107 protein-coding genes and 3 pseudogenes (2 of these 110 cut by a window edge) are annotated in these 111,636 nt (G+C 72.6%); 59 read left to right on the forward strand and 51 right to left on the reverse strand.

What is annotated here, in order from left to right:
• From ACGFXC_RS01880 to ACGFXC_RS01895, 4 genes are all read left to right on the forward strand, one after another.
• Positions 1–267: the 3' end of a DUF6777 domain-containing protein gene (locus ACGFXC_RS01880; RefSeq protein WP_393708498.1), read on the forward strand. It extends 1,401 nt beyond the left edge of the window; only the last 267 of its 1,668 coding nucleotides appear in the window; its start codon lies off the left edge, out of view; the stop codon is at positions 265–267.
• A 35-nt stretch (positions 268–302) separates the two neighbouring features.
• Positions 303–2,363, forward strand: a complete 2,061-nt coding sequence (locus ACGFXC_RS01885; RefSeq protein ID WP_393709583.1) for a SpoIIE family protein phosphatase — start codon at positions 303–305, stop codon at positions 2,361–2,363.
• Positions 2,364–2,418: 55 nt separating this feature from the next.
• On the forward strand, positions 2,419–3,279 hold the full coding sequence (locus tag ACGFXC_RS01890) for an Fpg/Nei family DNA glycosylase (RefSeq protein WP_393708500.1): 861 nt from the start codon (positions 2,419–2,421) through the stop codon (positions 3,277–3,279).
• A gap of 118 nt (positions 3,280–3,397) precedes the next feature.
• Positions 3,398–3,793 carry a hypothetical protein gene (locus tag ACGFXC_RS01895; protein WP_393708502.1) on the forward strand — a complete coding sequence of 132 codons (396 nt, stop codon included), beginning with the start codon at positions 3,398–3,400 and terminating at the stop codon, positions 3,791–3,793.
• Between the two features lie 13 nt (positions 3,794–3,806).
• Here the strand turns inward: ACGFXC_RS01895 and ACGFXC_RS01900 are convergent, their stop codons facing one another.
• Together ACGFXC_RS01900 and ACGFXC_RS01905 are read right to left on the reverse strand one after the other, a co-directional pair.
• Positions 3,807–4,307 carry a hypothetical protein gene (locus tag ACGFXC_RS01900; RefSeq protein ID WP_393709585.1) on the reverse strand — a complete coding sequence of 167 codons (501 nt, stop codon included), beginning with the start codon at positions 4,305–4,307 and terminating at the stop codon, positions 3,807–3,809.
• Between the two features lie 221 nt (positions 4,308–4,528).
• Positions 4,529–5,062 carry a sigma-70 family RNA polymerase sigma factor gene (locus ACGFXC_RS01905; RefSeq protein ID WP_393708503.1) on the reverse strand — a complete coding sequence of 178 codons (534 nt, stop codon included), beginning with the start codon at positions 5,060–5,062 and terminating at the stop codon, positions 4,529–4,531.
• Between the two features lie 265 nt (positions 5,063–5,327).
• On the opposite strand from ACGFXC_RS01905, the gene ACGFXC_RS01910 reads away from it, so the two are divergent.
• Positions 5,328–6,551 (forward strand): CapA family protein, encoded by a 1,224-nt coding sequence (locus tag ACGFXC_RS01910; protein ID WP_393708505.1) that lies wholly within the window; start codon positions 5,328–5,330, stop codon positions 6,549–6,551.
• Between the two features lie 29 nt (positions 6,552–6,580).
• Here the strand turns inward: ACGFXC_RS01910 and ACGFXC_RS01915 are convergent, their stop codons facing one another.
• Complete coding sequence (locus tag ACGFXC_RS01915; protein ID WP_393708507.1) at positions 6,581–7,042, reverse strand: universal stress protein; 462 nt, start codon at positions 7,040–7,042, stop codon at positions 6,581–6,583.
• A 60-nt stretch (positions 7,043–7,102) separates the two neighbouring features.
• Here ACGFXC_RS01915 and lysX point away from each other — a divergent pair, with 60 nt between their 5' ends.
• The gene (lysX, locus tag ACGFXC_RS01920; RefSeq protein WP_393708508.1) at positions 7,103–10,405 is read left to right on the forward strand and encodes a bifunctional lysylphosphatidylglycerol synthetase/lysine--tRNA ligase LysX; all 3,303 of its coding nucleotides are present in this window, start codon (positions 7,103–7,105) and stop codon (positions 10,403–10,405) included.
• A 92-nt stretch (positions 10,406–10,497) separates the two neighbouring features.
• Positions 10,498–11,397 (forward strand): polysaccharide deacetylase family protein, encoded by a 900-nt coding sequence (locus ACGFXC_RS01925; protein ID WP_393708510.1) that lies wholly within the window; start codon positions 10,498–10,500, stop codon positions 11,395–11,397.
• A 60-nt stretch (positions 11,398–11,457) separates the two neighbouring features.
• Here ACGFXC_RS01925 and ACGFXC_RS01930 read toward each other — a convergent pair whose 3' ends face one another.
• Complete coding sequence (locus tag ACGFXC_RS01930) at positions 11,458–12,123, reverse strand: class F sortase (RefSeq protein ID WP_393708511.1); 666 nt, start codon at positions 12,121–12,123, stop codon at positions 11,458–11,460.
• Positions 12,124–12,475: 352 nt separating this feature from the next.
• Here ACGFXC_RS01930 and ACGFXC_RS01935 point away from each other — a divergent pair, with 352 nt between their 5' ends.
• The gene (locus ACGFXC_RS01935) at positions 12,476–12,976 is read left to right on the forward strand and encodes a hypothetical protein (RefSeq protein WP_393708512.1); all 501 of its coding nucleotides are present in this window, start codon (positions 12,476–12,478) and stop codon (positions 12,974–12,976) included.
• Between the two features lie 124 nt (positions 12,977–13,100).
• Here the strand turns inward: ACGFXC_RS01935 and ACGFXC_RS01940 are convergent, their stop codons facing one another.
• From ACGFXC_RS01940 to ACGFXC_RS01950, 3 genes are all read right to left on the reverse strand, one after another.
• Positions 13,101–13,796, reverse strand: a complete 696-nt coding sequence (locus ACGFXC_RS01940) for a hypothetical protein (protein ID WP_393708514.1) — start codon at positions 13,794–13,796, stop codon at positions 13,101–13,103.
• Between the two features lie 193 nt (positions 13,797–13,989).
• Entirely contained in the window at positions 13,990–14,760 is a 771-nt protein-coding gene (locus ACGFXC_RS01945; protein ID WP_393708516.1) for a hypothetical protein, read from the reverse strand.
• A 70-nt stretch (positions 14,761–14,830) separates the two neighbouring features.
• Positions 14,831–14,956 carry a hypothetical protein gene (locus ACGFXC_RS01950; RefSeq protein ID WP_385318673.1) on the reverse strand — a complete coding sequence of 42 codons (126 nt, stop codon included), beginning with the start codon at positions 14,954–14,956 and terminating at the stop codon, positions 14,831–14,833.
• Positions 14,957–15,873: 917 nt separating this feature from the next.
• Here ACGFXC_RS01950 and ACGFXC_RS01955 point away from each other — a divergent pair.
• Both ACGFXC_RS01955 and ACGFXC_RS01960 read left to right on the forward strand, forming a co-directional pair.
• The gene (locus tag ACGFXC_RS01955; protein ID WP_393708518.1) at positions 15,874–16,704 is read left to right on the forward strand and encodes an SAM-dependent methyltransferase; all 831 of its coding nucleotides are present in this window, start codon (positions 15,874–15,876) and stop codon (positions 16,702–16,704) included.
• Positions 16,705–16,994: 290 nt separating this feature from the next.
• Complete coding sequence (locus tag ACGFXC_RS01960; RefSeq protein WP_393708520.1) at positions 16,995–19,229, forward strand: putative bifunctional diguanylate cyclase/phosphodiesterase; 2,235 nt, start codon at positions 16,995–16,997, stop codon at positions 19,227–19,229.
• Positions 19,230–19,340: 111 nt separating this feature from the next.
• Here the strand turns inward: ACGFXC_RS01960 and ACGFXC_RS01965 are convergent, their stop codons facing one another.
• Positions 19,341–20,408, reverse strand: coding sequence for an FAD-dependent monooxygenase (locus tag ACGFXC_RS01965; protein WP_393708522.1), 1,068 nt, complete (start codon positions 20,406–20,408; stop codon positions 19,341–19,343).
• A 106-nt stretch (positions 20,409–20,514) separates the two neighbouring features.
• Between ACGFXC_RS01965 and ACGFXC_RS01970 the strand changes: the two genes are divergently transcribed.
• Together ACGFXC_RS01970 and galE are read left to right on the forward strand one after the other, a co-directional pair.
• A complete protein-coding gene (locus ACGFXC_RS01970) occupies positions 20,515–21,222 on the forward strand; it encodes a TetR/AcrR family transcriptional regulator (RefSeq protein WP_393708524.1) in 708 nt (235 codons plus the stop codon).
• Positions 21,223–21,271: 49 nt separating this feature from the next.
• Positions 21,272–22,273, forward strand: a complete 1,002-nt coding sequence (gene galE / locus ACGFXC_RS01975) for a UDP-glucose 4-epimerase GalE (protein ID WP_393708526.1) — start codon at positions 21,272–21,274, stop codon at positions 22,271–22,273.
• 34 nt (positions 22,274–22,307) lie between these two features.
• Here the strand turns inward: galE and ACGFXC_RS01980 are convergent, their stop codons facing one another.
• Complete coding sequence (locus ACGFXC_RS01980; protein WP_393708527.1) at positions 22,308–23,186, reverse strand: LysR family transcriptional regulator; 879 nt, start codon at positions 23,184–23,186, stop codon at positions 22,308–22,310.
• 95 nt (positions 23,187–23,281) lie between these two features.
• Here ACGFXC_RS01980 and ACGFXC_RS01985 point away from each other — a divergent pair, with 95 nt between their 5' ends.
• The 6 genes from ACGFXC_RS01985 to ACGFXC_RS02010 all read left to right on the forward strand — a co-directional run bounded on the left by ACGFXC_RS01985 (position 23,282) and on the right by ACGFXC_RS02010 (position 29,815).
• The gene (locus ACGFXC_RS01985; protein WP_393708529.1) at positions 23,282–23,986 is read left to right on the forward strand and encodes a succinate dehydrogenase; all 705 of its coding nucleotides are present in this window, start codon (positions 23,282–23,284) and stop codon (positions 23,984–23,986) included.
• A gap of 2 nt (positions 23,987–23,988) precedes the next feature.
• Complete coding sequence (locus tag ACGFXC_RS01990; RefSeq protein WP_393708531.1) at positions 23,989–25,938, forward strand: fumarate reductase/succinate dehydrogenase flavoprotein subunit; 1,950 nt, start codon at positions 23,989–23,991, stop codon at positions 25,936–25,938.
• On the forward strand, positions 25,935–26,675 hold the full coding sequence (locus ACGFXC_RS01995) for a succinate dehydrogenase/fumarate reductase iron-sulfur subunit (RefSeq protein ID WP_393708532.1): 741 nt from the start codon (positions 25,935–25,937) through the stop codon (positions 26,673–26,675). The genes ACGFXC_RS01990 and ACGFXC_RS01995 overlap by 4 nt, the downstream gene beginning before the upstream one ends.
• A 148-nt stretch (positions 26,676–26,823) precedes the next feature.
• Positions 26,824–27,474 carry a hypothetical protein gene (locus ACGFXC_RS02000; RefSeq protein ID WP_393708534.1) on the forward strand — a complete coding sequence of 217 codons (651 nt, stop codon included), beginning with the start codon at positions 26,824–26,826 and terminating at the stop codon, positions 27,472–27,474.
• Positions 27,475–27,598: 124 nt separating this feature from the next.
• Positions 27,599–28,795 carry a serine hydrolase domain-containing protein gene (locus tag ACGFXC_RS02005; RefSeq protein WP_393708536.1) on the forward strand — a complete coding sequence of 399 codons (1,197 nt, stop codon included), beginning with the start codon at positions 27,599–27,601 and terminating at the stop codon, positions 28,793–28,795.
• Positions 28,796–28,876: 81 nt separating this feature from the next.
• The gene (locus ACGFXC_RS02010) at positions 28,877–29,815 is read left to right on the forward strand and encodes an NADP-dependent oxidoreductase (protein WP_393708538.1); all 939 of its coding nucleotides are present in this window, start codon (positions 28,877–28,879) and stop codon (positions 29,813–29,815) included.
• Positions 29,816–29,831: 16 nt separating this feature from the next.
• Here ACGFXC_RS02010 and ACGFXC_RS02015 read toward each other — a convergent pair whose 3' ends face one another.
• Together ACGFXC_RS02015 and ACGFXC_RS02020 are read right to left on the reverse strand one after the other, a co-directional pair.
• Positions 29,832–32,231, reverse strand: coding sequence for an ABC transporter (locus ACGFXC_RS02015; RefSeq protein ID WP_393708540.1), 2,400 nt, complete (start codon positions 32,229–32,231; stop codon positions 29,832–29,834).
• 17 nt (positions 32,232–32,248) lie between these two features.
• The gene (locus ACGFXC_RS02020; RefSeq protein ID WP_393708541.1) at positions 32,249–33,238 is read right to left on the reverse strand and encodes an MsnO8 family LLM class oxidoreductase; all 990 of its coding nucleotides are present in this window, start codon (positions 33,236–33,238) and stop codon (positions 32,249–32,251) included.
• A 121-nt stretch (positions 33,239–33,359) separates the two neighbouring features.
• Between ACGFXC_RS02020 and ACGFXC_RS02025 the strand changes: the two genes are divergently transcribed.
• Entirely contained in the window at positions 33,360–33,854 is a 495-nt protein-coding gene (locus tag ACGFXC_RS02025) for a hypothetical protein (protein ID WP_393708543.1), read from the forward strand.
• Between the two features lie 64 nt (positions 33,855–33,918).
• Here the strand turns inward: ACGFXC_RS02025 and ACGFXC_RS02030 are convergent, their stop codons facing one another.
• The gene (locus ACGFXC_RS02030) at positions 33,919–34,134 is read right to left on the reverse strand and encodes a dodecin (RefSeq protein WP_362125265.1); all 216 of its coding nucleotides are present in this window, start codon (positions 34,132–34,134) and stop codon (positions 33,919–33,921) included.
• Between the two features lie 164 nt (positions 34,135–34,298).
• Between ACGFXC_RS02030 and ACGFXC_RS02035 the strand changes: the two genes are divergently transcribed.
• The 3 genes and pseudogenes from ACGFXC_RS02035 to ACGFXC_RS02045 all read left to right on the forward strand — a co-directional run.
• The gene (locus ACGFXC_RS02035; protein ID WP_393708545.1) at positions 34,299–35,564 is read left to right on the forward strand and encodes an extracellular solute-binding protein; all 1,266 of its coding nucleotides are present in this window, start codon (positions 34,299–34,301) and stop codon (positions 35,562–35,564) included.
• A gap of 143 nt (positions 35,565–35,707) precedes the next feature.
• Positions 35,708–36,529: a GNAT family N-acetyltransferase gene (locus ACGFXC_RS02040; protein WP_393708547.1), complete on the forward strand. Its 822-nt coding sequence runs from the start codon at positions 35,708–35,710 to the stop codon at positions 36,527–36,529.
• Positions 36,526–37,056, forward strand: a pseudogene (locus tag ACGFXC_RS02045) (lysophospholipid acyltransferase family protein); the annotation flags it as partial. The gene ACGFXC_RS02040 and the pseudogene ACGFXC_RS02045, both read left to right, overlap by 4 nt.
• 341 nt (positions 37,057–37,397) lie before the next feature.
• Here ACGFXC_RS02045 and egtD read toward each other — a convergent pair.
• Genes egtD through egtA form a run of 4 tightly spaced genes read right to left on the reverse strand, consistent with a single transcriptional unit; the run spans position 37,398 to position 41,777 of the window.
• Entirely contained in the window at positions 37,398–38,384 is a 987-nt protein-coding gene (gene egtD, locus ACGFXC_RS02050) for an L-histidine N(alpha)-methyltransferase (RefSeq protein WP_393708548.1), read from the reverse strand.
• Positions 38,381–39,139, reverse strand: coding sequence for an ergothioneine biosynthesis protein EgtC (gene egtC, locus ACGFXC_RS02055; RefSeq protein WP_393708549.1), 759 nt, complete (start codon positions 39,137–39,139; stop codon positions 38,381–38,383). The genes egtD and egtC overlap by 4 nt, the downstream gene beginning before the upstream one ends.
• On the reverse strand, positions 39,139–40,461 hold the full coding sequence (gene egtB, locus ACGFXC_RS02060; RefSeq protein WP_393708550.1) for an ergothioneine biosynthesis protein EgtB: 1,323 nt from the start codon (positions 40,459–40,461) through the stop codon (positions 39,139–39,141). Before egtB ends, egtC begins: the two co-directional genes overlap by 1 nt.
• Positions 40,458–41,777, reverse strand: coding sequence for an ergothioneine biosynthesis glutamate--cysteine ligase EgtA (egtA, locus tag ACGFXC_RS02065; protein WP_393708551.1), 1,320 nt, complete (start codon positions 41,775–41,777; stop codon positions 40,458–40,460). The genes egtB and egtA overlap by 4 nt, the downstream gene beginning before the upstream one ends.
• Positions 41,778–41,885: 108 nt before the next feature.
• Between egtA and ACGFXC_RS02070 the strand changes: the two genes are divergently transcribed.
• A complete protein-coding gene (locus ACGFXC_RS02070) occupies positions 41,886–42,698 on the forward strand; it encodes a TIGR02452 family protein (RefSeq protein ID WP_393708552.1) in 813 nt (270 codons plus the stop codon).
• A gap of 18 nt (positions 42,699–42,716) precedes the next feature.
• Here the strand turns inward: ACGFXC_RS02070 and ACGFXC_RS02075 are convergent, their stop codons facing one another.
• A complete protein-coding gene (locus tag ACGFXC_RS02075) occupies positions 42,717–43,181 on the reverse strand; it encodes a type II toxin-antitoxin system PemK/MazF family toxin (RefSeq protein WP_393708553.1) in 465 nt (154 codons plus the stop codon).
• Between the two features lie 185 nt (positions 43,182–43,366).
• Between ACGFXC_RS02075 and ACGFXC_RS02080 the strand changes: the two genes are divergently transcribed.
• Positions 43,367–43,954, forward strand: a complete 588-nt coding sequence (locus tag ACGFXC_RS02080) for a hypothetical protein (RefSeq protein WP_393708554.1) — start codon at positions 43,367–43,369, stop codon at positions 43,952–43,954.
• Between the two features lie 141 nt (positions 43,955–44,095).
• On the forward strand, positions 44,096–45,553 hold the full coding sequence (locus tag ACGFXC_RS02085; protein ID WP_393708555.1) for a cellulose binding domain-containing protein: 1,458 nt from the start codon (positions 44,096–44,098) through the stop codon (positions 45,551–45,553).
• On the opposite strand, the gene ACGFXC_RS02090 is transcribed toward ACGFXC_RS02085, so the two are convergent.
• The 4 genes from ACGFXC_RS02090 to ACGFXC_RS02105 all read right to left on the reverse strand — a co-directional run bounded on the left by ACGFXC_RS02090 (position 45,537) and on the right by ACGFXC_RS02105 (position 50,714).
• Positions 45,537–46,871, reverse strand: coding sequence for a pyroglutamyl peptidase (locus ACGFXC_RS02090; protein WP_393708556.1), 1,335 nt, complete (start codon positions 46,869–46,871; stop codon positions 45,537–45,539). The two genes, ACGFXC_RS02085 and ACGFXC_RS02090, sit on opposite strands and share 17 nt — an antisense overlap.
• A 226-nt stretch (positions 46,872–47,097) precedes the next feature.
• Positions 47,098–48,561, reverse strand: coding sequence for an amidase (locus ACGFXC_RS02095; protein ID WP_393708557.1), 1,464 nt, complete (start codon positions 48,559–48,561; stop codon positions 47,098–47,100).
• A gap of 102 nt (positions 48,562–48,663) precedes the next feature.
• Positions 48,664–49,359: an alpha/beta fold hydrolase gene (locus ACGFXC_RS02100; RefSeq protein WP_393708559.1), complete on the reverse strand. Its 696-nt coding sequence runs from the start codon at positions 49,357–49,359 to the stop codon at positions 48,664–48,666.
• A 74-nt stretch (positions 49,360–49,433) separates the two neighbouring features.
• The gene (locus tag ACGFXC_RS02105; protein ID WP_393708561.1) at positions 49,434–50,714 is read right to left on the reverse strand and encodes an MFS transporter; all 1,281 of its coding nucleotides are present in this window, start codon (positions 50,712–50,714) and stop codon (positions 49,434–49,436) included.
• 277 nt (positions 50,715–50,991) lie between these two features.
• Between ACGFXC_RS02105 and ACGFXC_RS02110 the strand changes: the two genes are divergently transcribed.
• From ACGFXC_RS02110 to ACGFXC_RS02135, 6 genes are all read left to right on the forward strand, one after another.
• A complete protein-coding gene (locus ACGFXC_RS02110; protein ID WP_393708563.1) occupies positions 50,992–51,987 on the forward strand; it encodes a LacI family DNA-binding transcriptional regulator in 996 nt (331 codons plus the stop codon).
• A gap of 278 nt (positions 51,988–52,265) precedes the next feature.
• A complete protein-coding gene (locus ACGFXC_RS02115) occupies positions 52,266–53,465 on the forward strand; it encodes a thiolase family protein (RefSeq protein ID WP_393708565.1) in 1,200 nt (399 codons plus the stop codon).
• A 201-nt stretch (positions 53,466–53,666) separates the two neighbouring features.
• Positions 53,667–55,106, forward strand: a complete 1,440-nt coding sequence (locus ACGFXC_RS02120) for an aldehyde dehydrogenase family protein (RefSeq protein ID WP_393708567.1) — start codon at positions 53,667–53,669, stop codon at positions 55,104–55,106.
• A gap of 93 nt (positions 55,107–55,199) precedes the next feature.
• Positions 55,200–55,625: a thioredoxin family protein gene (locus ACGFXC_RS02125; protein WP_393708568.1), complete on the forward strand. Its 426-nt coding sequence runs from the start codon at positions 55,200–55,202 to the stop codon at positions 55,623–55,625.
• Positions 55,626–55,665: 40 nt separating this feature from the next.
• The gene (locus ACGFXC_RS02130) at positions 55,666–57,093 is read left to right on the forward strand and encodes a dihydrolipoyl dehydrogenase family protein (protein WP_393708570.1); all 1,428 of its coding nucleotides are present in this window, start codon (positions 55,666–55,668) and stop codon (positions 57,091–57,093) included.
• Positions 57,094–57,562: 469 nt separating this feature from the next.
• The gene (locus ACGFXC_RS02135) at positions 57,563–58,327 is read left to right on the forward strand and encodes a metallophosphoesterase (protein ID WP_393708572.1); all 765 of its coding nucleotides are present in this window, start codon (positions 57,563–57,565) and stop codon (positions 58,325–58,327) included.
• Here the strand turns inward: ACGFXC_RS02135 and ACGFXC_RS02140 are convergent.
• From ACGFXC_RS02140 to ACGFXC_RS02170, 7 genes are all read right to left on the reverse strand, one after another.
• Positions 58,300–58,656, reverse strand: coding sequence for a DUF2087 domain-containing protein (locus tag ACGFXC_RS02140; RefSeq protein ID WP_393708574.1), 357 nt, complete (start codon positions 58,654–58,656; stop codon positions 58,300–58,302). The two genes, ACGFXC_RS02135 and ACGFXC_RS02140, sit on opposite strands and share 28 nt — an antisense overlap.
• Before the next feature lie 137 nt (positions 58,657–58,793).
• Complete coding sequence (locus ACGFXC_RS02145; protein WP_393708576.1) at positions 58,794–59,444, reverse strand: hypothetical protein; 651 nt, start codon at positions 59,442–59,444, stop codon at positions 58,794–58,796.
• A complete protein-coding gene (locus ACGFXC_RS02150) occupies positions 59,441–59,923 on the reverse strand; it encodes a DUF6114 domain-containing protein (RefSeq protein WP_393708578.1) in 483 nt (160 codons plus the stop codon). The genes ACGFXC_RS02145 and ACGFXC_RS02150 overlap by 4 nt, the downstream gene beginning before the upstream one ends.
• Positions 59,914–60,576, reverse strand: coding sequence for a DUF6230 family protein (locus ACGFXC_RS02155; protein ID WP_393708580.1), 663 nt, complete (start codon positions 60,574–60,576; stop codon positions 59,914–59,916). Before ACGFXC_RS02155 ends, ACGFXC_RS02150 begins: the two co-directional genes overlap by 10 nt.
• A gap of 107 nt (positions 60,577–60,683) precedes the next feature.
• On the reverse strand, positions 60,684–61,442 hold the full coding sequence (locus tag ACGFXC_RS02160) for a MerR family transcriptional regulator (RefSeq protein WP_393708582.1): 759 nt from the start codon (positions 61,440–61,442) through the stop codon (positions 60,684–60,686).
• A gap of 28 nt (positions 61,443–61,470) precedes the next feature.
• A complete protein-coding gene (locus ACGFXC_RS02165; protein WP_393709587.1) occupies positions 61,471–62,676 on the reverse strand; it encodes a methyltransferase in 1,206 nt (401 codons plus the stop codon).
• Positions 62,677–62,756: 80 nt separating this feature from the next.
• The gene (locus ACGFXC_RS02170) at positions 62,757–63,122 is read right to left on the reverse strand and encodes a tetratricopeptide repeat protein (protein ID WP_393708584.1); all 366 of its coding nucleotides are present in this window, start codon (positions 63,120–63,122) and stop codon (positions 62,757–62,759) included.
• Positions 63,123–63,256: 134 nt separating this feature from the next.
• On the opposite strand from ACGFXC_RS02170, the gene ACGFXC_RS02175 reads away from it, so the two are divergent.
• Both ACGFXC_RS02175 and ACGFXC_RS02180 read left to right on the forward strand, forming a co-directional pair.
• The gene (locus ACGFXC_RS02175; protein WP_393708586.1) at positions 63,257–64,222 is read left to right on the forward strand and encodes a pirin family protein; all 966 of its coding nucleotides are present in this window, start codon (positions 63,257–63,259) and stop codon (positions 64,220–64,222) included.
• A 755-nt stretch (positions 64,223–64,977) separates the two neighbouring features.
• Entirely contained in the window at positions 64,978–65,466 is a 489-nt protein-coding gene (locus ACGFXC_RS02180; protein ID WP_393708588.1) for a hypothetical protein, read from the forward strand.
• Between the two features lie 167 nt (positions 65,467–65,633).
• Here the strand turns inward: ACGFXC_RS02180 and ACGFXC_RS02185 are convergent, their stop codons facing one another.
• Complete coding sequence (locus tag ACGFXC_RS02185) at positions 65,634–66,056, reverse strand: arsenate reductase ArsC (RefSeq protein WP_393708590.1); 423 nt, start codon at positions 66,054–66,056, stop codon at positions 65,634–65,636.
• Positions 66,057–66,173: 117 nt separating this feature from the next.
• Here ACGFXC_RS02185 and ACGFXC_RS02190 point away from each other — a divergent pair, with 117 nt between their 5' ends.
• The 3 genes from ACGFXC_RS02190 to ACGFXC_RS02200 are packed head-to-tail and all read left to right on the forward strand — an operon-like array spanning position 66,174 to position 68,171.
• The gene (locus ACGFXC_RS02190; RefSeq protein ID WP_393708592.1) at positions 66,174–66,488 is read left to right on the forward strand and encodes an ArsR/SmtB family transcription factor; all 315 of its coding nucleotides are present in this window, start codon (positions 66,174–66,176) and stop codon (positions 66,486–66,488) included.
• A gap of 40 nt (positions 66,489–66,528) precedes the next feature.
• A complete protein-coding gene (locus ACGFXC_RS02195) occupies positions 66,529–67,305 on the forward strand; it encodes an aquaporin (RefSeq protein WP_393708594.1) in 777 nt (258 codons plus the stop codon).
• The gene (locus tag ACGFXC_RS02200; RefSeq protein ID WP_393708596.1) at positions 67,302–68,171 is read left to right on the forward strand and encodes an NAD(P)-binding domain-containing protein; all 870 of its coding nucleotides are present in this window, start codon (positions 67,302–67,304) and stop codon (positions 68,169–68,171) included. Before ACGFXC_RS02195 ends, ACGFXC_RS02200 begins: the two co-directional genes overlap by 4 nt.
• A 158-nt stretch (positions 68,172–68,329) precedes the next feature.
• Here the strand turns inward: ACGFXC_RS02200 and ACGFXC_RS02205 are convergent.
• The 5 genes and pseudogenes from ACGFXC_RS02205 to ACGFXC_RS02225 all read right to left on the reverse strand — a co-directional run.
• Positions 68,330–68,731, reverse strand: a pseudogene (locus ACGFXC_RS02205) (recombinase family protein); the annotation flags it as partial.
• A gap of 38 nt (positions 68,732–68,769) precedes the next feature.
• On the reverse strand, positions 68,770–69,285 hold the full coding sequence (locus ACGFXC_RS02210) for a DUF2231 domain-containing protein (protein WP_393708598.1): 516 nt from the start codon (positions 69,283–69,285) through the stop codon (positions 68,770–68,772).
• 132 nt (positions 69,286–69,417) lie between these two features.
• Positions 69,418–70,185: an FAD:protein FMN transferase gene (locus ACGFXC_RS02215; protein WP_393708600.1), complete on the reverse strand. Its 768-nt coding sequence runs from the start codon at positions 70,183–70,185 to the stop codon at positions 69,418–69,420.
• Positions 70,178–70,612 carry an FMN-binding protein gene (locus ACGFXC_RS02220; RefSeq protein WP_393708602.1) on the reverse strand — a complete coding sequence of 145 codons (435 nt, stop codon included), beginning with the start codon at positions 70,610–70,612 and terminating at the stop codon, positions 70,178–70,180. Before ACGFXC_RS02220 ends, ACGFXC_RS02215 begins: the two co-directional genes overlap by 8 nt.
• 11 nt (positions 70,613–70,623) lie before the next feature.
• The gene (locus tag ACGFXC_RS02225; RefSeq protein ID WP_393708604.1) at positions 70,624–71,994 is read right to left on the reverse strand and encodes a ferric reductase-like transmembrane domain-containing protein; all 1,371 of its coding nucleotides are present in this window, start codon (positions 71,992–71,994) and stop codon (positions 70,624–70,626) included.
• Between the two features lie 173 nt (positions 71,995–72,167).
• Here ACGFXC_RS02225 and ACGFXC_RS02230 point away from each other — a divergent pair, with 173 nt between their 5' ends.
• Together ACGFXC_RS02230 and ACGFXC_RS02235 are read left to right on the forward strand one after the other, a co-directional pair.
• The gene (locus ACGFXC_RS02230; RefSeq protein ID WP_393708606.1) at positions 72,168–72,902 is read left to right on the forward strand and encodes a response regulator transcription factor; all 735 of its coding nucleotides are present in this window, start codon (positions 72,168–72,170) and stop codon (positions 72,900–72,902) included.
• A complete protein-coding gene (locus ACGFXC_RS02235) occupies positions 72,899–74,323 on the forward strand; it encodes a sensor histidine kinase (RefSeq protein WP_393708608.1) in 1,425 nt (474 codons plus the stop codon). The genes ACGFXC_RS02230 and ACGFXC_RS02235 overlap by 4 nt, the downstream gene beginning before the upstream one ends.
• 299 nt (positions 74,324–74,622) lie before the next feature.
• Here ACGFXC_RS02235 and ACGFXC_RS02240 read toward each other — a convergent pair whose 3' ends face one another.
• The 5 genes from ACGFXC_RS02240 to ACGFXC_RS02260 form a co-directional block, all read right to left on the reverse strand.
• The gene (locus ACGFXC_RS02240) at positions 74,623–74,754 is read right to left on the reverse strand and encodes a hypothetical protein (RefSeq protein ID WP_393708610.1); all 132 of its coding nucleotides are present in this window, start codon (positions 74,752–74,754) and stop codon (positions 74,623–74,625) included.
• Between the two features lie 50 nt (positions 74,755–74,804).
• Positions 74,805–75,293 (reverse strand): GNAT family N-acetyltransferase, encoded by a 489-nt coding sequence (locus tag ACGFXC_RS02245; RefSeq protein ID WP_393709589.1) that lies wholly within the window; start codon positions 75,291–75,293, stop codon positions 74,805–74,807.
• 5 nt (positions 75,294–75,298) lie between these two features.
• Complete coding sequence (locus tag ACGFXC_RS02250; protein ID WP_393708612.1) at positions 75,299–75,667, reverse strand: ArsR/SmtB family transcription factor; 369 nt, start codon at positions 75,665–75,667, stop codon at positions 75,299–75,301.
• Positions 75,668–75,919: 252 nt separating this feature from the next.
• Complete coding sequence (locus ACGFXC_RS02255) at positions 75,920–76,168, reverse strand: hypothetical protein (RefSeq protein ID WP_393708614.1); 249 nt, start codon at positions 76,166–76,168, stop codon at positions 75,920–75,922.
• Between the two features lie 54 nt (positions 76,169–76,222).
• Positions 76,223–76,594 carry an NAD(P)-binding protein gene (locus ACGFXC_RS02260; RefSeq protein ID WP_393708616.1) on the reverse strand — a complete coding sequence of 124 codons (372 nt, stop codon included), beginning with the start codon at positions 76,592–76,594 and terminating at the stop codon, positions 76,223–76,225.
• A gap of 104 nt (positions 76,595–76,698) precedes the next feature.
• Here ACGFXC_RS02260 and ACGFXC_RS02265 point away from each other — a divergent pair, with 104 nt between their 5' ends.
• Positions 76,699–78,066, forward strand: a complete 1,368-nt coding sequence (locus tag ACGFXC_RS02265; RefSeq protein ID WP_393708617.1) for an NAD(P)-binding domain-containing protein — start codon at positions 76,699–76,701, stop codon at positions 78,064–78,066.
• Between the two features lie 291 nt (positions 78,067–78,357).
• On the opposite strand, the gene ACGFXC_RS02270 is transcribed toward ACGFXC_RS02265, so the two are convergent.
• From ACGFXC_RS02270 to ACGFXC_RS02280, 3 genes are all read right to left on the reverse strand, one after another.
• Positions 78,358–79,011 (reverse strand): CBS domain-containing protein, encoded by a 654-nt coding sequence (locus ACGFXC_RS02270; protein WP_393708619.1) that lies wholly within the window; start codon positions 79,009–79,011, stop codon positions 78,358–78,360.
• A gap of 9 nt (positions 79,012–79,020) precedes the next feature.
• Positions 79,021–79,491, reverse strand: a complete 471-nt coding sequence (locus tag ACGFXC_RS02275) for a cyclic nucleotide-binding domain-containing protein (RefSeq protein ID WP_393708621.1) — start codon at positions 79,489–79,491, stop codon at positions 79,021–79,023.
• A 94-nt stretch (positions 79,492–79,585) separates the two neighbouring features.
• Positions 79,586–81,013 carry an MBL fold metallo-hydrolase RNA specificity domain-containing protein gene (locus tag ACGFXC_RS02280; RefSeq protein ID WP_393708623.1) on the reverse strand — a complete coding sequence of 476 codons (1,428 nt, stop codon included), beginning with the start codon at positions 81,011–81,013 and terminating at the stop codon, positions 79,586–79,588.
• Positions 81,014–81,189: 176 nt separating this feature from the next.
• On the opposite strand from ACGFXC_RS02280, the gene ACGFXC_RS02285 reads away from it, so the two are divergent.
• From ACGFXC_RS02285 to ACGFXC_RS02345, 13 genes and pseudogenes are all read left to right on the forward strand, one after another.
• The gene (locus ACGFXC_RS02285; protein ID WP_366102807.1) at positions 81,190–82,266 is read left to right on the forward strand and encodes a zinc-dependent alcohol dehydrogenase family protein; all 1,077 of its coding nucleotides are present in this window, start codon (positions 81,190–81,192) and stop codon (positions 82,264–82,266) included.
• Positions 82,267–82,271: 5 nt separating this feature from the next.
• A complete protein-coding gene (locus ACGFXC_RS02290) occupies positions 82,272–82,958 on the forward strand; it encodes a helix-turn-helix domain-containing protein (protein ID WP_393708625.1) in 687 nt (228 codons plus the stop codon).
• A complete protein-coding gene (locus ACGFXC_RS02295) occupies positions 82,955–83,713 on the forward strand; it encodes an HAD family hydrolase (protein ID WP_393708627.1) in 759 nt (252 codons plus the stop codon). The genes ACGFXC_RS02290 and ACGFXC_RS02295 overlap by 4 nt, the downstream gene beginning before the upstream one ends.
• The gene (locus ACGFXC_RS02300; RefSeq protein WP_393708628.1) at positions 83,710–86,118 is read left to right on the forward strand and encodes a glycoside hydrolase family 65 protein; all 2,409 of its coding nucleotides are present in this window, start codon (positions 83,710–83,712) and stop codon (positions 86,116–86,118) included. The genes ACGFXC_RS02295 and ACGFXC_RS02300 overlap by 4 nt, the downstream gene beginning before the upstream one ends.
• A gap of 40 nt (positions 86,119–86,158) precedes the next feature.
• On the forward strand, positions 86,159–86,560 hold the full coding sequence (locus ACGFXC_RS02305) for a universal stress protein (RefSeq protein WP_393709591.1): 402 nt from the start codon (positions 86,159–86,161) through the stop codon (positions 86,558–86,560).
• 432 nt (positions 86,561–86,992) lie between these two features.
• A complete protein-coding gene (ppsA, locus tag ACGFXC_RS02310) occupies positions 86,993–89,434 on the forward strand; it encodes a phosphoenolpyruvate synthase (RefSeq protein WP_393708629.1) in 2,442 nt (813 codons plus the stop codon).
• Positions 89,435–89,477: 43 nt separating this feature from the next.
• Positions 89,478–89,711 (forward strand): annotated as a pseudogene (locus ACGFXC_RS02315) (flavodoxin domain-containing protein); the annotation flags it as partial.
• A 94-nt stretch (positions 89,712–89,805) separates the two neighbouring features.
• Positions 89,806–89,976, forward strand: a complete 171-nt coding sequence (locus ACGFXC_RS02320; RefSeq protein ID WP_393709621.1) for a hypothetical protein — start codon at positions 89,806–89,808, stop codon at positions 89,974–89,976.
• Between the two features lie 100 nt (positions 89,977–90,076).
• Positions 90,077–90,604, forward strand: a complete 528-nt coding sequence (locus ACGFXC_RS02325; protein ID WP_393708631.1) for a hypothetical protein — start codon at positions 90,077–90,079, stop codon at positions 90,602–90,604.
• A complete protein-coding gene (locus tag ACGFXC_RS02330; protein ID WP_393708633.1) occupies positions 90,597–93,275 on the forward strand; it encodes a cation-translocating P-type ATPase in 2,679 nt (892 codons plus the stop codon). The genes ACGFXC_RS02325 and ACGFXC_RS02330 overlap by 8 nt, the downstream gene beginning before the upstream one ends.
• Before the next feature lie 18 nt (positions 93,276–93,293).
• Positions 93,294–93,578: a dsRBD fold-containing protein gene (locus ACGFXC_RS02335; protein ID WP_393708634.1), complete on the forward strand. Its 285-nt coding sequence runs from the start codon at positions 93,294–93,296 to the stop codon at positions 93,576–93,578.
• A gap of 37 nt (positions 93,579–93,615) precedes the next feature.
• Entirely contained in the window at positions 93,616–94,533 is a 918-nt protein-coding gene (locus ACGFXC_RS02340; protein ID WP_393708636.1) for an ABC transporter ATP-binding protein, read from the forward strand.
• The gene (locus tag ACGFXC_RS02345; protein WP_393708638.1) at positions 94,530–95,351 is read left to right on the forward strand and encodes an ABC transporter permease subunit; all 822 of its coding nucleotides are present in this window, start codon (positions 94,530–94,532) and stop codon (positions 95,349–95,351) included. Before ACGFXC_RS02340 ends, ACGFXC_RS02345 begins: the two co-directional genes overlap by 4 nt.
• Positions 95,352–95,365: 14 nt before the next feature.
• Here the strand turns inward: ACGFXC_RS02345 and ACGFXC_RS02350 are convergent, their stop codons facing one another.
• Complete coding sequence (locus tag ACGFXC_RS02350) at positions 95,366–97,726, reverse strand: phosphoketolase (protein WP_393708640.1); 2,361 nt, start codon at positions 97,724–97,726, stop codon at positions 95,366–95,368.
• Positions 97,727–97,965: 239 nt separating this feature from the next.
• Here ACGFXC_RS02350 and ACGFXC_RS02355 point away from each other — a divergent pair, with 239 nt between their 5' ends.
• Entirely contained in the window at positions 97,966–98,841 is an 876-nt protein-coding gene (locus ACGFXC_RS02355; RefSeq protein ID WP_393708642.1) for a universal stress protein, read from the forward strand.
• 60 nt (positions 98,842–98,901) lie between these two features.
• Here the strand turns inward: ACGFXC_RS02355 and ACGFXC_RS02360 are convergent, their stop codons facing one another.
• Complete coding sequence (locus ACGFXC_RS02360) at positions 98,902–99,609, reverse strand: response regulator (protein WP_393708644.1); 708 nt, start codon at positions 99,607–99,609, stop codon at positions 98,902–98,904.
• A gap of 255 nt (positions 99,610–99,864) precedes the next feature.
• Here ACGFXC_RS02360 and ACGFXC_RS02365 point away from each other — a divergent pair, with 255 nt between their 5' ends.
• Positions 99,865–100,191 (forward strand): STAS domain-containing protein, encoded by a 327-nt coding sequence (locus ACGFXC_RS02365; RefSeq protein ID WP_393708646.1) that lies wholly within the window; start codon positions 99,865–99,867, stop codon positions 100,189–100,191.
• Positions 100,192–100,318: 127 nt separating this feature from the next.
• Positions 100,319–100,813 carry a pyridoxamine 5'-phosphate oxidase family protein gene (locus tag ACGFXC_RS02370; RefSeq protein WP_393709593.1) on the forward strand — a complete coding sequence of 165 codons (495 nt, stop codon included), beginning with the start codon at positions 100,319–100,321 and terminating at the stop codon, positions 100,811–100,813.
• A gap of 14 nt (positions 100,814–100,827) precedes the next feature.
• Here the strand turns inward: ACGFXC_RS02370 and ACGFXC_RS02375 are convergent, their stop codons facing one another.
• Positions 100,828–102,510 carry a GAF domain-containing protein gene (locus ACGFXC_RS02375; RefSeq protein WP_393708647.1) on the reverse strand — a complete coding sequence of 561 codons (1,683 nt, stop codon included), beginning with the start codon at positions 102,508–102,510 and terminating at the stop codon, positions 100,828–100,830.
• 273 nt (positions 102,511–102,783) lie between these two features.
• On the opposite strand from ACGFXC_RS02375, the gene ppk2 reads away from it, so the two are divergent.
• The gene (gene ppk2, locus ACGFXC_RS02380) at positions 102,784–103,578 is read left to right on the forward strand and encodes a polyphosphate kinase 2 (protein ID WP_393708649.1); all 795 of its coding nucleotides are present in this window, start codon (positions 102,784–102,786) and stop codon (positions 103,576–103,578) included.
• A 23-nt stretch (positions 103,579–103,601) separates the two neighbouring features.
• On the opposite strand, the gene ACGFXC_RS02385 is transcribed toward ppk2, so the two are convergent.
• From ACGFXC_RS02385 to ACGFXC_RS02410, 6 genes are all read right to left on the reverse strand, one after another.
• Positions 103,602–104,594: an Acg family FMN-binding oxidoreductase gene (locus ACGFXC_RS02385; RefSeq protein ID WP_393708651.1), complete on the reverse strand. Its 993-nt coding sequence runs from the start codon at positions 104,592–104,594 to the stop codon at positions 103,602–103,604.
• Positions 104,595–104,618: 24 nt separating this feature from the next.
• A complete protein-coding gene (locus ACGFXC_RS02390; RefSeq protein ID WP_393708652.1) occupies positions 104,619–105,497 on the reverse strand; it encodes a universal stress protein in 879 nt (292 codons plus the stop codon).
• 18 nt (positions 105,498–105,515) lie between these two features.
• Positions 105,516–106,205, reverse strand: a complete 690-nt coding sequence (locus ACGFXC_RS02395; RefSeq protein ID WP_393708654.1) for a CBS domain-containing protein — start codon at positions 106,203–106,205, stop codon at positions 105,516–105,518.
• A 13-nt stretch (positions 106,206–106,218) separates the two neighbouring features.
• A complete protein-coding gene (locus tag ACGFXC_RS02400; RefSeq protein ID WP_393708656.1) occupies positions 106,219–106,851 on the reverse strand; it encodes a CBS domain-containing protein in 633 nt (210 codons plus the stop codon).
• 68 nt (positions 106,852–106,919) lie between these two features.
• Positions 106,920–107,789 (reverse strand): universal stress protein, encoded by an 870-nt coding sequence (locus tag ACGFXC_RS02405; protein ID WP_393708657.1) that lies wholly within the window; start codon positions 107,787–107,789, stop codon positions 106,920–106,922.
• A gap of 33 nt (positions 107,790–107,822) precedes the next feature.
• Positions 107,823–108,485 (reverse strand): CBS domain-containing protein, encoded by a 663-nt coding sequence (locus tag ACGFXC_RS02410; RefSeq protein ID WP_393708659.1) that lies wholly within the window; start codon positions 108,483–108,485, stop codon positions 107,823–107,825.
• Positions 108,486–108,736: 251 nt separating this feature from the next.
• Between ACGFXC_RS02410 and ACGFXC_RS02415 the strand changes: the two genes are divergently transcribed.
• The 3 genes in view from ACGFXC_RS02415 to ACGFXC_RS02425 are tightly spaced (at most 7 nt apart) and all read left to right on the forward strand, a layout consistent with a single transcriptional unit that may run on beyond the window.
• Complete coding sequence (locus tag ACGFXC_RS02415; protein ID WP_393708661.1) at positions 108,737–109,645, forward strand: universal stress protein; 909 nt, start codon at positions 108,737–108,739, stop codon at positions 109,643–109,645.
• The gene (locus tag ACGFXC_RS02420) at positions 109,642–110,505 is read left to right on the forward strand and encodes a universal stress protein (protein WP_393708663.1); all 864 of its coding nucleotides are present in this window, start codon (positions 109,642–109,644) and stop codon (positions 110,503–110,505) included. Before ACGFXC_RS02415 ends, ACGFXC_RS02420 begins: the two co-directional genes overlap by 4 nt.
• Positions 110,506–110,512: 7 nt before the next feature.
• On the forward strand, positions 110,513–111,636 hold the beginning of the coding sequence (locus ACGFXC_RS02425) for a cation-translocating P-type ATPase (RefSeq protein ID WP_393708665.1). It continues 1,450 nt past the right edge of the window; only the first 1,124 of its 2,574 coding nucleotides appear in the window; it begins with the start codon at positions 110,513–110,515; its stop codon lies off the right edge, out of view.

The raw sequence follows: 111,636 nt of genomic DNA on the forward strand, positions 1-111,636 counted from the left end.
CCGAACACCCCGGCCGCCCCGCAGCAGCCGCCCTCCGGGAACCCCGCCGACCCGTCCGGCGGCGAAGCGCTCGCGCCCGACCAGCCGCGCCGGGCCCCGGCCGACCCGGAGCTGCCGCGCACCCCGGACGGGCAGACGTACGACCCCTTCGCCTCCCCGGACCAGCAGCCGCCCGCCGACCAGCCGCCCGCCGACCGCCCGTTCGCCGACCAGCCGCCCGCCGACCAGCCCGCGGCTGCGCAGGCGCCCTTCGCGGAGGGCGCCTGAGCCAGGGGCATAGCTGGGGGGCGCCCGGCCGGGCCCTGTGTCATGGTGGACCGGTGCCGAGCAGCGCATCTCCGCCGGAGGACTGGCCCGCGCACCCGGACCGGTCGCTCTCCCTGAACCGGATGGGCAGTTTCGACTGGGACCTGGTCACCGGGCTCATGCACATGGACGCGGCCGCCCTCGAAGTCTTCGACACCACCGCCGACGCGTACGACGGGCGGCCCGAGTCACTGGGCCCCCGCGTCCCCGCCGTCGAGGCGGCCCGGCTGGACGCCCTCGTCTCCAGCGCCCTCAAGAGCGGGTCCGAGAGCTACGGCGCCTACTTCCGCATCCGCTGCCGCGACGGCCTCCCGCGCTGGACCCACACCCAGGGCCGGGTCCTGCGCGACCGGGACGGACGCCCCTACCGGATCATCGGCATCGTCCGTGACGCGACCGAGGAGCTCAGCCACTCGGCCGAGCGCCTCGGACTCGACGACGAGCGGCGCCGTCAGACCTCCGTGGTCGAGAGCACCACGGCGGCCCTGGCCCACGCCCGCACCGTCAAGGACGTCATCGACGCCCTCGGGGACGCCCACGGACTGGAGCGGCTCGGCTCGATGGGCATGGTCATGGGCCTCGTCGAGGCCGGCCGGATCCACCTGGTGGCCGAAGGCCCGGAGGGCAGTTTCGTCCCCGGCACCCGCTACACCCGCATCGACGAGCAGTACCCCATGAGCGAGGTCGTGCGCTCGCTCCAGCCCCGCTTCCTCGATTCGGCGGAGGAGTTCGCCGCCGACTACCCCGCCCTCTGGGCGAAGATCTCCGCCATGCGGATCTCGGCCGCCGCGTACCTGCCGCTGATCGCCCAGGCCCGGCCCATCGGTGCGATCGGCCTCCTCTACCAGGACAAGGACGGCTTCACCCAGGACGAGCGGAACCTGCTCGTCGCCCTCGGCAGCAGCATCGCGCAGAGCCTCCAGCGGGCGATGCTGCTCGAACAGGAGCACGACCTCGCCGAGGGTCTCCAGCAGGCGATGCTGCCCCGCCGCATTCCGGCCGTCACCGGCGCGGAGATCGCCGTCCGCTACCGGTCCGCGCGGATGGGCCAGGACATCGGCGGGGACTGGTACGACGTCGTCTCCCTGCCCGGCGGGCGCGTCGGCGCGGTCATCGGCGACGTCCAGGGACACGACACGCACGCGGCGGCCGTCATGGGACAGCTGCGCATCGTCCTGCGCGCCTACGCGGCCGAGGGCCACGCGCCCGCCACCGTGATCGCCCGGGCCTCCGTCTTCCTGCACGAACTGGACACCGACCGGTTCGCCACCTGCACCTACGCGGAGGCGGACCTCTCCACCGGCGTCCTCCAGATCGTCCGCGCCGGCCACCTCGACCCGCTGCTGCGGACTCGGGACGGGGACTGCCGGCGGCTGCCGGTGGAGGGCGGCATGCCGCTCGGGCTGTCCGCCGAGTTCGGCCGTCTGGAGTACCCGGTGACCACGGTGGAGCTCGACCCGGGGGAAACGCTCCTGCTCTGTACGGACGGACTGGTCGAACAGCCCGGCGCGGACCTGGACGACGGCATCCGCTTCCTCACCGACCTGGTCCGCAACGGGTCCTCCGACCTCCAGCGGCTCGCCGACCGGCTGTGCGAGGTCGCCGACGACCGGGGCGACGACGACATGGCCCTGCTCCTGCTGCGCCGCCGGGACGAGGACGCCCCGCAGGCCGGCGGCCGCTTCCAGCAGCACGTGGCGCCCGGGGACCCCGAAGCACTGGTCGCCGCCCGGCACATGATCGGCGCGGCCGTACGGGCCTGGGGCGCGCGCGGCCGGGCCGACGAGATCGAGCTGGTCGCCGACGAGCTGATCGTGAACGCCCTGATGCACACCGACGGCCCCGCGATCGTGACCCTGCGCGTGCTGACCGGCCCGGAGCGCCGGATCCGGGTCGAGGTGGAGGACCGCTCCAGTGCCCTGCCGCGCCGCCGGGAAGCCGGGGACGCGGGGGTGTCGGGACGTGGTCTGATGCTGGTGGACCGGCTGGCGGACTGCTGGGGAGTGGAGCCGCGGGGCAGCGGCAAGTGCGTGTGGTGCGAGTTCGTGATGGGCTGAGCCGGTTCCGGGCCGCCGGGTCGCGCTCCGCGGCGGGCCGCGGCAGGCTGGGAGGATGCCCGAGCTGCCGGAGGTCGAGGCCCTGAGGGAGTTCCTCGGCGAACACCTCGCCGGGCGGGTCGTCGAGCGCGTCCTGCCGCTCGCCGTCAGCGTGCTCAAGACGTACGACCCCCCGCTCACCGCCCTCGAAGGACAGCCGGCCGGCCCCGTCGCCCGGTACGGCAAGTTCCTGGCCCTCGGCATCGGCGGCCTCCACCTCGTCACGCACCTGGCCCGGGCCGGCTGGCTGCGCTGGCAGGACGCCCTGCCCGCCGCGCCGCCCCGGCCGGGCAAGGGGCCGCTGGCGCTGCGCCTCGTACTGGAGGGCGGCGGCGGCTTCGACCTCACCGAGGCGGGCACCCAAAAGCGCCTCGCCGTCTACGTGGTGCGCGATCCCCTGGAAGTTCCCGGCATCGCCCGGCTGGGTCCCGATCCGCTTGCGGAGGGCTTCGACCGGGCCGCCTTCGCCGCGCTGCTGGCGGACGAGCGGCGGCAGATCAAGGGCGTCCTGCGCGACCAGAGCGTGATCGCGGGCATCGGCAACGCCTACAGCGACGAGATCCTGCACGCGGCCCGGGTCTCCCCCTTCAAACTGGCCTCCTCCTTCGACGAGGAGCAGGTCACCCACCTCTACGAGGCGCTCGGGGACACCCTGCGCGGGGCCGTCGAACGGGCCCACGGACTGGCGGCGGGGCAGCTCAAGGCGGAGAAGAAGAGCGGGCTGCGGGTGCACGGCCGGGCGGGGGAGGCGTGCCCGGTGTGCGGGGACACCGTCCGCTCGGTGTCGTTCGCCGACTCCTCGCTCCAGTACTGCCCCACCTGCCAGACCGGGGGCAAGCCGCTCGCGGACCGCAGGCTCTCCCGGCTGCTGAAGTAGCCGGCTGGGGGAGCCCGCTGCGGCGGCCCGCTGCGGCGGCCCGCTGCGGCGGCCCGCCGCAGCGGCCCGCCGGAGGAGCCCTCCGCACGCGCCCGGGCGGCGCATAGAATCCGGCAGCATGTCGCAGGACCAGCAGCGCCCGCCGCCGCGGCGGGAGGTCGTCACGGGAGTGCCCCGGGGCAACCGCCGCCGGCCGCCCGCGCACACCCCGGCCCGCTCGGAGATCTCCGAGCAGACCACCCTGGGGGCCACCTACGTACGGGCCCTGATGCGCGGCCAGCTCCGGGCCGCCCTGGCCGCCCTGGCCGTCCTGGCCCTGCTCCTCGGGCTGCTGCCGCTGGCCTTCCTGCTGCCCCGGACGGTCGCGGGCCCGGTGGTCTGGGCCGCCCTCGGGCTGGTGGCGTACCCGGTGATGTGGCTCATCGCCCGCTGGTACGTGGGCCGGTGCGAGCGCAACGAGGCCGACTTCACCGGCCTGGTGACGGACCCGGCCGAGCCCCCGTCCCCCGGCTGAGCGCCGCCCGGGCTCAGAACAGGTGCATCGCCAGGTGGCCCAGGGGGAGGCCGAGCTGCCAGGCCGGGGTCCACACGCGGGCGTTCTCGTCCAGGCCCGCCGGATCGTCGGCGTGGCCGTGGCGGCCGGGGTCGAGGTTGGTGGCGAACAGCTCGGTGCGGTCCAGCCAGCGCCAGGCCGCCCGGGCCAGCTCCAGGTCCGGGTCCTCGGCGCCGCCGCGTTCGCGGGCCTCCTCGCCCAGGGCCAGGAAGCGGGTGTCGACCCAGTCCCGCCACGGATGGCCGTACGCGGTCAGGGAGAGCCACTCCTCCAGCTGCGAGACCACCCGGATCCCGGAGAGCTCACCGGCCGCGTCCGAGAGGTAGATCGTCAGCGCGAGCGTGTCCCGCCCGGCCCGGAACTCCAGCGTGCTCACCGGGATCAGCCGTCCCGTGCGCAGCAGCTCGTCCGCGATGTACTCCGCGTAGAGCCATGCCATGGGCACGGCCAGTCCGCCGTCACTGGTGCCGTTCATACCCTCGGGCTGCACCGTTCCACCTTCTCCCGCGCGTCGAGCGTCCCGCCGTCGTCCACGAGCCTTCACCGGCCGCCTCGTGGAACGGAGGATGTTTACTCAACTTGAACGGACTGGTGCCGATATCGGTGCGGTCCGTGTCCGGTTCCTGCGCACGGCGGGCGTTCCTTGAGTGGTTCTCCACTGCGGCCGGAGCGTGCGACGGGGCGGCGGCCCCGCCCTCAGGCGCCGAGCCCGTACCCCTGGAGGCCCTTGCGCAGGGCGCGCAGGGCGTAATACGTACGGGATTTGACCGTTCCGGCCGGAATGCCGAGCTCCGCCGCCGCTTCGGCCACCGAGCGGTCCCGGAAGTAGACCTGCATCAGCACCTCGCGGTGCTCCGGGCCCAGGCTGCCCACCGCCCGGCGGACGTCGATGGCGGTGACCGAGCCCGCCACCGCGTCCTCGGGCGCGGGTGCCTGTTCCAGGCCGTCGGGGTCGACCTCCTGGGGCCGGGACAGCCGGGCGCGGCGGGCGTCGATCGCCAGCCGGCGCGCGACGGTGAACAGCCAGGGCCGCATGGACTCGTGCCCGGTGTCGAGCACCTCCGGATGCTGCCAGACCCGTACCAGGGTCTCCTGGACGAGGTCCTCGGCGCGCTGGGCGTCCCCTGCCGTGAGTCCGAGCAGAAAACCGAACAGGGCCCGCCCGTGTTCGCGCTGGAGCGCGGCGAGCGCCTCGGGCTGCGTGCGCTGGAGCGTGGGGGAGAGCGGCACGGTGGCTCCTTCCGGTGCGCGGGGTTCCACCCACCCTCACCTGCGCGGAGCTGCCCGGGAACCGTCGGGCCGCGCTGTTGCGCCCAACCACCCGGGTCGTCCGGTGGGCGGCCGTGGCGGGCGACGAACGGTCGAACGGCACGGTGAACGGACGTACGCCGTCGGGGTGGGGCCCGGCCGGGAGGCGGCCCCGGTCCTTGACTTGCGATGCCTTCTCTTGTGGATTTCGGAATGTCCGATAGTCCTACAAATAAAGGCTGGACAGATGACCAAGCGCACCCGGCAGGCCCTCGCGCTCCTGTCGGCCCTCCTGCTGTCCCCGGCGGCCGCCGCCTGCTCCGCCGCGCCCCGCGCATCCGCCCCCGCCCACCTCGGTTCCGCCGCGGCCCCCGCGGGCACGGCCGGCACCGCCGGTCCCAAGGGTGGCGCCACGCCCGCCGCGGCCCGCGGTTTCACCCTGGTCGCGAGCGGCGACGTACTGCCGCACACCTCGATCATCACCCGCGCCGCCCAGGACGCCGGCGGCGACGGCTACGACTTCCGGCCCATGTTCTCCGCCGTCAAACCCCTGGTCTCGGCGGCCGACCTCGCCCTGTGCCACATGGAGACGATCTACGGCGAGGACGGCGGGCCGTTCAGCGGCTACCCCGCCTTCGTCTCCCCGCCCTCGGTGGCCGACGCGCTGAAGGACGCCGGGTACGACGGCTGCTCCACCGCCTCCAACCACACCCTGGACGACGGCGGCGAGGGCCTCGCGCGCACCCTGGACCGCTTCGACAAGGTCGGCCTGGGTCACGCCGGATCCGCCCGGACCGCCGCGGAGGCCGCCCGGACCACCCTCTACACGGCGGGCTCCGCGAAGGTCGCGCACCTCGCGTACACCTACGACACCAACGGCTACCCCATGCCCGACGGACAGCCGTGGGCGGTCAACCTCATGCGCCAGGACCGGATCGTCGCCGACGCGCGGGCCGCCCGCCGGGCGGGTGCGGACGTCGTGCTGGTCAGCCTGCACTGGGGCACGGAGTGGCAGACCGAACCGGACGAGACGCAGCTTTCCCTCGGCAAGGCGCTGACCGCCTCGCAGACCGGCGGCCGGCCGGACGTGGACATGATCCTCGGCACGCACGCCCACATCCCGCAGGCCTACGAGAAGGTCAACGGGACCTGGGTCGTCTACGGGATGGGCGACCAGGTCGCCGGGGAGATGTTCAACTACTCGGGCGCCCGTGACATGCGCGGCAACTACGGCTCCATCGGCCGTTTCACCTTCGCCCCGCCCGCCGCCCCCGGGCAGCGCTGGCAGGTGACGAAGGCGGAGTTCGTGCCCCAGATGATGGACCTGTCCACGGGCCGGATCGTCGACCTTCCGGCCGCCTTGGCCGAGGACCCCGGCAACGAGGGGTACGAGACCGCGCGGGAGGCCGTCTCGGAGGCCGTCCTCAGCCGCGGCGCGGCCGGGGACGGCCTGCGGGCCGCCGCCCGCTGAGCGGTGGCCCGCAGGCGGGGAAGGCGCCGCTACGGGACGACGGTGACGGGCCACCGGCCCGCCTTGACCAGGCGCACGGCCACCGAGCCGACGATGCGGTGGCCCGCCTGTTCCGAGGCGCCGACCACCACGGCGTCCGCCGTCAGCTCCTCCGCCGCCGCCACGAGCCCCGCGTACGGGTCCCCGCGGAAGGTGTGGAACTGCCAGCGCACCTCGAAGATGCCCCTGAGACGCTCCGCGGAGGCGCGGACCTCCGCCACGATCCCCTCCGCGATCTCCCCGGTGGTGTCCGCGACCGGCACCCCCAGGGAGGCGCCGGCCGGCATCACCGGCTGGACGTACACCAGCGCCAGCAACGCGTTCTGCCGACGGGCCAGCCCCGCCGCGTAGGCGGCGGCCCGCAGCGAGGAATCGGATCCGTCAACTCCGGCGAGGATCACCTTCGGGCCGTCGGTACCGCGCTCGAAACCCGTGTTCACATGCTCTGTCACCCTTCCGAGATTAGGCGCTTCGCCGCGCGGACCCGCGCGGGCCTCCCTACAGTGCCAAACATGAGTGCCACGCTGGAGGAGACCCGGGGGACCCGCAACCACTTCCTGAACCGGGTCCCGGACGCCTTCGGAGCGTTCTTCGGAACGCTCGGCCTGCTGTGCGCGCTGCTGGCGCTCTCCCCGACGCTGCGCGGGCTGCTGCGGCCCGTGGTGGACTTCCTCGACGCCTTCGTGGTGCCGGTCAGCGCGAACCTCGCGTACGCCGTCTTCCTCTTCCTCCTCGCGGCCGCGCTCGGCATGCGCAAGAAGATCGCCTGGTGGATCGTCGTCACCTATCTGGCCCTGCTCGTCCTCGTCGACGTGCTGCTCATCGCGGACGATGAGCTCTGGATCGGCGGCCCCTCCATGGCCCTGGCCGTGGCGGCCCTCGCCGTACTGATCGCCGCCCGCCGCGAGTTCTACGCCGCCTCCCGCCCCGGAGCCGTCTGGCGGGCGATGCTCGTGCTCGGCCTCGGCCTGCTCGCCGCCGTCCTCCTCGGCTGGGGCCTGGTCGCCCTCTTCCCCGGCACCCTGCCCAAGGGGCAGTGGCTCGACTGGGCCGCCAAACAGGTCTTCGGCGGGCTCTTCTCCGCCCGCCAGTTCGACGGCCGCCCGCCCCGCCCGGTCTACTTCCTCCTCGGCCTCTTCGGCGCCCTCGCCCTGCTGAACGCCGCCTCCACCCTCTTCCGCTCGCAGCGCCTCACCGCCGCCCTGCACGGCGACGAGGAGCCCCGCATCCGGGCCCTGCTCGGCGCCTACGGCCGGGCCGACTCCCTCGGCTACTTCGCCACCCGGCGCGACAAGGCCGTCGTCTTCGCCCCCAACGGCAAGGCCGCGGTCACCTACCGCGTCGAGGCCGGCGTCTGCCTCGCCAGCGGCGACCCCGTCGGCGACCCCGCCGCCTGGACCCCCGCCGTCGACGCCTGGCTGGGCGTGGCCCGGCGCTACGGCTGGCAGCCGGCCGTGATGGGCGCCTCCGAGGACGGGGCGACCGCGTACGCCCGCTCCGGGCTCAGCGCCCTCCAGCTCGGCGACGAGGCCATCCTGCACGTCGCCCACTTCGACCTCGACGGCCGCGACATGCGGGTCACCCGCCAGGCCGTCAACCGGGTCCGGCGCACCGGCGCCACCACCCTGATCCGCCGGCACTCCGCCCTCTCCGAGGACGAGATGCAGATCATCGTGGACCGGGCCGACAAGTGGCGCGACACCGAGACCGAACGCGGCTTCTCCATGGCCCTCGACCGGCTCGGCGACGCCGCCGACGGAGACTGCCTGCTCGTCGAGGCCTACGACGCCGCGGGCGAGCTGATCGCCCTGCTCTCCTTCGTCCCCTGGGGGAAGGACGGCATCTCCCTCGACCTGATGCGCCGCGACCGCTCCGCCCCCAACGGGGTCATGGAGTTCATGGTCGCCGAGCTCTGCGCCGCCGCCCCCTCCCTCGGCGTGCGCCGGATCTCGCTCAACTTCGCCGTGTTCCGCTCCGCCTTCGAGGAGGGCGGCCGGATCGGCGCCGGCCCGGTCCTGAAGCTGTGGCGCAAGCTGCTCCTGTTCTTCTCCCGCTGGTGGCAGCTGGAGGCCCTGTACCGCTCCAACGTGAAGTACGGCCCCGAGTGGTACCCCCGCTTCCTGTGCTACCAGGACGCCGGCTCGCTCGCCCGCGTCAGCCTCGCCTCCGGCATCGCCGAGGGCTTCGTCTCCGTACCGAGCCTGCGCACCCTCTGGGGCAACGGCCACCCCAAGGGCCTCACCGCCCCCGCCAACACCGCGGGGCTGCCCTCCATCGACTCCCTCGGGCTGCACCTCGTGGGGGAGGACGGGACGCGGGCGCCACAGGAACGGCTGCCCGACCAGGTGCGCGTCCGCCACGCCAAACTGGACCGCATCCGCGCCTCGGGCACCGACCCCTACCCGGTCGGGATCCGCCCCCGCACGCACACCGTGGCCCAGCTGAAGGCCGCCCACCCCGGCTACCCGCCCGGCACCCGCACCGGCGAGGAGGTCACCCTCGCCGGACGCGTCATGGTCGTGCGCGACCTCGGCGGCGTCGTCTTCGCCGTCCTGCGCGACTGGACCGGCGACACCCAGCTGATGTTCACCCGCGACGAGAGCGGCTCCCCGGCCCTGGACTCCTTCACCTCCCAGGTCGACTTCGGCGACCACGTCGTGGCGAGCGGAGAGGTCGGCTCCAGCCGTCGCGGCGAACTGTCGGTGGTGGTCGCCTCCTGGCAGCTCACCGGCAAGTGCCTGCGCCCCCTGCCCGACAAGCGCAAGGGCCTGGCAGACCCGGAGGCCCGGGTCCGGCGGCGCTACCTCGACCTCGTCGCCAGCCCCGAGGCCCGCGACGTCGTGCGCGCCCGCTCCAGCGCGGTGCAGGCGCTGCGCCAGGGACTCCTCGACCGCGGCTACCTGGAGGTCGAGACCCCGATGCTCCAGCAGATCCACGGCGGAGCCAACGCCCGGCCCTTCCGCACCCACATCAACGCCTACGACCTCGACCTCTACCTGCGCATCGCCCCCGAGCTGTACCTCAAGCGGCTCTGCGTCGGCGGCATGGAGAAGGTCTTCGAGATGGGCCGCACCTTCCGCAACGAGGGCGTCTCCTACAAGCACAACCCCGAGTTCACGATGCTGGAGGCCTACCAGGCCTTCGCCGACTACGACGTCATGCTCGACTTGACGCGCGAGCTCATCCAGGGCGCCGCGACCGCCGCCTTCGGCTCCCCGGTCGCGCACAAGGCCGGGCCCGACGGCAAGCTCGTCGTCCACGACATCTCCGGCACCTGGCCCGTCAAGACGATGTACGGGGCGATCAGCGAGGCCCTCGGCGAGGAGGTCGACGCCGACACCGCGGAACCGGTCCTGCGCAGGCTCTGCGACACGGCCGGCGTCCCGCACCGGCCGGAGGACACCCGGGGGGACGTCGTCCTGGAGATGTACGAACGGCTGGTGGAGGAGCGCACGAAACTCCCCACCTTCTACAAGGACTTCCCCACCGACGTATCCCCGCTCACCCGTCAGCACCGCAAGGACCCGCGGCTGGCCGAGCGCTGGGACCTGGTGGCCTTCGGCACCGAACTCGGCACCGCCTACTCGGAGCTGACCGACCCCGTCGAACAGCGGCGGCGGCTGACCGCCCAGTCCCTGCTCGCGGCGGGCGGCGACCCGGAGGCGATGGAACTCGACGAGGACTTCCTCGACGCCCTGGAGTACGCGATGCCGCCCACCGGCGGACTGGGGATCGGCGTGGACCGGCTCGTCATGTTCCTCACCGGCCTGACCATCCGCGAGACCCTGCCGTTCCCCCTGGTGCGCCGGGGCTGACGGGCGGCCGCGGCTGCTCCGAGCGGGTGAGGGGGACCGGGCGCGTCCGCGCCCCCCGACATCTTCGGCGATGTCGTTGATACGTAGTAATAATGAAAAATGACGAGCCGACAGTAGGGCGACGCGTGCTCCTGCGTACCGCCGTCTTCCTCGGAATCGCCGCCGCCTCCGGCATGCTCACCGGAGGCGAGGCCGACACCCCGGCCCCCGCGGGGGGCCCCGGCGGCCCCGGCGGCCCCGCCCCGGCCGCGGGCCCCGGATCCGCCATCGCCGCCGGGCCGCCCGGACTCAACGCCGCGGCCCTGCCCGAGAAGTCCTACCGGCTGCGGCCGATGACCGCCGAATCCCCCGCCCGGCCGGCCGCCGCGAAGCCCGCCGTCCGCACCCGGCCCATCCTGGAACTGCCCGCCGGGGCCCGCACCGGCCGGGCGATGGTGCTCACCTTCGACGACGGCCCGGACCCCCGCTACACCCCCGCGATCCTGGACACCCTCGCCCGCCACGACGTCCGCGCGATGTTCTTCGTCTGCGGGGAGATGGCCACCGACAACCGCGACCTGCTGCGCCGGATGGTCTCCGAGGGCCACGTCATCGGCAACCACACCTGGACCCACCCGCTCATCCCCTCGCTGGGCCGCGGAGCCCTCGAATCGGAGATCGGGCGCACCAGCGACGTCGTCCAGCAGAGCGTGGGGGAGGCCCCCGTATGGTTCCGCGCGCCCTACGGGGCCTGGAACCGGGCCGCCTTCGAGATCGGCGCCGACCTCGGCATGGAGCCGATGGCCTGGACGGTCGACACCCTCGACTGGAAGGAACCCGGCACGGGCGCCATCGTCTCCCGGGCCCTGGACGGAGCCGCTCCCGGAGCGATCGTGCTGAACCACGACGCCGGCGGCAACCGGTCGCAGAGCGTCCAGGCGGTCGCGACGTACCTGCCCCAGCTGCTCGCGCGCGGCTACCGGATGACACTGCCCACGCTGCCGCCCCGCTGAGCACGGCGGGGCGGCGACGGGAGACGGAGACGGGACGGGGCCCGCCGGGGAAACGATTCCTCAGCGGGCCTCCACCATGCGGGCGAACACGACCACGTTCCCGTCGTAGCCCTTGGCCTTCGAGTAACCGCCGCCACAGGTGATCACCCGCAGCTCCGGGTGGCCGGTGTCCCCGTACACCCGGGCCCCGGGGAAGGCGTCCTTCGCGAACACCTCGACCCCGTACACCTCGAACACCGCGGTGCGGCCGTCGTAGCGCTCCACCTCGATGCGGCTCCCCGGCTTCACCGAGCCCAGCCCGTAGAAGACGGCCGGTCCCTGCGCGTTGTCCACGTGGCCCACGATCACCGCCGAACCCTGCTGGCCCGGCGAGATGCCGTTGAGGTACCAGCCGGCGAGGTTGCGGTCCTGCGGCGGCGGGGCCTCGATCCAGCCCTGCGCGTCCAGCCCGACCGTCATCACCGGCGCGTCCACGCCGATCGTCGGGATCCGGACGCGCTGCACCGACGAGTGCTCCAGCACCTCCATGTCCCGCGGCGGCGTGGGCGGGTGCGCCGGCAGCTGGTCGGCGCGCACGGCGACCGCCGCCGCCGCCGTCGGCTGCGGCGGCCCGTCCTCGGCGTTCGCCCCGTTGCGCATCATGGCGAGGCCGCTGAGCATGACCAACGCGAGTGCGCCCCACGGGGAGCGCCTCCTCTTGGGCAGCTCGCGGTCGTCCTCGAGCATGGCTCTCCCTTCCCGACGCGGGGGTCCCGACCCGCGTTCCAGTCCCTCCCCGGTACGCCCTTCTTCCCGCACGCTAAGGCCGTACCGGCGAGACGGCGATCGGGGAAGGGCGAACGGGTGGTGCGTCCGGAAGGGGTGCGCCCATCCAGGTAATCGTCACATAAATGCCTGACGGGTCGTGACCTGCGGATCCGTCAGATCAACACACCGCGCATCGGCGTGTCGCTCAACCGGGCGGCCCAAAGGCGGAAATGCGCTGGTTGCGGACCGGCCCGAGGGTTCGTGATGGGACGCGTTCTCGTCGATCTGCCCGGGCCACCGCTCCGGGGCGCTTCCCGCTGGAGGTTCCACCATGCGTGTTTTCCGCGCTCTCACCGTGACCGCGGCCGCCTGCGCCGCGATCGGGCTCAGTGCCACGTTCGCCGCCGCGAACCCCCCGTCCGGCGGCGGGAACGGGCCCAGCAACGTCACGGTCAACCCGTACTCCGTGCACCAGGGCGCCTCGATGCAGGTCAGTGCGGCCGGCTGCGGCCACGGCGGCATCGTCTGGTCCCACGGCAACTTTCCGCAGACCAACCTGTCGGCCGGTTCCATCGGCTTCGCGACCGTCCGGATCTTCAACCACGCCTCGCCGGGCCACCACACCCTGTCCGTCAAGTGCCACGACAACAGCCTGGTCGCCACGCACCGCTTCACGATCCTGGCGGGCAACGGCGCACAGGGCGGCATCGGCGGCTCCTTCGGCCCGTCCACCACCGAGACGGCCATCGGAGCGAGCCTCGTCGGCGTCGCCGCGCTGGGTGCGGGCGCGCACGTGATCCGGCGCCGCCGTCCGGTCGGCTCGCGGGTCTGACGGCCCTGGCCGCCACGACGCCGTCCCACGGGCCGGCCCGCCGCCGCTCCCCCCGGGTCCCGCCCAGGACCCGGGGCGACCGGCGGCCGCCCGGGTTGCGGACGGGGCCGCGGCCGGTCGGGGGTCAGTGCCGGCGGGCCGTGCGGCGCCGGCGCAGGACGTACGCCGCGGCGCCCGATGCCGCCAGGAACAGGGCGGCTCCCGCGCCGAGTTCCGCGGGGTCGCGGTCGGCCACGCTGCCGCCGAGCCCGCCCCGCACACCGAGCGAGGCCGTCGGGGTGCTCGGGCGGCGCGTCGTACCGGTGGCCGTGCCGGTCGTCTTGCCGGTGCTCGTGCCGGCCGTCGCCGTGCGGGTGGGCGTGGGGCGTACGGGCGCGGGCGTGGCCCGGGAGGTGGCCGGGGCCGGGCTCGCCGGGGTCCGGGGGCCGGAGGTGGAGCTGGTGGTGGGCTTCGAGGTGCCACCGGCGATGGTGAGGTCCGTGGAGCCGGTCTCCCCGTTGCAGGTGAAGGAGACGGAGTACTGGGCTCCGCGCCGGGAGTCACGGTCCACCGTGACCCGGGCGGTCTGTCCGCGCGCGATGCTCACGGTGTCGAAGACACCGGAGGAGGCGGTGGCGTACGCGGCCCCGCAGCCGCTGACGGAGAGCACCGCCTGACCGCCGGGCGCGACCGTCGAGGGGGTGATGGCGAAGCCGAAGGAGGTCACGGGCGCCGCTTCGGCCGCGAGGGCGGCGGGCGCGCCGGAGAGTCCCAGTGCGAACGCCGCGCACGAGGCGCCGGCGCTCAGCAGGGCGGTGGCGGAGCTGCGTATCGCACCCATGGGCGGTTCTCCGGATCCCCGAGGAGCAGTCGCGCAGCGTTTCCGCACGTGGGGGGTCGTGCACCTCGATGTGCGCCACGCTAGGCGCGGGGCCGGTGACCCGCGATCAGGAACGGGCGAATGGGGCATGCCCGTAGGCCGAACCGGGGACGGACGGGCCGCCCCCGGTTTGCCCGGAACTTCCGCTCCCCGGTCAGTCCTTCAGCCCCAGGTGCGGGAACTGGGCGAAGAAGGGTTCGGCGGTGGCCGCGACGCCCCGGCCGAAGGGGGCGTCGAAGTCCCAGATGAGGAAGAGCAGGAAGGCGATCAGCGCGCTGAACAGGCCCGCCAGCAGCAGCTCCCGGAACGAACGGCGGATCTGCAGGGTGAAGATCAGCCCGACGGTCACCAGCGCCCCGGCGATCAGTCCGAACCACACCACCCCGGGCATGGTGGCCCCGGCGCTCTGGCCGCGGGCGTTGCGGGCGTCGTCCACGGCTCCGACCTGGTCGACGAGCGGCTGGTAGGCCTGCCCCTCGTGGTCGGTCTGCGGCTCGTAGTCGGTCACGTCGCGGCGGATCCGCTCCAGCAGCTGCGCGCTGTGGTCGCTGAGGTTGCCGTGGTCGGCCATCTCCCGCCATTCCGTGTCGACCACGTACGTCACGTACGCGTCGACGTCGGCGCGGATCCGCCCGCGCACGGCGGGCGGGTAGACCTCGGAGCGGACGCTGATCTCGTGCAGGGCCTGGGCTTCCTGGCGCACGTACTCCTGGGCGGCCCCGCGGCCCTCCCAGACGCCGGCGATCGCCAGGCCCAGCACGATCGCGTAGATCACCCCGATCATCATCGTCATGTACTCGATGACGTCCGGGGTCTCGTTCGGATCGTCGTCCTCGCCGATCCGGCGCTGGTTGAAGAAGACGATGGCGAGGACCACGGCACAGGCGGCGGCCATCGCGAGGGACAGGACGAGCCATTCCGACAAGATGACTCCCAATCGGTGAATCGGCGGACCGCTCGGGCACGGGGGCCGGGCGGGGTCCGGAGGGGAAGGCCTAGCGCGGGCGCAGCGCGACGATCGCGAGCACGGCGGGGGCCGCGGTCATGAGGGTGAAGGTGACCGGCGAGATGTGGTGCTCGGCCGGCTTGCGGACGGTGGAGTGGTAGGCGGGGCGCGCCACGTGCTTCTTCGGGGCGGGCGGGGGCGTCGCCGACGGAGCGGGAGCCGGCGGCGGTGCGGGAGCGGGCGGCGCCGGGGGCTCGGGCACCCGGGGCGGCGGGGGCGGCGCGGGGGCCGGCGCGGGCGGCCGGGGCGCGGGCGGGGGCGGTGGTGGTGGCTTGGGCTTCGGGGCGGGCGGGGGCGTCGGGGTCGGGGTCGGCTTCGGGGTCGGCTTCGGCGGGGTCGGCGTGGGAGTGGGCGTGGGCGTGGGCGTCGGGGTGGGCGTGGGCTCGGGCGGGCAGGGCGGGGGAGGCGGGGGCGGGCAGTGGTGGCCGCCGTGCCCTCCGCCGTGACCCCCGCCGTGCCCGTTTCCGCCGCCGTGGCCGTGACCGCCGTCGTGGTCGTCGTCATGGCCGCCGCCGTGATGTCCGCCACCCCGGCCGCTTCCGCCCGCGCCGCCGCGGGCGGCCGCGAACACCGCCGGGGCGCCGTCGCCGTCCCCGGCGTCGATCGTCACGTAGGCGCGGCTATCGGCCACGGCGGGCGTGGCCGACAACGTCGCCCACAGCAGGACCGGGACCGCCAGCAGGCGCCGGGCACAGGGTCTGTTCACCCGGGGAGCATGGGGCCACGCGCGCCCGCGCGCGGGGGGCACGGAGCCGGTTCGCCTGAACGGGCGTAGTTCGGACCGTAGAGGTTTGAGCCAGCTTCGGGGCGTGTACGACCGGTCGCCCTTCCTTTCTCAAAAGGTATTTGTCGGTTTCTTCGCCGAGGCTGTTCGGACCTGTACGTGCCTTTGGTGTGTGACCAAGAACGGACCGCCAATTTCCGCTTTTACTCGCTCCGTTGGGCAATGATCAGTACATTCGGCTCGGACAGGAGTCCGACGCACGTCCCACCCCCCGGACGGACCGGCACGACTACGGCTTGGAGACCCCGATGGAACGCCCCGCCTGGGCGCCGCCAGGCATCGACATATCGGTGCCGAGCGTGTCCCGCATCTACGATTACTACCTGGGCGGCTCCCACAATTTCGAGGTCGACCGCCAGGCGGCCCGCCGGGCCATGGAATTCATGCCGGGGCTCCCCAAGGTCATGCAGGCCAACCGGGCATTCATGCGGCGCGCCGTCCGGCACGCCGTGGCCGAGGGCATCACGCAGTTCCTCGACATCGGCTCCGGCATCCCCACCTTCGGCAACGTCCACGAGGTGGCCCACGCAGCGAGCCCCGAGGCCCGTGTCGTCTACGTCGACCACGACCCGGTGGCCGTGGCCCACAGCCAGGCCGTCCTCGCCGGTGACGACCGCACCGGCGTGGTCGCCGCGGACCTGCGCAAGCCCCAGGACGTCCTCGGCTCCACCGAGACCGCGCGGCTGCTCGACCTGGAGCGGCCCGTCGCCCTGCTGCTGGTCGCCGTGCTGCACTTCCTGGAGGACGCGGACGAGCCGTACGCCGCCGTGGCGCAGCTGCGCGACGCGCTGGCCCCGGGCAGCATGCTGATCCTCACCCACGCCTCCTACGAGGGCATCCCGCTCAGCGAGGAGGTCACGGACGGCATGGTCGGCGTCTACCGGGACATCCGCAATCCCCTGGTGATGCGCAGCCACGACCGGATCAGCGGCTTCTTCGACGGGTTCGGGCTGCTGGAACCGGGCCTGGTCTCGATGCCGGACTGGCGGCCGGACCGCACCGGACCCCTCGCCGAGGGGGAGGAGCCGGAAGACCCGTACGCCTTCTCGGGCTACGGCGGCGTGGGACTCAAGCCGTGAGACTCCCCGCCCCTACCCCGCCGCCCGCCACACCGAGCCCGGCCCGCGCGGCGGACCCGGGAGGCACGCAGCCCCCGCACGCCCTGCCCGGCCCGCACGACCCGCCACCCGGCTCCGCCGCGGTACCGGCGGCCCGGCCGGCCCCCGCGGCCCGGCCCGCTCCCGCTGCCCGGCCGGCCGCAGCCAAGCCCGCCCCCGCGGCCAGGGCCGTTCCGCAGGGGCTCGCCGCCCGGCCCGCCCCCGCGCCGCCCGCCCCGCCCGTGCCGCGGGGGTCGCGGCCGCGACCCCGGGTGTCGCCCGCGCCGCCCGCCCCGCCCGCGCCGACGCAGGCGCCCGCACCGCCCGGCCCGCACCAGGGCCGGGCGCCGCTGCGCGAGCTGCGGAGCGGTCTGGAGGACCGGATCGCACGCTTCGCGACCATCTGGGGACGGGCGATCTTCCCCGTCACCGCCACCTCCCTGACCCGCCCGGAGTTCGAACAGCACCTCGTCCCCCTCACCCGGACCCTGACCGAGGCCCTGCACGCCCGGCCCTTCGACGCCGGCGTCGCCCAGCGGGTCGGCGCCGAGCTCGTCGCCGTGCACTGCACCGACCCGGAGGCCCTGGCCGGCACCCTCGGGGTGGTCGAGTCGTACCTGGTGCTCTACTGCGGCCCGGACGGGGCCGGGACCGAGGGCACCGAGGAGTACCGCTCCCGCTGCGCCCGGCTCCAGCACGGGATCGCGGCCGGGTTCGCCCGCGCCCTGCGCGAGCGGACTTTGAAGGAGCAGGAGGCGATCGCCCGTTCCGCCCTGACGGCCCGCATCGACGCCCAGCAGGCCCTGCACGCCAGCGAGGAACGCTTCCGGGCGGTCTTCGAGGGCGCTGCCGTCGGCATCGGCATCGCCGATCTGCAGGGCAACGTGCTGGAGGTCAACGACACCCTCCTGCAGATGTTCGGCGGTCTGGAGGGGCACGTCCGGGGCCGCAACGTCAGCGAGTGGGGCCACCCCGACGACACCCCGCACGTCTGGCGGATGTACGGGGAACTGGTGCGCGGTGAGCGCGAGCACTACCGCGTGGAGAAGCCCTACTACCGGCACGACGGGACCGTCCTGTGGACGAACCTGACGGTGTCCCTGCTGCGCGACGCCGACGGCGTGCCGCAGTACCAGCTCGCGCTGATGGAGGACACCACCGAACGCCGGCTCCTCAACCTGCGCCTGCGCTACGAGGCCACCCACGACGCGCTGACCGGCCTGCCCAACCGGACGCTGTTCTTCGAGCGGCTGGAGAAGGCCCTGGCCGGGGCCGCCGGCACCCGCTTCGGCCTGTGCTACCTGGACCTCGACGGGTTCAAGGCGGTCAACGACAGCCTGGGCCACTCGGCGGGGGACCGGCTGCTGGTCGAGGTGGCCGACCGTCTGCAGAGCTGTGCGACGGGACCGGGCGAGGTGGTCGCCCGCCTGGGCGGTGACGAGTTCGTCGCCCTGACCACCGGCCCCGCCGCCGACAGCGAGGAGAAGGTGACGGACCTCGCGGTGCGCATCCTGTCCGCTCTGTCCACGCCCATCCGCCTGGAGGGGCGGGAGCTGACGGTCCGCGGCAGCATCGGCATCGTCGAGGGCCGGGCGGGCGAGCGGACCCCGGCCGAAGTGCTGCGCAGCGCCGACATCACCATGTACCGGGCCAAGGCGGCCGGCGGCAACCGCTTCGAGTTCGCCGACGAGGAGGCCGACGCCCGGGCCATCACCCGGCACGGGCTGACCAACGCCCTGCCCGCGGCGCTGGAACGCGGCGAGTTCTTCATCGAGTACCAGCCGCTGGTGCACATGCACGACGGCAGCGTGCACGGCGCGGAGGCACTGGTCCGCTGGTCGCACCCGCAGTACGGGGTGCTCGGCCCGGATCGTTTCATCCCGCTCGCCGAGCGCACCGGACTGATCGTGCCGCTGGGCCGCTGGGTGCTGGAGGAGTCCGTCCGCCAGGCCCGCACCTGGCAGCTGGAGCACGGCGGTTCGGCGCTGCGCGTCAACGTCAACCTCTCGCCGACCCAGCTCCACCACCCGGGACTGGTGGCCGACACCGTACGGGTCCTGGAGAGCTCGGGCCTGGCCCCGGGCGCCCTGTGCCTGGAGGTCACGGAGTCGGCGCTGATAGGAGCCGACGACGAACTCCTGGAACCGCTGCGCCGGCTGGCCGCCCTCGGAGTCGACATCGCCCTGGACGATTTCGGCACCGGCTACTCGAACCTGGCCAACCTGCGCCGTCTGCCCGTGAGCGTGCTCAAACTGGACCGTTCCTTCACCCAGGGGATGCAGCAGCAGCCGGCCAACCCCGTGGACGTCAAGATCGTGGAGGGCATCGTCGCCCTGGCCCACAGCCTCGAACTCGCGGTGACGGTCGAGGGAGTGGAGACCGGCGTCCAGGCGGCCCAGCTCCGCGCCCTGGGCTGCGACACCGCCCAGGGCTGGTACTACGCCCGCCCGGGCGCCCCGGACCGCATCCACACGCTCTCCCTCTCGGACGCCGTCACCACCCCCTGACCCGGTCCGCCCCCGCCCCCGCCACGCCGCCCCGAGCCCACCCGGCCGACGGGGCGGGCGGGGCGGGCGGGGCCGGGCAGTCGGGGACGGCCGGGCTGGGTGGTTCCGGGGTCAGTCCAGCCCGGCTTCGGTCCCCCGGCCGGGCTCGCGGACGGCGGCCAGCACCCGCCGGTGCCGGGCCGTGGTGTCGGCCAGCAGCTCCGCCGCCGCCGGCAGCCGCTCGGCCTCGTAGGCATCGAGCGCCTCCTGTGCGCCCGGCCCGGCCGGGGCGCTCGCGAGGGCCCGCCCGAGGGCCACGGCGTCCTGGATGCCGGTGTTCATGCCCAGCCCGCCGGCTATCGGGTGGACATGGGCCGCGTCCCCGGCGAGGAAGACCCGGCCCGCACGCATCCGGGCGGCCATCCTGACGTTGACCCGCCAGTCCGATATCCAGGTGGCCTCCACGAGCCGTATCCCCGCCATCCGGGCATGCCGGTCGAAGAGCCGCTGGAAGCCCTCCAGGGTCGGAGGCAGGGGCCGCCCGTCCTCGTCGAGCTCCGGCGCGGCCTGGAGCTGGAAGGAGTCCGTCCCCGGCATCGGGCAGAGCAGCATGCCGCCGCCGTCCGAGCTGAACCACTGGTGCCAGTACGCCCGGCTCAGGGCAGGGGCCCGCACGTCGCCGAGCACCATCGTCGGCGTCTCCTCGGTGTACCCGTCGAAGGAGATCCCGAGCAGCTCCCGGACCGTGCTGCGGCCCCCGTCGCACCCGGCGAGGTAACCCGCCCGGGCCGTGCGTCCGTCGGACAGCCGCGCGGTGACCCCGCCCGCGTCCTGGGCGATGCCGGCGACCCCGGCCCCGTACTCGACCCGTACGCCGAATCCGGCGAGCCGCTCCCGCAGCACCTCCTCGACCCGCCACTGGCCGATGAGGAGCCCGTCGCCGCCGGGTGTGTCGCCGACGTGGGCGCCGTCGAAGTACTTGCGCAGCACCAGGCCCCGCGTGCCGAGGGCGCAGAGCTGCTCGGCGACGCCGAGGCGGCCGAGGGCCGCCAGACCCTCCGGGGTGAGGCCTTTGCCGCGGGACTCGCGGTGCGGACCCGGCCGCCGTTCGAGGACGCGCACGCGGACGCCCCTGAGGGCGAGGTCACAGGCCAGGGTCAGCCCGGTGGGGCCGGAGCCCGCGATCAGTACGTCGGTCATCGGAGGTCCTCTCGTCGTCGGTGACTCAAGGAAAGCGCCTCGCCCGCGAAAAAGCAACCTGGTTACGAAATTAACTCGGTAATGATCCTGTGCTACGCTGTGGAGCATGGACAAGACGACCGGCCTGCGCGAGAGCAAGAAACTGCGTACGCGCCGCCAGCTGGCGGCCACGGCGCTCGAACTCTTCCTGGAGCGTGGCTTCGACGCCGTTTCGGTGGCCGATGTGGCCGCGGCGGCCGAGGTCTCCAAACCCACCCTTTTCCGGTATTTCCCCAGCAAGGAGGACCTGCTGCTCGACCGGTTCGCCGACCACCAGGACGAGGCGGCGCGCATCGTGCGCGACCGGGCGCCCGGCCGCACTCCCGTGCGGGCGGTGCGCGAGCACTTCGTGGAGGCCCTCGCCGGGCGCGACCCCATCACCGGGCTCTGTGACCATCCCGGCGTGCTCGCCTTCCAGCGGCTGCTGTACTCCACGCCGAGCCTGGAGTCCCGCATGGCGCACTACACGGCGCGCGAAGTGGAGCTGCTCGCCGCCGTCCTGGAGGCGGAAGCGGTCGCCCCGCTGACCGCCCGTCTGGCGTCGTTGAGCCTGGTGACGGTCCGCCAGGAGCTGGGCCGCGAGAACTGGCGGCGGATCTCCGCCGGCCGGAGCGCCGACGAGGTCTACCCCACGGCCCTCGCCGACGCCGACACCGCCTTCGCCCTCGTGGCGGACGGCCTGGACGCCGCCCTCCCGCCCCGCCGCCACCCGGCGGACCTTCCCGACGCGCACACCGCCCCCGCCCCACCCGTTCCCGGAGGTGGTGTTGGATGAAGTGGCCCGCCCCGGCGGAAGCGCCGTGTGGCCGACGAAAGGACGACCCTTGAAGGTACTGATCGCGGGTGGCGCCGGATTCATCGGCAGCACCGTCGCCTCGGCCTGCGCCGACCACGGCATCACCCCCGTTATCCTCGACAACCTCGCCACCGGCCGGCGGGAGTTCACCGAAGGGCGGATCTTCTACGAGGGGGACATCTGCGACGGCGCCCTGGTCGACCGGATCTTCGCCGAGCACCCCGACATCCGGACGGCCATCGACTGCGCCGCCCTCATCGTCGTCCCGGACTCGGTCGCGAACCCCCTCGGCTACTACCGCGAAAACGTCTCCAAGGGCATCCAGTTCCTGGAGCACCTCGTCCGGGGCGGCTGCCGCAACCTGCTCTTCAGCAGTTCGGCCTCGCTCTACCGGGCCGACCCCGAGGACTTCTCCGTCGACGAGGACTCCCCGGTCGAGACGCTCAGCCCGTACGCGCGGACGAAGGCGCTCTTCGAGACGGTCCTGTGCGACGTCGCCGCCTCCGGCGCGCTGGACGTCGTCTCCCTGCGCTACTTCAACCCCATCGGTGCCGATCCCCGTCTGCGCAGCGGACTCCAGATCAGGACGCCCACGCACGCCCTGGGCAAGATGATCGACGTCCATCACGCCCGGGAGACGTTCTCCCTCACCGGCACCGACTACCCGACGCGTGACGGCTCGGGGATCCGCGACTACGTCCACGTCTGGGACCTGGCCACCGCCCACGTCCGGGCCATCGAGCGGTTCGGGGCGATCACCCGGGAGCAGCCCTACCGGGTCGTCAACCTCGGCACCGGCCGGGGCACCACCGTCCGCGAACTCGTCACCGCGTTCGAGTCGGTCACCGGGGTGCCGCTCCCCGTCGTCGAGACCGCCCGCAGGCCCGGGGACTCCGCAGGTGCCTACGCCCGCGCCGAGCTGGCCGGGGAACTGCTCGGCTGGAAGGCCGAGTACTCCCTGGAGGACGGCATCCGCGATTCGCTGCGCTGGTACGACCGCCGTGACGAGGTGATCGGCGCCGGTGGCTGAGCCGGGCCCCGGGGGCTCGGGGTGGGGGGGAGGGTCAGTCGACGAGCATGCGCTTGAGCTCGCGTGCCGCGCGGGGCGGCGCCACGTCGGTGCGGTGGGCCAGGGCGATCGTGCGACGCAGCGGGGAGCCGGCGAGGCGGGTGGTGCGCAGGCCCGGATCGGCGTGGTCGACGACCATGGCCGGAACCAACGCGATGCCCAGCCCCGCCCGCGCGAAGCCCAGTACCGCGTCCATCTCGCCGCCCTCCACCGTGAACACCGGCTCGAAGCCCGCTGCCCGGCAGGCCGCCACGGTCAGGTCCCGCAGGTCGTAGCCGTGCCGGAACATCACCATGGGCTCGTCGCGCAGGTCCGCGATCGTCGGCTCCCGGCCTCCCGCCGGTGCCGGGAGCGCGGCCGACGACACCACGACCAGTTCCTCCGTCAGCAGCTCCACCGTCGTCAGGGCGGGCGCCGAGGGCGGCAGCGGCAGTGCGATCAGCGCCAGGTCCAGGGCCCCGCGCGCCAGTTCGCGCACCAGGTCCAGCGAACCGCTCTCCTCGATCAGCAGCTCGATCCCCGGGTGCGCCGTGTGGAAGGCCCGCAGTACGGCGGGCAGCAGACCCGTGCACACGCTCGGCGTCGCGCCCAGCCGCACCCGCCCCCGGCGCAGCTGCGCCAGCTCCTGGACCTCCAGCCGCGCCGTGTCCGCGTCGGCCAGGATCCGGCGGGCCAGTGGGAGCAGTGCCTCGCCCGCGTCGGTGAGCGCGATGTTCCCCCGGACGCGGCTGAACAGTTCGGCCCCCAGCTCCCGCTCCAGGGCCTTGATCTGCTGCGACAGCGAGGGCTGCGCCACGTGCTCGCGCTCGGCGGCGCGGGTGAAGTGCCGGGTCTCGGCGACGGCCACGAAGTAGACGAGCTGCTGGAACTGCATGCCCCCAGCGTAGGCCCGCCGATAGGGATTGCCTATCGCGATCAGCTCTTCCATGTCTTGGACCTTTCGGGACTTTGGTCCTTACGGTCAATGGCATGGCTCTGGCAACGCGGACGGATCGACGGCCGTCCACCTCACGCACCGTCTGGGACTCCACCGTCGGCAAGAAGTCCGTGATGGCCGTCTCCGGCCTGATCATGCTCGGCTACCTCGTCGTGCACATGCTCGGCAACCTCAAGATCTTCTTCGGTGCCGACGAGTTCAACGGCTACGCCCACTGGCTGCGCACCCTCGGTTCCCCCTTCCTACACCACGAGTGGGCCCTGTGGATCGTCCGCGTCGTGCTCGTCGCCGCCGTCGTCGCCCACGCGGTGTGCGCCTACCAGCTGAGCCGCCGCGACATCAGGGCGCGCCCGGTGAAGTACGTCCACAAGCGCCGCCGCGCGAGCTACGCCACCCGCACCATGCGCTGGGGCGGGATCATCCTCGCCCTCTTCATCGTCTGGCACCTCCTCGACCTGACCACCCTCACCGTCAACGAGCGCGCCTGGGCCGGTCACCCGTACGAGAACGTCCTGGCCACCTTCTCCACCTGGTACGGGAACACGATCTACATCGTGGCGATGGCCGCCCTCGGCCTGCACGTCCGCCACGGCTTCTGGAGCGCCGCCCAGACCCTCGGGGCGGGCCGCGCCCGGCGCGAGCGGACGCTGAAGTTCCTGGCCAACGCCCTGGCCCTCGTCCTCTTCGCGGGCTTCGTGTCCGTCCCCGTCGCCGTCATGACCGGAGTGGTGAACTGACCATGACCGAGTACGCCCACTACACCACCGGCGATCCGATCGCCGACACCAAGGCCCCCGGCGGCCCGATCGCCGAGCGCTGGGACCGCCGCCGCTTCGAGGCCAAGCTGGTCAACCCCGCCAACCGCCGCAAGCACCGCGTCATCGTCGTCGGCACCGGCCTGGCGGGCGGCGCGGCCGGGGCCACCCTCGCCGAGCAGGGCTACCACGTCGTCCAGTTCTGCTTCTCCGACTCCCCGCGCCGCGCGCACTCCATCGCCGCGCAGGGCGGCATCAACGCCGCGAAGAACTACCGCAACGACGGGGACTCCGTCCACCGGCTCTTCTACGACACCGTCAAGGGCGGCGACTTCCGCGCCCGGGAGTCCAACGTCCACCGGCTCGCCCAGATCTCCGTCGAGATCATCGACCAGTGCGTCGCCCAGGGCGTCCCCTTCGCCCGCGAATACGGCGGCCTCCTCGACACCCGCTCCTTCGGCGGCGTCCAGGTCTCCCGGACCTTCTACGCCCGCGGACAGACCGGCCAGCAGCTGCTGCTCGGCGCCTATCAGGCGCTGTCCCGGCAGATCGCCGCCGGCAACGTCGAGATGCACGCCCGCACCGAGATGCTCGACCTGATCACGGTCGACGGCGTGGCCCGCGGCATCGTCACCCGGGACCTGGTCACCGGCGAGATCGCCACCCACTACGCCGACGCCGTGGTCCTGGCCAGCGGCGGCTACGGAAACGTCTTCTACCTCTCCACCAACGCCATGAACTCCAACGCGACCGCCGTCTGGCGGGCGCACCGGCGCGGCGCCCACTTCGCCAACCCCTGCTTCACCCAGATCCACCCCACCTGCATCCCGCGCACCGGCGACCACCAGTCCAAGCTCACCCTGATGAGCGAGTCGCTGCGCAACGACGGCCGCATCTGGGTCCCCAAGGCGCAGGGCGACACCCGGCCGGCAGCCGAGATCCCCGAGCAGGAGCGCGACTACTACCTGGAGCGGATCTACCCCGCCTTCGGCAACCTCGTCCCGCGCGACATCGCCTCCCGCGCCGCGAAGAACGTCTGCGACGAGGGCCGCGGCGTGGGCCCCGGCGGCCAGGGCGTCTACCTCGACTTCGCCGACGCGATCCGCCGCATGGGCAAGGACAGCGTCGCCGAGAAGTACGGCAACCTCTTCGAGATGTACGAGCGGATCACCGCGGAGAACCCGTACGAGGTGCCCATGCGGATCTACCCGGCCGTGCACTACACGATGGGCGGGCTGTGGGTCGACTACGACCTCCAGACCACCGTCCCCGGCCTCTTCGCGATCGGCGAGGCCAACTTCTCCGACCACGGGGCCAACCGCCTCGGCGCCTCCGCGCTCATGCAGGGCCTCGGCGACGGCTACTTCGTGCTCCCCTCCACCATCAACGACTACCTGGCCCGTCACCCGCACCACGAGCAGGTCGACGACGGCCACCCCGAGGCCGCGGCCGCCGTCCGCGAGACCCGCGACTGCCTCGCCAAACTGCTCGCCGTCGACGGCGACCGCACGCCCGACTCCTTCCACCGCGAGATCGGTGAGCTCATGTGGGAGTACTGCGGAATGGCCCGTACCGAGGAGGGCCTGCGCAAGGCCCTCGCCCGGATCCCCGAGATCCGCGAGGAGTTCTGGCGGCGGATCAAGGTCCCCGGCCGCGGCGAGGAGTTCAACCAGTCGCTGGAGAAGGCCAACCGCATCGTCGACTACCTCGAACTCGCCGAGCTGATGTGCCTCGACGCCCTCCACCGCGCCGAATCCTGCGGCGGCCACTTCCGGGAGGAGTCCCAGACCCCGGACGGCGAAGCGGCCCGCCGCGACGAGGAGTTCGGCTACGCGGCCGCCTGGGAGTACCGCGGCACCGGAGCCGCACCCGTCCTGCACAAGGAAGACCTCGTCTTCGAGTACGTCCACCCCACCCAGCGGAGCTACGCATGAAGCTCACCCTGCGCGTCTGGCGCCAGCGCAACCCCGACGCCCCCGGCGCCATGGCCTCCTACGAGGTCGACGGCATCTCGAAGGACATGTCCTTCCTGGAGATGCTCGACACCCTCAACGAGGACCTCATCCTGCGCGGCGAGGACCCGGTCGCCTTCGACCACGACTGCCGCGAGGGCATCTGCGGCGCGTGCAGCCTCGTCATCAACGGCGACGCCCACGGCCCCGAGCGCACCACCACCTGCCAGCTCCACATGCGCTCCTTCGCCGACGGCGACACCATCGACGTCGAACCGTGGCGGGCCTCGGCCTTCCCCGTGGTCAAGGACCTCGTCGTGGACCGCGGCGCCTTCGACCGGATCATCCAGGCCGGCGGCTACATCACCGCCCCGACCGGATCCGCGCCCGAGGCCCACGCCACCGCCGTGCCCAAGCCCGACGCCGACTTCGCCTTCGAGCACGCCGAGTGCATCGGCTGCGGCGCCTGCGTGGCGGCCTGCCCCAACGGCTCCGCGATGCTGTTCACCTCCGCCAAGGTCAACCACCTGGGCGTGCTCCCGCAGGGTTCGCCCGAGCGCGAGACGCGGGTGCTGGACATGGTGGCCCGGATGGACGACGAGGGCTTCGGCGGCTGCACCCTGACCGGCGAGTGCGCGACGGCCTGCCCCAAGGGCATCCCGCTCCCGTCGATCGCCGCGATGAACAAGGAGTGGCTGCGGGCGGTCCGCAAGAGCTGACCACCCGCCCGCGCCGCCCCGCCGCCCTCGCCCCGCCGGCCCGCGGCGTCGGCCGATCGGCTGATCCGATCGGCCGACCGGGCGCTCGTGGGGGCGCTCCGCCGTGCCGCGCCCCCGACGCGCACCGCCCGTGCGGTTCAGTGGGCCCATGCCACAAGCCCACGCCGGGTCCGGACCGCGCCGACGCAGCGTGCTGGCCGCCGCCCTCGTACCCCTGGCGGCGGCCGGGTGCACCGCGGGGGAGGATCCCCGAAGCCCGGCGCCCGGGCCGCAGCCGTCCGCGAAGGACGCCCTCGTCATGGTGATCCGGCACGCCGAGAAGCCGTACGCCGGAGACACCGCCGAGGACGACGACGGCGTTCCGCACCCCGGCTCCCTCGCGGGCCGGGGCGTCCGCCGCGCCGAGGAACTGCACCGGCTGTTCGCGCCGGCCGACCACGCCCCGCTGCCCCGGCCCGCCGCGCTCTTCGCCACCGGCGGACCGGCGGGTGCCCCCGCCCGGTGCAAGCAGACCCTGGAACCGATGGCCGCCGCCCTGCGAATGCCCGTACGCGGTGAATTCGCCCTCGGCGGCGAGGCGGAGCTGGCGCGCGCCGTCCTGGAATGCCGGATGCCCGTCCTGGTCTGCTGGGAGCACACCGGCGTCCCCCGGCTGCTGCACGCCCTCGGCGCGGACCGGATCCTCGGGCTGCCCGCCGCCTGGCCCGACCGCTACGACCTCGTCTGGACCTTCACCCGCACCCGGGGCCACTGGGCCTTCCGCGAGCTCGCGCAGCACCTCCTGCCCGGCGACGCGTAGGAACCGGGGGTTGGCCCCACCGGGGCCCGGGTGGTGGCGGGATCGTCCGCCCCTGCCGTCCGGGAGATCGTTGGACGCACCACCTACCGGTGGCCGTCCCGAGGATCCCCCGAGGAGTTGGCCCGTGCGCGAGCAGTCATGGCAGAGGTTCCGTGGTACCGGACGGTGGCGGGCGGCAGGCCGGTACGGCCCCGCGCGGGCCGTGGCCGCGCTGGCCGTGGGCGCCGTCGCGCTGGGCATCCCGGCGCCGGCCGTCGCCCACGACGCCGGCCCGGGAGCCACCGCGCAGGCTCGGCCCGACGCAGTCCAGCGGGGGCTGAGCGACCTCGTACGCACCGACGGCCAGCCCGGCGCGCTGGCGGCCGTCGTGGACGGCAAGGGCCGCACCCGGACCTACACCGCGGGCGCCGGCGACATCAGCACCGGCGCGAAGGTGCCGGCCGACGGCCGGGTGCGGATCGGCAGCAGCACCAAGACGTTCACCGCGGTGGTCGTCCTCCAGCTCGTCGGGGAGGGCAGGATCGGCCTCGACACCAAGGTCGACACCCATCTGCCGGGCCTGCTCCGCGGCAAGGGCATCGACGGGCGGGACATCACGGTGCGCGAGCTGCTCCAGCACACCAGCGGACTCCCCGAGTACGAGGACCTCGTCGACGAGGACATCCTCGACGGCCGCCACCTCGACCCCCGCGACCTCCTCGACCGGGCGCTGCGGCGCGAGGCCGCCTTCGCCCCCGGGACGGGCTGGGCGTACAGCAGCACGAACTACGTGGTGGCCGGACTGATCGTCCAGAAGGTCACCGGGCGGCCGCTGGCCGAGGAGATCGACCGGCGCGTCATCAAGCCCGCCGGGCTGCGCGACACCTACTTCCCCGCCCCCGGCGAGAAGGGCATCCGCGGACCCCATCCGCACGGCTACCGGCGCGAGGCCCCGGGCGGCCCGCTGCGCGACGTCACGCGGATCGATCCCTCCGGGGCCTGGGCGGCCGGCCAGATGGTCTCCACCAACGCCGACCTCAACCGGTTCTTCACCGCGGTCCTGGACGGCAGCCTCCTCAAGGAGCCCCAGCTCACCCAGATGCGCACCACCGTCCCCATCGGCGACACCGGCGCCGGCTACGGACTGGGGATCATGAGCAGGCCCCTGTCGTGCGGCGGCGTCTACTGGGGCCACGGCGGCGACATCGCCGGGTTCGAGACCCGCGGCGGGGTCACCGAGGCGGGCCACCGCGCGGTCGCCATCGCCGTGACCAGCGTCCCGCCGGACGGGCCGCCCACGAAGCACCTGGAGGTGCTCGTGGACACCGCCCTCTGCGGCTGAGCGGGGCGGAGCCGGTCACACCGCATGGGCCGAGGGCGAAACCGGTTCCCCCGCATGATCATCGGACTCAGAATGATCACCATGACGACGACACGAGTGATCACGCAGCAGACCATCGGCGGAGCCGGCGTACTGGAACTCGCCGAGGTACCGCTCCCCGCCCCGGGCCCCGGTGAGGTGCTGGTCCGGGTGCGGGCGACCGGAATGAACCCCGCGGACTGGAAGGTCCGCATCGGCAAGGTGGACTTCTTCGGGCCGCCGCCCTTCGTCCTGGGCCACGAGTTCAGCGGCACGGTCGAGGCCGCCGGCGACGGCGCGACCCGGTTCGCGGCGGGCGAGGAGGTCTACGGATGGACCGTCCCGCCCCACGGCAGCCACGCCGACCACGTGGTGGTGCCCGAGGACCGCATCGCGCCCAAGCCGCGCACGCTGGACCACGTCGGCGCCGCGGCCCTGCCGATCTCGGGCTTCACCGCCTACCAGGCCCTGGTCACCCTCTCCGACGTGCGGCCCGGTCAGCGGGTGCTGATCCACGGCGCGGCCGGGGGAGTCGGTCACCTCGCCGTCCAGATCGCCAAGGCCCGGGGCGCGTACGTGATCGGCACCGCCCGCGCCGCGAAGCACGCCTACCTGAAGGGACTCGGCGCCGACGAACTGATCGACTACACGGTGCGGGACTTCTCGGAGCTGCGCGGCATCGACATGGTGCTGGACACCATCAGCAACGACTACGGCCCGCGTTCCCTGCCCACCCTCGAACCGGGCGGCATCCTGGTCGACGTCGTCGGAGTCGGCGTGGACCGCACCGAGGTGACCGCCCGCGCGGCCGAACTCGGCGTACGTTTCGTGGAGTTCTTCCTCGAACCCACTCCCGCCGTGCTGACCGCCTTCGCCGAGCTCGTCGACACCCACGGGGTGCGTCCCACGATCTCCGAAACCCTCCCGCTCACCGAGGCCGCCACGGCGCACGAGCTCAGCGAAACCGGCCGGGTCCAGGGCAAGATCGTCCTCGTGCCCTGACGGATGCCCGGACGGCCTAGGCCAGAGCCCGGGCCAGGTAGGGGGCCGTGCGCGAGCCGGCGCAGGCGGCCACCTCGGAGGGCGGGCCGCAGGCCGTGACGCGGCCGCCCTCCGTGCCGCCGCCCGGGCCCAGGTCGATGACCCAGTCCGCGCCGGCCACCACCTCCATGTCGTGTTCCACGACCACCACCGAGTGCCCCGCCTCCACCAGCCCGTGCAACTGCGCCAGCAGCACCCGCACATCGGCCGGGTGCAGCCCCGTCGTCGGCTCGTCCAGCAGGTACAGGGTGTGGTCCCGGCGCAGCCGCTGCAGCTCCGTGGCCAGCTTGATGCGCTGCGCCTCGCCGCCCGAGAGCTCCGTCGCGGGCTGACCCAGCCGCAGGTACCCCAGACCGATGTCCGCCAGCGCCCGAAGGCTGCGCTCCGCCGCCGGGACCCCGGCGAAGAACTCCGCGGCCGCCTCCACCGTCAGGCCCAGCACCTGCGCGATGTCCAGCCCGCGGTAACGCACCTCCAGCGTCCCGGGGGCGTACCGGGCGCCCCCGCACGCGGGGCACGGCGCGTACGTACTGGGCAGGAAGAGCAGCTCGACCGAGACGAAGCCCTCGCCCTGGCAGGTCTCGCAGCGGCCCCCCGGCACGTTGAAGGAGAACCGGCCCGCCTTCCAGCCGCGCGCCTTCGACTCCGGCAGCGCCGTGAACAGCCTGCGCACGACGTCGAACAGCCCCGTGTACGTGGCCAGGTTGGAGCGCGGGGTGCGCCCGATCGGCTTCTGGTCCACCTCCACCAGACGGCGCACCGGGAAGTCCGGCTCCGCCAGCCGCCCGGCGACCTCCCGGGCCAGCACCTCGCCGACCAGCGTGGACTTCCCCGAACCCGACACCCCGGTCACCGCCGTGAACACCCCGAGCGGGAACCGCGCCGTGACGCCGCGCAGGTTGTGCCGCTCGACGCCCGCCAGCCGGACCCATCCGGTGGCCGTTCGCGGCTGCCGGGGTCCGTCCGCCGGGGGCTCCGCGAACAGGTGGCGGCCCGTCGCCGAGTCCGCCACGTCCGCCAGCCCGCGCGGCGGCCCGCTGTAGAGCACCCGGCCGCCGTGCTCCCCGGCCAGCGGGCCGACGTCCACCAGCCAGTCCGCGTGCCGCACCACGTCCAGGTCGTGCTCCACCACGAACACGGTGTTCCCGGCCGCCTTGAGCCGGTCCAGTACGCCGAGCAGCGCCTCGGTGTCGGCCGGGTGCAGCCCCGCCGACGGCTCGTCCAGCACGTACACCACCCCGAACAGCCCCGACCGCAGCTGCGTGGCCAGCCGCAGCCGCTGGAGTTCGCCCGCCGACAGCGTCGGGGCGGTCCGGTCCAGGCTCAGGTAGCCGAGCCCGAGCTCCACCACCGGCCCGATGCGCGCGCGCAGGTCCTCGGCGAGCACCCGGCCGGCCTCCCCCTCGGGCCGGGTCCGTGCGAGTACGTCGTCCAGCTCGGTCAGCGCCACCCCCGCGAGCTCGGCGATGGTGCGGCCGGCGAAGGTCACCGCGAGGGCCTCCGCACGCAGCCTGCGTCCCCCGCACACCGGGCACGGAGCGTCGGTGAGGAACTTCTCGGCGCGCGCCCGCAAGGTGGCGCTCTTGGTGTCCGAGAAGGTCCGCATGACGTAGCGGTGCGCGCTCATGTAGGTGCCCTGATAGGGCCGCTGGATCCGGTTCGCTTCGCGCACCGGGTGCACCGTGACCACCGGCTGCTCCTCGGTGAACAGGATCCACTCGCGCTCCGCGGCCGGCAGCTCCCGCCAGGGCCGGTCCACGTCGTGCCCGAGGGCGTCCAGCACGTCCCGCAGGTTCTTGCCCTGCCAGGCTCCGGGCCAGGCGGCGACGGCCCCCTGACGGATCGACAGCGAGGGGTCGGGGACCAGCAGTTCCTCGCTGGTGCGGTGGACGCGGCCGAGGCCGTGGCAGGAGGGGCAGGCCCCGGCGGCGGTGTTGGGGGAGAAGGAGTCCGAGTCCAGGCGCGGCGCGCCCGGCGGATAGGTGCCGGCCCGGGAGTACAGCATCCGCAGGGAGTTGGAGAGCAGGGTCACCGTGCCCACGGAGGAACGCGAGCCGGGGGAGGACCGGCGCTGCTCCAGCGAGACGGCGGGCGGCAGCCCGGTCACCGAATCCACCTTCGGGGCGCCGATCTGGTGGATGAGCCGCCGGGCGTACGGGGCGACCGACTCGAAGTAGCGGCGCTGGGCCTCCGCGTAGAGGGTCCCGAAGGCGAGGGAGCTCTTCCCCGATCCGGAGACGCCGGTGAAGACGGTCAGTGTGTCTCGCGGGATGTCCACGTCGACCCCGCGCAGGTTGTGCTCCCGGGCGCCCCGCACCCGTACGCGGGGGTCGACGGCGTCGGGTCCGGAGGCGTAATCATCGGCGGAGTGGCGCATTCGCCCCAGTTTAGGCCCTACGCGAGTCCGGCGATCCGGGCCAGCCCGGCGAAGCTCTCCAGCAGTGCCGTGCGGTCGTGGGTGGAGGTGGTGACGAGCAGCTCGTCCGCGCCGGTGGTCCGCGCGATCAGCCCGAGCTCCGCCGCGACCTGCTCCGGCGTACCGGCGACGTGCCCGGTCAGGCCTTTCTCGTAGAGCTCCCGCTCCTTCGGCGTCATCTCCAGCGCCTCGACCTCCTCGGCCGGGCGCAGGGGCGGGAAGCTGCCCCGGGTGCGGGAGTGGGCCAGGGCCCAGGCCTCCGGGACCAGGATCCGCCGGGCGGCCTCCTCGGTGGCGGCGACCGCGACGGTCCCGGACAGCACGACGTACGGCTCCGCGCCCCAGGAGGAGGGCCGGAACTCCTCGCGGTAGCGGCCGATGACCTCCGCCGTCCGGGCGCGGGCGCGCAGGTCGCCCACCACCAGCGGCAGCCCGGCGCGGGCCGCGATCCCGGCGCCCTCGCCGGTGGCCAGCACGAAGGGCGGGATCCGCAGGCCCTCCGCCGGGCGGGCGTGCACCTCGGGGTGGGCCCGCTGGGTGCCGTCGAGCCAGCCCAGCAGTTCGGCGAGCTGCTCCTCGAAGCGGTCGGCGTCGGCGGTGTCGCTGCCCAGGGCCCGGCGGATGCCGCCGGTGAAGCCGACCGAGCGGCCGAGGCCCATGTCGATCCGGCCGGGGAACAGCGCCTCCAGGACCCCGAACTGCTCCGCCACCACCAGCGGCCGGTGGTTGGGCAGCATCACCCCGCCGGTGCCGACCCGGATCCGGCGGGTGGCCGCGGCCACGGCGGCGGCCAGGACGGTCGGTGCGGAGCCCGCGACGCCGGGCACGCTGTGGTGCTCCGACACCCAGAACCGGTGGTAGCCGAGTTCGTCGGCGGTCCGGGCCAGCTCCACGGTGTCGCGCAGGGCCTGCGGGGCGGGGTGGCCCGTGCGGGTGCGGGACCGGTCGAGGATCGAGATCTTCTGCATCACACTGCTGTCAACGCCCGGCGGGGGCGATGATTCCCCGGCCGGGGCCCCGGCCGTCCGCCGCCGGGCGCGCGTCCCGCGCTTCTGGTCCGGTGTCACGGGCAGCGCCTACGCTGCCGTCATGACCGCGCGCGCACCCCGGCCACCCCTGGCCGTCTTCGACATCGACAACACGCTGGCCGACACCACCCACCGCCAGCACTTCCTGGAAGGCCGGCCCCGGGACTGGGAGGGCTTCTTCGGCGCGGCCCCGGCCGATCCGCCGCTGGCCCGCGGCATCGCGCTGGCGGTGGAGAGCGCGGCCGACTGCGAGGTCGTCTACCTGACCGGCCGCCCGGAGCGCTGCCGGGCGGACACCGCGGACTGGCTGACGCGGCACGGCCTGCCCGAGGGCCGGGTGTGGATGCGCGGCGACCGGGACCGGCGCCCGGCCCGGCTGACCAAGCTCGAGGTGCTCCAGCGCATCGCCCGCGGCCGGGAGGTCCGGATGCTCGTGGACGACGACGAGCTCGTCTGCCAGGCCGCCCGCGCCGCCGGCTTCCGCGTGGTCCTCGCCGACTGGGCGGCCGAGGCGCCGGAGCTCAAGTCCGCGCAGGAGGGCGAAGGCCGCACCTGAGGACCGCGCGCCCGGCGCCGCGTTCCGGGAGCCGTGCCGCCCCCCGGGAGCGCCGCTCAGTCGCTCACTCCTCGCCGTCGAGGCGGAAGCCCACCTTCAGGCCCACCTGGTAGTGCGCGACCTCGCCGTTCTCGATGTGCCCGCGCACCTGCGTGACCTCGAACCAGTCCAGCGCGCGCAGGGTCTGGCCCGCGCGGGCGATCCCGTTCCTGATGGCCTGATCGATCCCGTCGGGCGAGGTGCCGACGATTTCGGTCACCCGGTAGGTGTGGTTGGACATGGGGGTCTCCCGCCAGTCGTCGCTGTTGCCTTGTTCCACGGTGCCCCAGTAAGGCCGGGTCCGCGAACTTTGCGTGAACAGTCCCGGGAGAAAGGGGGTTGACCCACCCATTGGTCTATGCCAATTTCAAGCCATCTGAGATCCATCCCCAGAAGGTGACCCTCGTGAAGATGCGCTTCCTCGCCATGTGCACGGCCCTTGCGGCGGCCGCCGCCCTCACCGCCTGTGGCAGCCAGTCGGCCGGATCCGGAGGGGGCTCCGAGAAGGTGACCCTCTGGCTGATGAAGGGCAGCGCCTCCGACGACTTCATCGCCAAGTTCACCGCCGACTTCGAGAAGCAGCACCCCGGCATCGACCTCGACGTACGGATCCAGGAGTGGAAGGGGATCGGCGACAAGGTCAACGCCGTGCTGTCCGGCAAGGCCAAGGACGGCGCCGACGTCATCGAGGTCGGCAACACCCAGGTCGCCCAGTACGTAGAGACCGGCGGCCTGTCCGAGCTCACCCTCGAAGGCCTGCGCAGCTGGGGCAGCAAGGACTGGCTGCGCGGCCTCTCCGATCCGGGCAGCGTCAACGGGGCCCAGTACGGCGTCCCGTGGTACGCCGCCAACCGGGTGGTCATCTACAACAAGGAGCTCTTCACGGGCGCCGGGATCAAGACGCCGCCCAAGACCCGCCAGGAGTGGATCTCCGACACCCAGAAGCTCGACAAGGGAGACCAGCAGGGCATCTACCTGCCCGGCCAGAACTGGTACGTCCTCGCCGGGTTCGTCTGGGACGAGGGCGGCGAGCTGGCCGTCGAGACGAGCGGGCAGTGGGTCGGCGCGCTCGACGACGAGAAGGCCCTGGCCGGCATGGACTTCTACAAGCAGCTCCAGGCGCTCGGCGACGGCCCCAAGGGTGCCGACGAGGAGACGCCCCCGCAGTCCGAGGTCTTCGCCCGCGGCCAGGTCGCCCAGATCATCGCCCCGCCCGGCCAGGCCGCGCAGATCGAGGCGGCCAACCCCGCGCTCAAGGGCAAGCTCGGCTTCTTCCCCATCCCCGGCAAGACCGCCGAGAAGCCCGGGGCCGTCTTCACCGGCGGCTCCGATCTGATCATCCCGGAGAAGACGAAGCAGCGCGCCCGCGCCGTCGACCTGATCACCGCCCTGGTCAGCGAGAAGTGGCAGACGGAGCTCGCCCGCACCATGAGCTACGTCCCCAACAAGACCACCCTCGCCCACGTGGTCGACGGCAACGACGGCGCCGCCGCGATGGCGCCCGGCGCCGCCCAGGGCCGGGCCACCCCGAAGTCCGCGCGCTGGGCCGAGGTCGAGGCCAAGAACCCGATCAAGCCCTACATGACGGCCGTCCTGAACGGCCAGGACGCCAGGCAGGCCGCGAAGACGGCCTCGGACACGGTGAGCAAGGTGCTCAGCTCCGACCGCTGAGCACCCCCGTCCGCCGAGTTCAGCGTCCGCACATCCGAGGGCCGCTGAGCGGTCATGTCGAATCCAGCCGGTCACGGAAGAAGTAAAGGAGCCGGGCCCGCCCACCTGCGGCCCGGCCCCATGTGCCCGGATCAGGAGCAGCCATGACCATCGCACCCCTGTCCCCGTCCCCCCTCGCACCTCCCGCCGCGTCCCCCCTCGCACCGCCCGTCCCGTCGGCCCCGGCCACCCCGTACGCCCCCCGGTACGCCGTCCGCCTCGCCCGCGACGAGAACGAGGTGCGGGCCGCCCAGCGCCTGCGCCACCAGGTCTTCGCCGGCGAGCTCGGCGCCCGCCTCGACGGCCCCGAGCCCGGCCTGGACACCGACTCCTTCGACGCCTACTGCGACCACCTCCTCGTCCTCGACGAGGAGACCGAGCAGGTCGTCGGCACCTACCGGCTGCTGCCCCCCGAGCGCGCCGCCGTCGCCGGGCGCCTGTACTCCGAGGGCGAGTTCGACCTGTCCGCCCTCGACCCGATCCGCCCGGACCTGGTCGAGGTCGGCCGCTCCTGCGTGCACCCCGACCACCGCAACGGCGCCGTCATCGCCCTGATCTGGGCCGGGCTCGCCCGCTACATGGAGCGCTCCGGGCACAACTGGCTCGCCGGCTGCTGCTCGATCCCCCTGGCCGACGGCGGGGTGCTGGCCGCCGCCACCCGGGAGAGCGTACTGGCCCGCAGCCTCGCCCCGCAGGAGTACCGCGTCACCCCGCACCTGCCCTGGAGCCCCGAGGGCGTCGCCGTCCCCGGACGCATGGAGCTGCCGCCCCTGCTGCGCGGATACCTGCGCCTGGGCGCCTGGGTCTGCGGGGAGCCCGCCCTCGACGCCGGGTTCGGTTGCGCCGACCTGTACGTGCTGCTCTCCCTGCGCCGGACCAACCCCCGCTACCTGAACCACTTCCTCTCGCTCGCCCCGGGCGCATGAGCGCCTGGCTGCCCACGGCGCCCTGCACCCCGCAGCAGTGCGCCGCCCACCCCGGACGGATCGCGGCCGTCCCGCGCGCGGTGCTCCGGCTCGCCACCGCCCTCGCCCTGTTCCTGCTCGCCGTCCCGGCCGCCGCGCCCGTCCGGCTGCTCCCGGCGGGCCCCCGCCGCGCCCTGGTCCGGGCCTGGTCGACGGCGCTGCTGCGGGCGCTGGGCATACGGATCACCGTGCACGGGACCCCCGGCGACGACGGGGGCCGGCTGATCGTCGCCAACCACATCTCGTGGCTGGACATCCCCCTCGTCACCGCCGTGCTGCCCTGCCGGATGCTGGCCAAGAGCGAGATCGGCGCCTGGCCGGTGCTCGGCGGGCTCGCCGCCCGCGCCGGCACCCTGTTCATCGAACGCGACCGGATCCGGGCCCTGCCCGACACCGTCGCCACCGTCACCCGGGCGCTGCTGGCCGGGGACCGGGTGACCGTCTTCCCCGAGGGCTCCACCTGGTGCGGACGGGCCCAGGGGCCCTTCCGGCGGGCCGCCTTCCAGTCGGCGCTGGACGCGCGGGTCCCCGTACAGCCGGTGCGGCTGCGCTACCGGCTGGCGGACGGGGAGGCCGCGGGGGCGCCCGCCTTCGTCGGGGACGATCCGCTGACCGCCTCCCTGTGGCGGATCGCCCGGGCCCGCGGGGTGCACGCCGAGGTGTGGCTGCTGCCGCGGATCCCGCCGGGCCGTCACCCGGACCGGCGGGACCTCGCTCGGGCGGCCCGGCGGGCCGTCCTCGGCGGGCAGGACGAAGCGCGCGAGCGGCACCCGCTGGGGGGCGTACCCGCCCAGCCGCGCCCCTCAACGGTGGTGCGGGTGCCGCTGCGTCAGCCGGTGACGGAGTCCGCCACGCCGTCGGCCACCGACAGGGACAGCGCGAAACGTCCCTCCGCGTCCGTCCACCAGTGGGACAGCTCCAGCCCGGCCCCGGCCAGTTCCCTGCGGACGCCCTCCTGACGGAACTTCGCCGAGATCTCCGTCAGGATCTCCTCGCCCTCCTCGAACGGAACGGCGAGGTCCAGCGCCCTGACCTTCACCGTCACCGCCCGCGTGGCCCGCAGCCGCATCTCGATCCACTCGTGCTCCCGGTTCCACACCGCCACGTGCGTGAAGTCGGCGGTGTGGAAGTCCGCCCCCAGCTCCCGGTCGATCACCGCGAGCACGTTCTTGTTGAACTCCGCCGTCACCCCCCGGGCGTCGTCGTACGCCGCCACCAGCACGCCCTCGTCCTTGACCAGGTCCGTGCCCATCAGCAGGGCGTCCCCCGGCGAGAGCATGGCCCGTACCGACGCCAGGAACAGGGCCCGCTCGGGCGGCAGCAGGTTGCCGATCGTGCCGCCCAGGAACACCACCAGCCGCGGACCCGCCGACTGCGGCAGCCGCAGCGGCCTCGTGAAGTCCGCCAGCAGCGCGTGCACCCGCAGGCCCGGATGCTCGGCCAGCAGGGCCTCGGCCGCACCGGTCAGCGCGCTCTCGCTCACGTCCACCGGTACGTACGTCTCCAGCGCGGGCAGCGCCTCGATCAGGTGCCGGGTCTTCTCCGAGGAGCCGGAACCCAGCTCCACCAGGGTGCGCGCCCCGGTCACCGCCGCGATCTCCTGGGCCCGTTCCAGCAGGATCTCCCGCTCGGCGCGGGTCGGGTAGTACTCGGGCAGCCGGGTGATCTCCTCGAAGAGTTCACTGCCCCGGGCGTCGTAGAACCACTTGGGCGGCAGCTCCTTCGGGGAGCGGGTCAGCCCGCTCAGCACGTCGGTGCGCAGCGCCGCGTCGGCGGCGTGCTCGTCGAGGGTCCGGGTCAACTGGAAGTCGTTCACGCAGCGGTCTCCTTGAGCGGGGTCAGGGCGACCCGGGCGGGGGTGGCGGTCAGCAGGGTCCGGTCGGGCACTTCGCACCAGCGCGGATCGTCGTCGTACGGCTCCGACGCCACCACCACCTGGCGGGCGGGCGGATCGGCGAGGTACCACAGGGAATCGCCCCAGGCGGTCGCGGCGATGGCCGTGCCGTCGGTCAGCAGCAGGTTCAGCCGGGATCCGGGAGCGGCGCCGGCCAGCTCGCGGACCGGCTCCGCCAGGGCCGTGCCCAGGTCGTCGCCGCCGCGCAGCCGGTGCAGCACCAGCGCCCATACGAACGCCGAGTCGGTGCGCGCGGCCAGCTGGAGCAGCTCCTGCGGCGGCAGGGCGGCGGCGGGCTCCGCCATCGCGTCCGGCCAGTCCCGCAGGGCCCCGTTGTGGCTGAACAGCCAGGGCCCCGAGGCGAAGGGCGCCGCGGCCGCCTCCCCGTCCGGCCCGGCGAAGGTGGCGTCGCGGACGGCGGCCAGGAAGGCCCCGCTGCGCACCACGCGGGCGAGGTCGGCGAAGCCCGGATCCCCCCAGAGCGGCCGGTCGCGCCGGTAGCGCGCCGGGACCGGATCGCCCTCGGCGTACCAGCCGACGCCGAAGCCGTCCGCGTTGACGGTGCCGTGCCGCTGCCGGCGCGGCGCCCAGGACTGCCGCACCAGGGCGTGCCCGGGCTCGCTGAGCAGCCGCCCCAGCGGTACGGGCGGTCCCAGGTAGGCGAGGTGACGGCACATCAGGCGTCACCCGCCGTACGGAACCCGGCGAAGATCTGCCGCCGCACGGGCAGGTCCCAGTTGCGGAACGTGCCCCGGCAGGCGACCTGGTCCACGGCGAAGGAGCCGCCGCGCAGGACCTTGTGCTCCGGCCCGAAGAACACCTCCGAGTACTCGCGGTACGGGAAGGCGCGGAAGCCCGGGTACGGCAGGAAGTCCGAGGACGTCCACTCCCACACGTCGCCGATCAGCTGACGCACCCCGAGCGGGGAGGCGCCGGCCGGGTAGCCGCCCGCGGCGGCCGGGCGCAGGTGGCGCTGGCCCAGGTTGGCGTGGGCGGGGGTGGGGTCGGCGTCGCCCCACGGGTAGCGCCGGGAGCGGCCCGAGACCGGGTCGTGGCGGGCGGCCTTCTCCCACTCGGCCTCGGTGGGCAGGCGCCGGCCCGCCCAGCGGGCGTACGCGTCCGCCTCGTACCAGCTGACGTGGAGCACCGGCTCGTCGGCGGGCACCGGCTCGGTCACCCCGAAGCGCCGGCGCAGCCACTGCCCGCCCTCGCGCGTCCAGAACAGCGGGGCGCCGATGTCGTGGGCGCGGATCTGGTCCCAGCCCTCGGCGGCCCACCAGCGGCGCTCGCGGTAGCCGCCGTCGGCCATGAAGGCCTGGAACGCGGCGTTGGTCACCGGGGCCGTGTCGATCCGGAAGGCGGGAACCTCCCGGACGTGCGCGGGCCGCTCGTTGTCCAGCGACCAGGGCTCGGCGGAGGTGCCCATGGTGAACGGCCCGCCCGGCACCAGGACGTCGGCGCTCTCCGGCGGCGGCCCCTGCGGCGGACCGGGGTCCGGCGCGGTCAGGACCGGCCCGCCCGAACGCAGTTGATGGGTGATCAGCATCGTTTCGTCGTGCTGCTGTTCGTGCTGGGCGATCATTCCGAAGACGTAGCCCCCGTCGAGCAGGGCCGTGCCCTCCAGCGGGGTGCGCTCCAGCAGGTCGAAGACGCGTCCGCGGACCTCGGCCGCGTAGCCGCGGGCCTCGGCGGGCCCCAGCAGGGGAAGCTTCGGACGCTCCGAACGGGGATGCTCGAAGGCGTCGTACAGCGGGTCGATCTCGGGACGCATCGACGCGCGGCCGGCCACGTTGCGCAGCAGCCAGAGCTCCTCCATGTTGCCGATGTGCGCCAGGTCCCAGACCAGCGGCGACATCAGCGGGGAGTGCTGCGCGGTCAGGTCCGGGTCGTCCACGGCGTCGGTCAGCGCCGCCGTGCGGGCGCGCGCCGCGGTCAGGGCGGCGACGGCCCGCTCACGCAGCGGTCCGGTGCCGGTCTCGGGGTGGGTCTCGGTGGTCACGGGCGCTGTCCCTTCCCGGCGGGGTGCAGGAGTGGTTCGTGTTCCCCGGAATCGTCGGCCGGGCAGCGGCCGCGCCGTACGTAGCGGTCGGTGAAGGACTCGACGGCGTCCCGCACGCGCGTGCTCGCCCCGAGCCGGGGCAGTGCCTCGCCCGCCGCCCGGAAACAGGCCGTGGCGGCCGTGCGCAGCTCCGGATCGGCCAGGCCGGTCCGGGCGGCCGTGTGCCACAGGGCGTTGCGCGGGGCGCGCGCGGACCCGTAGCCGTCGGTCAGGGCCTTCACCGACCGGTAGGCGGTCTCGGCGGCCTCCGGATCGTCGAAGAGCGCGTGCGTGACCGCCGTCGGGACCAGCCAGCCGTCCTCGCCCGGCTGCGCGTCGATCATGCGCAGTTCCAGGTGGCCGCGCGGCCGGACCGGCGGGAAGAGGGTCGTCAGGTGGTAGTCGAGGTCCTCGGCGGTCGGCGGCCGCAGGCCGTGGTGGGCACCGCCGGTGCGCACCCAGTCGCGGAAGGTCAGCCCGCGCGGCACCGTCCAGGGCCCGTCCGCGTCGGCCCGTACGCACATCACCTCGGTGTCCAGCGCGTGCCGGGTCCAGGCGGCGCGGGGTTCGCCGTCCAGCGGCGGGGCGAGGGAGCGGCGCGTGTCGAGGTCGTTCCAGATGCCCTGCCGCGCACACCGCCAGCCCCGGTACGGGCCTTCCCGCGCGGGGGAGTTGGCGAAGGCGGCCACCAGGACCGCGCCCAGCAGGTGCGCGAGCCGCCAGCGCCGGCCGTAGCCGAGCGGGCCGGGCTCCTCCTGTCCGGCGTCCACGCAGACCTGTACCGAGGCGGAGGCGCGCATCATGGCCCGCCCGGCGGGACCGGTCCGGTCGAAGTAGGTCTCCATGGCCTCGTAACGCGGGCTGTCCAGCAGCCGGCGCAGCGGGCGGCGCGGATCCCGGCCGAGCCCGCGCAGGACCAGCCCGCGCTCGCCCAGCGCGGCGCGGACCGCGTCCAGGTCGGCCTGGAGGCCGTCCACGCAGTCCGTGAGGGAGCCGGCCGGGGCCGAGCTGAGCTCCAGCTGGCCGCCCGGTTCCACGGTGAGGCAGGAGCGCAGGGACAGTGCCCGGGCCGCCTCGTGGCCCGCGGCGAGCCGCTCGGGCGCGAGCGGCAGCCAGGGCCGTTCCGCGTCGAGCACGAGCCATTCCAGCTCCGCGCCGAGGAGCCGGGGCGGGCCGGTCTTGAAGCAGATGCCGTGGACCAGGTCCTCGGCGCCCGCCTCGGTGAGGGCCTCGTGGGCCCGGTCCCGTGCGGGTGGAGCGGGTACGTCCTCGGTCATGACCGGAACCTCGTCTCCTGTCGTCGGCCGTGATGTCACCCGTGCCTACCCGTGCCCGGAGCACAAATGCCTTTGCCGCCGAGGCTGCTCGCGCCCGAGGATGGCGCGGTGAGCAGCAGATTGCGTGAGATCGCGCGGGAGAACGCGATGATCTTGGCGGCCGGGGAGTACCGGACGCGGACGGGACGGCCGGTCTCCCTCGCCGCCGCCCTGGCGGAAGCCAAGGCCGGAACCAGGATATATGGGCCGAACCGGGTCATTCCAGACAGAGGGGCCGTCGGTGGTACCCACCGCACGGCGTTCGAGGTCACGGGGGAGAGCAGCACGGTCGCCGCGCGTCGCCTCGCCGCGCGGGGCCCCGTCGCCGTCCTGAACCACGCCTCGGCCCGCAATCCCGGGGGCGGTTACGTGCGCGGGGCCAAGGCGCAGGAGGAGGCCCTGTGCCGCGCCTCGGCGCTCTACGAGACCCTCCTGGAGGCCCGGGAGTACTACGAGACCCACCGCGCGGGGAGGAGCACCTTCTACACCGACCGGGTGATTCACTCGCCCGGGGTGCCGGTCTTCCGCGACGACCGGGGCGACCTGCTGGAGACCCCGTTCCGGGCCGGCTTCCTCACCTCCCCGGCACCGAACGCGGGCACGATCCGCCGCCAGGAGCCCGAGCGGGCCCACGAGATCCCCGCCGCCCTGGCCCGGCGGGCCGAGCGGATCCTGGAGGTCGCCGCCCTGCACGGTTACGGGCGGCTCGTCCTGGGGGCATGGGGGTGCGGGGTCTTCCGCAACGACCCGGCGCAGGTGGCGCAGGCCTTCCGCGCCCTGCTGACCGGCCGCTTCGCGGGCACCTTCGAGGAGGTCGCGTTCGGCATCCTGGACCGCGACCCCGCACCCCGCCGGGCCTTCGAACGGGCCTTCCCGGCCTGAGGCGCCGCCGCCGGGCTGCTACTGCCAGCCGTAGCGCTCGCGCAGCCGCTCCGTGACCAGGCGGAACCGCAGGGGATCGAGCGCGCAGGCCTCGCGGCGCATGCCCGCCTCGTGGACCCGCAGCACCCGGTCCAGGTCCACCCAGGACTCCCGGCCGGCGCCGTCCCACGGCCCGGAGCCGATCGCCACCCACTCCCGGTCGGCGTCGTGCCGCTTGCTGGAGAGCTGCACGGCGAGCAGGGTGTGCCCGCCGGCCTCCCGCGCCACCACCAGCACCGGCCGGTCCTTGCCGCGCCCGTCGTTCTCCTCGAAGGGGACCCAGGTCCAGACGATCTCCCCGGGGTCGGGATCCCCGTCCGGATCGGGGGCGTACTCGGTGCGCACGGGGCCGATGGCCAGCGGATCGGCCTCGACGGTGGCGGCGGAGCCGTCCCGCCCCGGTTGCTCGACGTGACCGTTGCCGTGATGCGAAAGTGCCGTCATTGCGCGGAGATTACTGGCTTTCCGCCCCCGGCAACACAGCCGCCCCGATCACGCTCCGCACCGAACGCCCGTCCGGGACAGGTTGCCCGCCGGTGGCGATGCGGCCGGATCCCGGGACACGGCGTTCGCGGGGGTGGTGTGTGCGTGCCGCGAAGCGGGTGTTCGGGGGCTGGCATGATCGGGGGGTGCAAGGGGGTGCGGGCGGGGTGCGGGTGGCGCGGGGGATCACCGACGGGCTGGAGCCCAGGACGTGGATCCTCGGCGTGACGGTGCTCACCGGGTGGCACGCCGCGGGAGCCGCGGGCGTCGGGTGGGGGGCGTTCGCCGCGTTCTTCTGCGGGGTCGTTCCGATGCTGTGGATCCGGTGGGGGCAGCGGCGCGGGTACTGGGGGGACCGGCACGTGCGGCGCCGCGAGGACCGGCTGATCGTGCTGCCCGGAGTGATCGTCTCCGTCGTCGCGTGCATCGGCGGCCTCGTGCTCCTCGGAGGGCCCCGCGAGGTGACGGCGCTCGTCGTGGCGATGCTCGCGACGGTCGTGGCGATCCTGGCGGTCACCACCCGGTGGAAGATCAGCGTGCACACGGCCGTCGCCGCCGGGGCCGTCGCCGTCCTGGCCCTCGCGTACGGGCCCGGGCCGCTGGCCGCGTACGTCCTGGTCGCCCTCGTCGGCTGGTCGCGGGTCCGGCTGCGGGACCACACCCCCGCCCAGGCGGTCGCCGGGGCGGGCCTGGGCACGGCGGTCGCGGGGGCGGTCTTCCTCGCCCTGCGCTGAGGCTTAACGCCGTCCGATCGCTCCCTTAAACGGAACCTAAGGTTCGCCGGGCTGGGGCGGGAAGCGGTGATTGTCCGTTGTGTGCTGGCTAGCGTGCTGCCGGAAGTCAACTCCCCGCAGCACAGCAGAGGCAGGCACGTCATGGGCAGCACAGTCGGTCACCGCCGCAGGACCAGCGGCCGGGCCAAGGCCACGGGAGCGATCGTGGCGGCGGCGGTGATCGGGGGCGCCGCCCTCGCGTTCACCGGGACCGCCCAGGCCACCTCGGTCGGCGCCGTCTACACCACCGCCGGCTCCTGGAGCGGGGGCTTCACGGGCCAGTACGTCGTCACCAACGGCACGGCCGCGCCCCAGAGCGACTGGACCCTGCGCTTCGACCTGCCCGCCGGCACGAGGATCGACTCCCTGTGGAACGGGACCCACACCGTCGAAGGGCGCGACGGGCGGCACGTCACCGTCCGGCCCGCGAGCTGGAACCGCACGCTGGCGCCCGGCGCGTCCGTCACCGTCGGGTTCGTCGTGAGCGGGGGGAGCGGGGCGGGCGGCTCCGGCGGTCCCACCGGGTGCCTGATCGACGGCGTCAAGTGCTCCGTCGACCAGGGCGCGACCCCGGTCCCCGGCGGACGGCCGACCGTCGTGCCGAGCACCGTTCCCACGGGGACGCCGGCCGCGAGCACGCCCCCCGCGCCCGTCCCGGCCCCGGGCGCCGGCGCGCGGTTCGCCCCGTACGTCGACACCTCGCTCTACCCCGCCCACGACCTCCTCGACACCGCCGCCCGCACCGGCGTGAAGGAGTTCCACCTCGCCTTCGTCACCTCGGGCGGCGGCTGCTCCCCGCTGTGGGGCGGCGTCACCGGCCTGGCGAGCGACAAGGTGGCCGCGCAGATCGGCGCGCTGCGCGCCAGGGGCGGCGACGTCCGCGTCTCGTTCGGCGGGGCCTCCGGCCGCGAGCTGGCCCTGAACTGCGCGAGCGCCGACGACCTCGCGGCGGCGTACGGGAAGGTCATCGACCAGTACCGGCTCACCAAGGTCGACTTCGACATCGAGGGCGCCGCACTGCCGGACACCGCCGCCAACACCCGCCGCGCGCAGGCCGTGGCCCGGCTGCAGAAGTCCCACCCCGGCCTGGACGTGGCGTTCACCCTGCCAGTGATGCCCGAAGGGCTGACGCAGCCGGGCGTGGCCCTGCTGGCCGACGCCCGGGCGAACGGCGTACGGATCGACAGCGTCAACATCATGGCGATGGACTACGGCCCCGCGTACGCCGGGAACATGGGCGAGTACGCCGTCCAGGCGGCGACCGCGACCCAGGCACAGCTCAAGGCAGTGCTCGCACTGTCCGACCGGGCCGCCTGGCAGGCCGTCGCGGTGACCCCGATGATCGGCGTCAACGACGTCGCCACGGAGGTCTTCACGGTCGCCGACGCCACGCGGCTGGTGGAGTTCGCCGCGGCCAAGGGGATGGGGCGGCTGGCCATGTGGTCCGCAGCCCGCGACCGGCAGTGCGCCGCCGGAGCCCTCGACCACGCCGACCCCACGTGCAGTTCGGTCCTCCAGCAGCCGCTGGCCTTCACGAAGGCCTTCAGCGCCCTGCGCTAGAAGATCGCAGGACGGCCAGGACCTGCGTCGTGATGGCGGCCTCGGTGCGGTCGAATTCGGCCCCCGTGAGCTGCGCGGGATCGGCCGGCAGGCCGGTCAGCACCGGGGTGTGCAGGTGACCGCCCGGCAGGCCCGGGCGCAGTTCCAGGCGCAGGCGGTTGGAACGGTAGGCGACCTCGTTGGAGAGGTAGCCGCCGCCCCCGCCCGCCACGGCGCGCGAGCCCGCGGTCGGACCGTCCGCACGGTCGACCGGGATCGTCCCCCCGGCGGGGATCTCGCTGACGGCGGTGTTCAGGCGTACGGGATAGGGCGCCTGGACGGAGGTCATGGCGTCGGTCGGCAGGCTGGTCCGCAGGAATTCCGCCCCCGGGCCCATCCCCGGCGCCGTGACGGGGTGGTCGTACGTGCCGCCCGAGAGGGCGTTCGCGTTGTCCGGGTACGGGTCCGCCGAACGGGCCCGGCCCGCCCAGGCCTCCAGGGTGAACAGCCCGGGGTAGCCCTGGCTGATGCTGGTGATCATGTCGGCGGAGCGGGGCCCCGCCGCCAGCCGGGGTCCGTAGGCGCGCTCGACGATCCCGGCGTCGAAATCGGCGTAGCGGACGGGCAGGACGACCGCCCGGAACTCGGCGACCGTTCCGTCGGCCAGGGTCGTGCGGCGGCCGTTGAGCTGGAGGGCGGCCGAGCCCGACGGGTTGGCGCGGCGCAGTTCGGCGTCGAGTCCGAAGGGGTCGAAGCCGCTGACGAAGATCCGCCGTACGCCCGGGGCGGCGCGGAACTCGTTGGCGGTCAGACCGCGCGAGGCGTCCTCGAACCGGGACTTCAGGGCCGCCCGGTCGACGGGGAACGCCGGCTGCCAGCCGGCGAGCCGGACCGTCATCGCCAGCCGGGCCCAGTACAGCGGCCGGTCGTCACCGGCGGCCAGGTCCCCGCCGGGGCGCCGGCCCTGCGCCCGGTCGACGGCGGCCTGCCAGAGCGCCTCGCCCCAGGCGTCGAGGAGCCGCTCCGCTCCGACGGCGTCGCGCGCGCTGCACAGGGCGGCCGGGAAGCGGCGTACGAAGCCGTCGAGTCCGGCCCGTTCGGGGAACGCGGCGGTACGGGGATCCGCGAGGCGCCGCTGTTCCGGATCCGGCGCGGGTACGGAGTCCGCGGCGACGGCGCTCCGGCAGCCGGGTGCGCCGTCCTGCGCCCGGGCGGCGACGGGCGGGAGCGCGGCGGTGATGCCGAGCAGGGCGGTGGTGAGGGCCGCGCGGAACAGGAGGCCGGCGCGCGTGACCGTGCGGCGCGGGGTCGTGCTGCCGCTGGAGACTGTCATGTCCATGCGATGTGACATTACACAGCACCCACCCCGCCCCGGAGGAGCAGATCCGGCCTAGGGGCTGTCGTCAAAGTCGTGTCTGCCCCGCGACACCCGGCACGCACTCTCGCCGCACCGGGCGAAATCCCGAGTACGTCCAGTACGAGGGCTTCCGCCCGGCACGCCGAGAGCACGCACCGGACGCCGCGGGGCCGCCCTCCGGGCTACGACACGACTTTGACGACAGCCCCTAGCGCACCGCTCCCGGCGGCCAGTGTCCGGCCCAGCCCTCGGCCGCCTCCAGCTGCGCCGCCAGGGCCAGCAGCCTCGGTTCGGCGTTCGCCGGACCCAGCAACTGCGCCCCCAGCGGCAGCCCGTCGGGGGTGAACCCGGCCGGGACGCCGACGCCCGGCCAGCCCAGCACGTTCCACGTCCAGGCGTACGGGCACGCCGCGATCATCGCCCGGTCCGTGGCCAGCGCCCCCAGCCCCGCCAGGGCGCCGATCCGCAGCGGCGGGGTGGCCGTCGTCGGGGTGAGCACCACGTCGAAGCGGCCGAACAGCTCCCCGACCCGGCGCCGCAGCATGCCCTCGGCCCGCCGCGACAGCCGCAGCGCCGCCCCGCCCAGCAGGCGCCCCGTACGGGCCGCCCCGTGCGTACGGGAGTCCAGCAGGGCCGGGTCCGGGACCCGGGACGCCAGCTCGCGCACCCCGGCCGTCGCGCGCGGTACGAAGAGCGGGCCGATCGGGCCGTAGCGCGGGTCCTCGGGGACCACCTCGTGGCCCAGCGCCTCCAGCCGCCCGGCCAGCCGTTCCACCGCCGCCCGCACCACCGGATCCGGGGGCGTGGCCGAGGCGGTGAAGGCCCGGCCGAAGGACAGCGCGATCCGCAGCCTCCCGGGCGGACGGGCAGCCGCCCGGGCGGCGCTGATGGGGGCGGGGCGGTACCGGTCACCGGGGGCCGGACCGCTCGCGGCGTCCAGGAGCAGCGCCGCGTCCGCCACCGTACGGGCCAGCACGCCGTTGACCGTGAGCCCGTGGAAGGCCTCCGGCTCCGGCCACGTCGAGATGCGCCCGCGCTGCGGCTTCACCCCCACCAGGTGGGTCCAGGCGGCGGGGATCCGTACCGAACCCGCCCCGTCGGAGCCGAGGGCCGCCGGCACCAGCCCGGCCGCCACGGCGGCGGCCGAGCCGCCGGAGGAACCGCCGGGCGTGTGGGCCGGGTTCCAGGGGTTGCGGGTCGCTCCGAAGGCGGGGCCCTCCGTGAAGGGCCACTGGCCCAGCTCGGGCGTGTGGGTCTTGCCGACGATGACCGCCCCGGCCGCGCGCAGGCGGCGTACCGCCTCGCTGTCGGCCCGCTTCGGCGGGAAGTCCCCGGCGCAGCCGAAGGCGGTGGGCTCCCCGGCCACGTCCATGTCGTCCTTGACGGCGACCGGCACGCCCAGCAGCGGCAGCCGTTCTCCGCGCGCAAGCCGCGCGTCGGCCGCGTCCGCCTCGGCCAGGGCCGCTTCGGCGCGGACGATCCGGAAGGCGTTGAGGGAGCTCCGGGTGGCCTCGATGCGTACGAGCGCCAGCTCCGTCAACTCCCGTGCGGTGACGCTGCCTCCGGAGAGCGCGGCGGCCATCTCCCGCAGGCCGACGGGCCCCTGCGGGCCGGGCGCGGCCCGCACCCCCGGCGCCTGCCCGCAACCGTACGCACGCGACGAGCCCGCCATCGGACTTCCCCCTTACCGGTCGGTAAGTAACGACGGTAAGGGGGGAGTCGGGGATGCGGAAGGGACCGGGGGTCCCGGTCACGGGGGTCCGGCCGCGCGGGTCTAGACCCAGCCCTCCAGCGAGGCCATGAAACCGTCGAAGTCGTCCCGGTGGATCGTGTGTCCCGCCCCCGGTACCGTGCGGACCTCGAACCCTCGCTCCCGGAGCAGCCCCGCCCGCTCGGGGGAGATCAGGAAACTCGGATCGGCCAGCTGGACGAGCGAGGGGACCACCGGCGCGGCGGGCATCAGGTCCCGGCCGGCCGGCGGGGCCAGGTTCAGCGCGGTGGCTTCGTCCCACAGCGCCAGCGTCCGCTCCTCCACCTCCACGTCCGCCGCGTCCCAGCGCGGGTTCATCGCCCGGATCCGCTCCCGGTCGGCGGTCTTGAAGGCGGCGAACAGCTCCGGGCCGAAGCCGGGTTCGGAGGAGGAGAGGTGCCAGGCCGGGTCGGAGTAGACCGCCCGCGCGGGTTTCAGCCGGTCCACGGCCAGGGACAGGGTCAGACCGCCCAGGGAGTGGCCGATGGCGAGCTCGGCGCCCGCGGGCAGGCTCTCCACGAGGTCGTCCGCGAAGAGTTCGGGGCGGTACTCGCCGCGCCCGCTGGCGCCGTGGCCGCGCAGGTCGACGGCGATCACCCGGTATCCGAGCCCGGCGAGTGCGGGGCCGACCCGGCGCCAGGTGCGGTGGTCGGCCATCATGCCGTGGATCAGCAGGGCGAGGCGGTCGCCCGCGCCCCAGGTCTGCGTGTGCAACCGCACGGTGGAGCCTTTCGGAAAAGGGGGGAACGAGGGAAGGGAAGGGAAAGGAGGACCAGGCAAGGCGGGGGCGGGCGTCAGCGGACCCCGCGGATCGGGCGGACGGCCAGCGCGCCCGCCACGGCCAGTACGGCGGCGACGCCGAACAGCGCGGTGTACCCGCCGCTCACCGAGACGATGAGCGAGGCGATGAACGGCGCGACGATCTGCGGTCCGGCGTTCGCGATGTTGAGCACGCCCATGTCCCGGGCCGCGTCCTCGGCCTTGGGGAGCACCATCGTGACCAGCGCGGTGTCCACCGCCATGTAGGACCCGAAGGCCAGCCCGTTGACCACGGAGAAGGCCAGCATCGCCGCCCAGCTCGTCGACACGGCCGGGATCACGAGCGCGATCGCCGACAGCAGGGCCGAGGCGCCGACGAAGAGCTTGCGGCGCTCGAACCGGTCGGACAGGTAGCCGCCCACGACGGTGGAGACCACCATCGCCACGCTCGACAGCGGCATCAGCAGGGCCACCGCCGACTCCGGCTCCATCCCGTCCGGCAGCACCGTGTGGTCCTGGAGGATGTAGAGCTGGTAGCCGCTCACCGCGAAGTAGCCGAGGACGAGCAGCGCCCGCCCGATGAACGCCCAGCGGAAGTCGTGGTCCCGAAGGGCGCCCGCGAAGGCCGCCAGCTGGGCCCGGACGGGCAGGGGCGCGCGGGCCGGCAGCCGTTGTTCCCGGGCGCAGGTGGAGAACAGCACTGCGGCCGCCGCCACCAGCGCGCCGAAGACGAGGTAGCCGGTGCGGTAGTCGTCCGAGAAGGCGGCGCCCACGAGCGCGCCGACGGCGGATCCGATGGGCAGTCCGAGACCGACGGCGGCCGAGGCCTTGCCCCGGGCGGTCATCGAGACGCGGTCGGGGACGACGGAGGTGAGGGCGGCCTGGTAGACGTTCATGACGGCCTGGCCGAGGCACCAGGCGATCGTGATGAGCAGGATGGTGTCGGCGAACCCCAGCAGGAACATCGCGGGCACCGCCGCGAGGCCGCCGCCGAGGATCCAGGGGTTGCGCCGGCCGCTGCGGTCGGACAGCGCGCCGGCGACCGGGTTGAAGACGGTCGCGAAGATCGCCGAGACCCCTGCGATCAGGCCGAAGTTGGCAACCTTGTTCGCCGGGTCAACGTCCTCGACCTGGAGCGCGAGCAGGACGCCCGCGACTCCGATGTAGAGCGCGTACATCGCGGAATTGCCGACGAGCAGCAGGGGCAGCAGCCCGCGCGTGGGGCCCGGTGCGCCGGGTCCGGCCGGTGCGGCCGAGGCGTCGGAGGTGGAGGTGGTGGCGGCGGCGTTGCCGGTGCCGGGGGAGGAAGGGGCCACGGTGCCCTCCTGGGCAGCGAGTGCGAGCGGGTGAGGGGGTGCGCGCCGGCCCGTCGCGACGGCGGGGGTGCGTCGGAGCGCGACGGGACGGCGGCACGGCTGGGCACGTACGTCGACACGTGCGGCGCCGCCCCGTGCGCAGGGGGAAGCAACGCCGCGGTTACCGGGTGTTGACGGTGGTTACACGTGTCAATGAATCGTGTAACCACTGTGTAGCACTCGATTCCGGCCATCCGCTAGACCCCGGCGTTGATCGGTCTGGAAAGATGCGACGGCAATGTCTGACTCAACGAACCCGCCGACCAGCGCCGACGTCGCCCGCCTGGCGGGCGTATCGCGCGCGACGGTCTCGTACGTGCTGAACAACGCCGAAGCCGTACGCATCAGCGAGCCCACGCGCCGCAAGGTCCACGAGGCCGCCGAGGAGCTGGGCTACGTCCCGCACGCGGCCGCCCGGAGCCTGCGCGCCGGGCACACCCGGATCGTCCTGCTGCCCACCTCGCACGTACCGGCGGGCCCGCTCTACAGTGCCTTCCTCAACGAGCTCCAGTGGGCGCTGCGCCGCCTCGACTACACGGTGGTGCAGTACGGCAGCCTCGGCCTCAGCGGTGACCAGGCCGCGCGGGCCTGGGCCGAACTGCGCCCGGTGGCGGTGATCTCGCTGGGGGAGACCGCCCTGTCCGCGCACAACGTCGCCACCCTCAAACGGGCCGGTGCCCGCGCGGTGATCACCCTGGGTCCCGTCGCGGTGCCGGGGGCGCACGCCCTCGTGATGGACCAGGCGGAGGTCGGTGCGCAGGCCGCCGCGCACCTCGTCGAACGGGGCCGGCCCCGGATCGGCGTGATCGTCCCGGAGGAGGACGGCCTGGAGCTGTTCTCCGGGCCCCGCCTGGCCGGAGCCCGGGCCGTGGCGGGCGCGCGGATCCGGCCGCTCGCGATGGCCTACACGGAGGAGTCCGCGGCCGCGCTGGCCGCCCGGTGGCGCACGCTGGAGCTGGACGGGGTGTTCGCGTACAACGACGAGTACGCGATGCTGCTGATGCGCGCCCTGCAGGACGAGGGCCTGCGGATCCCCGGGGACGTGGCCGTGATCGGCGCCGACGACCTGCTCCTCGGGCGGCTGCTGCGGCCCCGGCTGAGCACGGTCCAGATCGAGCTGCCCTCGGGCGACCACCTGGCCTCGCTCGTGGACCGGGCGGTGCGCGAGCCGTCGGAGATCACCCGGCGGCACGATCTGATGGCGGCGCTGGCGCTCCGCCGCGAAACCACCTGACGCGGCGGCCGCGGTCCGGCCGCCACGGCGGGCCGTTGACAGGCGGCGACGCGGCGGCGGAGACTGCGGGCGCGCCCCACCGGGCGCACCCGGCGCCCCGCCCCGGTGTCCGCACCACGTGCCCGGCCACCACCGTGGCCGCCACGGCGGTCGCGACACCGGTCGCACTCCGGTTGTGACTCCGGTCGCGAAACCGGTCGTGACTCCGGTCGCGACTCCGGTCGACCCACCGGCACCGCCGCGCCTCCACCCGTACGGATCCGCCCAGGAGAGACCCCATGAGCATCCGCACCGTCCGCGACGTGTACGTCGTCGACGCCGTCCGCACCCCCATCGGCAAGTTCGGCGGGGCTTACGCCGGGGTCCGGCCGGACGACCTGGCCGCCCACGTGGTGCGCGCCCTGGTGGACCGTACGCCCGACCTCGACCCGGCCCGCATCGACGACGTCGTCTTCGGCGACGCGAACGGCGCCGGCGAGGACAACCGCGACGTGGCGCGCATGGCGGTGCTGCTGGCCGGGCTGCCGGTGACGGTGCCCGGCGTGACCGTCAACCGGCTGTGCGGCTCGGGACTCGAAGCCGTGGTGCAGGCGGCCCGCGCCATCGCGCTGGGCGATGCCTCCGTCGCCATCGCGGGAGGCGTCGAGTCGATGACCCGCGCCCCCTGGGTGGTGCAGAAGCCCGAACGGGCCTTCCCCGCCGGGCACCAGCAGATGTGGTCGACCACCCTCGGCTGGCGGATGACCAACCCGCGCATGCCCGCCGAATGGGCGGGCTCCCTCGGCGAGGGCGCCGAACTGATCGCGGAGAAGCACGGCATCACGCGTGAGGCGCAGGACCTGTTCGCGCTGGAGAGCCACCGCAAGGCCGCCGCGGCCTGGACCGCCGGACTGTACGACGGCGAGGTCGTGGCGTACCCCCGTACGGACCTCCTGCGCGACGAGTCCATCCGCGAGGGCTCCACCCCCGAGTCCCTGGCCCGCCTGGGGCCGGCCTTCCGCGACGACGGTTCGGGCACGGTCACCGCCGGGAACTCCTCTCCGCTCAACGACGGTGCGGCGGCGCTGCTGCTCACCGACGAGGCGGGGCTGGCCGCCACCGGCCGCGAGCCGCTGGCCCGGATCGGGGTCAGTGCCGTCACCGGCATCGAGCCGCAGCTGTTCGGGCTCGGTCCGGTCGACGCGGTCGCGCGGGCGCTGTCCCGGGCGGGCCGCCGACTGTCCGACCTCTCCGTCATGGAGCTCAACGAGGCTTTCGCCGCCCAGGCGTTGGGCTGCCTCGAAGCCTGGCCGGAGCTGGACCCGGCCGTCGTCAACCCGCGCGGCGGGGCCCTCGCCATCGGCCACCCGCTCGGGGCCTCGGGGGCACGGCTCGCGGGCTCGGTCGCCCACCAGCTGGCGGCGGCGGGCTCGGGCGTCGGCATGGCGGCGCTGTGCATCGGCGTCGGGCAGGGCATCGCGCTGGTCCTGGAGCGCTGAGCCGCGTCGGGGGCGGGCCTTGGCCGTGGGGTGGGCCGCGGCGCGGGGAACTCCAGCGCGGGGAGCCCCGGCGTCGATCGTTTCCGGTCACGGGATCGCGTCAACTGCCCAATAACTGAACAGAAGTGGTGCCCCCCGTCTGGCACGATGGCGCGTGCTGCCGCCCCCCGCTCCGCCCACCCCCTCCGGAGGCCCCGCGTCATGCCGCTGCTCGATCCGACACTCTGGCAGGACGGACCCACCCTCACCGGCGGTACGGCCCCGGTCCTCGAACCCGCGACCGGCCGTACCCTCGCCACCCTCGACCTGGCCGCGCCCGCCGACGTGGCCGAGGCGGCCGTGCGGGCCCGGGCCGCTCAGCGCGACTGGGGGCGGGCCGGGCACCTGGAGCGGGCCGCCGTCCTGCGCCGTGCCGGGGACCTGTTCGCCGCGCACGCCGCCGAACTGCGGGACTGGCTGGTCCGCGAATCGGGCTCGATCCCCGGAAAGGCCGACTTCGAGCTGCACGTGGCCGCCCAGGAGTGCTACGAGGCCGCCGCGCTGGCCTCCCGCCCGGCCGGGCAGGTGCTGCCCAGCGAGGCGCCGCGGCTCTCCTTCACCCGGCGCGTCCCGGCCGGGGTGGTCGGGGTGATCGCCCCCTTCAACGCCCCGCTCATCCTCTCGATCCGTTCCGTGGCGCCCGCGCTCGCCCTCGGCAACGCCGTCCTGCTGAAGCCGGACCGCCGCACCGCGGTCTGCGGGGGCCTCGCCCTCGCCGCCGTGTTCGCGGCCGCCGGCCTGCCCGCGGGGCTGCTGCACGTGCTCCCCGGCGGTGCGGCGACGGGCGCCGCGGTGGTGGCCGACCCGCGCGTGCGCGTGGTCTCCTTCACCGGATCCACCGCCGCGGGCCGTACGGTCGCCGAGCTGGCGGGCCGTCACCTCACCAGGGCGCACCTGGAGTTGGGCGGCAACTCGGCGCTCGTCGTGCTCGCCGACGCGGACGTCGAGGACGCCGTCGCGCAGGCCTCCTGGGGCTCCTTCTTCCACCAGGGCCAGATCTGCATGACCGCCGGACGCCACCTCGTCCACGCCTCCCTCTACGACGAGTACGTCGAGCGCCTCGCCGCGCGCGCCGAGGCGCTGACCGTCGGGGACCCGTACCGCGAGCCCGTCCACCTCGGCCCGCTGCTCGACCGGACCCAGCTGGACCGGGTCCACGGCCTGGTCGAGGCCAGCCTCGGCCAGGGCGCCAAGCTCCTCGCGGGCGGCACCCACGACGACCTCTTCTACCGCCCGACCGTGCTCGCGGGCGTCGCCGAGGACACCCCCGCCTACTGCGAGGAGGTCTTCGGTCCGGTGGCACCCGTACGGTCCTTCGCGACGGAGGACGAGGCCGTCGAGCTGGCCTGCGCCGGCCCCTACGGTCTCTCCCTGGGCATCGTCACCGGCGACGCGGCGCACGGCCTGGAGCTGGCCGAACGCATCCCGACCGGCATCGCCCACATCAACGACCAGACCGTGAACGACGAGGCGGTGGCCCCCTTCGGCGGGGTCGGCGCCTCCGGTACGGGCGCCCGCTTCGGCGGCGAGGCCAACCTCGACGCCTTCACCGAGCTGCGCTGGACCACGGCCCGCACCACGGCGCCCGCCCATCCGTTCTAGGGGCGCCGATACGGCCCGCCCGAGCCGGGCGGAATGCCACGGACCGGTCGATCGTTCACGAGGAACACGCAGCAATCAGGAGGTCTGGACACCGTGGCTACAGTCGAGCTCACCAAGGAGAACTTCGACCGGACGGTCAGCGAGAACCCGTTCGTGCTGATCGACTTCTGGGCGGGTTGGTGCCGCCCCTGCCTCCAGTTCGCCCCGGTCTACGAGAAGGCCGCCGAGGCCAACCCCGACCTGGTCTTCGCCAAGGTGGACACCGAGGCCCAGCAGGAGCTGGCCGCGGCCTTCAGCATCACCTCGATCCCGACCCTGATGATCGTCCGGGATCAGGTGGCCGTCTTCGCCCAGGCCGGAGCCCTGCCGGAGGCGGCACTGACCGACCTGATCGGTCAGGCCAGGGCCCTGGACATGGACGAGGTCCGCGCGAAGATCGCCGCCGAGGCGGCGCAGTCCGGCCCGCCGTCCTCCCCGCCGGAGGAGGGCCGGGGCACGTCCGGCACGCCGGAAGCCTGAGATTGCCGGACACCGTGCCCGGCCTGTGACACTGGACGGCATGACCGAAGCGGTGGAGTACGACGTCGTGGTGCTCGGCGGGGGACCGGCGGGCGAGAACATCGCCGACCGGACCCGCGCCGCCGGGCTCAGTACGGCAGTGGTGGAGAGCGAACTCGTCGGCGGGGAGTGCTCGTACTGGGCCTGCATCCCCAGCAAGGCGCTGCTGCGCCCGGCCCTGGCCCGCTCGGAGGCGCGCCGGGTGCCGGGGCTGGCGGGCGCCGTCCAGGGCCCGCTCGACGCGGAGGCGGTGTTCGCGCACCGGGACGCGTGGACGGGACACTGGAAGGACGACGGCCAGATCGACTGGCTCGATTCGGTCGGTGCCCACGTCTACCGGGGCCACGGCCGCCTCTACGGGATCCGCAAGGTCGCCGTGACCAGCCCCGAGGGGGAGCACCACGTCCTCTCCGCCCGGCACGCCGTGGTCGTCGCGACCGGCACCCGTGCGGTGGTCCCCGATCTGCCGGGGCTCGCCGGAGCCCGGCCGTGGACCAGCCGCGAGGCCACGTCCGCGAGCCGGGTGCCGGGCCGGCTGCTGATCGTGGGCGGCTCGGTGGTGGCCGCCGAGATGGCCACCGCCTGGCAGGCCCTCGGCAGCCGTGTGACCGTTCTCGTACGGGGCTCCCGGCTGCTGCCGCGGATGGAGCCCTTCGCGGGGGAGCTGGTCGCCGAGGCGCTGACCGGGGCCGGAGCGGTGGTGCGCACCGGGGTGGCCGTGGAGGCGGTCGTGCGGGACGGCTCGACCGGCCCGGTGACGGTGGTGCTGGAGGGCGGCGAGACCCTGGAGGGCGACGAGCTGCTGATGGCGACCGGCCGGGCGCCGCGCACGGACGACATCGGCCTCGACACGGTGGGGCTCACCCCCGGTGACTGGATCGGCGTCGACGACGGCTGCCGGGTCCCCGGTTTCGACTGGCTGTACGCGGTCGGGGACGTCAACCACCGCGCGCTGCTGACCCACCAGGGCAAGTACCAGGCCCGGATCGCGGGCGCCGCCATCGCCGCCCGGGCGGCCGGCACCGAGCCGGACACCGGCCGCTGGGGCGCGCACGCGGCCACCGCCGACACCGAGGCGCTGCCCCAGGCGGTGTTCACCGATCCGGAGGCCGCCTCCGTGGGCCTGACCCTGGAGGAGGCCGAACGGGCGGGGTGCCGGGTGCGCGCCGTCGACTACGACCTCGGCAAGGTGTCCGGAGCCGGGCTGTACGCCGACGGGTACCGGGGGCGGGCCCGGATGGTCGTCGACCTCGAACGGGAGGTGATCCTGGGCGCCACCTTCGTGGGCCCGGGCGCGGCCGAGCTGGTGCACGCGGCGACGGTCGCGGTGGTGGGGGAGGTTCCGATCGCGCGGCTGTGGCACGCGGTGCCGGCGTTCCCCACGGTCAGCGAAGTGTGGCTGCGGCTGCTGGAGGGCTACCGGGGTTAGCGGGAGCGGGATCCCGCCAAGCCCGGGGGTGGGGCTTCCGGGGCGATCTTCATTAGGTTAGCCTTACCTAAGTAGACCTAGTGGATCGACCTCCCGCCCGGAAAGGCGTCCTGCCATGCGCGCTGCCCACCTGCCCCGCACCGCCCTGCGGCTCGCCGCCCGCGCGGCCTTCGCCGTCACGGCGGCCGTGGCCCTCGCCCTCGGCGCGACCGGCGCCGCCTGAGCGGGGCCCGCACGGACCACGGCCGGCCCCTCCGCCGCGTCCGGCCCGGAACCCGCTCGGCCGGACCGTACGCGTCGCGGGGACGGCCTTGTGTGCGGGCCCCCGGGACCTCCGCGCCCGGGACGGGAGGCCGCCGTGCCCGGCGGGGCGCCGTGTTGAATGGGTGACCCGGCCCCGCCGCCGGGCGGTGACGGACCGTCATCGCAGGCCGGCGCGGGCCGCACCCGAGGCGAAGGAGCCCCACCCGTGATCGTGATCGCGCAGCTCAGCGACGTCCACCTCGACGGCGGACCCCGCGCCGCGGAGCGCACCCGCGCCGTGGTGGAGTACCTGGACGGCCTCCCGTACGACCTCGACGCGGTGCTGGTCAGCGGGGACATAGCCGACGGAGGGACCGCGGCCGAGTACGAGGAGGCGCGCAAGGCGCTGACCACCCGCCATCCGGTGGTTCTCTGCCCCGGGAACCACGACGAGCGCGTCGCGTTCCGCCGGGTGCTGCTGGGCGAGGCGGACCCGTCGGCGGAGCCCGTCGACCAGGTGCTGCGCGGGGAGGGGTTCGTGCTGGCGGTGTGCGATTCCTCCGTACCCGGCGAGCACCACGGGTACCTGGCGGACTCCACCCTCGCCTGGCTCGACGGCATCCTCACCGACACCCCGCACGAGGTCCCGGTGCTGGTGGCCTTCCACCACCCCCCGGTCGAGCTGCACACCCCGTACGTCGACGGGATCAGGCAGTTCGGTCAGGAGCGGCTCGCCGGCCTCGCGGAGCGCCACCCCCACCTGCTGGCCTTCCTGTGCGGGCACGCCCACACGGCGGCCGTGACCACCTTCGCGGGCCGTCCGCTGCTGGTCGCGCCCGGCGTGGTCTCCACCCTCCGGCTCCCGTGGGAGACGCGGACGGACCCGGGGCACCACGTCCACCTCGACGAGCCGCCCGCCGTCGCCTTCCACGTGATCGGCGACGACGGACGGCTCACCACGCACTACCGGGTGGTCGTGGCCGGGCGGTAGCTGGCGCCGTCCCGGGTACGGGTGAGCAGGCCCGAGGTGATCAGGTAGCGGCGCAGCGCGGAACAGTCCTCGTGCACGGTGAGCAGGGCCTCGTTCACCTGGGGCTCGGTGTAGGCGCGGTCCGGCGCGAAGAGGGACTCGGCGAGGTGGGCCAGGAGTTGCTCGCGCCGGGCGCTCTTGCGGGGGATCACGAGGAGCCGTCCGCCGGAGAAGAGGTCCTGGACGCCGCGCCCCTGCCGGCCGGCGGCCGTGCCCGCAGTCGCAGTCGCAGCCGCAGTCGCAGCCGTGTTCGCGTCGACGCCGGATCCCTGGTGTTCGGTGTGTGACATGACGTCGAGCTTCGCGCGCCCGCACGCGGCCGGGCAACGCATTTTCCGACCGTGTACACGCCCGCGTACACGCCCGCGCCCCACCGCCCCGGGAGATCCGGGCCGGTGGGGCGCGGGTGCCGTCGCCGTGGCCGGGGTCAGGGGGTGACGGTGATCTGCTGGGCCGCGTTGGTGGTGTCGGTCACCTTGTACACGGCGTTGAAGGTGGAGGAGGTCGCGCTCGTGGGGCAGCCGAAGCCACCGGTGACCGTGACCGGAACCGAGGCGTTGGTGAAGGTCAGGCTCGACGGCGCGCCGTTGGCCCAGGTGCCCCCGACCGCCGCCGGACCGCTCGGGGCGGCGGTGACCGTGCAGGTGGCGAGGCCGGTGGTGTGCACGACGAGGCCGCCGGTCGGCACCGTCATGGTGGCCGTGATCGGCGAGCCGTTCTGCATCGAGACGGCCCAGGCGCCGCTGGTCGTCACCGTCGGGGTGACCCCCGGCATGCTCGACGTGCACGAGCTGTACGTCGGCGGCGAGATGGGCGAGGAGACCGGCCCGGCCGCGTTGTGGTTGCCGGGGGCGGCCGGCACCGAGCCGGTGGAGACGGAGACCGTGCAGGTCACCGTCACCGAGCCGGCCTTGAGGGTGGCCTTCCCGCTGAGGGTGGCCTTGAAGGCGTGCCCTGCCGGAGTGACGGTCGTCGACCCGGCCAGCGGTAACGGTGCGGCGGTGGCGGAGGCCGAAGCCACCGTCAGGGCGGCCGCGGCCGCCATCCCGAGGGCGAGAGCGGTACGCGTACGGCTCATGGCTGTGCTCCTTGGGGATCGTGGTGCGGGGTGGGGGCGGTGGTGTACGCCGTGCTGTTCGCCGTGCTGTTCGTCGTGCTGTCCTCGGCGGAGTCCTCCGGGGTGCTCCCGGAGCGGCGGCGCCGGCGGCGCCGGGGCGGGCCGGGCTGCCAGGCGAACATGAGCCCGCCGCCGAGGATGCCGAGCAGGGTGCCGATCAGGAACCCGCCGAGGTTGGAGAGGACCAGCGAGGCGGTGGCGATCAGGGTGGTGAGGACCCCGGCGAGGGAGCGCTGCCGGGGGGAGAACCAGGCGGTGAGACCGAGGACGATCATGATGATCCCCATCAGGACCGACGGGATGCCCGCCACCCCCTGCTGGAGCATGATCTTCAGCGGTGCGAGCGGCAGTACGCAGATCCAGGCCCCGGCCAGGACCGCGAAGAGCCCGCCCCAGAAGGGCCGGGCGCGCCGCCACCGCCGCCAGCGGCTCAGAAGCATTCCTTCTTGCCCTTGCTGATGTTCATGTTCAGCCCGGAGAGCTTGAAGGTGCCGGCGTTGGTCGCCCACGCCGTCTGCTGGAGCTTGGTGATGCTGACCGTGTCCGCCTGCTGGGCGAAGAGGTCCTGCATGCCCACGGCCTCGGCCGGCCCCTTGTCGAGGGTGGAGGCATCGCGGCCGATCTCGATGTTGGTGAAGACCGCGTCACCGCCGAGCTGGGTCGCGTCCACGAAGAGGTTGCTGGCCTCGACGGGATCCTTGTCGCCCGCCGTCAGGTTGAGCGAGATGTCCCCGATGACGGGGAGGGTCGTGACCACCGACTGGCAGAGGCTGTGCAGCTTGGCCTCCTTGATGGCCGTGACCGCCACCGGTATGAGCTCGTCGCGGGCGTTGACGTCGACGCTGCCGTACTGGGCGAAGCCCTCGCCCTCCAGGCTCTTCGCCGACACCTTGAACTGTTGTCCCGACACCGCGAACGAGGCGGCGAGCGCGCCCTGCGCGAGGGCGATTCCGAGCCCCGCGGTCACCGCCACCGCGGGTACCGTCAACAGGGCGAACCGGCGCCAGCGGACCCGGCCCTCGTCTCTGCCGACCGCGTCCGCGGGAGCGCCTTCCCCGCCGGGCGGTTCGGATAAGTTCGGTGAATCTGCCATGAGATCGTCCCTTATCTCGGCTGTGCACCTTTGTTACCGACGAGTTGAATGTAAGAGTGCCAATGGTGGTTGGCAAGGTTGCGCGACCGCACCCTTTCGGCCGACTCCTACTGCTCCGTACGCAGCAGTTCGGCGACCTCCGCCTCCACCCGCCGGGCCATCGCCCGCGCGAACTCCGACGCCACGACCTCGCCGGCCACCGGGCGCAGTGCCGTCACCGCCTCCCGGACGTGATCCAGCTGGGTGGCCGAAAGTGGCTCCAACCCCTCGGGGCCGATCACGTGACGCCGGAACAGCGCGACGAAGCGGTCCGCGAGCGCGGCCGCCTGGACCTGGAGGAAGTCCCCCGCGTCCAGGATCTCCGCCAGCGGCACCCCCTGGCGCACCAGCGCCACCGTGGCCTCCAGCAGCCGCCGGTTCGGGTACGTGACCACGTCCCCGTCCACGCGTACGAAGCCCAGCGCGGCCGCCCGCCGGGTGTCCTCGGCCGAAGCCGCCGGGCCGAACAGCTCGCGCAGCTCGGCCCGGGTCATCGAGACCGGCTCCTCCTTGACCCAGTCCCGGGTCATCTCCCGCTCCAGGCCCAGCAACTGCGACAGACCGCCGCCCTGCTCCCAGGCCGCCAGTAGCTCCGCGATGCCGTTGACCGTGTACCCGCGGCCCAGCAGGTCGCTGATCAGCCGCAACCGGGTCAGGTGGTCGTCGGAGTACCAGGCGATCCGCCCCTCGCGGCGCGGCGGGGGGAGCAGCCCGCGCTCCTGGTAGTAGCGCAGGTTGCGTACCCTGACGCCCGCCGCCTCGGCCACGTCCTCCCGGCGGTAACGCCGCTCCCCGCTCGCGCGGTCCCTCTGTGCCCCGGTGCTCACGCGGCCGAGTGTAGGACGTACTGGCTGGTCACATGGGTCGTACGGACCGCTCCCGGGCCTCGCGCTTGATCGCCCGCAGCACCACGAACTTCGGCTCGCTCGCGACGACTTCGCTGTTGCCGAACAGCCGCCGCAGGTGCGTGTGGTACCCCATGTGCCGGTTGGCGACCACCCACAGCTCGCCGCCGGTGCGCAGCACCTTGCGCGACTGCGCGAACATGCGCAGCGCCGTCGCGTCGCTGGTCGCCTGGTGGGAGTGGAACGGCGGGTTGTTCAGCACCAGGTCCACCGAACCCGGCTCCAGCATCGCCACCCCGTCACCGACGTGGAACTCCGCCGTCCGCCGGCCCGGGGGGACGTTGGCCTCGTAGGTGGCCCGCGCGGAGGCGACCGCCTGGTACGACTCGTCCGTGAAGACGACCGCCGCGTCCGGGTCGGCGACCGCGACCGCCGCGCCCACGACGCCGTTGCCGCAGCCCAGGTCCACGACCCGGGCCCCGTCGGTGTTGGTCGGGATGTTCTGGAGGAAGAAGCGGGTGCCGACGTCGAGGCGGTCCGCGCAGAAGATACCCGCGTGGTTGACCACGGTCAGTCCGGCGCCCGAGCCGCCGTCCTCGTCCACCGTGTACGTCACCGGCCACGGCCCGGCGCTCTCCGGACGGGTCGCCCCCGGGTTCCCCGGGGTGCAGAAGATCAGCCGGGCCTTCTTCTCGGCCAGCGAGGTCTTCGTCGGCCCCAGGATCTTCTCGAAGAGGCGCAGGGTGGAGGTGTGGATCTCCTTGACCATGCCGGTGCCCACGACCACCGTGCCCGCGTGCACGTGCGGGGCCAGCCGGTACAGCTGGTCCTCCAGCAGCGCCAGGCTCTTCGGCACCCGCACCAGCAGGACGTCGATCCGCGCGGGCGCCGCGTCCTGCGTGGTCAGAAGGGTCACCGTGGACTTCGAGGTGCCGATGCCCGCCCGGTCCAGGTTCGCCTCGGTGGCGGCGCGGGTCAGCGAGGAATCGGTGATCTGCGTGGGGTGGTGGGCGGCCAGGGCCGTCGTCAGCGCCCCCCAGCGGTCGCCGATCACGGTGACCTGCCCGGCGCCGGCGAGGTCCACCGGGCCGCGTTCGCCGGTACCGGCGTCGAGATGACGCAGCAGGTACTCGTCGGCGGCGTCCCAGGCGCGGAGCCGGTCGCGCGGGTCGATGGGGTAGCGGGTGAGTTCGTAGGAGCCGAATGGCGTGGTCAGACGATTCATATGGAACCCAGGCTAGCCGAGGTGGCCCCCCGGCCCCGCACACGCGGGGCCGGACGGTGTCCTGCCGCGTCCTACTGCGGGAACTCGCCCGCCATCGCGGCCGCCATCCGCAGGTGCGGGCGGGCCTCCTCGGCCCGGCCGCGCCGCTCCAGGGTGCGCCCGAGCATGAGCCGCGCGTAGTCCTCCACCGGCCACCGCTCCAGGATGGCGCGCAGCTCGTGCTCGGCGCGGGACAGCTGCGCGGAGTGGTAGTAGGCGCGGGCCAGCAGCAGCCGGGGCGCGAGCTGCTCCGGGGCCTCGCCGGCGACCGTGACCAGGACGCGGGCGGCCTTCGCGTACTCCTTGGCCTCGAAGAACAGCTGCCCGCGCGCCCAGCGCTCCGCGGTCGTCCCGTGCTCGTAGTAACCGTCCTGGTGACCGTCCTGGCGCGTCTCCATGGCCTCCATGGCCGCCCTTCCGCTCGGTGCCGTCGTCGTCGGTCCCTGCAACACCGGACCGCCCCCGCACATTCCGGACGCGTTCGCCGACCGGAACGGGAGCGTCCGGGCCCGGTCGCACTAAGTTGTGCGGTATGAGCAATCTCGATCGCCAGCCCGCTCTCGCCACGTGCGGCGGCCGCGGCTTCGTCGTCGCCGAACCGGTGCGCGAGCTCCTCAGCCCGCGCACCGTCAAGCTGGGGGAGTCCACCGAGGTCCGCCGGCTGCTGCCCAACCTGGGGCGGCGCATGGTGGGGGCCTGGTGCTTCGTCGACCACTACGGCCCCGACGACATCGCGGACGAGCCGGGCATGCAGGTCGCCCCGCACCCGCACTGCGGCCTCCAGACGGTCAGCTGGCTGCACGAGGGCGAGGTGCTCCACCGCGACAGCGTCGGCAGCCTCGCCACCATCCGCCCGCGCGAGCTCGGCCTGATGACCTCCGGCCGGGGCATCAGCCACTCCGAGGAGAGCCCGCGCCCCCACGCCCGCCTCCTGCACGGCGCCCAGCTCTGGGTGGCCCTGCCCGACGTGCACCGCGACGTGGCCCCGCACTTCCAGCACCACGCGGAGCTCCCGCAGGTCACGGCCCCGGGCCTGACGGCCACCGTCATCCTGGGCACCCTGGACACGGCCACCTCGCCCGGCACGGCGTACACCCCCATCGTCGGCGCCGACCTCACCCTGGCCTCCGGCACCGAGACCCGCCTCCCGCTGAACCCGGACTTCGAGTACGCGGTCCTGTCGATGTCCGGCGAAGCCCGCGTGGACGGCGTCCCGGTCCTCCCGGGCTCGATGCTCTACCTCGGCTGCGGCCGCACCGAACTCCCCCTGCACGCACGGTCGGACGCGAGCCTGATGCTGCTGGGCGGCGAGCCGTTCGAGGAGGAGATCGTGATGTTCTGGAACTGGATCGGCCGGTCCCAAGAGGAAATCGCAGAGTTCCGCGAAGGCTGGATGAACGGCACCCGCTACGGCGAGGTCAAGGGCTACGACGGCCCTCCGATTCCGGCTCCGGAACTTCCCCCAACTCGCTTGAAGGCTAGGGGTAGAACGCGCTGAACGGCACTGATGCCATCAAGGGTGCGGGCTGTGCGTGACGATTTGCATCGTTCCGCTTCCCGGGGCTCGGTAGGAGTCGACGCGATCTGGACAGCGCCATTCTGATCTCGCCGTCGAGTCGCGTGTGGATCAGGGTGTGGTCAGGTCTAGTCGAACGAATGCTGACACTTTGCTGACTTTACTGACGAGTAGTCAGATGACTGGAGGGAGAGTCGGGCGGTTGCTCGTGGCAGAGGTGGGTCACGCGGAGGCGCCGGGCGCGAGCCGTTCGGCTGTCCCGGACAGGGCCGGTTCGGCTCCCCGGGTCGAAGGCCACAGTTGGCCTGCGGCGGACGCCCACGGGCGACCGCGCCTATTCACTTCACGGGGCCAGACCGCCCTTGAGGCTGGTGACTCGCCAACAGGTTCTTCGTCTCCTGGTGCTACAGCAGCTGCACCTTTGTTGACCTGAGAGGATGGCGCTCCGTACGGCCCTTGGGCAGGGGCTGGTCCGGAAATGGTCCGGATCTTGGTCCGGCGGGCGCTCGCTCGGGCGGTGTCTCGGCTGTAGTGGCAGTGATCGGGAGCGATTGGCATCGGACGGGTCAGATGGCGGCTGTCCAGCCGTCCACGGCGATTCGACGTCTGGCCGTGGATCCGTGGGTTGCTCCAAAGCCCGAGAACCGGAACGGCCGGGGGTGGACGTCCAAGGGGGGACCCGCGCAACCGCTGAGAAGAAGGCCCGTACGGCCGAACTCGCCGCACGGCAGACCCTCGTGACCGACCTTGGACGGGACTTCGACACGATGATCTCGCAGCTGCGCCCTGCGCCGTGCATCCAGTCCGCGACCATCGACCCGTCGCCGTCCCTGCCCGTCGTGGACAACGTCTCGTTCGAGAGTCTTCAGGCCGACGGCGGGGGCATCGTGACCTGCATCAACGTCGCGTACAGCCGCTCCCTGCTGGAGTTCGGCATCACGCACCCAGACGTCCGAGTGTCGTCCATGCTGATCATCGACTCCCCGCGAACGGCGTCCGGGAGCAACCTCGATGACCAAGCGCGGGGTCATCGGACCTATCAGCGATTTCAAACGCTCGCCGAGGTCCACGGCTCCAAGGCCCAGCTGATCATCGCGGACAACGACTCGGCGCCGATCCCAGGCTCAGTCTTCAGCAAGATCGAACTCGACTACGGCAATCCACTCGTCCCAGGCGTGGTCCACCCCGGACCCGAGCACACCCGGCGAGCCGAAGACGAGTCCTGATCGCGCTTCCTGAAGTGCCACTGCCGTAGGTGGTGACCCTCCGCCGCGGGCTGGCCGGTGGGCCCTGAAGGGCCTGGCGGACCACCCGGAGCTTGCCCGGTGGGCCAAAAGGGTGTCGGCTGCCGCACTCGGTGATCCGGCGCCCGCGCTGGGCTGGCCTGCCACCGTCAGTTTGCCTTCTGCTGTGCGTCGATCTCGGAGATCAGGTCTTCGATCAGGCCCTGGATCTCGTCCCGGATGGGTCGGACGGCTTCGACGCCCTGGCCCGCCGGGTCCTCGAGCTGCCAGTCGAGGTAATTCTTGCCGGGGAAGTACGGGCAGGCGTCGCCGCAGCCCATGGTGATCACGTAGTCGGATGCCTGGACGGCCTCGGTGGTCAGTACCCTCGGCTTCTGGGTGGAGATGTCGATGCCCAGCTCGGCCATGGCGGCCACGGCGGACGGGTTGATCTGGTCGCCGGGCACGGATCCTGCGGAGCGGACTTCCACGCGATCCCCGGCGCGGTGGCGCAGGAAGCCGGCGGCCATCTGGGAGCGGCCGGCGTTGTGGACGCAGACGAACAGCACGGACGCGAGCGGGGTGGCGGACATCGGCTCTTCCTTCGGGGGTGGGTGGGCTGCCGGCGGGCAGGGCGTCGAGCGGTGGGCGCTGCATCACGATTCAGCCTGGACTGGTATCAGTCCTCGATGATGTGACAGTATCAGCGGATGATGACGTCAGTCGACACTGATCTGATCCGGGTTCTGGCCGACCCGCTCAGGCTCCAGATCGTGATCCTCCTCGCCCGTGAGACGCTCTGCACCACCCACCTGGTCGAGGAGACGGGCGCGAAGCAGACGAACCTCTCCAACCACATGAAGGTGCTCCGGGAGGCGGGCGTCGTGGAGACGGAGCCCTGCGGGAGGTACATCTACTACCGCCTGCGCCCGGAAGTCATCGAAGCCCTCGCCGGCCAGTTCGCCGACCTTGCCCAAACCGCGCGGGCCACCGCAGAAGCGAACCTCAAGCGGTCCTGCCCCTAGCCCTCCGCGCTTTGCCTCACCTGCCCGAGGAGAACCAGCCTTGACCGCCCCCCAGCCCGTCAGCGCCCCCATATCTGTCGACGTGCGGCAGACCGCGCCCGGCGCGACCCCGCCCCGCACCCCGCTGATCGCCCGCGCCGCCGCCGAGCTGGTCGGCGCCGCTGCCCTGGTCGCGATCGTCGTCGGGTCGGGCATCCAGGCCGCGAAGCTCACTCAGGACGTGGCGCTGCAGCTGCTGGCCAACTCCACCGCCACGGTCTTCGGGCTCGGCGTCCTCATCGCGCTCCTCGGCCCCGTCTCCGGTGCCCACTTCAACCCCGCCGTCACCCTGGCCGAGTGGTGGACCGCCCGCCGTGGCGGCGCCGGCGTCAATGCCCGTGAGCTGGCTGTGTACGTGCCCTCGCAGATGGTCGGCGCCATCGCGGGCGCGATCCTGGCCGACGCCATGTTCGGCGAGCCCCTGGTGAAGTGGTCCACCCACGACCGCTCCGCCGGGAACCTCCTCCTCGGCGAGGTCGTCGCCACCGCCGGCCTGATCCTGCTGATCGTCGGCCTCGCGAAGACGGACCGGCTGCGGTTCGCGCCTGTCGCCGTGGCCTCCTACATCGGCGCCGCGTACTGGTTCACCTCATCGACCTCCTTCGCCAACCCGGCCGTCACCATCGGCCGCGCCTTCACGGACACCTTCGCGGGCATCGCCCCCGGCTCGGTGCCCGGCTTCGTCGGCATGCAGCTCCTCGGCGTCATCGTCGGCCTGGCCCTGGTGGCGGTCATCTTCATGCGCGGCAAGACGGACACCGGGTCGACTTCCGCATGACGCAGCGCACGGACGTGGTGGTGATCGGCGGCGGCCAGGCCGGGCTCGCCGCTGGCTACCACCTGCGCCGACTGGGCATCGACCACGTCATCCTCGACGCCTGGACGGCACCCGGCGGTGCCTGGCAGCACACCTGGAACTCCCTGTGTCTGTTCTCCCCGGCCCAGCACTCCTCCCTCCCGGGGCGCCTCATGCCCGTCCAGGAAGGCGAGCTCTACCCGGACGCCGCCCACGTCGTCGCCTACCTCGCCGATTACGAGAAGCGGTACGAGCTGCCGGTCCAGCGCGGCGTGTGGGTCGATGCGGTTCGTCGTGACGGCACGCATCGGCAGGTGGACAGCGACGCAGGCGATTGGAGGGCCCGCGCGGTCATCGGCGCGACGGGCACTTGGACCCGGCCATTCATCCCCGCTGTCCCCGGCCGCCGGGAGTTCGCGGGACGCCAGCTCCACATGGTGCAGTACCGCAGCCCGTCCGAGTTCGCCGGGCAGCGCGTGATCGTGGTTGGGGGCGGCAACTCCGGCGCCCAGATTGCGGCCGACCTCGCCCACGCCGGGGCCGGCCTGACCTGGGTCACGCGGCGCCGGCCGCGCTACCTCGCCGACGACATCGACGGCCGTGCCCTTTTCGACGCGGCGACCGCCCGCCGTCGCGCCCTCGACGAAGGCCGCGCCGACTGGCGCTGTCCTCCCGAAGCTGCCGCGAAGCGACAAGTAGCTCTCTGTCATCAGAGTGACGCTCGGTCAGGGGTGTTGGGGCGGGGCTCAGGGACCGGTGCGGTCCGGCTGGCGGTAAAGTCGGCGTGGGCCTGCTCGACGGCTTCGGGGTACGCCTCGCGCTTGGTGTGCTCGGTAAGGGCCCGGTAGATGCTGGCCACCGAGGGGTTGTGTCCCTTGGGCTTGCCGGTGGGGATGAACAGGTCGGGCTGGATCTGCTCGACGGACTCACCGCCCGCGCGGCGCCGCAGCACGGTGTGGAGCATGTCGTCGGTGATGACCGGCGGCCGGCCGCCGTGCTTGCCCTTGCGGGCCGCGGTGTCGAGTCCCTCCAACGTCGACTCCCGGATGTTCTCCCGCTCGTTCTCCGCCATCGCGGCGAAGAACGCGAACAGCAGCTTCCCCGGCCCGGTCGGGCCGTAGATGCCGGGCAGCGGACCGGTGAGCATCTTCAGGATGAGGCCGTGGGAGGTGAGGTGGTCGGCGAGCGCGGTGAGTTCGGCGGCGTCCGACCGGTACGCCGGGGTGGGGTGCCGAGGGTCCGTCATGACTCCAGGCTTTCGCACAATGCAAGTCTCAGAAGGGGGTGTGGACCGCTTTTGAGTGAGAACAGCTTGTGGGAACGAATCCGGGTTAAGCGGCGACCCGGTGGCTCGTGATTGATCTTGCTCGGGCAAAGGACCGTTTGTGAGAACTGGCCATCGCGCCATGGACGCCCGTCGCTGCGGCTGACAGCTCGCCGCATGGTTTAACCGCGTTTGGGGTGTGCGGTGGCGGAATAGGCGTCGTACCAGGCTGCCTTCGCGCCTGAGTCGCCGATCCGGTAGACCTGTACGCCGGCACCCACGCCGACGACGAGGGACAGTACCGCGGTGGCGATGCGGAGCTGCGTGCTCACCGTGCTGGTGGATCCCCCTGTGGCGGGGGTGCGGTGGGCTGCGCGGCGGTAGAGCCACCACACTGCCGTGGACACCAGGAAGAGCGCGATGACCCAGGGCAGCAGTTCGTCTCCGAGTTCGGTGTGTTTGCGGACCAGGGGATTGCTGTCGACATGCCGTTCCAGCCATTCGCCGGCGTTGGTCGTCAGCGGCACGCTGATCAGGGACACCAGTGCGAGGACCGGCAGGGAGAGGCCGAACCGGCGCATGACCGTGGGGAGCGCGGCGCACAGGACCAAGGCGAGGGCAGTGAGAGGTACCAGGACCACAACGACGTGCACGAACAGGACGTGCGCGGGGATGCCGTTGATCAGGCTGAATCCCACAAGGAGCTCCTTCGGTAGGTGTTCAGAACGGGGCCGGGACAGGTCGGGGTATGAGGCGGCTTCCGTGGCACACCCGCGGCCGCGACAGGGGGCGCCCGTCCCGCGTGCGGGGGAATGGTTCTGTTTCGCACCTCATGTCCCATAGCGGCTGAATCCTGGAGTTCGCCATTCCCGGCCGTCGGGCAGGACCGCGAGTGCCTCGTAGCCGTCCAGAGTTTCCACCCAGCCCTGTGCCCCGTCGCCTCGGGCGAACGCGGCGGTGGCGTAGGTGTCGGTCAGCGTCAGGCTGGGCCCGACGAGGGTGAGGGAGGCGAACGCGTCGGCAGGTCTACCGCTGTGCGGGTCGACGATGTGAACGCCGCGTTCGGCGGTGCCGGAGGTGGCGACGGCCAGGTCGTGGCCGGCGGTGATGACGGTGACCAGTTCACCGGGGCGTAGCGGGTGGGCGACGCCGATGCGCCACGCAGTGCCCGGGCCCGCCTGGCCGCGGAGTTGCAGGTCTCCTCCGCCGTTGACGCACGTGTGGTGCGCGCCCGCGTCGTAAAGGATCTGTGACGCCGCTTCGGTGGCCCAGCCTTTGACGAGTCCTGAGGGGTCGAGGGTTCCGGTGGGGACGATGCTGAACCAGCCGTCGCTGGCGTGGGCGGCCTGTGCGCACAGGGACAGGACTTCGTGGACTTCGGGCGGACAGTCCTTCAGCCGGATCTCGCCGCGGTCGAGCCGGCTGATGTGGCTGTCGGGCAGGTAGGTGGAGAACACGGCATCGATGTGGTGGAGGTGGTGCACGGCCTCGGCGAGGGCATGGCGGATGGCGGGGGTCGGCTGGTCCCGGATGTCGAAGGAGAAGACGGTGCCCATGACGTGCTCGACGTGGCGCAGCCCGGTCTTAGGGTCAGGCATGGGCCTGGTCCAGGGCGCTCTGGAGGGACTGGATGTAGCCCTGGCTGGTATAGCTGGCGCCGGAGACGGCATCGATGTGCGCGCTCTGGGCGCCGAGCGCCTCCTCGGTGAGGCGGGGCAGTGCGTAGGAGGAGATTCGCTGGTCGCGGCCGTTCTGGTCGGGCGCCTGGAGCACCTTGACGGCAGTGATCTTTCCCTTGCTGAGGGTGACGGCGACCTGCACGGTTCCGTACTGGGTGTCGATGGGATCTCCGGTGAACGTGCCGGTCCCGGTGGATGTGCCCGGCGAGGTGCCTGACGGAGCGCGTGAGGACGTGGGGGAAGGGGGAGCGGCCCCGGCGAGCGCGGGGAGCTGGTGGGGTTTGAGAGCGAGCAGGGCGACGGTCAGGGCGCTGATCCCGGTGGTGGCGAGGACGGCTCGGCGCATGGCGGTTCTCCTCAGAACGCGAACGACTCGTGGTGGATGCGCCGGGCCGGGACCCCGGCACCGCGCAGCGCCCCGATCGCGGTTCGGGTCATGCCGGGCGGCCCGCAGAGGTAGACGTCGTGCGCGGCCAGATCCGGGACCAGGGTGCTCAGGGCACCGGCGGTGAGGGGGGAGGAGTGTCCGGCTGGTTCGTCGACGATGTAGTGCACGGTGTCCCCTCGGCGGGCGGCGATCGCGTCGAGCTCACCGCGCAGGGCGAGGTCGGCGGCGTGCCGGGCCCGGTAGACGAGGGTCACCTGCCCCGGCAGTGTCTCGAAGAGCGCACGCAGGGGGGTGATGCCGACCCCGCCGGCCAGGAGCAGGACCTTGGGAGAGGTCCGGCGGTTCGCGGTGAAGCTGCCGTAGGGTCCCTCGGCCCACACCCGGGTGCCGGGCTTCAAGCGGGCGAGGGCGGCGCTGTGCCCGCCGGCGGTCTTTACCGTGATGCGCAGGTGGCCGGGGCGGGCGGGGGCGGAGAGGGAGTAGGGGTTCGCGGTCCAGCACGATCCGCGGGTCAAAAAGCGCCAGCGCAGGAACTGCCCCGGCTCGCCCCCGAGTTCGTCGAGGTGCTGGCCGGTGAGGTGGACGGAGACCACGCCCGGTGCTTCGGGGCGGACCGCGGCCACGCGCAGGCGGTGGCGCAGCCCGCGCCGGACGGGGACGACGAAGCGGTACCAGGCGACCAGAGCCGCGACGCCGAGGAAGAGCGTGTACCAGGCCGCCTGCGCGAGGCGGTTGCCGACGAAGTCGGCTCCGTTGGACAACTGGTGGCCGAAGGTGAGGAAGACGGCCAGGTACGTCGCGAAGTGCAGGTAGTGCCACGCCTCGTAACTCATCCTGCGGCGGGCGGTGCGGGCGGACAGTATCCCCGTGGCCACGAACAGCAGGAAGCCGGCCGTGCCCTTGAGCAGGTCGGGGTAGTGCAGGACGAGTGTGGAGGTCTGGGTGACCACATTCGTGTGGGAGGTCAGGGAGTAGCCCCAGATGATCAGGAGTGTGTGCGCGAGGGCCAGGGAAACGGTGCACCGGCCGCCCCAGGCGTGCCAGCGGGCGAGCCGGTCGGTGCCGATGGTGTGGTCCAGGAGCGGCATCCGGGCCATGAGGGCCAGCAGGACCGCGCAGGCGTAGCCGGCCAGGAGACCGGTGATGCGTCCCGCGCCGGTGAGCCATCCTGCCGGGCCGACCACCGCGTTCGTGTCGCTCCACCACAGGGCCAGCACCCCGGCGCCGCCGCCCCAGATCACCAGCGGCACCAGGAACGGGACGAGGCTGCGGCACGGGCGGTGGCGCCGGCGGTGCATTCCTTGGCTCGCATACGTCGTGGTCGTGAACGTGGTGGTCATCTGTGCTCCTCCGGATATGGCGCACGCTCCGGCGATGGGCGGCCAGCCTCACAGCCCAACCTCTGTGTACCTTCTGAAACAGCCCCGCCGACCACCCTCAGCTCCGATTCAGAGGAAACTCAGAGACACGCTCACCCCGGCTGCGGCCTGCGCCGGGGGATGCTGAAGAAATCATGGACGAGCCACGTACGACATCGCTTCTGCACCGCCCGGACGGAGACCCTGTACGGATCCTCGTCGTCGACGACGAACCCGACATCACCGATGTCCTGGCCGGGGTCATCACCGGCGAGGGCTGGCAGGTGCGCACCGCGGGCGATGGTGCCGCCGCGCTGGCGACGGCCCGTGATTTCCGGCCCAACGCGGTGATTCTGGACTGGATGCTGCCCGACCTGGACGGGCTCCAGGTCCTGCGAGCCCTCAGGCGTGAGATGCCCACGGTGTGTGTCCTGTTCCTGACCGCCCGCGACGCGGTCGAGGACCGCATCGCCGGGATCACCGCAGGCGGCGACGACTACGTGACCAAGCCCTACAGCCTGGAGGAAGTCCTGGCCCGGCTGCGCGGGCTGCTCCGGCGAGCCGGCATGACCGCCGCGCCAGGCGCGCACCGGCTCACCGTCGGGAACCTCACGATGGACGAGGAAGCCCGGGAGGTCCGGCGCGGCGGGGCCACCGTCGAGCTGTCCAGGACCGAGTTCGAACTCCTGCGCTTCCTCATGCGCAACCCGCGCCGGGTCCTGTCCAAGGACCAGATCCTGGACCGTGTCTGGGCCTACGACTTCGGCGGACGTGCCCACATCGTCGAGCTCTACATCAGCTACCTGCGCAAGAAGATCGACGCGGGACGCACTCCGATGATCCACACCGTGCGCGGTGTCGGCTACGTTCTCAAGCCGGAAGCCCCATGAGGCGCCCGCCGCCCCGCACTCTGCGCGGCCAGCTCACCCTCGGACTCGTCGCCCTGCTCGCCTTCGTCTGTCTCGCCGTCGGGATCATCACCGCCCTTGCTCTGCGAGGCTTCCTGATGGGACGCCTGGACGAGCAGCTCTCCGCGTCCGGCGGCCGGTTCGCGGCCAGTCTGGAACACGAGGCCGAGCCCGACGCCGACAACCGCCCCGACACCCGGGGACAAGCCGAGTCGACCTTCGGCGCCCGTCTCCTGAATGACACCGTCACCCAGGCCGCCGTCGTCGATGACGCCACCGCCCGCCCTCTCCGGCTCACTTCCGGGGACCGACGCACCCTGGCATCAATCCCCGTGGACGGAAGCGGGCACAGCATCCGCCTCTCCGGCCTGGGGAAGTACCGCGTCACGGCCGTCCGGGGCGACGACCAGGACATCATGATCACGGGCCTGCCCCTGCACCCGGTGGAAGAGACCGTCCACCGCCTCGAAGCGGTCGAAGTGGTGCTGTTCGGTGCCGCCCTCGTGGTCACCGGCATCGCGGGCGCCGTGTGGGTACAGATGGCCCTGCGCCCACTCCAGAAGGTCACCGCCCGTGCGGCGGAGGTCGCCGGACTACCCCTGGCCAGCGGCGAGGTCGCCATGCCCGGACCGCTCCCCGACACCGACCCCCGTACCGAGGTGGGCCAGGTCGGCACCGCCCTCAACCACATGCTCGGCCACATCGAAGATGCGCTGACCCGACGCCACGCGAGCGAGGAACGACTACGGCACTTCGCCGCCGACGCCAGCCACGAACTGCGCACCCCCGTCGCCAACATCCGCGGCCACGCCGAACTCGCCCTGCGCCACCACGGCCCCGTCCCCGCAGAAGTCCGCCACGCACTGGAACGCATCGACAGCGAGTCACAGCGCATGACCCGCCTCGTCGACGACCTGCTCCTCCTCGCACGCCTGGACGCCGGACGGCCCCTCGAACACGAACCGGTCGACCTGACCCTGCTGATCCTGAACGCGACGGACGACGCCCGCGCCGCCGGCCCCGGCCACCACTGGCTCCTCGACCTCCCCGAAGAACCCGTCACCGTCACCGGCGACGCCCACCGCCTCCAACAAGCGATCGGCAACCTCCTCGCCAACGCCCGAACCCACACCCCACCGGGCACCGACGTGACCACCTCCCTCACCACGGAACAGGCCACCGTCTGCGTAGAAGTGCGTGACAACGGTCCCGGCATCCCCGACGAACTCCAACCCGAAGTCTTCGGCCGCTTCGTCCGCGCCGACCACACCCGCTCCCGCAGCACGGGAGGCACCGGGCTGGGCCTCGCCATCGTCCACGCCGTCATCACCGCCCACGGCGGAACCGCCACCATCACCAGCCGTCCCGGACACACCGCCTTCCGCCTCACCCTCCCCGGCTGAACCGTTCGAGAGCTACTTGTCGTCTGGTGTCAGCTTCGGGAGTACCGGGCACACCCAGCGGGCCAGCATGCTGAGGGCCGCCAGCTGCTCCAGAGCCTCGTGCTCGGGAAGCCGCTGTGACCGCTTCGCGTAAGTGGTCGCCCTGCCATAGGGGGCGCACGCGTTCCCACACCCAGGGGTGCAGCGTGGCGGCACTCACCTGCGGGGCGTCTTGGCCGAGCCGCCGACGTATCTCGCCATCGCGGCAGCACCCGGTCCAGGATCTGCTCGACCACGTGGGCGCTGGTGACGATGTCCTTCTAGGCGGCCCTGGTGATCTTCCTCGTCGAGAAGACGATGACGTCACCGGGAGAGTAGCCCAAGGGGCGCAGCTCGGTCAGTTCCAGGAAGCGATCGAGCTCGACGTGGGCCCACGCGATGTCGATGCTCATGTCGGGCATTGTGCACCCGCTCGCCGACACCGAAACCGAGAACAGTCCTGTCAGCCCTCGACGGAACTGCGGCGCTCCAACAGGACCACGTCACGCCAGACGCCGTGGTGTCGGCCGATCCGCTCGCGGGTGCCGATGATCCGGAAGCCGGCCCGCTCGTGTAGGGCGAGGCTGGCAGTGTTCTCGGGGAAGATCCCGGACTGGATCGTCCAGATCCCGGCCGTCTCGGTAGAGGTGATCAGGGCATCCAAGAGGGCTCGGGCCACGCCGCGGCCGCGGGCGCCGGGGTGGACGTAGACGGAGTGCTCGACCACGCCCGCGTACGCGCACCGGTCGGAGACCGCGCTCGCCGCGACCCACCCCAGCACGGCGCCGACGTCGTCGAGGGCGACGAAGCGGTGGGCAGGCAGCCTGGCCTTGTCGAACGCGGCCCACTCGGGAGTCTGCGTCTCGAAGGTGGCGTTGCCTTCGTCGATCCCCGCCTGGTAGATACCCAGCACCTCTTCGGCGTGCTCGGACAGGAGTGCCTCGATCCGCATGCTGGTCACGCCGCCTCCGCGGCGCCGGTCAGCAGCGCACCCATCGCGGCGAGCACGGACGGCTCGACCCGGTAGTACACCCACGTGCCGCGCCGCTCCGAGGACAGCAGTCCGGCCTCCTTCAGCTTCTTGAGGTGGTGGGAGACGGTGGGCTGGGAGACGCCGACGTCAGAGATGTCGCACACGCAGGCCTCGCCGCCTTCGTGGGAGGCGACGGCGGAGAACAGGCGCAGCCGGACGGGGTCGCCGAGGGCCTTGAACATCTTCGCCGCGACCTCGGCCTCGTCTGCAGACATGGGGCGCTCGTTGAGCGGGGGGCAGCACGGGGCGACGGCCTCGGGCTCCATGAGCGGCAGAACCTTCGCGTTCGACATACGTCTATGTTGACACATGTCGAACCAAGGCGGCAGGGGCTCAGGTGCGGGCCAGGGGGGCGGCCAGTCGGCGCGCTGTTCGGACGGCATCCTTGCCGGTGCCGCAGGGGGTGTGCGAGGACAGGCTGCGCTGCCACTCAAGGCCGACGAATGCCAGCCCTGGGTGGGCGAGGGAGGCGCCGCCGCGGTGGCGGGGAGTCCGGCCGGATCAAGCGCGCCCGCGAGTCCGGCCAGATACGGCAGGTGGGCGCGCTAGCCGGTGGCAAGGATCAGCGCATCCAGCCGTTCTGTCGTCCCCTCCGCCCAAGTGGCCTGGTTCGCGGGGAAGTCGGGGAACATGGGGCGTCGGTCGGGGGCGCTGGCGGCGCGGTGGTTGCCGTCCAGGACCGGCGGTGCGGGCGGCGTCTTCGGCAAACGGGCCAGCGGGGCCGCATCCAGGCCGGTCCGGGTGAGTCGGAAGTGCAGATCCTGGCCGAGCAAATGCTGGCGGGCGAACCTCACGGGTGTCCGCGTGGACAGACTCGTGCGGCTCTTGCGGGCCAGCTCGGCAGCGATCTACACCGCTGAGTTCCTCGTCCCAACCACGGCGACGCGCTGGTGAAATCGCGCCCGTCCGCCCGGGACGGCAGTCACCTGCTGCCGGGTCCGGATGTCGGCCTGCAGGCGGGCGGCGTAGGCGGTCGGGTAGGTGACGACTTCGTCCCGGTGCAGGCAGCGGTCCGGATCCCCGCCGAACGCCATGCCGGGCAGTGCACTGGACCGAGCCGGGGAGAGCAGGGGCAGGCTGTCGTAGTAGTGCGGCCGCGACCCGGCCATATGGTTCGAAGCCTCCAGAACCACCGGCGTTCGTCCCTGGCCGGCCAGTGCGTGGGCAGCAGCCAGGCCGGCCTGGCTGCCTCCGATCACGGTGACATCCACATGCTCCACAACTGCCTAGTTTCGATAAATGTCTATGTTGACGGGCATCGAAACAGGTGCCATGCTGGCAGCGCAAGACATCGACAGGCATCGAAGCAACCAGGGAGTCGACCGTGACCGCGTCAGCCACCACCGACCTGCCCGTCGTCGTCATCGGGGCCGGCCCCGCCGGTCTAGCCGCCGCCGCCCACCTCGTCGACCGCGGCCTGGAGCCCCTGGTCCTGGAAGCCGGCACGGCAGCCGGCGCCGCGGTGCGCGAGTGGGCACACGTGCGACTGTTCTCCCGCTGGGGCGAGGTCGTCGACCCGGCCGCCGAGAAGCTCCTCGCCCCGACCGGCTGGACCAAGCCCGCCGCAGACGCGTACCCCTCCGGCGGCGACTGGGCCGACCTCTACCTCCAGCCCCTCGCCGACGTCCTCGGTGAGCAGGTCCGCTACGACGTGACCGTCACCGGGGTCTCACGCACCGGCCGCGACCGCGTCGTCGACGCCGAGCGCGAGGCCCAGCCCTTCGTCGTCCACTTCCAGAACGCCGACGGCCGTGAGCAGTGTGTCCTGGCCCGCGCCGTCATCGACGCCTCCGGCACCTGGGCCACCCCGAGCCCCGCAGGGGGCAGCGGCCTTGCCGCGCTCGGTGAGAAGGCCGCCGCCGACCGGATCACCTACCGGGTCCCGGACCTGAAGGACCCCGCCGTCCGCTCCAGGTATTCGGGTAAGCGGATCGCGGTCATCGGCTCCGGCGCCTCCGCGTTCACCGCCCTCGCCTACCTCGCCGACCTCGCCAAGTCCGGGGATGGCGAAGGCACCCACACCACATGGCTCCTACGCCGTGGCATCTCCGGCTCCACCTTCGGCGGCGGCGAAGCTGACCAGCTTCCCGCCCGCGGAGCCCTCGGCCTCGCCGCCAGGGCCGCCGTCGACGACGGATACGCCGACGCGGTCACCGGATTCCGCACCGATGCCATCGAGAAGAACGAGGCGGGCCGGGTCATACTCGTCGGCGAGGACGGCCTCCGCCTGGACCCGGTCGACGAGGTCATCGTTCTCACCGGCCTCCGCCCCGACCTCACCTTCCTGAACGAACTCCGTCTCGGCCTCGACGAACGCCTCCAGGCCCCCACCGAGCTCGCCCCGCTGATCGACCCCAACCAGCACTCCTGCGGAACCGTCTACCCCCACGGCGTGAACGAGCTCTCCCACCCGGAGAAGGACGTCTACCTCGTTGGCATGAAGTCCTACGGCCGCGCCCCCACCTTCCTCGCCATGACCGGCTACGAACAGGTCCGCTCCATCGCCGCCGCCCTCGCCGGGGACCGCGACGCCGCCGAACGCGTCGAGCTCACCCTCCCCGAAACCGGCGTGTGCGGCGGAGCAGGTCTCTTCGACGAGCCGGAGGCCGCCGAGCAGAGCGGTGGTGGCTGCTGCGCGGCCCCGGCCACCCTCACCATCGGCGCAGCACCTGCCTCCTCCGGCGGCTGCTGAACGGTGCCCAACGCGCAGGCCGGCGTGGCCGCGACCGGAACAGGGGGCCTGTCGCGGCCACGCGCCGTCCCGCCCGCCCTCTGCCTCACCCAGATCACCAGCTGGGAGTTCTGGGAGTGATCCATCTGCTTCACGTCTGTTGCGTTCGCCAGCTGGGCCCGAGGCTGTAGTCGCTGTGCCTGTTGCTGGGCGGAGGCGGCGTCTGCGCGTGCCATGGACAGGAGCTGGGGGAGCCGCCCGACTGCTTGGCAACGAGGAGTTGTGGTCCACTCGAACCCGGCGAGGCCAAGCTCATGGTGAGGCGTGCGCCTCCAACTGGCAGTGGACCTGTACGACGCCTTCCACGGAGTGGGTGAGGCGCTCGGCCATCCGAATCAGGCTGCTGTCTCTGACCTGGCCGGTCAGAGTGGCGATGCCTTCTGTGACGGTGACCTTGACGGCCTCGTGGGACAGGGGGAAGAGGCGGTCGACGACGGTGCGGCGGATCTCGGTGGCGAGTTCCTCGTCGCTGCGCAGGAAGACCTTGAGGAGGTCGGCACGGCTGACGATGCCCTGGAGGGTGCCGTCGGCGTCGACGACCGGGAGGCGCTTGATGCGCCGGTCGGCCATGAGGCGGGCGGCCCAGGGGAGCGTGGCGTCGGGGCGGATCGTGACGGCCGGAGTGGTCATCAGGTTCTCGGCGTGGGTGGAGCCGGCTTTGGCGGTGTCGCCCAGGCGGCGCATCTGCTCGATCAAACCGGGGCGGTGCTCGTGGAACTCCTCCTTGGGGAGGAGATCGGCCTCGGAGACCACGCCGACGACGCGGCCCTCGCCCTCGATGACGGGGAGGGCGGTCACCTTCCACCGCTCCATCGCGGTGGCGATGTCCTTGAAGCCGGTCGATGGGGTGACGGCGATGACCTTGGTGGTCATGACGTCGGCGACGGTGTACGGGGTGGAGGTCATGGCGGGTCCTCAGCGTGCGTAGGCGAGCGGGGTGCCGCTGCCGTGAGGGGCGAACAGGTCGAGGAGCCTGGTGCGGGCGGAGTCGAGCCGGTCGGCGATGACGGCGGCCACGGCCGTGGAGACGGAGCGACCGACAGCGGAGTCCTCGTTGCACAGTCCGCGTACGGCGGCGGCGTCGAATTCGAGGGCGCGCACCTCGTGGGTGGCGGTGGCTCCGAGGTGCCAGCGGTAGGGAGGGAACATCCAGGACCAGCCGAGCAGTTCGCCGTAGCCGAGGGTGTCGACGACCACGTTCCTGTGGCCGGGGACGTGGGTGTCGAGGTCCACCGTGCCGCTCTGGATGATCCAGAACTTCTCGGCCCGCCGGCGTTCCTTGAAGATGCTGGTGCCGGCCGGCAAGGTCACTTGGTGGGAGTGGGCGAGCAGGGCTTCGCGGGCTTCCGGTGCCATCGCTTCGAGGATGCTGTGCATGGTGCTCATCGAGCGCCTCCAACCCTTCGCATCCACCCTGCTCGGTGGGCCACCCTGGCCGGGAGGGCCGCGCGGTGCACTCTGCGGGGCCCGTCCGGCCCGGTCAGCGGACCAGGACGGCCTCCCCGGACTTGGGTATGACGGCCGTCCATTCCAGCTCGTGGTCGATGCGGTCCCGCAGGGTTTCGGAGGCGGTCTCCTCGCCGTGGACGAGGTAGGTGGTGTGCGGGGCCGGGGCGGCGCGCAGCCAGTCGATGATCTGGTCGGCGTCGGCGTGCGCGGAGAAGTGCGGGACGTCGGCGACCTCGGCGCGTACGGGGACGTACTCGCCGAACATCTTGAGAGTGCGGGCGCCGTCCACGAGGTCGCGGGAGCGCGTGCCGGCGGCGGCGAAGCCGACGATGACCACGGCGTTACGGGGGTCGGGCAGGAGCCGGTGGAGGTGGTGCAGGACGCGGCCGCCGGTGGCCATGCCGGCGGAGGAGACGATGATCGCGGGGCCGGTGGTGCTGTTGATGTCGATCGACTCCTGGACGGTCCGGGCGGCCAGGAAGGGCTCCGGGCTCATCGCCGCCTCGCCCTGGGCGAGGATCTCGGGACGCAGCTCGGGCGAGTGGGCCCGCACGGCGTCGCGGTAGACGTCCAATGCCGCCAGGGCCATGGGGCTGTCGACATAGACGGGTACGTGGCGCGGCAGGGTGCCGTCGCCGCGCAGGGTGGCCAGCTCGTGCAGGACGACCTCGGTGCGGTCGATCGCGAAGGCCGGGATGACCACGGTCCCGCCACGGGACAGGGTCCGCGTGATCGCCGAGGCGAATTCCCGGCGGGCGCTTTCGTGGTCGTGGCGGCGGTTGCCGTACGTGGACTCCATCAGGAGAACGTCTGCGCCGGAGAACGGCTCCGGCGGCAGGAGGAGCGGGTGGCCGGGGCGGCCGAGGTCACCGCTGACGGCGAGGGAGTGGCCGTCCTCCAGCGTCAGGTGCGCCCAGGCGGAGCCGAGGATGTGCCCTCCGTGGTGCAGCACCAGCTTCGTGCCGGCCATGACCTCGATCTCGCTGCCCACGGTCACCGGGTCGAAGTACTTGATCGTCTGGTCGACGTCATCGTCGTCGTAGAGCGGCTTGGCGGGGCGGTGCGTGGACCACCCGTGCTGGTTGGCGTGCTCGGCGGCTTCCATCTGGAGGCGGGCGCTGTCGCGGAGCACGATCTCGGCGAGCCGGGCGGTGTGGGCGCTGGTCAGGATGGGGCCGCGGAAGCCGTGCCGGACCAGGCGCGGCAGGTAGCCGCAATGGTCCAGGTGGGCGTGGGTGACGACGACGGCGTGGATGTCCGAAGCGTCGCAGGGCAGCTTGTCCCAGTTGCGGCGGCGCAGGTCCGCGACACCCTGGAAGAGCCCGCAGTCGACGAGGATCCGGGCGTGGTCGCTCTCGACCAGGAACTTGCTGCCGGTGACCGTCCGCACTCCGCCGAGGAACCTCAGCAGGGCCGGGCGGGCGGAAGCAGGAGACGGGGACGGGGCTGACTGGGACATGGCAGCAGCCCTCCTTTCGGAACGGATGCCGGTCTCCACCGTCGCACCGCAGCGCCCTGTCCGCCGGGGACCTACCGGCCCCCGGAAGGGGCCGACCGGCCCAAGCGGGACAGAGGGACACAGGCACAGGCTGACGGTGACCCCTCCCGCGCAGCGCACAGAGAGAAGGCCGCGCCATGAAGGCACTCGTCTTCCACGGACCCGGGCAGACCTCCTGGCAGGACGTCCCGGACCCCTCCATCAAGGACGCCGCCGACGCGATCGTCCGGGTCGACGCCGTCACCATCTGCGGCACCGACCTGCACATCATCAAGGGCGACGTCCCCGAAGTGACCCCCGGCCGCATCCTCGGCCACGAGGCCGTCGGCACCGTCGTCGAGACCGGCGGCGACGTGCGCACCGTCCGCCCCGGTGACCGCGTCCTGATCTCCTGCATCTCCGCCTGCGGCCGCTGCCGATTCTGTCGTGAAGGGCACTACGGCCAGTGCCGCGGAGGCGGCGGCTGGGTCCTGGGCCACACGATCGACGGCACCCAGGCCGAATACGTACGCGTCCCCTTCGCCGACCTTTCCGTCCACCCGCTGCCCAGCGCCCTGGCCAGCCACGACGCCGTACTGCTCGCCGACATCTTCCCGACGTCGTACGAGGTCGGCGTGCTCAACGGCGGCGTGCGCCCTGGCGACACGGTTGCCGTGGTCGGTGCCGGACCCATCGGACTGGCCGCCATCGCCACCGCCCAGCTCTACAGTCCCGGGCGGATCATCGCCGTCGACCTCGCCGCGTCCCGGCTCGCTGCCGCGCGCGACCTCGGCGCCGATGCCACCGCGAGCGCGGACGAAGAGCCCGAGCGTCTGGTCGAGGACCTCACGGACGGACTCGGTGCGGACGTGGTCATCGAGGCCGTCGGCGTGCCCGAGTCGTTCGAGATGTGCACCCGCATGGTCCGCCCCGGCGGACGGGTCGCCAACATCGGCGTACACGGCAAGCCCGCCGTCCTCCACCTCGAGGACCTGTGGATCAAGGACGTCACCATCACCACCGGTCTCGTCGACACCCACTCCACGCCCATGCTGCTGCGCATGATGGCCGCCGGCCGCCTGCCGGGGGCCGCGATGGTCACCCACCGCTTCGAGCTGGACCAGATGGAAGAGGCGTACGACGTCTTCTCGCGCGCCGGCGAAACCGGCGCCCTCAAGGTCGTGCTCGGCGGACCCCAGCACGACACCGTCGCCGTACCGCCCCAGGAGCAGTGAGTGCCGTGAAGAGCACATCGAGTATCCGCCCGCAGCAGTCCGGCGAGACGGCCGGACGCACCGACCTGGGCCGCCGTCTGGCCGCACGCCGCGAGGCCCTTGGCCTGAGCCGAGACGAACTGGGCCGGAGGTGTGGCGCCGACGGCACGTACATCGCCTACCTGGAGGAGCACGCCGCCAGCCCTGCCATCGGCACCCTCGTCCGGGTGGCCGACGCCCTCGGTCTCACCGTCGACGACCTGACAGGCGCCAGCGCCCTCCGCGTCGCGGGGCGAGCCACCGCCCGGCGCGACAGTACGCTCGTACCGCTGGACGAGGCCGAATGCCGACGGCTGCTGAACACCCACGGCGTCGGCCGCATCGCAATCTTCACGCCCGAAGGCCCGGCCGTCCTCCCCGTCAACTACCTGATCGCAGGCCGCGACATCGCCTTCCGCACCTCCGCGGAAGCCGTCACCGCCAGAGCTGCCGGAACCGAGGTCGCCTTCGAGATCGACAACATCGACGACGTGACAGCCACTGGCTGGAGCGTGCTGGCCGTGGGTGAACTGGCAGCCGTCACCGACCCGGACGAGATCCACCACCTCGACACCACGGCTCGCTCCCAACCTTGGGCCGGTGGGCCACGCGGGCACTGGATGAAGCTCACCCCTGCACGGATCACCGGCCGCCGCGTGGTGCATGACTCATGAACGACCTGCATGCGGTCGTCTTCGATACCGACGGAGTGCTCCTCGCCACGGCGGACCGCCACGCGGCCGCCTGGAAGGAAACCTTCGACGGCTGCCTCCCCGAGTGGCAGCCATCGCAGGCCGGTGCACGACCGCGCCCGTTCGACGCCGTCCACGAGTACCGGGACCTGGTAGACGGCAGGTCCCGTCTCGACGGCGTACGAGCCTTCCTCGCCGCCCGCCGCATCGACCTCCCACCCGGAACGCCTGACGATCCACCCGGGTGCGCCACCGTCCACGCGGTCGCCGTCCGCAAGGAGGCAGTCTTCTCCGCGATGCTGCGGGCCGACGGCGTCCGTACCTTCGACGACGTGCGGCCCGCGCTCCGGCGACTACGGGAGATGGAGGTGCGATGTGCGGCCGTGTCGGCTTCGCGGCATGCTCGTTCCCTCCTGGAGTGCGCACAGCTCATCGGCTACTTCGACGCACTCGTGGACGGCCAGGACGCCGCCGCACTTGATCTTCCGGGCAAGCCCGACCCTGCCCTCTTCCTCGAAGCTGCCCGCCGTCTCGGCGCGCCCCCCGCCCATACGGTCGTGGTGGAGGACGCACTGGCCGGCGTCGAAGCGGGACACCGAGGCCGTTTCCGCCTGGTGGTGGGACTCAACCGCGAAGCCGACCCGCACATGAGTGACGCCCTGCGCGCACGCGGCGCCCAGCTCGTCCTACCCGACCTCGTCGGGCTGCCCGCCGTACTCGAAGGCGACCGCCCGTGAGTCCCGTGAGTACGGCCTGGCTCTGGGAGTACCAGCGCTACGACCCCAAGGCCGAGCGGCTCGTCGAGTCCCTGTGCACCCTGGGCAACGGTCGCTTCGCCACGCGTGGTTCAGCACCCGAATGCGTCGCAGACGACGTCCACTACCCGGGTACTTACCTCGCAGGCTGCTACAACCGGCTGGACTCCACCGTTGACGGACGCACGGTCTCCAACGAAGACATGGTCCGACTGCCGGACTGGACCGCTCTGCGGTACCGCTGCCTGCCCGAGGGCGCCCCGCCAGGCGACTGGCTCACGCCCGACCACCCGTCCCTGCGCCATGGCAACGTGTCGCTGGACCTGCGTGCCGGAACGCTCACCCGTCGCATGCTCTTCCATGACGCCGACGGCCGCCGCCTGGGGGTCACCCACACCCGCCTCGTCCACATGGGCGATCCGAACCTGGCCGCTCAGCGCTCGGTGTTCAGAGCGTACGGCTGGAGTGGCCGGATCGAGATCGAGTCCGTACTCGACGGCGACGTCGCGAACGCGGGAGTCGATCGCTACCGCGCCCTGGCGGGGCGGCATCTCGTCGAGCACCGGGTCGGGGTGGAGACGGAGGGCACTGCCTGGCTCTCCTGCACCACCACCAGCTCCCGGGTTCGGATCGGGCTCGCGGTACGGACATCGGCTCGTCCTCTGGCACCGGTGGGCGGGGCATGCACGGCCACCACCGCCACGCAGACGTTCGTTATGCCGATCAAGCGGACGGCCCCGGTCGTCGTTGTGAAGACAGCCGCCCTGTGTACCTCGCTCGACCGTCCCCCGGCCGATCCGCTGCGGCGGAGCATCGACTGCTCCACAAACGCCCCGGACTTCCCTTCCTTGCTGAACTCCCACCGGACGTCCTGGCAACGCCTTTGGAACGAAGGAGAGTTGAAGGTGCCCGGAGAGACTGGCAAGGTTCTGCGGCTGCACGCCTTCCACGTGCTGCAGACCCTCTCGCCGCACACCGCCGAGCTCGATGCCGGCGTCCCTGCCCGCGGCCTTCACGGCGAGGCCTACCGGGGCCACGTCTTCTGGGACGAGCTGTTCGTCCTGCCCTACCTCGCCCTCCACCTCCCCGAGACCGCTCGCGCCCTGCTGATGTACCGGCACCGGCGGCTCCCCGCGGCCGGGGACGCCGCGCGCAGGGCGGGAGCGAAGGGAGCCATGTTTCCCTGGCAGAGCGGTAGTTCCGGCAGCGAGGAGACGCAGCGGCTGCACCTCAATCCGCGCTCCGGCCGCTGGCTGCCGGACCACTCGCACCTCCAGCACCATGTCGGGTCAGCCGTCGCCTGGAATGTGTGGCGGTACGGGCAGGCCACCGGGGACGTCGGGTTCATGCATGGCTCGGGCGCCGAACTCCTCATGCATGTAGCCCACTTCTGGGCCGATGCGGCGACGTGGGACACCGGCCTCGGCCGCTACCGGATCCGCGGCGTCGTCGGACCCGACGAGTATCACGATGCCTACCCGGACGCCGTCGCTCCCGGCATCGACGACAACGCCTACACGAACGTCACCGCCGCGTGGGTACTCGCCCGCGCCCTCGACCTCTACGGGGAACTCCCGGCGGCCCGGCGCGCGGAGCTCCTCACGCAACTCGGCATCGGCCCCGACGACCTCACCGTCTGGGAGGACGTGTCCCGCCGCCTGTACGTGCCGTTCCATCGCGGCGTGATCAGCCAGTTCCACGGCTACGGGGACCTGGCCGAGCTCGACTGGGACGGCTACCGTGCCCGCTACCAGGACGTCCGCCGCCTGGACCGCATCCTGGAAGCCGAAGGCGATACGCCCAACCGCTACCAGGCCTCCAAGCAGGCCGACACCCTCATGCTCGGCTACCTGTTCCGCCCCGCAGAACTCGAACAAATGTTCCTTCGGCTCGGGCATCGTCTCGACGACGGCATCTGGCGCAGAACGGTGGACTACTACCTGCGGCGCACCTGCCACGGCTCCACGCTCAGCAGCCTCGTCCACGGGTGGGTCCTCGCCCGGGAACAGGGCCCTGACGCTTGGCGCTACTGCCAAGAAGCCTTGCTCAGTGACATCACCGACGTGCAAGGCGGCACCACCGGCGAAGGGATCCACCTCGGCGCCATGGGCGGCACCCTCGACCTCGTCGAGCGCGGCATCGTCGGACTCGAGCCTCACGGCGACGGCCTGCACATCGACCCGGTACCCCTCTCCGAAGTGCCCGGTTCCTCGTTCTCGATCTCCTACCTGGGGCACCGGGACATCCGTATCCGGTTCCGGCCTGGCCGGCTCGGTATCAGCGTCCCCGCGTCACTCCTGGGCCCGGTGCCCCTGGTCCTGCCCGGCGACCGGCACGAACGCATCGCCGCAGGCCAGGAGCGGTGGTTCCGGCTGCCCAAGGGCTGACCCGGTAGCCACCCCGTGCTCGCGTGGCGGGGTGATCGTGATGCGCACACTGTGGATGTATCAGCCGTTGGGAATGGTGAACGGAATGGACAGGCAGCATGAGGTTCCGCGGATCGTGGTGGGCGTCGACGGATCGCCCTCGTCCCAGGCCGCGCTGCGCTGGGCGACGCGGTACGCAGGGCTGGTGAGCGGGCGAGTGGAGGCGGTCGCGGCCTGGGACCTGCCCGGTGCCGCATCATGGTCGGCTCCAGCGGTGGACACCACGTTCGACGAGGAGGAGGCCGAGCGGCGTCTGGTCGAGGAGGTCCGCGCGGTGCTCGGTGAGGACGTTGCCTCCTCCGTGCACCAGCGCCTGGTACGTACGTTTCCGTCCATCTCATACGCTGCCTGCGGTTCCGCGGGCCGGCGACCATCGACTTCGACCTGCTGCGGGACCTCCTGAAAGCAACGGCTGCCCGCCCCCGGGAGGCCTGCTGACACCTCCACCTCTCCTCGCCGAGGTCATCGGCGCCCCCGGCGCGCGGTTGACGGTGGTTCCCGCTCATGGTCCTGAGCAGGACGGACACGGTCCTGCCGCGGACCGGGCCGCCACCCGGTACCGGACCCTGAGCCGAGTGGCCCCGCTCGGAAGCGGGCCACTCGGCCCCGCGTGAATGGCCCCCTCGGCACTGCGGTCGTCCTGGCCTACAGCGTGATCGTGGAACCCGGACGCCATCCCGGCGCCACCTTCCGAAGAGGGTGACCACGATGCAGCGCATTCGGATCCAGACCCGGCCCAAGCAGCCCCACAAGCCTGCCCCGCTGGATCTGCGCACGCCGTCCGGCCGCCCCCTGCCGTACTGATCCCGGCCGATACGCAGCCCCGGAGGACGTCATGGGACACATGCGACGCGTCGTACCGTTCACCGAGCTCGGCCGTGGTGACATCGGCAGGGTCGGCGGCAAGAACGCTTCCCTCGGAGAGCTGACCGGACGGCTGACCGCCGCCGGCCTGCGCGTGCCGTCCGGCTTCGCCACGACCGCCGGAGCCTACGAGGAGCTGCTCGACGGACACGGCCTGCGCATCCGCATCCAGGAACAGCTCGACCGGCTCCACGATGGCGTCGCGCTCGAAGAAGTCGGAGCGGGCATCCGGTCCATGATCATGGGGGAGCCGCTGCCCGCACCCCTCACCACCGAGATCCTCACCGCGTACGAGGACCTCGGCCGCGAGCTGGGCCGATCCGGCCCGGAGGTCGCCGTACGCAGCAGCGCCACCGCCGAGGACCTCCCGGAGGCCAGCTTCGCCGGCCAGCAGGAGACCTACCTCAACGTGAGCGGCGCCGTACGGCTGTTGGACTCGGTGCACCGCTGCTTCGCCTCCCTCTACACCGACCGTGCGATCGACTACCGGGAGCGGATGGGCTTCGACCACCTCCAGGTCGCCCTGTCCGTCGGCGTCCAGGTGATGGTCCGCTCCGACCTCGCCGGGGCCGGCGTGATCTTCACCCTCGACCCGGAGAGCGGCTTCCCGAACGTCGTCGTGGTGAGCGCGGCCTGGGGTCTGGGCGAGACCGTGGTCAGCGGGCAGACCGACCCCGACGAGTACACCGTCTTCAAGCCCGGCCTCAAGGACCCGGCCCTGAACCCCGTCATCGACGTGCGGATCGGTGCCAAGCGTCGCAAGGCCGTCTACGCGGAGCGCGGACTGACCGACACCGTCGACACCACCCCCGAGGAACAGGCACGCCGGGTTCTGACCGACGCGGAGGTGCGGCAGCTCGCCCTATGGGCCGTGGCGGTCGAGGATCACTACGGCTGCCCGATGGACCTGGAGTGGGCGAAGCACGGCATCACCGGCGACCTGGCGGTCGTACAGGCCCGGCCCGAGACCGTGCAGTCCCGCCGACCCGCCACGACGCTGCGGCGCTGCCGTCTGACCGCCGCCCCGGGCGATGCACTGGTCGAAGGCATCGCGGTGGGCGAAGCCATCGGAGCGGGTGCCGTCTGCCGCATGGACACCCCGGTGGACCTGGAACGCTTCCCGGCGGGAGCCGTGCTCGTCACCTCGATCACCGACCCGGACTGGGAACCGGTCATGAAGCGTGCCGCGGCCATCGTCACCGACCACGGCGGCCGCACCTCCCACGCCGCGATCGTCAGCCGGGAACTCGGCGTACCGGCGGTCGTCGGCACGGAGACCGCCACCGAAGTGCTGTACGACGGCGCCGATGTCACCGTCTCCTGCACCGAGGGCAGCCGGGGCAAGGTCTACGAGGGCCGCCTCACGTACGAGGAGACCGAAACGGACCTGTCGGCCCTGCCCGCCACCCGTACCCGCGTGATGCTCAACCTCGCCGATCCGTCCGCTGCCTTCCGCTGGTGGCGGCTGCCCGCCGACGGGGTCGGTCTGGCCCGCCTGGAGTTCATCGTCGCGCACCAGGTCAAGGTCCACCCCATGGCCCTCCTGCACCCGGAACGCCTGGGTGCCGCCGACCGCTGCGCCATCGACCAGCTCACCGAGGGCCACCTCGACCGCGGCCGGTACTTCACCGACCGCCTCGCGTACGGCATCGCCAGGATCGCCGCCTCCCGCTGGCCCGACCCCGTCATCGTCCGTACCAGCGACTTCAAGACCAACGAGTACGCCAAGCTCCTGGGCGGCCGGCCGTTCGAACCGGTGGAAGCCAACCCGATGATCGGATGGCGGGGTGCCAGCCGCTACTACAGCGACGGCTACCGGGAAGGCTTCGCCCTCGAATGCCAGGCCCTGCGCCGGGTGCGCGAGGAGATGGGCCTGACCAACGTCATCGTCATGATCCCCTTCTGCCGCACGCTGCTGGAGGCCGACAAGGTCCTTGAGGTGATGGCGGCCGAGGGACTGCGGCGCGGCGAGAACGGTCTCAAGGTCTACGTGATGGCCGAGATCCCGGCCAACATCCTCCTCGCCCAGGACTTCGCCGAGCGCTTCGACGGCTTCTCCATCGGCAGCAACGACCTCACCCAGCTCACTCTCGGAGTCGACCGTGACTCGGAATCCCTGGCCCACGTCTTCGACGAGAACGACCCGGCCGTCACCGATCTCATCCGGATCCTCCTCCCACGGGTCCAGACCCTGGGACGTCCGGTGGGGCTGTGCGGCCAGCGGCCCAGCGACGACCCGGCGTACGCCGCCTTCCTCGTCCGGGCCGGCATCGACTCGATCTCCGTCGCCCCGGACAGCTTCGCCGCCGTCAAGCAGCACGTCGCCGCCGCCGAGGAGAGCCGCTACGGAGAGGACCGTACGGCCCCTGTCGGGATCCGTCCGGCCCAAGCGGACCGGCCCTCGGCCGCGTGACAGTGGCACCAGCCCCGAACCACGGAACCAAGGAGCACCCGCCATGAGCACCAAGCGAGTCCTGGTCGCCTACGGCACCAAGCACGGCGCCACCGCAGGCATCGCCGAACGGATCGGCAAGACCCTCCGCGAGGACGGTCTCGACGCCGTCGTGCTGCCCGCCGATGACGTCCACGACGTCCGCGCCTACGACGCCGTCGTCCTCGGCGGCTCCCTCTACGCCGGCCACTGGAGCAGCCAGGCCAAGCACTGCGCCGAACGCAACGCCGAATCCCTCCGGCACCGCCCGGTGTGGATGTTCAGCAGCGGCCCGCTCGACCGCTCCGCCGAGGAACACGACATCCCCCCCGGTCTCCGCCGTCGCCCGGGAGATGCAGCTGGTCGGAGCGCGCGAGCACATGACCTTCGGCGGCAGCATCACGGCCCACACGCCGGGATTCCTCGCCAAGGCACTGACCCGGCAGGGCAAGGGCGGGGACTTCCGCAACCCCGAACGGATCCAGAACTGGGCCCATCACATCAGCGCCGAGCTCGCCGCCTGACGGAACGGTCCGGCTCGGCACGCACCAGGGGAGGCGAGCCATGCACTACCGGACGGGGGGCAACCCTCTTCGGCGGGATGCCGACCGCACCCGGACGCGTATGCGTGCCGTCTTCGCGCTGACCTGCCTGCTGGCGGTCGTCGTCGGCTTCGTCCTCGGCCGGGCGGCCTGGACGGACGGTGACCGCACCGCCGAGAACATCGCACGCCACCGGCACACCGTGACGGCCACCACGGTCAGCGAGACGACCTACCGAACCGGGGACCAGCCGAGCAGTCGGCCGGTCCCCGTGGCGACCGCCAGCTGGCGCTACCCCTCCCAGCGCCTGCACACGGAAACCGTCCCGGTTCCGGCAGGCACCCGGAACGGTGACACGGTCCGCGTGTGGGTCGACGCAGACGGCCGTGCGGCCACGGCGCCGCCCAGCCGGGCCGACATCGTTCTCGACGCGCTGGGGGTCGGAGCGGGAGCACTGTCCGGGATCGTGCTCGTGGGTGGCTGCCTCGTCGCCGTGCGTCTCCGTATCGTCGACGCGCGCAGCGCACGGTCCTGGGAGTCCGAGTGGGCGGGCGTCGAGCCCCTCTGGGCAGGGCGTCTGCGGCCCGAACAGGGAGCCGGCGATGACTGAGACCACCGCCGGCCCGGACCTCACGCCGGACACCGAACCGGACCCCCTGGAGCCTCTTCCGCTACTCCGTCGCGAGCTGCACACCGGCCCTCTGGGCCTGTCGAGCCGGGAGGCGGCACGCCGACTGGCCGTCTACGGCCCCAACGAGGTCCGCCCCACCACCCGCTCCAGCATCCTGAGGGAACTGCTGCGGCAACTCGTACACCCGCTGGCCCTGCTGCTGTGGGCTGCGGCGGCCCTCGCCTTCACCGCGGCCATCGCGGTGCTCGGCTGGGCGATCGTCGCGGTCATCCTCGTCAACGCCGGATTCGCACTCGTCCAGGAACGGCAGGCGGAGAAGGCCGTCGAGACGCTGGCCCGCTACCTCCCCGCACAGGCCCAGGTGATTCGCGATGGACAGGCACAGCGCGTCCCGGCCCGTGACCTGGTTCCCGGCGACCTCATCGCCCTCGACGAAGGCGACCGGGTACCCGCCGACGCCCGTCTGACCGAGGGAGGCATCGAGGCCGACCTCTCCATGCTGACGGGCGAGTCCACCTCGGTCGAGCGTGTTGCCGGCCCGGGGCTGGAGGGCCTTTCGCTGCTGCAGGAGCCCAACCTCGTCTTCAGCGGCACCACCGCCACCGAGGGCCAGGCACAGGCGATCGTCTTCGCCACCGGGGACCACACCGAGCTCGGTCGGATAGCGGCCCTCAGCCAGCGCACCCGTCGCGAGCCGAGCCCGCTGGAGCGGCAGGTCAAGAAGGTCGCCTGGCTGATAGCAGCGGTTGCGGTCGGCATGGGCGCCGTCTTCCTCGTGACCGGGGTGGCGGTCGGCCTGCCGCTGACCGACTCGCTGATGTTCGCCATCGGCCTGCTCGTCGCCAACGTGCCCGAAGGCCTCCTGCCCACCATCACCCTCGCCCTCGCCGTGGGCGTACGGGTCCTCGCCCGGCAGGGCGCGGTGGTCAAGCGGCTGAGCGCCGTCGAGACCCTGGGCTCCACCAACGTCATCTGCACGGACAAGACCGGCACGCTCACCCGCAACCAGATGCGCCTCCACTCCACCTGGGTGCCGCCGAACGAGGATGCAAGCGGTACGGAGACCGCCGAACTGGTCCGCGCCGCCGCCCTGTGCACCACCGTCACCCGCGAAGGAGACGGCGCGCTGCACGGAGACCCGACCGAGATCGCGCTGGTGGAGGGAGCCTCACGACAGGCCGCCCCCCTCGATCCGGCCGACCGGGACGCCCGTCGACGGGCCTGCTTCCGCTTCGATCCGCGCCTGCGCCGCATGTCCGTGATCCACGGCGGAGACCAGGGCACCCTGCACGTGATCGTCAAGGGCGCTCCCGAAGCCGTGCTGGCGCTGCTGGCCGAGGGCGAGCCGGCCGGCGAGGCCCAGCATGCCGCCGACGCTCTGGCAGCGGACGGCATGCGTGTGCTGGCCGTCGCGGTGCGCGAGCTGTCGACCGGCAGCGAGGCAGCGCTCACGCGGCGGCAGGATGCCGAGCGGGACGTGCACCTGCTCGGCCTCGTCGGCCTGTACGACCCGCCGCGCCCCGAGGTCGCCGCAGCGGTCCGGCGCTGCCACGAGGCGGGTCTCACCGTCCACGTCGTCACCGGCGACAACGGGGCCACCGCCGCGGCCGTGGCACGCGCCGTCGGCATCGGTATACCCAAGCTCCAGGTGGTTTCCCAGTCCGAGGCGATCGACGACCACGAGCTCGACCAGCTCCTCCGCCAGGACGGTACGGAGATCGTCTTCGCCCGCTCCTCGCCCGAGACCAAGCTGAAGGTGGCCGATGCCCTGCGGGCGCACGGCCAGATCGTGGCCATGACCGGCGACGGGGTGAACGACGCCCCGGCCCTGCACCGTGCCCACATCGGCGTGGCCATGGGGCTCTCCGGCACCGACGTGGCCCGCGAGGCGTCGACCATGGTCCTGACCGACGACAACTTCGCCACCATCGTCACGGCCATCGAATCCGGTCGCCGCGTCTACGACAACGTCCGGAAGTTCATCGTCTACATCTTCGCCCACCTCACCCCCGAGGTCGTGCCCTTCCTCGTGTTCGCGCTCTCCGCAGGGGCCGTACCGCTACCGCTCACCGTCTTGCAGATCCTCGCCATCGACCTCGGAACCGAGACCCTCCCGGCGCTTGCCCTCGGCCGTGAGCGCGCCGAGCCGGGGATCATGTCCCGACCGCCCCGGCCCGGCTCTCAGAGCGTGATCAACAAGGACATGCTCGTGCGCAGCTGGGGCTGGCTCGGCACCGTCTCCGCCGCCCTCGTCATGACCGCCTTCTTCTACGTCCTGTGGCGCGCGGGCTGGCACCCGGGCGAGCCCACCGGACCCGGAAGCGCCCTGCACCACGCCTACCTCACCGCGACGACCGCCACCTTCGCCGGCATCGTCACCTGCCAGGTCGGCACGGCCATCGCTGCCAGAACCGACCACGCGGCCCTGCGCGACATAGGGTTCTTCACCAACCCGCTGCTGCTCGCCGGCATCGCCTTCGAGCTCGTCTTCACCGCGGCGCTCGTGTACGCGCCGCCGCTCCAGAACCTCTTCGGTACCGCGGCCCTCCCGCTGGACGTAGTCCTCCTCATCTCGGTCTTCCCGCCGCTGGTCTGGGGAAGCGACGAGGTCCGGCGTTGGGCCCGACGCCGACACCACCACCACTCCTGACCCGACTGGAGGCACACCATGTCGCACACGAGCGAATGGAAGGCCCGCGTCTACCTCTTCGAGGAAGAGCACACGACCAAGGTCCGCGTCGAACTCGACACCGGCACCACCCGTCTCACGGACCACGGCACCGCGCGCTGTAACCCGACCGACAAGGACGTCCCCGAGATCGGCGACGAACTCGCGGCCGCCCGGGCACTGGAGAACCTGGCCGCACAGCTCAAGCGCACCGCCTACGGCGACATGGCGGCAGCGGGCGCCGCATCGCAGCGCGCCCCCCTCGCGGCCTACGACCTTGGGTGAGCGGGCGGGTCTCCGGCAGCGGGCTCAGACTGGACCCATGGGTGACGGGCCGGCGATCGAGCTGACCGGACTGACCAAGAGGTACGGACCGGTGCTGGGCGTCGACCGCCTGAGCCTCACGGTGCGACCAGGTGAGGTGTTCGGCTTCCTCGGGCCGAACGGTGCGGGGAAGACGACCACGCTGCGGTGCCTGGCGGGGTTGCTCCGGCCGAGCGAGGGGCGTGTTCGGGTGCTCGGGCTGGACCCCATCGCCGATCACCGCGGCGTGGCCCCGCACCTGGGATACCTGCCGGGTGAACTGCGCCTGTACCCGGAACTCTCCGGAGCGGAAACGCTGGATCTACTGTCCGCGCTCCAGGGCGCCCCCGTGCCCCGCCGCGGCGAGCTGTGCGACCGGCTGGGGCTGACGCCCGCGATCCTCGCCCGCCCAGTCGGGGGCTACTCGCGGGGCATGAAGCAGAAGCTCGGTCTGGTGCAGGCGATGCAGCACGACCCGCACTTGGTGGTGCTCGACGAACCGACGGAAGGGCTCGACCCGTTGGTCCAGGAGACGTTCTTCGCGCTGCTGGGCGAGACTGCCACGGCTGGACGCACCGTCCTGCTCTCCAGCCACATCCTGCCGGAGGTGCAGCGCACGTGCGGGCGGGTGGCGATCATCCGGGACGGGCGGCTTGTCACGGTCCAGAGCGTGGCCGGCCTGCGCGAGGCCCGTGCCCGGCAGATCAGGTTGTCCTTCGCGGACGGACAGGGCGCACGGCCACTGGGCGATGCCCAGCGTTGGGCGCCGCGCTGGCAAGGAGACCGGGTGGAGCTGCTCGTTCCGCCGAGCGACGTGGTGGGTGCCCTGCGGGCACTGCTCGGCCTGGCGGTGGTCGATGTCACCGTAGAGGAAGCCGGGCTGGACGAGGCCTTCATGGACCTGTACCGCAACGGCGCCGCGCGGGAGGAGCCGTGAGACGACGGTTGCCGCTGCTGTGGCTCGCCCTGTACCGGCGGCGCCGGATGCTGACCGCGCTGATCATCGGGATGGTCGTCTTCGAAGCGCTCATCGTCGTCGTCGCCAACGCGATCCCGCCCGGTCAGCTCTTCGCGGCGGGCGGGAAGGGACCGGCCTCGGCCTACCGGGCCTTCAGCGGATCCAGCGGCGACGTTTCGATCGCCAGCTACCCCGGGCTGCTGGGCGCGGGCCTCACCCACCCGTTCTGGATCGCCATGCAGCTCACCGCGATCGGTTCGCTCGCCGCGGCAGCGGTGGCGGCGGACGTGGAGTCCGGGACGGTGGAACTGGTCATGGTGCGTCCCGTCAGCCGCACCCGACTGCTGACGGAGCGGACCGCCGCACTGGTGCTCGCGGCGCTGGCCCTGAACCTGGCGGCGACCCTGACGGTAGCGGCGGGGGTGGCGCTGTCACCGGACATCCACCGTGTGGTGCCGATCGGCGGGGTGTTCGCCGCCGGGGTCATGGGGCTGGGCTTCGCCCTGTGCCTGATCGGGCCGGCAATGGCCGTATCGGCGGTGGGACGACGGCGGGCCCAGGTCGTCGGCGCGACCATCGCGATCGGAGCCGTGGGATTCGCCGTCAACTTCATCGCTCTGGCCTGGGCCCCGGCGGCCCCGCTCAGGTTCCTGAGCCCGTTCCACTACTACGCCCCGGGCGACGCGCTGGCCGAAGGCGGCGTGCTCTGGCCGCAGCTCGGAATCCTCGTCGGCGTGGGAGTGCTGGGCATCCTGCTGGCTCACGTGCTGCTCCGCCGCCGAGACCTCGCGCCCTGATCTCGTCTCTGGGCTCAGTACGGCCAGGACCAGTCAGCGACCTCCGGCAGGTCGGTCCCGTGCTCGCGGATCCAGCTGTGGTGGCGGATGCGCCGGTCGGCCATGGCCTGGCGCAGTCCCTCGGCTCGGCCGGCCAGCCCCGGGACGCGGTCGATGACGTCCATGACGAGCCGGTACCGGTCGAGGTCGTTGCGCACGACCATGTCGAAGGGGGTGGTCGTCGTGCCGGACTCCTTGTACCCGCGCACGTGCAGGTTCGGGTGGCCGGCGCGGCGGTAGGCGAGCCGGTGGATGAGCCACGGGTATCCGTGATAGGCGAAGATCACCGGCTTGTCCGTGGTGAAGAGCGCGTCGTACTCGACGTCCGTCATGCCGTGGGGGTGCTCCTCGTGGGGCATGAGCCGGGCGATGTCGATGACGTTGACGACGCGGACGGCCAAGGAGGGGAGGTGCTCGCGGAGCAGGGCCGCCGCGGCCAGTACCTCCATGGTGGGTACGTCTCCGGCGCAGGCGAGTACGACGTCCGGTTCACGGGAGCCGTGGTCGGTACCCGCCCACTCCCAGACGCCGGCGCCCCGCGTCACGTGGATGCGGGCGTCGGCGATCGGCAGCCAGTCGAAGCAGGGCTGCTTGCCGGCGACGATCACGTTGACCCGGTCGCGGCTGCTCAGGGCGTGATCGGCCACGGCGAGGAGGGTGTTGGCGTCCGGAGGCAGGTAGACCCGTACGACCTCGGGGCTCTTGTTGAGGACGTGGTCGACGAAGCCGGGGTCCTGGTGGGAGAAGCCGTTGTTGTCCTGGCGCCAGACGTGTGAGGTGAGAAGGTAGTTGAGGGAGGCGATCGGGGCGCGCCAGGACAGTTCGCGCGAGGTCTTCAGCCACTTGATGTGCTGGCCGACCATGGAGTCGACGATGTGGGCGAAGGCCTCGTAGGTGGAGAAGAGCCCGTGGCGGCCGGTCAGGAGGTAGCCCTCCAGCCAGCCCTGGCAGACGTGTTCGGAGAGGATCTCCATGACGCGGCCGTCGCGGGACAGGTTGCGGTCCGTGGCCTCCGTCATGCCTTGCCAGGCCTTGCCGGTGGCGTCGTACAGGTCGTCCAGCCGGTTGGAGGCGGTCTCGTCCGGTCCGACGACCCTGAAGTCGCGCCGCCCTGCCGTCTCCCGCATGATCTGGGTGAGGAAGTGCCCCAGGATGCGGGTCGGTTCGTGGAGGGTGCGGCCGGGCTTGTCGACGGGGACGGCGTGTGTGTCGAGCGCGGGAAGCGGCAGCGGCTGCAGCATGCGGCCTCCGTTCGCGTACGGTACGGCGCCCAGGCGGCGCTCGCCGTCCGGGATGCAGGCCAGAACCTGCGCCGTGGGCCGGCCGTCGGCGTCGAAGAGCTCCTCCGGCCGGTACGAGCGCAGCCAGGCCTCCAACTGCCGGAGGTGGGCGGGGTTCTCGCGCACCCCGGCGAGCGGTACCTGGTGCGCCCGCCACGTGCCCTCGACCGGGTCGCCGTCGACGGTTGCGGGTCCGGTCCAGCCCTTTGGGGTGCGCAGAACGATCATCGGCCAGCGTGCGCGCTCGTGCTGCGGTCCGGTGCCCGCTGTCCGGGGTTCCCGCTGGATGAGCGCGATGCGGTCCAGGGCGTGGTCCATGGCACGGGCCATGGCGTGATGCACCTGGGCGGGGTCGCTGCCGGTCACGTACAGCGGGTCGTGCCCGTAGCCGCGCAGCAGCGCGTCGAGCTCGTCCTCGGGGATCCGGGACAGGACCGTCGGGTTGGCGATCTTGTAGCCGTTGAGGTGCAGGATCGGCAGGACCGCGCCGTCGTGGACCGGGTCGAGGAACTTGTTCGAGTGCCAGGAAGCCGCCAGCGGCCCCGTCTCGGCCTCGCCGTCCCCGATGACGCAGGCGACCAGCAGGTCGGGGTGGTCGAAGGCGGCGCCGTAGGCGTGGGCGAGGGAGTATCCGAGCTCGCCGCCCTCATGGATGGAGCCGGGGGTTTCGGGTGCTACGTGGCTCGGCACGCCGCCGGGGAAGGAGAACTCCCTGAACAGTTTGGCCATGCCGGCCGCGTCCCGCGTGATGTCCGGGTAGGTCTCGGTGTACGTGCCCTCCAGCCAGGAGTTGGCGAGGACGGCCGGACCGCCGTGGCCGGGCCCCCAGACGCACAGGGCGTCCAGCGCGCGGTCCTTGATCACACGGTTGAGGTGGGTGTGGACGAGGTTCAGGCCGGGTGAGGTGCCCCAGTGGCCGAGCAGCCGCGGCTTGATGTGCTCCGGCCGCAGCGGCTCGGTGAGCAGCGGGTTCTCCATGAGGTATATCTGGCCGACAGCCAGGTAGTTGGCGGCGCGCCAGTGCGCGTCGAGTTCCGGAATGGGGTGCGTGGTCATGCCCGCTCCTGAGTGCGACGGTCCGGGAACGTTCGTCGGCTGAGCCGACGCCTCCACGGTGCCCGCCACGAACCTCCGCCGCGAGAGGAGAACCGGCCCTGGGGGAGGGACTGTCGGCCCCTGTGCGCCATGGCGCCCGGCCGCGAGGGTGGGGTCTGCGGCGCCGGTCTCTCTCCCGGCCGGCGCTGCTCCCCTGACGGCCGACCCCGATGCTGTGCATCGGTTTGGAGGACAGACTTGTGAAGCGCAATCTGGTGGTCGGAGTGGATGGATCCCCGCAGAGCCGCGCCGCGGCGGACTGGGCCGCACGGGAAGCAGTACGGCGTGACCTGCCCTTGCACGTCGTCCACGCCTGGCTGTGGCAGCCGCTCGCCGCCCCGATCGTCCAGGACCGCGAAACCGAGGCCCGCCGCGCCGACGACGTGCTGAAGGAGGTCGAGGGCGAGCTCACCCACCGGTACCCGGGACTGGACCTCACCGCGGAAGTTCTCTCCGACGCGCCCGTCCCGGCTCTGCTGCAAGCGGCCAAGGACGCGGAAATGCTCGTCATCGGCACGCGCGGACACGGAACCCTGGTCGGATTCCTGCTCGGCTCGTACGGCCGGCAGCTGATCACCGCCGCCGAGTGCCCCGTCGTCTCCGTACGCTCCGCGCACGGCAGGCCGGTCGCCGTACCGGAACAGGGCGGGGTCGTCGTCGGACAGCAGGGCGGCGTGGAGGAGTCCGCCGAGGTATTGCGCGTCGCTTTCGAGGCGGCCGCGGCACGCAAGGTGCCGCTCCGTGCGGTCCGGGCCTGGAGCCTGCCGCCGGTCTACGGGTACAGCCCCGGATCGATGTGGATAGCCGACCGGTTCGGAGGCCTGGAGCCGTACGAGAAGGCCGCGTTGGAGCAGGCGCTGGAGCCGTGGCGGCTGAAGTACCCGGAGGTCGAAGTCATCGCGCAGGTGGAGCAGGGCAGCGGCGGCCGGGTGCTGCTCAGCGCCGCGTCGGCCGCGCAGCTGCTCGTCGTGGGCCGCCGCGTCCGCGAGTCGGCGGTGGGGGCGCACATCGGGTCCGTGGCCCATGCCGTCCTGCACCACGCGGTCTGTCCCGTCGCGGTGGTCCCGCACGCCTGATCCGGCCAGGGCCAGGCAGAAGGGTCGGGCACGCGGAGGTACGGCGTGCCCGACCACCGGCTATTCCGCGGTCGGGAGGGGATGCTGGCTCGGCGGGATCAGCGTATGACTGGCGATCACGGCCGCTTGGACGCGGCGCTCCACACCCAATTTGGTGAACAGGCGCGAGATGATGTTCTTGACGGTCTTCTCCGCGAGGTACAACCGTTTGCCGATCTCCCGGTTCGTGAGGCCCTCGCTGACCAGGACGAGGATCTCCTTCTCCCGGTCGGTGAAGCCGGGCAGCCCCGGGACCTGCTCCTCCTCGGGCACGTCACCGCGCATGCGGGCCATCAGCCGGGTCGCGGCTCCCGGATCGAGCATGGACTGGCCCGCCGCGACCGTGCGGACGGCGGTGACCAGGTCCGTACCCGTGATCTGCTTCAGCACGTATCCGGAGGCACCCGCCATCACTGCGTCCAGCAGGGCCTCCTCGTCATCGAACGAGGTGAGCATCAGGCAGGCCAGCTCGGGCATCCGCGAGCGCAGCTCACGGCACACGCTCACCCCGTCGCCGTCCTGGAGCCGTACGTCGAGGACCGCCACCTGGGGGCGCAGCGCGGGAATGCGGATCAGGGCCTGCTCCGCCGTCCCCGCTTCACCGACCACGCTCAGGTCGGGCTCCCCGTCCAGCAGGTCGTGCACCCCACGGCGTACGACCTCGTGGTCGTCGAGGAGGAAGACCGTGATCGGCGTCCTGGTGGGGGAGGGGGCACCGCTGTCCGTCATGACGCGACTCCTTCGCCTGGTTCGTCCTGGGTGCACGAACCCCGGCATCCTGCCTGCCGAAGGGGCCTGACGGCCAGGGCCGATCGGCCCTCATTCGGCCCCTGTCGCGAGCGATGTGGCACGAGGAACGGAGGACCTTCGGCCCTGCGCAAGGGGCATGCGGTCCTTTCCGGGGCCGGACCGACTGCGGTGAGCTGGTGTCGCACGGGGAAAGGCGCGGCTCGACCGCAGAGCCGCACACAGCGTGGAGGTTCCATGACGACCACCTTGATCGACCTGAAGTCCGCGGTGAGGAACGACGGCGAGGTGCGGGTCACCTTGGCCGGAGAGCTCGACTTCCACACGGCGCAACAGGTGGAACCCCGACTCATCGCCCTCGCCGCATCCGGTCACCGCAGCCTCGTCCTCGACCTGCCCGGGATCTCCTTCTGCGACAGCGCGGGCATCGACCTCTTCCTGCGCGTGCACCACCGCTGCCGCGAGGCCGGAACCCGTCTCCGGCTGGTGGACGTACCGCCGCTGGTGGCCAAGTCGATGCGGGTGCTCGGCGCCGACCGGGTGCTGTGGCTCGCGCCATCCTGACCAGGGCGGTGTCCGAAACCGGGCCTCGGCTCGGGACCGTTGGTCCCTGGTCCTCGTGGTGATCGGGAGGGAGGCTGGTGACTCGGAAGCCGCAAGGACCGATCGAGACCGGATGAAGGTGCGCAGCATGGACGAGGCCGGCGGCATACGGCGCACCAGTGGTCAAGAGGGGGCTTCGACGGCCACCCGGCGCATGCGCGAGCTCGACAAGGCCGAGGCGCTCAGGCTGCTGGCGACGGTGTCCCTGGGGCGCATCGTCTTCACACGGCACGCCCTGCCGGCAGTCCGCCCGGTCAACCACCTCGTCGAGGCCGAGGACGTCATCGTGCGGATCCACGACGACGGAGCGCTCGCCTCCCTCGTCGTCCCGGCCGATGGCCCCGGCGTGGTCGTCGCCTATGAAGCGGACGCCATCGATCCTGTCACCCACCTCGGCTGGAGCGTCGTCGTCACCGGCTACGCCTGCCCGGTGGCCGATGCTGAGGACGCAGCCCGGTTCGCTACCCTGCTGCGGCCCTGGGTGGGACGGTCCATGGCCCGAGCCTTGCGGATCCGTCCGGACCTCGTGACCGGGTTCCGGTTGGAGGCGCAGACGCTGCCGGATCCGGTCACCCAGCGGTGACCGCGTCGGTCCGGTCAGCTTCCGGCGGGAAGCGGCGCCCGCCACACGAGTCGGCTGCCTCCCTCGTCGGGGGCGTCCACGGTGAAGGACCCGCCCAGGCCCTGCGCCCGGTCTTCGAGGTTGCGCAGACCGCTCCTGCGGCCCTGGGCCGGGACGCCCCTGCCGTTGTCGGAGACCGTCAGTACGACCTCGCCCGGTTCCGCCTTGAGGGTCACGGCGACCCGGGTCGCGCCCGCGTGGCGGGCGGCGTTGCTCAGGAGCTCGCCGAGTGCCGCCATCACGTGATCGGCCACGTCGGACGGGACGTCCGTGTCGAGCAGGCCCTCCATGCTCAGGCGCGGCGGATGGCCGAGGGTGGTGGCCGCGTCCCCCACGGCCCGGGCAGCGCGGGCCCGCAGACCCGGGCCGCTCTCGCGGTCCCTGGTGCGCAGACCGAAGATCGTCGAGCGGATGATCTTGATGGTTTCGTCCAGGTCGTCGACGGCGCGACCGACACGCTCGGCGGCCCCCTCGTGCTCGACGAGCCGCGCGGCGCTCTGGAGGGTCATGCCGGTGGCGAAGAGCCGTTGAATGGCCAGGTCGTGCAGGTCCCGCGCGATCCGGTCCCGCTCCTCCAACAGTGCGATCTGCTCGGCGTCCCGGCGCCGCTCGGCCAGTTCCAAGGCGATGGCCGCCTGTCCCGCGAAGGCGACGAGCGGCTCCAACTCGTTCTCGCCGAACACGGGCTCGCCGGCCGCGCGCGCGAGCAGGAGTACGCCGCGGCTCTCGCCGCCGGCGGTCCCCAGCGGGACCGCGACGGCGGGACCCAGCCCACCCTGTGTCTGGACATCGGCCGGATGGAGGCCGTCGTCCGAGGCGGGCACGACCGTGACGGGCTGCCCCGTCCGGTGAGCGGTCCCCGACAGGGAGCCCGCAAAGGGGACGACGAGTCCCTGACGGGCCTTGCTGTCCGCACCGGCCGCGAACTCCACGAACAGCCCCTCGGCCCCCGTCACCGGGATCGAGACGTCGGCGATACGAGCCCCCGTGATCTCCTGTGCCCGCAGGGCGATGAGCTGGAGTACCGCGGGACGGGAACTGCCCGACAGCAGGCTCTCGGTGATCTCCGCGTTGGCCTTGAGCCACCGCTGCTGGCGCTGCGCCCCCTCGTACAGCCGTGCGTTGTCGATCGCCACACCTGCCGCCACCGAGAGGGTGGAGATCACCGTCTCGTCCTCGGTGTCGAAGTCGAGTCCGCCCCGCTTGTCGGTCAGGTAGAGGTTTCCGAACACCTCGTCACGCACCCGGATCGGCACTCCGAGGAACGTGCGCATCGGCGGGTGGTGCGGCGGAAAGCCGTACGACGAGGAATGCGCGCCCAGGTCGGTGAGGCGCAACGGCTCCGGGTGGTGGATGACCTCGCCGAGCAGACCGTGTCCGGCAGGCAAGGGTCCGATTGAGGCGATGGCCTCCTCGCTGAGCCCCACGGTCAGGAACTGGGACAGGGTGCGCCCATCGGCGCCGATGACCCCCAGCGCCCCGTACTCGGCGTCCACGAGCAGGGCAGCCGCCTCGACGATCCGCCGCAGCACCTGGGCCAGATCCAGCTCGCGGCCCACCGAGACGACCGCCTCCAACAGGCTGTGCACCCGGTCGCGGGTGCCGCGTAAGGCGTCGATGCGCACTTGGAGCTCGTCGAGCAGCTCGTCCAGCCGCATCCGAGGCACCTGCGTCAACGGATCCCCGACACCCACGTGATTCCCCTTCGCTTCCCGCCCCGTTCCGGAGCCAGCGTATCGGCGCGGTCGGGCCGGAGGAGGGCATCCGCCGCGGTACGCAGACGGGGGAGCGAATGCCCGGTCAAGGCTGGGCGTGAGGTCCGGGTCGGCGTTTCGACACACCCGCGCGGCGCGCGAGAAAGCCTTGCGCGCCGGCGCGCGCCGTGACCGACTTGATCGCAGCACTGGACGACGAAAGGGACGGTGGAGTCGATGACCCTCAAGAAGGCGGTCTACGAGAAGGAGCTGCTGAGGCTCCAGACGGAGCTGGTCAAACTCCAGGAGTGGACGCGTGCGGAGGGCGCCCGCCTGGTCGTCGTCTTCGAGGGCCGTGACGCCGCGGGCAAGGGCGGCACGATCAAGCGCGTGGCCGAGCACCTGAACCCCCGTGTCGCGCGCATCGCGGCCCTGCCGAAACCGACTGAGCGGGAGCGTACTCAGTGGTACTTCCAGCGGTACGTCGAGCATCTGCCCGCCGCTGGAGAGATCGTCCTCTTCGACCGCAGCTGGTACAACCGCGCCGGAGTGGAGCACGTCATGGGGTTCTGCACACCCGTCGAGCACCAGCGTTTCCTGCGCCAGTGCCCGCAGTTCGAGCGCATGCTGGTCGAGGACGGGATCCTGCTCCGCAAGTACTGGTTCTCCGTCAGCGACGCGGTGCAGGAGGAGCGGTTTCGGCGTAGAGCGGAGGACCCGCTGCGCCGGTGGAAGCTCTCTCCGATGGATCTGGAGTCCCTCACCCGCTGGGAGGCGTACTCGAGGGCCAAGGACGAGATGCTCGTTCACACGGACACGGCCGACGCCCCCTGGTACGTGGTCGAGAGTGACGACAAGCGCAGCGCGCGACTCAACACGATGGCCCATTTGCTGTCCTCGGTTCCCTACGAGGACGTGGCCGTACCCTCGCTGACCCTGCCTCCGAGGCCGCCGTCCACGGGCTACCAGCGTCCGTCCAAGGAGCTGCAGACCGCCGTACCCGACCACGCGGCCACCCTCGGGAAGGACTGAACCACGGTGGGATCCGGTGGTGTCTACTCCCGGATTTCCAGGACCTCGTTCAACGGACGCCGTGGGGTGTCGGGGCCTGCGGGGCCGTAGCCGAGGCGGAAGACCATCTGCACGTGTCCCATGGCCGCGACCGGGTCGCGGACCGTCCATCGCAGCTCAGGCCATTCCAGCGGATGGGAGGTCATCGACGTGGCAAGGCCGTCGGCGGTCGCCTGCAGAAGAACCCGCTCCATGGCCTGGCCGGCTCGCAGCCAGTCGGCTCTCGTATCACCCTCCGTGCTGAGCAGGGCCAGCTGCGGACGCTTCTCGAACACGGCCCAGCCGCGATCCGGTATCGGGTTGGCCCAACCGAAGTCGCGCACGGGGGCGGCCCGGCCGGATGCCTTGGGCCCGAATGCGACGGCGGGAATGCCGTCGCGGCGCGTCCCCGCATCGCTCTGCGTATGGGAGGTCCAGGCGGTCGTCTCCGCCCGGGCGAGCGGATCGATCTCCTCGCGGTGCTCGGCGTCCCGTACCAGCCCGAGCACGGTGTCGATGTGCCAGGTGTCCGGGACGGTGAGGCGGCAGCCCTCCAAGTGGGCGGCGGCCCACAGACCGTCCAGCAACGCCGTCGGCACCGGCTCCTCACCGAAGGGGTACCGGCTGGTGTGCCGACGCCGGATGGCGCCGTGCAGGGAGGCCAGCTCGCGTTCCGCGTCCGCGGTGTCGTCGATGGTCACCGTGGCGAGCAGCCACGGTTCGGCGTCGTCGGGCAGCAGCAGCACGCGGACCGGGAGGCCGAGCGAGGCGGCGGACACGCGGAGGTTGAACAGTGCCGCGCCGCAGCCGAGGTGGAGGCCGCGGTGGTCCGGGTCGGTTCGAGGCATGGCGCGGTCCGGATCGCCGTACAGGGCGAGTGCACCGCTGCCGACATGGAATTCGAACTTCCACGGCTGGGCATTGTGCATGGACGGGGCGGTGACGGCGTCACCGACGAGCCGGATGACGGTGTCGGGGTCGACATGTATTGCGGTCACGGGACTGTTCCTGTCTGTCCGGCCTCAGTCGTGCGCCACGATGGCGACCGGTGAGGTGGCGTGGTGCATCACCGCGTGCGTGATGGGGCCTGTGCGGGTGCCGAGAGCCGGGCGGCGGACGCGCCGGCCGACGACCACGAGTGCCGCGCCGGACGCCGCGTCCAGGATCTGGATGGCGGGCTGGCCGATGACGACGCGTGCGTCGACGGCGAGTCCCGGGTACTTCTCTTCCCAGGGCCTCAGCAGTCCGCGGAGCGTGGTCTCGAGTCCGTGGGCCATCTCCTTCGCGACGCCGGGATCGAGGTGGGGAGCGTAGGAGAACACCGGCGGGAGCGACCAGCCGTGTACGACGACGAGCGGGCAGGCCCGCCGGTCCGCTTCCTCGCAGGCGAAGGCGAAGAGCCGGTCGCAGTTGCTGCGCAGGTCCACTCCCAGCACCACCGGTCCGGCGCCGTCCGCGGGACCGGGCGGTTGTCCTTGGCCGTCGAGGGAGCGCACGAGGACTACGGGCGCCTCGGTCTCGGGGATGGTCGCCGAGGCGGTCGAGCCCACGACGAACCCTGCGACGGCGCCGAGACCACGGGAGCCGAGGACGAGCAGGTCCGCCTCGGCCGCGGACGAGGCGAGGACCTTCGAGGCCGTGAGCCCGCTCGTGCCTCGGGTGCTGATGTCCAGGGTGCCGTGATCGCGCAGCAGCCTGTCCCGCGTGAGGGCAAGGAGGTCCTCGGCCCACTGAGGACGCGGTTCGGGGAGTGGAGCGGCGAAGGGCCCGTACTGTGCCCAGTCCTCCGCGTGGACGAGTTCCAGAGCCGCGCCGCGCAGTTCCGCCTCGTTGGCGGCCCAGTCGGCTGCTGCGCTGCCGGCGCTCGATCCGTCCAGACCTACCGTGATCAGGTGCGACATGGTGTTCCTCCCGGGGCCCTATGGTCGGCTTCTTCCAGGTTCTTCCGCTTGCCGTGTCCCTGGGAGGGTCCGAGCGGGCCAAGCGGGGACCGTTCGGCCCTCCTTTGCCCGCTCGCTTTGCTCGGCCTCAGTGCAGGTGAGTCTGCTGTCGACGTCGACGACCCCGTCGACGCTTTGGCAAAGGCGGACCACCACGGGCAGTAGTCCCGGCTGCGCCACGGTGCCGCTGAGTGTCACCAGGCCGTCGTCGACTTCGACGGTGACGGCCGAAGGAGCGAGGTGGAGTGTCCGGGTGAGTACGTCCTCGAGGATCTCTGCCTGTATCGCGTGATCGCGGCGCAGGAAGAGCCGGATCAGATCGCTGCGACTGAGGATGCCGACCAGGCGGCCTTCCTCGTCGACGACCGGCAGCCGCTTGACCCGGTGCCGTTGCATGACGCGGGCGGCGCGCACCACGCTCCACTCGGGCCGTGCCGTGACGGCCGGGCTCGTCATCAGCTGCTCGGCGGTTGCCGCACCGCCGACGGGCCGCCGGCGGAGCAGGTCGGCTTCGGAGACGACACCGACCGGGTGGCCGGCTTCGTCGATCACCGGCATGGCGGTGATGTCGAACTCCTCAAGGAGCCTGACGATTTCCTTGAAGGCTGTCGCGCGCCGGACGGTGACGGCGCTGGGCGTCATCAGGTCCGCGACGCTGCGGTGCCTCATGGCGGTCGTGCCCTCATGCCGAGACAGGGGCGACGAAGTCCGCCTTGACGTCCACGACGCCCGGTACGGTTCCGGCGGCGCGTACGACGACGTCTTCCAACACGGGGTCCGGCAGCGACCCGCTGAGGTAGGCGATGCCGTTGGCGACGTGGACGTGCACCTCGACAAGGCCGTGCGCGTGGACGTGCGCTTCGGCGGGAAGTTGTGGGAGCAGCTGGTACATGATCAGCTCGCGGATCTCGGCGCCGATGTCCTCGTCCGGGCGCAGGAAGACCTTGAGCAGGTCACCGCGACTGACCACGCCGACGAGGCGGCCCTCGCCGTCGACCACGGGAAGGCGCTTGAGGTGCCTGCGGGCCATCAGACGTGCCGCGGTGGGGATGGTGGCGTCTTTCGTGACGGTCACGGCCGGGCGGGTCATCAGCTGCTCGGCGGTGGTGTCGTGGGCCGTGTCGGCGCCCTGGGGCTTGAGCAGCAGGTCGGCTTCGGAGACGACGCCGACCACCTGTCCCTCCTGGGCGAGGACGGGGAGGGCGCTGACGTTCCACATGCGCAGCTCTTCCACGATGTCCTTGAACGCGGCTCCTCGGTCGACGGAGATCACGGCGAGAGTCATGACGTCCTCGACGTTGCGCAGGTGCTTCATGGTCTTCCTCCTCGACGGGACGGCCGGTACTCGCGAAGGTGCGAGGGCGTTCACCGGATGCGGCTCCTTCAGTCGTGGGCGATGACGGCCACGGGGGATGCTGCGTGGTGCAGGACCGCGTGGGCGACGGCACCCAGGTGCGCACCGAGGGGAGAGTGGCGCACACGGCGTCCCACGACGACGAGTCCCGCGCCCTGCGAGGCCTTGACGAGGTGCTCGCCCGCCGATCCCGTGAACACGTTGCGGCTGACGTTCACGTCGGGGAACTTGTGCTGCCAGGGCAGCAGCATGTCGCCCACCATGTGCGTGACGCTCCTGCCGACGTCTCGTTCGTTGTCCGGGTCGAAGAAGGGGACGTAGCTGTAGGCGGCCGGCATCTTCCAGCCGTGCACCGCCCGCAGCGGGCAGTCACGCCGGGCCGCCTCGTCGAAGGCGAAGGCGAGTACCCGGTCGCACGCTTCATGGATGTCGACGCCTACGACGATCTCGGCGCCCGAGCCCGTGCCCGGCCCGTACGGGTCGTCGGCGAGGCGGACGAGGACGACGGGGGTGTCGGTCGCCACCACGGTGGACATCGCCACCGAGCCCATGACGAAACCGACGAGGCCGCCCAGACCGCGCGATCCGAGAACAAGGAGTCCGGCGTCGGCGGCCTCGGCCGCGAGGGCGGCGGCCGGCCGGGCCTTCAGGCATCGGGTCGTGATCTCCAAGTTCCGGTGGCGTTGGTGCAGCTCCTGTGCGGCTTCGCTCAGGGCCTGGTCCCCCCAACGGTCCACGTCCTGGCGGCCCAGACCGGGGAACACCGGGTCCAGAGGCCAGTCAACGGCGTGCACCAGCCGCAGCGGCACCTGGCGCAGGACGGCCTCTTGCGCTGCCCAGCGGGCTGCGGCCCTGCTCTCCGGGGAGCCGTCGACTCCGACGGTCACGTGGTGCTTCATGGCTGCGATTCCCTTCGTACCGTGCGGTGTTCATCACCACGGCATTGCGTGCCGGTCCGCCTGAGTGGCCGCCGTGTCGTCGGCGCGGGCGGTGACACGCGATGCCACAGCGACGACTCCTTCGAGTTGCTCGACGAGGCCGAGGAGCGGGGAGAGCTGGCTCCGGCGCTCGACACGGCCGTCCAGGGTGACGAAGCCGTCCACGACGTGGACGTCGACGTCCACAGACGGCACACCGAGTACCTCCGTGAGCACCTCGTCGGTGACACGTCGGCGTATCTCGGAGTCCGGACGCAGGAACATGCGGAGCAGGTCCCGGCGGGTGACGATGCCGACGAGCCGCTCCTCCACGTCCACGACGGGGAGGCGTTCGATACCTCGGCGGGTCATCAGCCGTGCGGCGTCAGCCACCGTCTCTTCGGCGTGGACCGTGACCGCGGGCGCGGACATGACCTCGCCCGCGGTGGGCGGCCCAGGTGCTGGTGTGGTCATCTCAGGGAGATGGGAGCCCGGCACCGCGTGGGCAAGCAGGTCCGTCTGGGAGACGACGCCCACCACCCGGTCCTCGTCGTCCAGGACAGGGACCCCGGAGATGTCGTACTGGGCGAGGAGCTTCGCGACATCCTTGAAGACCGTACCCGGGGCCACGGACACGACCTCGTCGGTCATCAGGTCCGCCACCTTGATGTGCTTCATGAGGCCCTCCTGCTCCGCCGTGCCCCACGAGGCTGGTGTCCGGTGTGGGGTGTGCCCCCCACCATCCATCGACGATCGCCGGCGATCGAGGGCCGAACGGTCCCGACCGGGGGCCCGTCAGGGCCCGACGTGACTGGTCGACCACGACGGGACCTTTGGTCCCGTCGCCGGTCCCGGGCGGCCCTCTTGCCGAAGCGCCGAAGGTGCCAGCGTGAGGGGTGTCCCTCATCGGCTCTCGGTTGGGAGGAACCGTGGAAACCACATTCCGCACCCCGGATACCAGCTCGGTCATCGTCGGCGTGGACGGCTCGGAGTCGGCACGGGTCGCTGCCCTGTGGGCGGCCAAGGAGGCCGTACGCCAGGACCGTCCCCTGCACATCGTGTACGGGGCCGACACCGACGGCAGGGCCTTGTACCTGTCCGCGGAGACCATCGAACGGGTCCGCGCCAACGGTCGGGCGCTCCTGGACCAGACGGCGAAGACCGTGTCGGCCGAGCACCCGGGGCTGAACGTGACCACCGAGTTCAGCCGCGCGGGCGCCGTCGACAGCCTGCACCGGGCCGGCGGGCTCCACGGCACGGTCGTGGTGGGCAACCGCGGCCTGGGCGGGTTCAACTCCCTCATGCTCGGCTCGGTCGGGCTGGGAACCGCAGCCGTCGCCATGACGCCCGTCATCGTCGTCCGCGGCGTCGAGGGGGCCGAGGAGGCCGGCACCGTCCTCGCGGCCATCCGTGATGAACACGACCTCCTGATCGCCCGGTACGCCGCCAAGGAAGCCGAGCTGCACAAGGCCTCCCTGCGGCTGCTGCACGTCTGGAACGTGCTCCAGTCCGTCGGCGAAGTGGTCAGCATGCTCGACGGGGTCGACGAGATCGCCGACGGGCACGCAGAGACCCTGCGGGCCGTCACGGACGTGGTCCGCGGCGAGTTCCCCGACCTGGAGGTGAAGGCCGATGCGGAGAAGAGCATCTCCGTCGCCGGCGTCCTGGTCGAGGCGTCCCGTCACGCCGACCTGCTCGTCATGGGCGGCCGCCGGGCCCCAGGCCCCCTCGGGCTCGCCCCCAACCTGGGCAAGGCCACGCACAGCCTGCTGCACCACGCCCACTGCCCCGTCCTCCTCATCCCCCGTACCGGCACCGACTTCGGGAGCCGGTCATGACCAGTCACCGGACAGGAAGCCATGACCTCGTCGTGGGCGTCGATCCGGACAGGGACTGGCACCTCGCCCTGGCCTGGGCCGCCGACGAGGCGCAACGGCGCCGTCTCCCGCTGCGTCTGGTGCTCGCCGTACCGCCCCAGCACGACACCCATCACGTGGACGGCACCCCCGGCCAGCTGGCCCTGCGGCAAGCCGGATCCGACAGACTCGAACAAGCGCGCGACTGGGTGCGTGACCGCCAACCGGAGGTGGCGGTGACCGGTGATCTGCGCGGCGGATTCCCGGCCCACGTGCTGGGTGGCGCGGCGAGGGAAGCCCGCATGGTCGTCCTCGGGTCCCGGCACCTGAGCCGCACCGCCGAGTTCTTCAGCGCGGGCTCTCTCGTGGTCCCGGTCACCGCCCAGGCCCGTTGCCCGGTCGTCGTCGTGGGCGACGCCGAGCACATCAGCCAGCAGCCGCCGTACCTCGTCGCGGGCATCGACGGAAGCGCGTCCGCCACCGCCGCGCTGGCCTTCGCCTTCGACGAGGCCGACCTCCGGGGTGCGGCGCTGCGGGTCGTCTGCGTGTGGCAGCCCCCGTTGATCATGCTGGACGACGAAGAGGTGGCGCTGCGGGCACAGCGAGCCCTGCTCTCCGAGGCCACCGCCGGCCTGTCCGACAAGTACCCCGACGTGCACGTGACGCACGAGGTCCTCACCGGCCACCCCGTCGAGGAACTCGCCCGGGCTGCCGAGCACGCCCTGTCCGTCGTCGTCGGCCGACGCGGCCGCGGCGGATACACCGGCATGCGGATCGGGTCCGTCGTCCACGGCCTCCTGCACCGCGCCCACTGCCCGGTGATCACCGTCCCCACCGGATGAGCCCGCCATGACCAGCCGCGCGATCGACCAGCCTGTCGGATCCCCAGCCCCGGCGGGGCTGACCCAGGCCGAGGCCGAACACAGACTGGCCCGCTACGGACGCAACGAGGTGGCTCCTGCGCAGCCCAGGTCCCTGCACCGGCGGGTTCTGGCACAGCTGCGTGATCCACTGATCATGGTGCTGCTCGGTGCCGCACTGCTGACCATCGCGATCGGCGACCACCCGGACGCCGTCGTCATCGCTCTGGTGGTCGTCTTCAACACGACCGTGGGTGTCAGCCAGGAGGTGCGGGCGGACCGCGCGGTCGCCGCGCTCTCCGCTCTCTCGGCCCCACACGCCCGAGTACGGCGCGACGGCGAAGCGCACGAGGTGGCGGCAGCGCTCGTGGTGCCGGGTGACAGCCTGCTCCTGGGCGAGGGAGACATCGTCGCCGCGGACGCAGATCTCACCGAGGCGTCCGCTCTCCTGATGGACGAGTCGATGCTCACGGGCGAATCGGAACCCGTAGCGAAGGCCGCCGGTGACACGGTCGGCGCCGGCACCGTCGTGGTGCGCGGGAGGGGTGTCGCGACCGCCACGGCCACCGGTTCCTCCAGTGCCCTCGGCCGGATCGCGGCGCTCCTCGACGGGGAACACGAGCCGACCCCGCTCCAGCGCCGCCTCGCCTCCCTCGGCCGCGTCCTGGCCGCGTCCACCGTCGCCCTGTGCGTGCTGTTCTTCGCCCTCGGCCTCGTTCGCGGTCTCGACGTGAGCACGATGGCCGTCACCGCCATCAGCCTCGCCGTCGCCGCGGTACCCGAGTCCCTGCCCGCCGTCGTCACCCTCGCCCTCGCCCTCGGGGCCCGCCGCATGGCGGCCCGGGGAGCCCTGATCCGACGCCTTCCGGCCGTCGAGACACTCGGCTCGGTGAGCGTGCTGGCCACGGACAAGACCGGCACCCTCACCGAGGGCCGCATGGTCGTCCAGCACGTGTGGACGCCGTCCGGAGTCGCCGACGTGTCCGGCAGCGGATACGAACCCGACGGAACCCTGACGCGCGCCGCGCACCCCCTGGCACCCGAGCAGCTCCGCCCCCTGCAAGAGCTGCTCACCACGGCCGCACTGTGCAACGACGCGAGCCTGAAACCGCC

It is taken from the genome of Streptomyces sp. NPDC048507 (genome assembly GCF_043199995.1).
Classification (GTDB): domain Bacteria; phylum Actinomycetota; class Actinomycetes; order Streptomycetales; family Streptomycetaceae; genus Streptomyces.

Bases quoted from the DNA above. Each gene is read 5' to 3' on its own strand.
- ACGFXC_RS01890 (WP_393708500.1), top strand. From the start codon at position 2,419: ATGCCCGAGCTGCCGGAGGTCGAGGCCCTGAGGGAGTTCCTCGGCGAA.
- ACGFXC_RS01895 (WP_393708502.1), top strand. From the start codon at position 3,398: ATGTCGCAGGACCAGCAGCGCCCGCCGCCGCGGCGGGAGGTCGTCACG.
- ACGFXC_RS01900 (WP_393709585.1), bottom strand. From the start codon at position 4,307: ATGAACGGCACCAGTGACGGCGGACTGGCCGTGCCCATGGCATGGCTC.
- ACGFXC_RS01910 (WP_393708505.1), top strand. From the start codon at position 5,328: ATGACCAAGCGCACCCGGCAGGCCCTCGCGCTCCTGTCGGCCCTCCTG.
- lysX (WP_393708508.1), top strand. From the start codon at position 7,103: ATGAGTGCCACGCTGGAGGAGACCCGGGGGACCCGCAACCACTTCCTG.
- ACGFXC_RS01925 (WP_393708510.1), top strand. From the start codon at position 10,498: ATGAAAAATGACGAGCCGACAGTAGGGCGACGCGTGCTCCTGCGTACC.
- ACGFXC_RS01930 (WP_393708511.1), bottom strand. From the start codon at position 12,123: ATGCTCGAGGACGACCGCGAGCTGCCCAAGAGGAGGCGCTCCCCGTGG.
- ACGFXC_RS01935 (WP_393708512.1), top strand. From the start codon at position 12,476: ATGCGTGTTTTCCGCGCTCTCACCGTGACCGCGGCCGCCTGCGCCGCG.
- ACGFXC_RS01940 (WP_393708514.1), bottom strand. From the start codon at position 13,796: ATGGGTGCGATACGCAGCTCCGCCACCGCCCTGCTGAGCGCCGGCGCC.
- ACGFXC_RS01955 (WP_393708518.1), top strand. From the start codon at position 15,874: ATGGAACGCCCCGCCTGGGCGCCGCCAGGCATCGACATATCGGTGCCG.
- ACGFXC_RS01965 (WP_393708522.1), bottom strand. From the start codon at position 20,408: ATGACCGACGTACTGATCGCGGGCTCCGGCCCCACCGGGCTGACCCTG.
- ACGFXC_RS01970 (WP_393708524.1), top strand. From the start codon at position 20,515: ATGGACAAGACGACCGGCCTGCGCGAGAGCAAGAAACTGCGTACGCGC.
- ACGFXC_RS01980 (WP_393708527.1), bottom strand. From the start codon at position 23,186: ATGCAGTTCCAGCAGCTCGTCTACTTCGTGGCCGTCGCCGAGACCCGG.
- ACGFXC_RS01985 (WP_393708529.1), top strand. From the start codon at position 23,282: ATGGCTCTGGCAACGCGGACGGATCGACGGCCGTCCACCTCACGCACC.
- ACGFXC_RS01990 (WP_393708531.1), top strand. From the start codon at position 23,989: ATGACCGAGTACGCCCACTACACCACCGGCGATCCGATCGCCGACACC.
- ACGFXC_RS01995 (WP_393708532.1), top strand. From the start codon at position 25,935: ATGAAGCTCACCCTGCGCGTCTGGCGCCAGCGCAACCCCGACGCCCCC.
- ACGFXC_RS02000 (WP_393708534.1), top strand. From the start codon at position 26,824: ATGCCACAAGCCCACGCCGGGTCCGGACCGCGCCGACGCAGCGTGCTG.
- ACGFXC_RS02010 (WP_393708538.1), top strand. From the start codon at position 28,877: ATGACGACGACACGAGTGATCACGCAGCAGACCATCGGCGGAGCCGGC.
- ACGFXC_RS02015 (WP_393708540.1), bottom strand. From the start codon at position 32,231: ATGCGCCACTCCGCCGATGATTACGCCTCCGGACCCGACGCCGTCGAC.
- ACGFXC_RS02020 (WP_393708541.1), bottom strand. From the start codon at position 33,238: ATGCAGAAGATCTCGATCCTCGACCGGTCCCGCACCCGCACGGGCCAC.
- ACGFXC_RS02025 (WP_393708543.1), top strand. From the start codon at position 33,360: ATGACCGCGCGCGCACCCCGGCCACCCCTGGCCGTCTTCGACATCGAC.
- ACGFXC_RS02030 (WP_362125265.1), bottom strand. From the start codon at position 34,134: ATGTCCAACCACACCTACCGGGTGACCGAAATCGTCGGCACCTCGCCC.
- ACGFXC_RS02040 (WP_393708547.1), top strand. From the start codon at position 35,708: ATGACCATCGCACCCCTGTCCCCGTCCCCCCTCGCACCTCCCGCCGCG.
- egtC (WP_393708549.1), bottom strand. From the start codon at position 39,139: ATGTGCCGTCACCTCGCCTACCTGGGACCGCCCGTACCGCTGGGGCGG.
- egtA (WP_393708551.1), bottom strand. From the start codon at position 41,777: ATGACCGAGGACGTACCCGCTCCACCCGCACGGGACCGGGCCCACGAG.
- ACGFXC_RS02075 (WP_393708553.1), bottom strand. From the start codon at position 43,181: ATGACGGCACTTTCGCATCACGGCAACGGTCACGTCGAGCAACCGGGG.
- ACGFXC_RS02085 (WP_393708555.1), top strand. From the start codon at position 44,096: ATGGGCAGCACAGTCGGTCACCGCCGCAGGACCAGCGGCCGGGCCAAG.
- ACGFXC_RS02090 (WP_393708556.1), bottom strand. From the start codon at position 46,871: ATGGACATGACAGTCTCCAGCGGCAGCACGACCCCGCGCCGCACGGTC.
- ACGFXC_RS02095 (WP_393708557.1), bottom strand. From the start codon at position 48,561: ATGGCGGGCTCGTCGCGTGCGTACGGTTGCGGGCAGGCGCCGGGGGTG.
- ACGFXC_RS02110 (WP_393708563.1), top strand. From the start codon at position 50,992: ATGTCTGACTCAACGAACCCGCCGACCAGCGCCGACGTCGCCCGCCTG.
- ACGFXC_RS02115 (WP_393708565.1), top strand. From the start codon at position 52,266: ATGAGCATCCGCACCGTCCGCGACGTGTACGTCGTCGACGCCGTCCGC.
- ACGFXC_RS02120 (WP_393708567.1), top strand. From the start codon at position 53,667: ATGCCGCTGCTCGATCCGACACTCTGGCAGGACGGACCCACCCTCACC.
- ACGFXC_RS02130 (WP_393708570.1), top strand. From the start codon at position 55,666: ATGACCGAAGCGGTGGAGTACGACGTCGTGGTGCTCGGCGGGGGACCG.
- ACGFXC_RS02140 (WP_393708574.1), bottom strand. From the start codon at position 58,656: ATGTCACACACCGAACACCAGGGATCCGGCGTCGACGCGAACACGGCT.
- ACGFXC_RS02145 (WP_393708576.1), bottom strand. From the start codon at position 59,444: ATGAGCCGTACGCGTACCGCTCTCGCCCTCGGGATGGCGGCCGCGGCC.
- ACGFXC_RS02150 (WP_393708578.1), bottom strand. From the start codon at position 59,923: ATGCTTCTGAGCCGCTGGCGGCGGTGGCGGCGCGCCCGGCCCTTCTGG.
- ACGFXC_RS02155 (WP_393708580.1), bottom strand. From the start codon at position 60,576: ATGGCAGATTCACCGAACTTATCCGAACCGCCCGGCGGGGAAGGCGCT.
- ACGFXC_RS02170 (WP_393708584.1), bottom strand. From the start codon at position 63,122: ATGGAGACGCGCCAGGACGGTCACCAGGACGGTTACTACGAGCACGGG.
- ACGFXC_RS02175 (WP_393708586.1), top strand. From the start codon at position 63,257: ATGAGCAATCTCGATCGCCAGCCCGCTCTCGCCACGTGCGGCGGCCGC.
- ACGFXC_RS02185 (WP_393708590.1), bottom strand. From the start codon at position 66,056: ATGTCCGCCACCCCGCTCGCGTCCGTGCTGTTCGTCTGCGTCCACAAC.
- ACGFXC_RS02190 (WP_393708592.1), top strand. From the start codon at position 66,174: ATGATGACGTCAGTCGACACTGATCTGATCCGGGTTCTGGCCGACCCG.
- ACGFXC_RS02200 (WP_393708596.1), top strand. From the start codon at position 67,302: ATGACGCAGCGCACGGACGTGGTGGTGATCGGCGGCGGCCAGGCCGGG.
- ACGFXC_RS02215 (WP_393708600.1), bottom strand. From the start codon at position 70,185: ATGCCTGACCCTAAGACCGGGCTGCGCCACGTCGAGCACGTCATGGGC.
- ACGFXC_RS02220 (WP_393708602.1), bottom strand. From the start codon at position 70,612: ATGCGCCGAGCCGTCCTCGCCACCACCGGGATCAGCGCCCTGACCGTC.
- ACGFXC_RS02225 (WP_393708604.1), bottom strand. From the start codon at position 71,994: ATGACCACCACGTTCACGACCACGACGTATGCGAGCCAAGGAATGCAC.
- ACGFXC_RS02230 (WP_393708606.1), top strand. From the start codon at position 72,168: ATGGACGAGCCACGTACGACATCGCTTCTGCACCGCCCGGACGGAGAC.
- ACGFXC_RS02235 (WP_393708608.1), top strand. From the start codon at position 72,899: ATGAGGCGCCCGCCGCCCCGCACTCTGCGCGGCCAGCTCACCCTCGGA.
- ACGFXC_RS02240 (WP_393708610.1), bottom strand. From the start codon at position 74,754: ATGAGCATCGACATCGCGTGGGCCCACGTCGAGCTCGATCGCTTCCTG.
- ACGFXC_RS02245 (WP_393709589.1), bottom strand. From the start codon at position 75,293: ATGCGGATCGAGGCACTCCTGTCCGAGCACGCCGAAGAGGTGCTGGGT.
- ACGFXC_RS02250 (WP_393708612.1), bottom strand. From the start codon at position 75,667: ATGTCGAACGCGAAGGTTCTGCCGCTCATGGAGCCCGAGGCCGTCGCC.
- ACGFXC_RS02270 (WP_393708619.1), bottom strand. From the start codon at position 79,011: ATGACCTCCACCCCGTACACCGTCGCCGACGTCATGACCACCAAGGTC.
- ACGFXC_RS02275 (WP_393708621.1), bottom strand. From the start codon at position 79,491: ATGAGCACCATGCACAGCATCCTCGAAGCGATGGCACCGGAAGCCCGC.
- ACGFXC_RS02280 (WP_393708623.1), bottom strand. From the start codon at position 81,013: ATGTCCCAGTCAGCCCCGTCCCCGTCTCCTGCTTCCGCCCGCCCGGCC.
- ACGFXC_RS02285 (WP_366102807.1), top strand. From the start codon at position 81,190: ATGAAGGCACTCGTCTTCCACGGACCCGGGCAGACCTCCTGGCAGGAC.
- ACGFXC_RS02295 (WP_393708627.1), top strand. From the start codon at position 82,955: ATGAACGACCTGCATGCGGTCGTCTTCGATACCGACGGAGTGCTCCTC.
- ACGFXC_RS02305 (WP_393709591.1), top strand. From the start codon at position 86,159: ATGCGCACACTGTGGATGTATCAGCCGTTGGGAATGGTGAACGGAATG.
- ppsA (WP_393708629.1), top strand. From the start codon at position 86,993: ATGGGACACATGCGACGCGTCGTACCGTTCACCGAGCTCGGCCGTGGT.
- ACGFXC_RS02320 (WP_393709621.1), top strand. From the start codon at position 89,806: ATGCAGCTGGTCGGAGCGCGCGAGCACATGACCTTCGGCGGCAGCATC.
- ACGFXC_RS02325 (WP_393708631.1), top strand. From the start codon at position 90,077: ATGCGTGCCGTCTTCGCGCTGACCTGCCTGCTGGCGGTCGTCGTCGGC.
- ACGFXC_RS02330 (WP_393708633.1), top strand. From the start codon at position 90,597: ATGACTGAGACCACCGCCGGCCCGGACCTCACGCCGGACACCGAACCG.
- ACGFXC_RS02335 (WP_393708634.1), top strand. From the start codon at position 93,294: ATGTCGCACACGAGCGAATGGAAGGCCCGCGTCTACCTCTTCGAGGAA.
- ACGFXC_RS02340 (WP_393708636.1), top strand. From the start codon at position 93,616: ATGGGTGACGGGCCGGCGATCGAGCTGACCGGACTGACCAAGAGGTAC.
- ACGFXC_RS02350 (WP_393708640.1), bottom strand. From the start codon at position 97,726: ATGACCACGCACCCCATTCCGGAACTCGACGCGCACTGGCGCGCCGCC.
- ACGFXC_RS02360 (WP_393708644.1), bottom strand. From the start codon at position 99,609: ATGACGGACAGCGGTGCCCCCTCCCCCACCAGGACGCCGATCACGGTC.
- ACGFXC_RS02365 (WP_393708646.1), top strand. From the start codon at position 99,865: ATGACGACCACCTTGATCGACCTGAAGTCCGCGGTGAGGAACGACGGC.
- ACGFXC_RS02370 (WP_393709593.1), top strand. From the start codon at position 100,319: ATGGACGAGGCCGGCGGCATACGGCGCACCAGTGGTCAAGAGGGGGCT.
- ACGFXC_RS02375 (WP_393708647.1), bottom strand. From the start codon at position 102,510: ATGCGGCTGGACGAGCTGCTCGACGAGCTCCAAGTGCGCATCGACGCC.
- ppk2 (WP_393708649.1), top strand. From the start codon at position 102,784: ATGACCCTCAAGAAGGCGGTCTACGAGAAGGAGCTGCTGAGGCTCCAG.
- ACGFXC_RS02390 (WP_393708652.1), bottom strand. From the start codon at position 105,497: ATGTCGCACCTGATCACGGTAGGTCTGGACGGATCGAGCGCCGGCAGC.
- ACGFXC_RS02395 (WP_393708654.1), bottom strand. From the start codon at position 106,205: ATGAGGCACCGCAGCGTCGCGGACCTGATGACGCCCAGCGCCGTCACC.
- ACGFXC_RS02400 (WP_393708656.1), bottom strand. From the start codon at position 106,851: ATGAAGCACCTGCGCAACGTCGAGGACGTCATGACTCTCGCCGTGATC.
- ACGFXC_RS02405 (WP_393708657.1), bottom strand. From the start codon at position 107,789: ATGAAGCACCACGTGACCGTCGGAGTCGACGGCTCCCCGGAGAGCAGG.
- ACGFXC_RS02410 (WP_393708659.1), bottom strand. From the start codon at position 108,485: ATGAAGCACATCAAGGTGGCGGACCTGATGACCGACGAGGTCGTGTCC.
- ACGFXC_RS02420 (WP_393708663.1), top strand. From the start codon at position 109,642: ATGACCAGTCACCGGACAGGAAGCCATGACCTCGTCGTGGGCGTCGAT.